Genomic DNA, 85511 nt, shown 5'->3' with positions numbered 1-85511 from the left:
GGCGACTGGAAGTGGTAGAGCGGGTCCGCGTGCGCCGGGCCCACCGCGGTCGCGGCCGCCAGGAGCGGAACCGCGGCGACCATTGATGCCTTCATGATGACGTTGTAATCCTTTTGGGCGGCCAGGTGAAGGCCCCCGCGCAAACTCATTTCGGGATTATCGGTCCGGTCCACCGGCGCACAGGCTTACGCTCAGCAAATGATGAGGACCCTCGCTGTCGCCGCCGCGACGGTCGCGGCCGCCACCGTGATGCCGGCGACCGCGCACGCGGACACCCAGAACTTTCAATCGCCGTCCGGCAACATCTACTGCGTCCTGGGCGGCTTCGGTGTGGCGTGCGACATCAGCGACTTCGACTACCAGCCACCGCCGCCACCGGAGTGCGGCAAGCATCTCGCCTGGGGCAACCGCTTCGTGTTGAACCTGGGCGAGCCGGCCGCCATCCACTGCCACGGCGACACCCTGCGCTTCGCCGGCGAGCCGACCCTCGACTACGGCCAGACCCAGTCCGCGGGCACGATCACCTGCGACAGCGAGCCGTCGGGCATGACGTGCACCGACAGCAGCACCGGGCACTACTTCCGGGTGTCGCGGGATTCCTACGACCTCGGCTGAAAGCAACCATACAAAATAGTATGGTACGGTCGGCGCCATGTCCGCGGTCGACACACACCCGACGTACGGGATCACCGACGACTTCGTCGCCCGGTTGGCCGAGCGCGCCGAGGAGGCCGAACGGCTGCGCCGGCTGCCCGCGGCGACGGTCGACGAGTTCCGGCAGACCGACCTGTTCCGGCTGTTGCTGCCCGCCCGGTTCGGCGGCATCCAAGCCTCGTTTCCCGAACTGCTGCAACCGATTCGGCGGATGGCGCACGGCTGCGCGTCCAGCTCCTGGACGCTGGGCTTCTACGCCCTGCACAACTGGATGCTCTCGCTGTTCGACATGCGGGCCCAGGAGGAGGTGTTCGCCGCGGGGCCGGTGCTGGCACCCGCTCCCCTGGCCCCCACCGGCCGCGGCACCCCGGCCGACGGCGGGGTGCGCCTGACCGGCCGGTGGTCGTGGGCGACGGGCGCGATGGACGCCGACTGGATGATGGTCGGGGCGCTCGTCGAGCGGCCGGACCGCATCGATCCGGCGCTGGTGCTGCTGCCCGCGGCGCAGGTCGAGGTCGTCGACACCTGGCACACCGCGGGCATGCGCGGCACCGGCTCCCACGACGTCGTCGTCACCGACGCCCTCGTCCCCGAGCACCGCCTGGTCGCGGTGGCCGACATCTACGGCGGGACGGCGCCGGGTGCGCGGGCACATGACGCGCCGACGTATCGGTGGCCGATGGTGCCCGCGCTGGCGCTGGTGGCGTCGATGCCGGTGCTCGGCGCCGCCGAACGGGTGACCGAGCTGTTCGCTGAGCGCCTGGGCGAGCGCGTGCTGGCGTACAGCGGTGTGGCGCAAAAGGATCAGCCGGCCGCCCAGATCCGGCTGGCGAGCGCGCGGGTGCGGTTGCGGGCGTTGCGGGCGCTGGTCGACGAGACGGCCGGCGGCATCGACCGGATGGTGAGTGCCGGCGAGCGGGTGGGCCGCTCGGTGCGGGCCGAGGCCCGGCTGGCGGCGGCCCACACCGTGCACGAGAGCAAGGCGATCATCGCCGATCTGGTGGAGGCCTCGGGGGCCAGCGCGCAGTTCCTGTCCAACCCGCTGCAGCGCTTCAAGCGCGACGTGGACATCGCGGCGGGGCACGTGGTGTTCGATTACGACGTGAGCCGAGAGTTGGCCGGGGCGTTGGCGATTGGGGCCAAGATCTCCCCGATCGCGATGGTCTAGTCCTTGAGCATCAGCTCGAGGAAGCGTTCCCGTTGCGCCGACTGTTGCGCCTGCTGGGCGGAGCCGGCCAGGTGCAGCAGGCCGATGCCGGCGGCGAACGTCAGCTGGGCGCGCAGCTTGGCGTCCTCGGCGCCGAAGCCGTAGTCGCTGTAGGCCTTGGTGACGGCGCGCAGCAGGCGCCGGTCGGCGGCGCGGATGTTGGCGGCGGCGACCGGGTCGGTGCGGGCCCATTCGCGCATCGCGCGTTCGAGCGTCCAATGTCCCGGGCTGGTCAGCGCGGTCATCATGGCGGACAGGCGTTCTCGCGGGGGCAGCGCGTCGAGTTCGGCCAGCGACCGCCGGTCCTTGTCCAGGAAGGTGTTCCAGGAGTCGACCAGCGCGTTTCGGTAGCTGTCCATGTCGGCGAAGTGCCAGTAGAAGCTGCCGCGGGTGACGCCGGCCTGTTGGCAAAGGCGCTCGATCTTCAGGGCGCGCACCCCCTGCTCGGCGAGCAGCGTGTAGCCGGCCTGCAGCCAGTCCTCGACGGTCAGGCGCGGGGGCTTGCGCGCGGTCACAAGCTGCAAGGTTACGGGTGGGCGCGGCCCGGGGTGGGTCATCGCGCCGGCTGCCCCCTCCCCGGCCCCGGTGAATTCCTCCCGAACACGCGGCGAACCCGTGGGTCTGGCTATGGCATGCGTGTAATGTCCGGGTTTGCTAGCCGAGAAATTCCTGTTAACTCTTGGCCGTTTTGCTCGGCCGAAGGATCAGGGGGTGCCGTGACCGAGGTGTCCGAGCGGTCGGCGGCGATCGATGCCGACGAGGTCGTGGTGTCCTTGCAGGACGAGTCGCTGCTGCTCGGCGGTGACCCCGCCGCCGTCGAGTCTTATCTGAGCAAGCTGCGCGCGACCGCCGGGCAGGGGTTGCGCGTTACCGGCATCGACAGCGCCTCGTTGGCGAACGCGGCGATCGCCGGGCTGGCCTCGCTGCTGGCCGACTCCGGCAAGTACGTCCAGCTGCACCGCGACACCGTGGAGGCGCTGAAGGAAGGCAACCTGGTCCCGGTCGCCGACGGCTTTTTCCGGTTGACGACGGGCGCCGATGACGTCTTTGCCTATCTGCAGTGGCGACCCGAGCTGCTCGGTCCCGAGGTGATGCTGTCGGCGCAGATGCTCGCGGTGCAGATGGCGTTGAAGTCCGCGGTCGCCGAGGTCGAGGACGCCGTCCGGCGGGTGGAGGACAAGGTCGAGGCGGTGCTCGAGGTCGCCAGGGCGCAGCGCGCCGGCGACGTCCTGGGCAACAGCCTGACCGTCTCGCGGATGGTCGAGTCGCTGGAGAAGTACGGGTCGCTGCCCGATGCGTACTGGGATTCGGTCGCCGCGCTGGGGCCGGCGCTCAATGTCGCCGTCTCGCAGCTGCGCAATCACGTGAGCCGCGTCCTGGCGTCCTTCGATCACGGCCTGCCCGTGCAGCAGCGCGCCGCGAAGCTGCGAAATGCCATCGGCGACAACCGGCTTGGCGACACCCTGAGCCTGCTGGTGATCGCAGAGGAGGCGCTGCACAAGTGGCAGCGGCTGAACCTCGCGCGGATCGAGACCAAGGAGCCCGATCAGCTGCTGCGGGCGATCGACGAGGCTCGCGAGCTCGTCGACCATCACTTGCGCGAAGACCTCGACATCTACCGGAGCGCGAAAGAAGTGCTCGACCGCTTCGGGCAGTCCAAGGCGGTCGACGGCTTCCGGTTCTGGGCGGTGCGCGAGCTGGCCAAGCAGGGCGTCGTCCTGCGCGACGAGCTCGACCGCTTCGCGAAGGCGCGCCAGCACCAGGTGGAGACCTGGGAGGACTTCCACATTCCGAGTGTCTTGGACGCTGCCTTGGCCACGCTGGGGGCCGTCGGCGGCGTCACCGGCCGGGCGTTCGTGGCCGTCGGCCGCGGGGTCGTCTACTTGGGCGGGCACGTCGTGGGGCCGTTCCGCGGGCGTGGTGATGACGGCTCTGAAGCCGGCAGCTCTGATCTCGAGGAACACCAGCCGGCGTGCTGAGCAGCCGTCGTTGACTGCGGTCGAGGCCGCCTCGATACTCCACCAGTACGGCCGCCGGCGCTTCCCGGCGCTTGGCCCGCGAAGGAGGTCGGCGTGATCGATTTGGGGCTCTCGGGCAAGCGTGCGGTGGTGTCGGGCGCGGGCTACATCCCCGAGCGTGCGGGCCACGGCTGGTTCACGTCGCTGGCCCTGGCCGACGCGGGCGCCTCGGTGGCCTGCATCGACATCGACGAGCGGCGCGCGGAACAAGTTGCCGGCGAGATCGTCGGCCGGGGTGGTCACGCCGTCCCGATCGTCGCCGACATGACCGACCCCGAGCAGGTCGGCCGGGCGATCGACGACGTCGAGGCGGCGCTGGGCGGGATCGACGTGTGCGTCGACATCATCGGCGGCGCGACCTGGTCGAAGGTCGAGGACTTCACGCCCCAATTGTGGGACGCGGCAATCCATTACAACCTGACCCAGGTGTTCTACCTCTTTCAGGCCGCCGCCAGATACATGATTGGTCAGGGCAGCGGCGGCTCGTTGGTGGCGATCGCCTCGGTCGACGGCATCGCCTCGGCGACCTACCACGCCGCCTACGGCGCGGCGAAGGCCGGCGTCATCTCGCTGGTCAAGACGTTCGCAGATGAGCTGGGGCGGTACGGCATTCGCGCCAACGCGGTGGCGCCCGGCAATGTGGGCTCGGGCAACGAGGACCAGCCGCCCGGCGAGTATGCCGTCAACGGGATCAATCCGCTGGCGGCGCCACGCGCGCATGACATCGCCAACGCCGCGTTGTTCCTGTCCTCCGAGCTGGCCGCCCGCATCACCGGTCAGACCCTCGTCGTCGACGGCGGTGCCACCATCCGCCAGCTGTGGGGGTTGGGCGAATCGATGATCCCTTCGGACCCGGAGGCCGCTTTGCCGAACTTTATGCGGCCCGGGCCGTCGGGCTAACGCTGGTGGATGAGCGGCAAGCCCGCCACCGAGCTTCTCCCCTTCAGCACGTACGGCGCCGTGATCGAGCCGATGTAGATGTCGCGCATATCCGGCCCGCCCCACGCGATGCTGGTCGGGCTTCTTAAGAGCGCGCCGTCGGGGTCTTCGATCACGGTTGTCGTCGTGCCATCCGGGCGGATCGCCACGATCTTGTTGGCCAAAACGAGTGTGAACCAGAGGTTTCCCTCGGCGTCGAACGCGCATCCGTCGGCCATTCCCCATCTCTTGGCAACTTCCGGGTCGGCCATTAGGCGGCCGGCGTCGGGGCCGTACTCGTCGGGGCGCCGGTCGCCCAGCGACGGTCCGTATTGCTCTGGTCGGCCGAGCGTCTCGCTTTGGATCGGAAACCGCACCACGTCGGCGGTTACCGTGCGGACCACGTACAGGTGGTCCTCGTCGCGATCCAGCGCCATGCAGTTCGGGAAGCTCACCCCGTCAGCGACCACTCGCACCGATCGGCGATCCGGTGCGACCCGGAAGATGAACCCGTCCGCGGTGCCCCGCGCGATCGTGTCCATGAGGTCGTCCGACATCGTGCTCACCGAGCACCACAGCGCCCCAACGGAATCCACTAGAACGAAGTTCAGCCATCGTAGCGGGCACCCGTCGAGTTCGTCGCTCAGCACTTCTGCGATCTCGCCGGTCTCCGGCTCGAGATCCTGAAGCACGCCGAGACCCCAATTAGCGATCAGAAAGTGGCCGTCGCAGTCCAGTGCGATGCCGTTCGGCTCGCCGCCCGCCTGGCCGATATGCCGAATCGTGTGTTCGTCGATGAGTTCTGCGACAGCCGAGGCCTTATCGGATGCGAACACCCGGCCATCGCTGGCAACCACAACGTGTTCCGGGCGATCCACTCCGCACCCGATTTGATGCAAGCCGGTCACCTCGAGAGGGCTTTGGCCTATTTCGCTCAACAGTATCCCTTTGTCAGAACATGAAAGCCGCATATCCGCCCACTATGGTCGCAGCGATCGGATGGTAACGGCGTCCAAATCGCGCTGCAGCGCCTAGGCGTCCGCGCTCAGCATTCGGTCACTTTGGCTCAAGAGTTCGACATTCTCCCCCGCCAGGTTGTGGCCGCCACCGTACCCCGGCGATAGCGCCGCCCAGAAGAGTTCCGAGCATCCCAGCGGTGTTTGCTCGTTGCATTTGTCCGGACCAAATTGCAGATCCGGCGGCAGCGCATAAATCCATCGTTACTTGGGCAAACCCACCAAAGAGGGAGTCAACTGGATGGACACTGATCGCAGCGAAGAAAAGGAAGTGTGCTGTGAGGTCACTGGTCGGCAGTGCGTTTGGACGGTACGAGATCAGGCGGATGCTTGGCCAAGGCGGTATGGGCGAGGTTTACGAGGCGTACGACACCGAAAAGGGCAGAACCGTAGCACTCAAGTTACTCACAGACCGATACGCGCAGGACGAAACATACCGTGCCCGATTTTTGCGTGAATCCCATGCGGCAGCAATCCTGCAGGAACCGCACGTCATTCCCATCCATGACTGGGGAGAGGTCAACGGCGTTCTGTACATCGACATGCGGTTAATCCGAGGGGAAACCTTGCATGAAATGCTCAAGAGCGGCCCCCTAGAACCAGAACGAGCGGCCGACATCATCCGACAAATCGCGGCGGCTTTGGACGCCGCGCACGCCGAAGGGCTCATCCACCGAGACGTGAAGCCGCAGAACATCATTGTGACGTCCGACGATTTCGCGTACTTGGTCGATTTCGGTATCGCCGAAGCCAAAGGCGACACCCACCTCACTATGTCGGGCTACCAAGTCGGCACCTTCGACTACATGGCCCCGGAACGATTGGGCGATGGGGAAGTGACGGCGTCGGTCGACGTCTACTCGCTGGCGTGCGTCCTCTACGAGGCGCTGACGGGCGCCAAGCCGTTTCCAATGCACAGCGCCGAGCAGGTCATCGGCGCGCACATCTCGTCGCCACCCCCTAGACCAAGCATCGTCAATCCACGCGTTCCCACGGCTTTCGACGAGGTCATCGCTCGCGGCATGGCAAAGCATCCCGACGACCGCTATAGCAGTGCCGGCGCACTGGGCCGCGCCGCCAAGCGAGCGCTGCAAGGAGAATCGTCGACCCCGCCCCAACCTGACACAGTGCTAGCGCCTCAATACGTAAGCGGGCCTCCGAGCTATCCACCGTTTAACGCCCTTTACGCTTACCCTGGAACGGCTCCAACACCAGTCGTCAACGGCGACCAAGGGCGCTCTAAACAGTTCATCGTGGGGATCTCTATCGGGATCGCGGTGGCGTTGGTGGGCGGCGTCGGTGTGGTGATCGGCCTCCTCGCTCACCAGGACTCCAACGGCTCCGAGCCTTCCGCGGCGCCGCTCGTCCCCTATTCGAATCCAATATTCACGACCTCCCCGACAGAGTCGTCATCGACGTCACCGTCGACTCAAGCTCACACCACGGTGACTTCTGCGCCGCAAGATCCTACGCAAGAGCTTCGGCAGATCGCAGCTGACGACCGACCTTGGGTAAGCGCGCAACTGACTGACCGCTGGGTGCCGCAACTCAGTTCCAAGCGACCCGGCGTCGTCGACAACGGCCAGGTGTGGGACAACGCAATGACGCTCCAAGAGCATCTTCAGTTGCGGCAGCGCTTCTCGAACGTGAGGCTGCTCTGGTCAGGTGACTGGTCGACGTTTTCAGCGCCGGACTTCTGGGTGACTATCGCCGGCATCACTTTCCCAGACTCCGCGGGTGCGTTGGCATGGTGCGGGAACCAGGGGTTCGATCGAGACCACTGTGCCGCCAAGATTGTCAGCACCACCCATCCCGTTGCGGGGAGTACCGCGTACAACTGATGCGAGTATGCGGAACCGAATGAAGCCACTGGGGCTCGATAACGGCGCTCAAGTGCCCCAATCCTCATGCTGCCGTCTCGTTATCCGCAGCAGCAGCAGCAGCAGTGTCTCGCTTTTGTCCGGTAGCACATCACGAACGAGTTCACCCTTGCGGTCAACTCCCAGCAATAATGCATCGGTGGAGTTCCCACCTCTCCAAGCTGATATCGGCGGGGCGCCGTGAACGGTGACGGAACCGCACAAGACTCCCTTCTGCTCGGGCAGCGGGTCGTCGCGATCCTGGAGACCGGCCTGAGAACCGCGACGTATAAGCTCGCCACGCTAATGGCCTTGATCGACCATTGCATCGAAAACATTCCAGAGCGGCCCGAAGACGTCCTACGGGTGCCGCTGCCCGTGCTGGCCCACAGGGTGCTCGAAATCTATTGGCAGCAGGTGCGCCCGTTCGAAGGTCATGAAGTGCGCCAATCCACCCAGCCGCGCGCCCGAATCTTGACCGCCACGGAGTCGCTACGAGATGCAGCCGGGCTCACGGGAAGCGGCACATCAGTGGATATAGCCAGGTTGCGCGCACCAACGGCATACCGAAGCGCGATCGAAGACATCGCCCTGTGCCTGGCCCAACAGCCATTGCATCGGCTGCAGAAACTGCCGGGCGCCTCGATGAGCGATCCCTTCCTCTATGACGACTCGTTTCTGCACGACCACGTGTCGCGGTTATCACTGCGCAGACACGGTGACGCCATCGAACTTCGACCGGGTGTGGCGCACGGCCTGGCCCGGCTTGCTGGTCTACTAAAGCCTGCCCTGGAGATTATGTGGGTCGATGACGTGCGACGGATGAACAGATTTCTCGACGAAAAGGTCCCCGACGTCGCAGGTCACCTCTTCGGACGCGAGCGCGCCGCCCTGGGCGCAGTGCGCGAGCCGTTCAAGCAGGCGTTCGGGCCGCACTGCTTTTATTGCGGCGAGCACCTGCCGGTGAACAATCCAGTCGACCATGTGCTGCCATGGTCGCTAGTTGGCATTGACGGCCTGGCCAACCTGGTGCTTGCGTGTGCCCGCTGCAACGGAGACAAAAGCGGAGCGCTTCCAACGGTTTCAATAGTCGAGCGCGTGCTCGAGCGTGATCGCGGAGTGCTCGAGCAAATCGCCTCCACGATTCAGTGGCCGACGCAGCATGACCGGGTCGCATCCGCTGTGCGCGGCATTTACCGTGTGCAGCCGCCGGGAGCGCCAATGTGGGCAGGCTACAAGCGAACTGAGCAGCTGGATGTCGGCTTTTTTTGGTAATGATGTGAATCTCGCACGCACGTACTCGGTCAGCGCGAAACTGAGCCCCACTCTCAACGCTCAACAAGTCCCATAGCAAATCGACATGAACGGCAAGCCGCATGGTTTAAGAGAACGCTCGGTGCGCCGGTCGAACCGGGTGGGTTGTTGACTACGGCCGAGGCGGCAACGCCGCCAACCACCCGTCCGAAAGCAGCTCCAGCAACTGCCCATCAGGATCCCGAATCATCGCCATCGCCTCGGTAACCGTCGCGTCGACTACCGCTCCCCCAAACTCCGCCACTCGAGCCAGCGCGCCCGGGAGATCGGACACCGAGAACGAAATGTGCGTCAGCCCAACCTGATCCATGACCCGCTCCGACCCGGTGTGGACTTGACGCTTCGAGTAATCCATCAACTCGAGCACAAACCCGTCGCGCACCAAATACGTCGCATGCACCCCGAGCGGCTCGGGAAGCTGCACCAGCTTGGCGGTGGGGCCATCGGGCGGATCAAGCTCCCACCAGAACTGGAACCCGAGCACATTTTCGTAGAACCGCCGCGACCGCTCGCGATCGGAGACGCACAATCCGACATGGTTGAAGGTCGTACGGTGACTACTCATCGTGGCCTTTCTCGACAGAACCGACCAGCGAAATAATGCAAAGATAGTGTAGAAAGCCGACGTCGCCGGGTGGAGGAGCAACCAGATGACAACCCGTCCCGATGTCGCCGAAGACGCCATCGTCGACTTCGACCACCACTCCGACGCGTTCAACCTCAACGAAAACGCCATCAACGAAGACCTGAGAAGCAAGTGCCCGGTCGCCTGGAACGAGAACTACGGCGGCTTCTGGTTCCTCAGCAGCTACGACGCGGTCAGCCGGACGGCGAGGGACGGCGATACCTTTGCCCACAAGTACGAGCCCAACGCGCAGGACGGCGTCGACTACCAAGGCGAGATGGGCGTCCCCCGCCCCGAAGGCCAGCCGGCCCTGGGCATCGGCGAAGTCGACGGCCCCTACCACCAAGCCCTACGGCACGCCCTGGCCCCGTTCTTCTCCCCCGGCGCCGTCCAGAAACTCAAGCCGTTCATGGAACAGAAGGCCCACGAGTTCCTCGACCAGAAAATCGAGGACGGCCGCATGGACCTCGTCCTCGACTACGCCAGCCCGGTGCCGGCGATCCTCACCATGAAGCTGATGGGCCTGCCCCTCGACAACTGGCACCTCTACGCCAACCTCTTCCACTCCGTCATGGCCGTCCCGCAGGACAGTGACGAGTACGCAAACGCCATCGGCAAGGTCCCGAAGATGATGGAAGAGGTCCTCGAGTACGCGGCCAGCAGACGAGCCAAACCCGAAGACGACCTCACCAGCTTCCTCCTCCAGTTCGAGTTCGACGGCGAGCGCCTCACCGACGAACAGCTGCTCAACATCCTCTGGAACCTCATCGGCGGCGGCGTCGACACCACCACCTCGCAGACCGCGCTCACGCTCCATCACCTGGGCACCCACCCGGACCTGAGGCAACAACTCATCGACCACCCCGAGCTGTACCGCACCGCCACCGACGAATTCCTGCGCTACTTCTCGGTCAACCAAACCCTCAGCCGCACAGTCACTCACGACGTCGAGCTCAACGGCCAACGCTTACGAAAGAACGACAGGGTCGTCATCAGCTGGCTCTCGGCCAACCACGACGAGAAAGAATTCCCAAACCCCGACGAGATCATCCTGGACCGCGCGCCCAACCGCCACGTCGCGTTCGGCCTCGGCCCGCACCGCTGCATCGGCTCGCACCTCGCGCGCCTCATGGCCGAGGTCATGGTGAAAGCCGTCCTCGACCGCATCCCCGACTACCGAGTCGACGTCGACAACGTCCACCAATACCTCGGCAACCCCAGCATGACCGGGCTCGGCACGCTGCCGGTCACCTTCACCCCCGGAGCGAAACGAGGCTAGATGCCCGCCAACCCGATGACACACATGCTGGGTCCGTTCACCCGCACCGGCGGCTTCTACGCCCGCTCCTGGGGCACCTACCTGGACCGTCAGCCCGACGAGCTGCCGGTGGCCCGGCCCACCATCGCGCTCGCGGCCCAGGCCTTCCGCGACGAGATCCTGCTCAGCGGCTTCAGCCTGCTGCGTCGGGCCCCCGACGCCAAGACCCTCGAACGGATCGATACCGAAGTCGTTGCGGCACAAGACTTCTACACAGACAAGGGCTGGCTTGACAATCCCGAGGGATTCTTTGCCCCGCCCCCACCCCTGACCGACGTGACGGTCAAACGCGTGAGCAACATGGGACGCAACTACGAGCGGCTCTCCTTCGACAGCGACTACGAACCCCACAACGGCGAACCCGGCAGCGACCGCTGGCACAGCTACACCGGCAACAACCGCGAATACGCGCTGATGTTCCGGCACCGCCGCCCGCGGCCCTGGCTGATCTGCATCCACGGCGCCGAGATGGGACGCGCCGCGCTCGACCCGATGCTGTTTCACGCCTGGCACCTCTACCGGCAGCTCGACCTCAACATCGTGCTACCGGTACTCCCCCTGCACGGCCCCCGAGCCAGCGGCGGACCGAAGTTCCCCAGCGAGGACGTGCTCGACGACGTGCACGGCGCGGCCCAGTCGGTCTGGGACATCCGGCGGCTGATCAGTTGGATCCGCGCGCAGCAGCGCGACGCGGCGATCGGGGTCAACGGCATCTCCCTCGGCGGCCTGATTTCGTCGCTGGTCGCCAGCCTCGACGACGGCCTCACCTGCGCCATCCTCGGCGTGCCCGCCGTCGACCTAGTGAACCTGGTCGGCCGTCACGCCGGCCTCAGCGGCCACACCGGTCTGCGCCGCACGATGGACTCGGCCAAGCCCCTCGGCCGGATGATCTCGCCGCTGGCGCTGACCCCGCGCGTGCCCAAAGAGGGCCGCTTCATCTACGCCGGCCTCGCCGACCGCCTGGTGCACCCGCGCGACCAGGTCACCCGACTCTGGGAGCACTGGGGCAAACCCGAAATCCAGTGGTACCCAGGCGGTCACACCGGATTCTTCCGCTCGCGGAGCGTACAGCGTTTCATCGACGACGCGCTCGTGCAGTCGGGGCTGGCCGACAAGAGATGACCGCCTCCTACCTGCGCTGGATAGCGGCCAACGCGGCCAAGCCATTGGTCCACGCCTATCGGCGCACCGGCGCCGACGTTCCCTTCGGCGACCCGGTCCCTTCGCACGGCACCGAAATGGAGGGCTGGTTCTGGCGCCTCACCGACGCCGCCTCGGGTCGCGTCGTCGTCGCGCTGTGCAGTGTGAACCGGCACCCGGACGGCGACTGGGCCACCGTCGCGGTCGCGCTGCATCCCGGCGACGTGGTGCGCTCCGCGGTCGTGGATGCTGCCGAGGCCGAGTCGTCGACCTTCTCGGTGCACGCCGGGACCTTCCCCGACGCGCGTCTGGCGGCGTACCTCGATCGACTCCAGATCGACCTCGACGGAATCCACCTCGATTTGCATTTCACCGATCCGTTCAACTGGCCCAAGGCCTTCGGCGGCGGCGGCGTCTTCTCGTCGGTCCCGTTTCTGAACCAATACTGGCATCCCTACCGGCTCGACGGAAAGGCCACCGGCACAGTCGAATTCCGCGACCGCACGTGGTCGTTCAACGACGCCCGGCTCTACACCGAACGCAACTGGGGCGCGGGCTTCCCCGAGCGCTGGTGGTGGGGTCAGGCCCACGATTTCGGCGAGGCCGACGTCTCGGTCGCGTTCTCGGGGGGCCTTCTTCAGCTCGGCCCGCTCCGCAGGGACGTCACCGGAGTCGTCGTGCGCCTCGGCGACCGCGTCATCCGGATCACCCCGCCGGCGCCCGTGCGATCGGAGGTCGCCGACGGGCGCTGGGGCGTGTCCGCGCGCACTCGCCGCTACCACATCGAGCTGGACGGGGACGGCACCCGCGCGGACCCGCACGTCCTACCGGTGCCGCTGCCCGCGCAGCGGCGCAACATCGACACCGACTTCGAGCACCTCGCGGGTCGATTGCGTTGCCGTGTGCGCGAATACGGCGAGGTGGTGTTCGACGGCACCTGCGAGCTGGCCGGCCTGGAGGTCGGCAGCCGGCCGGCCTAGATCGTCACGGCGCCGTCCCTCTCATACCACCTGGCCACCACCCGGTAGAGTCACGAACTCGTGCGAATCGCAGTGACTGGTGGCACCGGGTATCTCGGTGCGCACATCGTCCGTGGCCTACTGAGCGCCGGCCATGAGGTGCGGCTTCTGGCCGAGCACGGCCGGGAGAATCCCGAACTGCTGCGCAGGTTTTCCGAATTCGGCTCGATAACCGTGTTAACCGGCGACGTTCGCGAGCCCGATACCGTGTCGACGCTGCTGGACGGCTGTGACGCCGTCCTGCACGCCGCCAGCGTGGTCGGGACCGACAGCCGGCGTGAGAACCTGATGTGGGAGATCAACGCGTTCGCGACCGAGTCGATCCTGGGTCAGGCACACGACCGAGGGCTGGACCCGATTGTCACGATCAACAGCTACGCCTCCCTCTTCTCGCCGGCGGTCTCGGTGATCGGGCCGGACACCCCCACGGCGGCGGGTCGGTCGGCCTACGCCAAGACGAAGGGTTACGCCGATCGTGCTGCCCGGCGGCTGCAAGACGAGGGGGCGCCGGTCGTCATCACCTATCCGTCCAGCGTGGTCGGTCCGGCCTTGGCGACCGCCCCCGGCATCACCGAACAGGGTTGGGCGCCGATCATCCGCGCCGGTGTGGCGCCGCGACTGCGGCACGCTGGAATGATGATGGTCGACGTGCGCGACGTCGCCGATGTGCATGTCGCGTCGATGCGGCCAGGCCACGGCGCAAAACGATACGTGTGCGGCGGCGTGATGCTGAGCTTCGATGAGATGATCGATGCGCTCGAGGTGGGCTCCGGCCGTCACATCAGGCGAATCCCGTTGAACGGAGCAGTGTTTCGGGGCCTGGGTAGGGTCGCGGACGCCGTCGGGGACCGCCTTCCACTCGGGGCCGGATTCAGTTTCGAAGCCGCGCAACTCCTCACCGCGGCGACACCGACCGATGACTCCCGCACACTGGCCGAGCTGGGGGTGGCCTGGCGCCCGCCGCGCGAGGCGATCATCGCGACGTTCGCCCGCCGCGGCGGAGACGAAGCCGCTTTCCGGCCCTAACGCCGGAAGCCATCGGCAACCGGTCGAAGGCGTCCTCCCGCCGGGAAAGTCCGGCGGCCGTGATGATCACGACGCCGTGGCGTATTGCAGCACGGGCTCCGACGAATCGACGTGGCTGCCACTGATGATCCGCAACCGGTTCGGCCGCACCTCGTAGACGACGCCGTCGACCGGGTTAGTGACATCGAACCCGTCCCCGGCGCGCTCGGCGTTCGACAGCTCGATGTGCGCGCCGTCCCTGATCCGCTCGCCGCGGTAGTAGTAACTGCCGCTGAGGTTTTCACACACCACGGCCAGCGACTTGGCGGTCCGCACCACGGCGGCCGGCGGGTTGCCCGGATCGCAGCGGGCCGTCTCGCCGACGAACCCCAACCCGTCGGCGCCGCGCACAGGAGCGGACAGCGTCGGCGTCTTCGGCGGCGGCGCGCTGGACGGGGCGGGCGACGGCGCCTGAGCCGTCCGAGCGGGCGTCGAGCCGCCTCTCGTCAACGCCGACGCCAGAGCCACCACGAGCCCTGCCACCACCAGCACGACCGCCGCCGCCGTGATCACGAACGCTCCGCGGCCGCCAACGGGCCGCCAACCGTCCGGCCGCGACGGCGGATCAACAACCGGATACGGGCTAAAGCCGGTGTCGTCCGGGTTCGGATAGACCGCCTCGAACGGGCGGGTGCCAAGGGGGCCCGCGCCGGCACCGACCGCGACCGGCTCGTACGCCGCGTTCACGGCCTCGCTGGCGGCCCGGGCGAGTTCACCCGCGGACGCGAAACGCGCCTCACGCCGTTTGGCCATGCCCACGGCGATGACGTCGTCGAAGGCCCGGCCCACGCCGCGACGCATGATGCTGGGTCGCGGCGCCGGCGAGAGTAGGTGGGCGCTCCTCAGCTCGGCCGGGTCGGACGCCTCGAACGGAGGCTGACCGGTCAGGCACTCGTAGAGCAGGCACGCCAGGGAGTACACGTCAGTCTGCGGCCCGACCCGGCCGGTGGTGAACCGCTCGGGCGCCATATACACCCGCGACGGGTCGCCGTGCCCGAGACCGAAGTCGACGAGATACACGAAGTGGTCCGGGGTCAGCAGCACGTTTTCGGGCCGAACAGCCAAATGCACCAGCCCGGCGGCGTGCGCGGCGTCCAGCGCTCGCGCGACCTGCGCGACGATCGACGCGGCGCGCGACGCTTCCAGTGGCCCCCGCTCGCGCAGCAGATCCCTGAGGCTGCCGCCGTCGACCAGCTGCATGTCGACGTAACAAACCCCGTGGATCGAACCGAAGTCGTGCACCGGGATGACATGCGGCTCCTCCAACAGCGCAGCGACACCGCAGTCCTGTCGAAAGCGTTGCTGGAAGCCGGGTTCCGCGGCGATGTCGGCGGATACCAGCTTGACCGCGACCGTCCGGTCCCTAACCGTGTCGTGCGCGCGGTAGACCTCGCCCGTCACACCCGCTCCGATCAGCGATCGCAGCTCGTAGGGACCGAACCGGGTGCCAAGCCGCGAGGTCAATGGGCAGTCCTTTCGCTAGGTCGTAAAGGTCCAGCCCGGCGGGTTCCCCGAATGGGCGCCGACCTAACGTGCGGCGGCTCACGCGTGCGGGGGCACCGGGCACCAGAACAAGCCGCAGTTGAAATTGGGCGGTCCGGCCGGCCGCGGGTGCGGCGTGGCATTGATCGGGCCGCTCGGCCACCCGTAGACGGCACCGGTGTCGGCGTCGACCACGCCACGGTAATCGTAGTAATAGAGGTGGCACACGCCCATGTTCCAGTTGATGAAGTTGTCCGGGATGCGCTCGCCCGGGCACCACTGGCCGCAGGTGTGCCCCGCCGGGCAGTTGCCGCCGACGTGGCCGTACGGGTCGGCCTGCGCGACGCCCGCGGTCAGCCCCACACCGATGCCGGCCGTCAGCAGCGCGCCGGCCATCCACTTCATGTTCATGCCGCAATCACACGCCGGCCGGGCGGCTACCGATCCCATATCGACGTCAGCCGCCGTGGCCTTTGTGCTTAGGGCCCCCGTGACCTGGCGGACCCGGCGGGGGCGCCGGCTGCGGGGTGCTCGTGGGTGTGGTGGTGGCGGTGGCGGTCGTCGGGGGCGGCGCCGGCGTGGTGGTGGTCGTCGAGGGCGTCGGCGGTGGCGCCGAGAACGGCGGATCGATCGCCAGCAGGAGGAGTGCCAACAGGAAGGCCGCCGCGATCGCCGCGATCCACCACTTGCGCCGAGGGCTGTCCGGCTCCAGCCGCGCGGGCGTGTAGGTCAGCACGGCGGGCGGCGGGGCTTCCATCACGCGGGTGCCGGTGGGCATCACCGGCGGCGGGGCGCCGACCAGCGCGGCCCGCATGGCACCCGCCTGGTCGAACCGCCAGGCGGGGTCGCGGGCCATCGCGCGCTCGATCGCGGCGGCGAGCGGCGGGGGCACGTCCGGACGCAGCGTGGCCAGCGGCGGCGGCGACTCCTGCAGGATCGCGCGCGCCAGCGCGCCCAGGTCCTCCTGCGGGAACGGCCGCCGCCCCGTCAGCGCCTCGTAACCCACCACGCCGACGGAGTACAGGTCGTCGAGCACCGTGGCCGGCTTGGACGTCAGCCGCTCGGGGCTCAAGTAGGCCATGCTGCCGACGACCTCGCCCGCCCTGGTGTAGGCGGCGCCGGAGGTCTTGGCGATGCCGAAGTCGGCGAGCTTGGGTTCCCCCGCGGCGGTGAACAGGATGTTGCCGGGTTTGACGTCGCGGTGCAGGATGCCGGCCTGATGCGCCTCGGCAAGGGCGTCCAGGACACCGTCGAGGACGGCGTGCACGAAGGGCACCGGCAGCGGCCCGCGGGCGATGTGGTCGGCCAGCGTCACTCCCGGTAGCCGCTCCATGACGATGAACGGCAACCCGTAGTGCTCGCCGACGTCGTGCACCACCACGACGTGCCTCCCGGTCAGCCGCGCGGCGACGCGCGCCTCGGTGTCGAACCGCGAACGGTTGTCCGGCCGGTCGGCCACCCCGGGGTAGAGCAGCTTGATGGCGACGGGGCGGTTGAGCTTCCGGTCCCACCCCTCGCGCACCTCGGCCATCGCACCGCGGCCCAGGACGCCACGTAGCTCGTACCGGCAGTCGCCAAGGAGACCGCCCGGCACCAGGAGCACTCCGTTACTGCCCTGGCCGCGGTAGGACTGAGTTCCTTGGAGGTCCGTGTCGATCTCCTGTCGGAAAGCTGGCTGCCCTGCTGGTTCCGGATAACCACCAAATCGGGAATCGAAACCCGCTGCTCAACAGGGCTTCAACAAGGGTTTCTGGGCCACCCCCGCAAACTCCCCGACGAAGCCGTTCCCCAGCCACCACCTGGGCTCGGTGTGCTCGAAGATCTCCTCACCCAGGGCGCGATCGCGCACCGACTTCCTGACGGGAAACGGATTCATCCCCGACTTGTATTCGACCCCGACCATGGCGGGGGCGTCGGGCCGGCCTCGCCGGGGCAGCAGCTCGAACCCGGCCTGCTCGAGCACCGCGTTCAATTCGGCGGGGCGGGGGAATCGCCGAAAGTCATGGTTCGGCTTGTGCAGACCGAACACGAACAACGGCCCGACCGTCACGAAACACAGCCACGTGCACACGTTGCGATCGGGCGCGACATAGAACATCCGGCCGCCCGGCCTCAGCGCGCGAAACACGCTGTCCATCAAGCGGCGGTGCTCGGTGCAGTGGTCGAGCACCCCGTGCAGGTAAACCAGGTCGAATCGATCGGCCCCCAACACCTGCGGGTCACGCGCGTCGCCGACGACGAAGCTCACCCCCGCCTTGCCGGCAAAACGCTTGCGGGCCGCGTCGATCGACTTGTAGTCGACGTCGATGCCCACGATGTCCCACTCGCTTAGTCGCGGATCGCGGTTGAGCAATCCCTCGATAGCCCCGCCGCCGCCGCAACCGACCACCGCCATCCTCGGGCGCTCTACCGCAGGAAGATAGTCGCGCAGGAAGTCCCATGCGGCGTAGTCGATTTCGCCGACGAGGTCCGCGGTGAAGCGCCACTGTTCGCTGACCTCGGCATTGGAGAAGTAGCGCACCCCGCGCTCGATCGTGCCGTTGCTGATCCGCATCAGCGCGCGATCGATCAGCGAATAGTGGTACTCGGGCTCGCCTTTCGTGTCGTTGGCCCGTTCACGATCGAGGAACTCGAAGTAGCGCCGCTCCTCGGGCCCGATCGGCGGCTCCCACGACTGCGCGTGCCCGAGCACGCGTTCCCGGATCCACGAGTCGATCACCCGGCTGTAGACGACCGTGTCGAACAGCATCAGCTGATGCCCGCCGCCGGGCATCATGAAGAAGTCCTTGGTACCGCCGATCCGCTCGAAACATGCCCGGCAGTGCTCGGCGCCGACGATCTCGTCGTGCTCCCCGCAGGTGATGAGGACGGGTTTCGTGTTGGCGGCGGCGGGTTTTGGCGGGACGTAGTTGAACACCGAGTGGTAGCTCTTGAGCCCGTACCGCCAGACGTAGAACGGGTCCTTCTTCTTGGTGTCGAGCAGCCCGGGGTCTTCCTGGTAGGCGGCCTCGAAGTCGATGACGCGTCTTAATGGGACCCGCAGCCGATCGCCGAACGTCTTGGCCGCCCACTTCGCCGGGCGCGACCGGAACAATCGGATCGCCGGGCTCATCGGCGCCTCGTGGTTCAACAGGATGTTCATGCACACGCCGGCTGTCACGGCCGGGCACGCGTCGAGCGCGTGGAACGCGACTTCCCCGCCCTGGCTGGCGCCGTGGAGGACGACCGGGAGGGACGTACGCCGCGCCGCGTAATCGGTTACCGCCCTGGTGTCTTCGAGGAAGTCCTCGAAGCTGAACACGCCCGGCTCCCCCTCGGTGCGGCCGTGGCCGGTCAGGTCGAACGAATAGACGGCCGCCGGAAAGTTCCGGCGCATGTGCTCGGCGAACGCGTCGTAGCTCTCGCTGTTGCCGGCGGTGCCGTGCACCAGCACCAACACGTAGTCGGCGGTGGGGTTGTCGTAGCGGCGCACGAAGATTCGTTTGCCGCCGGATCCGGTCACCGCGTCTTCGACCATCGGTTGATCGGTGAGGTTCGGGGTCATCGCCTGGGTTCCAATCCTTCGGTGATGCGGGCCGCGAGCAGTTGGGCGAACACGTCGAAGTCGCGACGGAAGGCCGAGGTGTCGGAAACGAACGGCCGCTGCATCGACATGCCCAGCAGCACGGTTTCGAAGAGGCGCACCGACTCGTCGATCAAGCGCTGCGGCACGTCGTCACCGGCGATGCGGCGCAGCGCCTCGCCGAGCTGCCGGCGTTGGGTATCGCGATAGTCGACATACGCGACCCGCAGGAACTCGTTGTGGTTGGCCGCCGCGGCGAACTCGACCATGAACGTGACCGCGTCGATGTTGTCGATGAACAAGGCGTACATCAGCCCGGCCGCCTCGGTCAGGCCCTCGCGCACCGACAGCCGCCCCGGCAGCCGCGTCGCCGCCGTGGCGAACATGCGCTTGGCCATGTCGTCGATCGCCGCCTGGAAGAGCTTTTCCTTGGTCTCGAAGTGATAGTGCAGCAGCGTCTGCGAGACGCCGGCCCTCGTCGAGATCAGCTTCATCGAGGACTTCTCGTAGCCGTACGCGCAGAAGCACTGGATCGTCGTCTGCAGGATCCGCTGCCGGGCGTCACCGGCAGGCACCTCGGACTTCGAAACCGCCGCGGTCATCCGCCCACGATACTGTCTGATCGATCAGTCAGGCAAGGTACGCTGGGGAGTGATGCGCCCGAAAATCACCCTGACCTTTGACAACGGCCCGACACCCGGCGTCACGGACCGGGTTCTCGACGCCCTCGCCCAGCGGCAGGCGTCCGCCGTCTTCTTCGTCGTCGGCGAGAACGTCCGCCCGCCGGCGGGGCGCCGGCTGCTGGAGCGGGCGGTGCGCGAGGGGCACCGGATCGGCAATCACTCCCTCACCCACGGCCGGCCCCTCGGCGAGCTCTCTGCGGCGGAGACGCTTCACGAGATCCGCGGCACCCAAGAGCTTTTGGACGACTTCGGCGATGCCGATCGGCTCTTCAGGCCGTGGGGAACGGAGGGCGCACTCGAAAAGCGCTGCCTGAACCGGACGGCGATCGAGCACCTCATCACCGAGAAGTACACCTGCGTCCTGTGGAACAGCGTCCCGCGCGACTGGGCCGACCCGCGCGGTTGGGTCGAGCGCGCGCTCGCCGATACCCGCAGCCACCAGCACACCGTGGTCGTCCTGCACGACCTGCCCACCGGCGCGATGGAGCAGCTACCCGGGTTCCTCGACGAACTCGACGGCTCCGGCGTGGAGGTCACCACCCAACTCCCCGACGATTGCGTGCCGATCCTCCGCGGCCGGATGCGGACTCCCCTCGATCACCTGACCGCGGCGATAGGCTGAAGCCTCATGAGCGACATGACGGCCCGGTTCGCCGAGATCGTCGGCCAGCACAACCTGCTGACCGGTGACGCCATCCCCGAGGACTACTGGCACGACGAAGTCTTGACGAAGCCGCCGCAACGCCCGGCGTATGTCGCCAAACCGGTTTCCGCGGAAGCGGTTTCGCAGCTGCTGAAGGCCGCCTCCGACGCTGGCGTGCCGGTCACGGCCCGCGGCTCGGGCACCGGCCTGTCGGGCGCGGCGATCCCGCGGGCCGATGGGCTGCTGATCTCCTTCGAACGGATGAACGCCGTCCTCGAGGTCGACACCATCAACCAGGTCGCCGTCGTCCAACCCGGGGTCACGCTCACCGAGCTGGACGCCGCGACCGCCGACACCGGCCTGCGCTACATGGTTCACCCCGGCGAGCTGTCGTCCAGCGTCGGCGGCAACGTCGGCACCAACGCCGGCGGCATGAACGCGGTCAAGTACGGCATTGCCCGCCAGAACGTGCTCGGGCTGCAGGCGGCGCTGCCGACCGGCGAGCTCATCCGCACCGGCGGCAAGATCGCCAAGATCTCCACCGGCTACGACCTGACCCAACTCATCGTCGGCTCCGAAGGCACCCTGGCCCTGGCCACCGAGGTGACCGTCAAGCTGCATCCGCGGCTCGACCACAACGCCGCCGTGCTCGCCCCGTTCGCCGACTTCGACCAGGTCATGACGGCGGTCCCCAAGATCGTGGGCAGCGGCCTCGCGCCCTACATCCTGGAGTACATCGACAACGTGACGATGGCCGCGCTCGTACACACCCAGAACCTGGAGTTGGGCATCCCCGACAGCGTCCGCGACAGCTGTGACGCGTATCTGGTTGTGGCGCTTGAGAACCGCACCGCCGACCGGCTCGACGAGGACGTCGAGAAGGCTGGCGAGCTGCTGGCCGAGCTCGGCGCGGTAGACGCCTATGTGCTCGAAGGCGGTTCGGCACGCAAGCTGATCGAGGCGCGCGAGAAGGCGTTCTGGACGTTGAAGGCGGTCGGCGCCGACGACCTCATCGACACCGTGGTGCCACGCGGCGCGATGCCCAAGTTCCTGTCCGCCGCGCGCGGCCTGGCGGCGGCCGCCGGCGGGGCGGCGGCGGTCTGCGGGCACGCCGGCGACGGCAACGTGCACCTGGCCATCTTCTGCAAGGACCCCGACACGCGCAAGAAGCTGATGATCGACATCTTCGCGCTGGCAATGGAATTGGGCGGCGCGATCTCCGGGGAGCACGGGCTGGGCCGCGCCAAGACGCCCTATTTCCTCGAGCTGGAGGACCCGGTCAAGGTGGACCTGATGCGCCGCATCAAGCGGAGCTTCGACCCGGCGGGCGTCCTCAATCCCGACGTGGTCTTCGCGGGCGCTTAACCGATAACCGGGAAGTGGCGTTGGGCGGCAAGGGCTTTGAGCGCTTTTTGCATCGTCCAGCGCACGTGCGCGTCGAGTCGCTTGATGTCGGGCGCCTCGCCGAAATGGCGAAGGTCGATCGGCCGCAGGACCTCGGTGACGATCTTGGTGGGCAGCGGCATGTTGACCGGCGCCAGGACGCTGAGGCCGAACGGAAAACCGAACGTGACCGGCATGATGTTCGTTCGGAAGAACCTGCGCTCGAACTTGGTGAGCCGAAGCAGGCGGGCCAGCCACTGTCCGCGCGTCAGGAACAGCTGGCTCTCCTGCCCGCCGATCGAGACGGCGGGCACGATCGGGACGTCCGCCTCCAGGGCGGTGGTGATGTAGCCGGTCCGGCCGTCGAAGTTGACGACGTTCTCCTGCAGGGTCGGCCGGTACACGTCGTAGTCGCCGCCCGGGAACACCAGCACGACCGCGCCCGAGGCCAGCGCCTTGGCGGCGTTCTCGCGCGTCGCGCGGATCACGCCGGTGCGGCGGAAGAACTCGGCGGCCGGTCCGGAAAAGATGGTGTCGAAGGCGAGCGCGTAGAGGGGGCGGTCGTAGCCGAAGGTGTCGTAATAGTCGACGGCGAACACCGACAGGTCGAACGTCAGCATGCCGCCGGAATGGTTACCCACCACCAGCGACGGTCCTTCGGGAAGGTTGTCCAGGCCGCGCACCTCGGAGCGGAAATACCGTTTGACGATCGGCCGGGTCAGCGCGACGACGTGTTCGGTCAGATCGCGGTCCCATTTGTCGACGTCGGTCGAGTCGGTGTGGGTGTCGTTCATGTCTTTGCCCTCGCTCGCCGTTGAGCGTGAGCTGATGGTACGCCCGCCGCTCCGCGGCGACGCCGGTTTCGCCGCGCGGACTTCCCCCGTCGGTCGCGCGGACTTCCCCGGGCGATCGCGCGCTTCCCCGGGCGATCGCGCGGACTTCCCCGCGATTTCGAGGGATTAGCCAAAGTGCCCGCCTCGTAGCGACAACGGGCGGGCGTGGGGCGCCGCCGGATGGGCCGACGGACCGAATGGGCGGTTGTCGCTACGAGGCGGGCACTTTGGACGCCTCCGCTTCCAGGGACGGGTGTGGCGCGTGTGACGACGCGGTCCGCCTCACATCCCGAAGTGGGCGGCACGCACGGCCGCGACGGCATCCGGCGGTCCACTCAACTCCACCTGCGCCGCGGACTGCCGGCCGAAGAGATACAGCAGCAGCTCACCCGGTTGACCGCTGAGCAATGCCGGCACACCCGCTCGGACGGTCACCTGCTCGCCGGAACCGGCCCAGGCAACCTCAAGGCCGAAGCCCCCGAGCCGCCGACTCAGATACCGCCCCCCGCGCCGAACGTTGCGCCACAACGCGGCGTCCATGTCCGCCGTCAACTGACGCGGCGGCAGTCCGTTGACCCGGCGGACATCCTCGTGATGGACGAAGAACTCGTTGAGGTTCGCTAGCGCGCGAACCCATCCGATGCGGAAGAACCCGGCCGGCGGACCGGACCGGATCCGCGCGACGAGCCAACCGAAATCCCGTCGCACCAACACCTTCCGGCGCCGCTCGGCGAACCGCTGGAACGGGCCGGGCAACACGAGGCACGGCCCCGCGACGACATCGCGCTCCCGCAACACCAAATGGGCGGCGAGATCGTGAGCGGTCCAACCCTGGAGCAGCGTGGGCACGGAAGGGCCCAATTCGCCGAAAAGATCGCACAGCGCCCCACGTTCAAGACCCTCGAGCGAAACACCGCCCATGCAGGCGAATTGTACGGCTGGACCGACAAAACCCATTGCCTGACAACATCGATCAGTGAACCCGCGCACACAACCAACGGTTGTGCCCTCACAACGGCGCGACCTCTACTCCCCTATGCCTGACCCCGGCAGTATGAAGCCATGAGACGTGGGCGCAACGGAGCGCCCGCGCTCACCTCTGACTGACAACATCATCGCGTCGATGCCGCGGACAGCAGCCCTAAGCCGTCCGGCACCGCGAAGGAGACACCAATGACCGCAGCACGTCCCGCCAAGACCCGCAGCGAGGGCCAGTGGGCGCTGGGTGACCGCGAACCGCTCAACGACACCGAGAAGATCAAGAACGACGACGCACCGCTGAACGTGCGCGACCGCATCGTCAACGTCTACGCCAAGCAGGGCTTCGACAGCATCGACCACTCCGACCTGCGCGGGCGCTTCCGCTGGATGGGCCTGTACACCCAACGCGAGCAGGGTTACGACGGCAGCTGGACCGGCGACGACAACACCGACAAGATCGAAGCCAAGTACTTCATGATGCGGGTCCGCACCGACGGCAAGCCGTTGACGGCGCACTCGATGCGCGTCCTCGGCCAGATCTCGACCGAATTCGCCCGCGACACCGCCGACATCAGCGACCGGGAAAACCTGCAGCTGCACTGGATCCGCATCGAGGACGTCCCCGAGATCTGGCGTCGCCTGGACGAAGTGGGGCTGCAGACGACGGAAGCCTGCGGCGACTGCCCGCGCGGCATCCACGGTTCGCCGCTGGCCGGCGATTCGCTCGACGAGGTGCTCGACCCGACGCCCGCGATCGATGAGATCGTCCGGCGTTCCCTGAACAACCCCGAGTACGCGAACCTGCCGCGCAAGTACAAGACCGCGGTGTCCGGCCTGCAAGACGTCTCCCACGAGACCCACGACGTCGCGTTCGTCGGCGTCGACCACCCCGAGCACGGCCCCGGCCTGGATCTGTGGGTGGGTGGCGGCCTGTCGACCAACCCGATGCTGGCCCAGCGGGTCGGGGTGTGGGTGCCGCTGGACGAGGTGCCCGACGTCTGGGAGGCCGTGACCCGGCTGTTCCGCGACTACGGCTACCGGCGGATGCGCGCCAAGGCGCGGCTGAAGTTCCTGATCAAGGACTGGGGCGTCGAAAAGTTCCGCGAGGTCCTCGAAACCGAATACCTCCACCGGCCGCTCATCGACGGCCCGGCCCCCGCACCGGTCACGCAAACCATCGACCACGTCGGCGTGCAGAAGATCAAGAACGGGCTCAACGCCATTGGCGTCGCCCCGATCGCCGGCCGGGTCTCCGGCGCGACGCTGTCGGCGGTGGCCGACCTGATGGAAAAGGTCGGCTCCGACCGCGCCCGGCTGACCCCGTTCCAGAAGCTGGTCATCCTCGACGTGCCCGACGCCTTGGTCGACGAGACCGTCGCCGCGCTGGACGCGCTGGGCCTGCCGTCGCGGCCCTCCGCGTGGCGCAAGAACACCATGGCCTGCACCGGCATCGAGTTCTGCAAACTGTCCTTCGCCGAAACCCGAGTGCGCACACAGACTTTGGTGCCCGAGCTGGAACAGCGCCTGGCCGACGTCGACCCCAGGCTCGACGTGCCGATCAGCGTCCACCTCAATGGGTGCCCGAACTCGTGCGCGCGCATCCAGGTCGCCGACATCGGCTTCAAGGGCCAATGGATCGACGACGGCCAGGGCAACTCCGTCGAGGGATTCCAGGTTCACCTGGGCGGCGGCCTCGGCGAGGCCAGCGGGTTCGGCCGAAAGTTGCGCCAGCACAAGGTGACCAGTGACGAGCTCGGCGACTACATCGACCGGGTGACCCGCAAGTTCCTCGAGCAGCGCGACGGCGGTGAGCGCTTCGCGTCGTGGGCCCTGCGCGCCGACGAGGCCGACCTGCGATAGGAGTTGAGGACCACGCCATGGTCGCGATGAACTTCACCGAAGACCAGCTGCGCAAACTGGCCGAACGCGGCGCGGCGGAAATGGCGGACGCCGATGCCACCGACATCCTGCGCTGGACCGACGAACACTTCGGCGGCGTCGACGGCCCCCGCGACGGGGCCAACTGCAAATACGTGGTGGCCGCCAATATGCAAGACGCCGTGGTGGTTTCGCTCGCGTCCGATGTCCGGCCGGGCGTGCCGGTGCTGTTCCTGGACACCGGCTACCACTTCGCCGAAACCATCGGCACCCGCGACGCGGTCGAGTCCGTCTACGACATTCACCTGCTCAACGTCACGCCCGAACACACGGTCGCCGAGCAGGACGAGCTGCTGGGCAAGGACCTGTTCGCCCGCGACCCCAACGAATGCTGCCGCCTGCGTAAGGTTCTCCCGCTGCGGCGCGCGCTGCGCGGCTACGCCGCGTGGGTGAGCGGGTTGCGCCGGGCGGAGGCCGCCACCCGCGCCAACGCCCCGCTGATCAGCTTCGACGAGTCGTTCAAGCTCATCAAGGTCAACCCGATCGCGGCCTGGACCGACGAGGACGTGCAGGACTACATCGAGCGCCACAACGTTCTGGTCAACCCGCTGGTCGAGGAGGGCTACCCGTCGATCGGCTGCGCACCCTGCACCAGCAAGCCGGCCGAGGGTGACGATCCTCGCAGCGGGCGCTGGCGGGGACGAAACAAGATCGAATGCGGGTTACACGCCTCATGAGCACGCTCGTACTCACCGCCCACGGCAGCCGGGACCCGCGCTCGGGCGCGAACGCGCGGGCGCTGGCCGACCGGCTGGCGGGCATGCGGCCCGACCTGGACGTGCGGCTGGCGTTCCTCGAGCTCAACGAACCCAATTTCGTCGACGTGCTGGCCGCCCTCCCGGACAGCCGCCACGCGGTGGTCACCCCGTTCCTGCTGGCCAGCGCCTACCACGCGCGCCTGGACATCCCCAAGCAGATCGCCGAAGCCGGGGCCCACGGCGTCCGGCAGGCCGGCGTGCTCGGCGAGGACGGGCGGCTGGTTTCCGTGCTGCGCGAACGCCTCACCGAGGTCGGGGTATCCGCGGCTGACGACGACCTCGGCGTGATGGTCGTCGCGATCGGCTCGTCCAACGCCGCGGCGAACGTGCGCACCGCGAAGGTCGCGTCCAGGCTGGCGGTCGGCACCCGGTGGGCCGGGGCGACGACGGCGTTCGCAACCCGGCCCGAGGCGTCGGTGCACCAAGCCGCCGCCCACCTGCGTCGCCGCGGCGCGCGCCGGCTCGTGATCGCGCCCTGGTTCCTGGCGCCGGGGCTGCTCACCGACGGCGTCTCAACCTTCGCGCGGGACAACGGTATTCCGATGGCCGCGCCCCTGGGCGCGCACCGCCTGGTCGCCGAGACGGTGCTCGACCGCTACGACGAGGCGCTGGCAGCCGACGCCGCCGCATGAACGTCGACTTGTTGCGGGGATACGCCGCGAATTCCCACGACAACTCGACGTTGGCGGCAAACCCTAGGCCCTAACCCGGCTGACGATGTGGCTCAACATGTCTCGCACCGCCCCCGCCGGTGGCGTGCGCCCGCCCACCCAGATGGCGCGAAACTTCCGCCGCAGGTCCAACTTCGGGATCGTGACCGCGCTCAGCCGCCCGACGGCCAGGTCGTCGGCCACCGCAAGCCGGCTCATCGCCGCCGGTCCCGCCCCGGCGAGCACGGCCGCGCGCATCGCGGCGGCCGACGTCAGCTCCAGCACCGGTGGAGCCTGTTCCATGTCCTCGCCCAGCACCCGACGCAAGGCCACCGTCAGCGAATCCCGGATGCCCGAATGCGGTTCGCGCGCGACGAGCGGGGTCTCCGCGAGTTCGCGGGCGGACACCGCCCGCCGCGTCCACTTGTGGCCCGGCGGCACCACGATCACCAACTCGTCCTGGCCCACCACGCAGGTACCCAGACCCGTTGGCGTGCCGGGATTTTCGACGAATCCGAGATCGACGCTGCCGTCGCGGACCGCGGCGATGGCGTGCTCGCTGTTGGTGGCCGTCAGAATCACCTGGGGCGCGGAGCCGCCGCGCCGCGTCGCCTCGGTCTGCAGCGACAGCAGCCAGTGCGGCATCAGCTGTTCGGAGATCGTCTGACTGGCCGCCACCCGGACCCGCTCGCGGCCCTCCTTGCGCAGCGAGCCCATGCCCGCGTCGATCTCGGTGGCGACCTCGAGCAACCGTCTCGCCCAGTCGGCGACGATCAGGCCCGCGGGCGTCAGCTGCGAACCGCGGGTGGTGCGCACCGCCAGCGTGACCCCGATCTGGGCCTCCATCGACGCGAGCCGCCGCGAAATGGCCTGCTGCGTCAGCCCGAGTTCGCGCGCGGCGCGGCCCAGGCTGCCGGTTTCGGCGATCGCCAGAAACACCTCGAACGAGGCGAGCTCGGGCATCCGGGGGCTGAGCGGCATGGCATCACATCACAATCAATTCGTGTGACACAACGATAGCTTGTGACTCCACAACGCCGCGTGGCCTACTCTCGCCCGGTCGGGACGAGAACGATGGAACGGATGACCCTGGCCGGTAGCGCGTCGGCCGCGCTAAATTAGCCAGCCAGACAAGGAAGGACAACGCTTGTGGCCTATGTGATCGCCGAACCGTGCGTCGACATCAAGGACAAGGCGTGCATCGAGGAATGTCCCGTCGACTGCATCTACGAGGGCGCGCGGATGCTCTACATCCACCCCGACGAGTGTGTGGACTGCGGCGCGTGCGAGCCGGTGTGCCCGGTTGAGTCGATCTACTACGAGGACGACGTGCCCGCCGAATACGGCGAGTACACCCAGATCAACGCGGACTTCTTCACCGAGCTCGGCTCCCCCGGCGGCGCGGCCAAGGTGGGGCTGACCGAGAACGACCCCGCCGCGGTCAAGAACCTCGAGAGCCGGGCCGAAGCCACCTAGGCCGCCTCACCCGAGCAACGACGCGAGTTCGGTACGCGGCACCGAGAGCCGTTGGGGTCCGTCGACCTGCGCGAGCACCTGCCCCTGGCTGAAGAAGAAGATCACGGCGTCGTCGGTGAGCGCGAAGTTCTGGTACGCGTCCACCCCGGGGTCGCCGAACGGAAGCGGGCCGAGCTCGCGCCGGACGATCGGGTTTAGCACGGCCAACGGGTTGGCGCCCGGCTTGAACAGCGTGTCGAAGGTGATGGGCGCGCGCTTGCCGAGGTCGTAGGTGAAGGCCTTGTACGACGTCACCGGGTGGGCGCCGAGGTCCTGGTTCATGTCCAGCACCACGGTCTGGGTGCCGGAAGTAAGCGCACCGGACCGGAAGGCGGTCCCGGTGATGGTCAGCAGGTAGGGCGGCCGGTCGCCGGGCGGATGCGCCTTGGCGTCGTCGGCCCATTCGTCTCGCGTGTGGGTCACGTAGTCGGCGAGGGGCGCCTGGTCGGGATAGCCGACGGGAAAGCTCAAGTCGAGCGTGTAGGTGGTCGTCACGATGTGGCCCCGGCAGATCTGCGCCGTGTCGACGGTTCCGCCGACGTCGGCGCAGGCGGATTGGGCGCTGGCCGTCCCGGCGGACGAGAGGGCGGTCACGGCGCAGGCGGCCGCCGCCAGCGACGCCTTCAGGGTCATGGTCATCGCCGGGTCCGTTCCGTCCGTCGCCGCTCGACGCAGCGGTCTTGTGCGGTAAGTAGGCACCGTACGCGTGCCTACCGATCCCAAAACCCCACCTCGTAAGGTGAGCCCATGCGGACAGCTCGAATCATGCATGTCATCCGGCAGATCGGCTCGTTGATCGTCACGGCGGTGACCGCGGTGTCCACGCTCAACGCCTACCGGCCGTTGGCGCGCAGCGGATACGCCTCGCTCTTCTCGTTCATGTTCGGCGTGGTCGTCACCGAGTTGCCGCTGCAAACGCTCGTCAGTCAGCTCGGGGGCTTGGCGTTGACGGCCCGACGCCTCACCCGGCCGGTGCGATTCGCGGCGTGGACGGTGGCGGGCGTGTCCGCGCTCGGCCTGCTGAACTTCAGCCGCGCCGGGCACAAGGCCAACATTCCGCTGACCGAGGCGCTGGACGAGGGCCTTGGCGCGTCTCGTCTCACCGAATCGGGTGATCTGTGGCGCCGGCCGGCCGGCGGTGGCACCGCCAAGACGCCGGGCCTGCTGCGGATGATGCGCATCTATCGCGACTACGCCCACGACTCCAACATCAGCTACGGCGAATACGGCAGCGCCAACTACCTGGACATCTGGCGCCGTCCCGATCTGGACCCCACCGGCAAGGGCCCGGTGCTGTTCCAGATCCCGGGCGGCGCCTGGACGACGGGAAACAAACGCGGACAAGCTCATCCGTTGATGAGCCACCTCGCGGAGTTGGGCTGGATCTGTGTGTCGATCAACTACCGGCACAGCCCGCGCAACACCTGGCCCGCCCACATCGTCGACGTCAAACGCGCCCTGGCGTGGGTCAAGGCGCACATCGCCGAGTACGGCGGCGATCCCGAATTCATCGCCATCACCGGCGGTTCGGCCGGCGGCCACCTCTCGTCGCTGGCCGCCCTCACGCCCAACTTCGCCGAATTTCAGCCCGGCTTCGAGGACGCCGACACCCGGGTCCAGGCGGCCGTGCCGTTCTACGGCGTCTACGATTTCACCCGGTTCAACGACGCGATGCATCCGATGATGCCGGCGCTGTTGGTCAAATCCGTTGTCAAGCAACGGCCGTCGACCAACATGCAGCCGTTCGTCACCGCTTCACCGGTCAACCACGTTTCCGCCGACGCTCCCCCGTTCTTCGTCCTGCACGGCCGCAACGACTCGCTGGTGCCCGTCGAGCAGGCGCGTGCGTTCGTCGAACGACTGCGCAAGGTGAGCACCCAGCCCGTGGTGTACGCCGAATTGCCGTTCACCCAGCACGCTTTCGACATCTTCGGTTCGGCACGCGCGGCGCACACCGCGGTCGCCGTCGAGCAATTTCTCGCCGAGGTGTACGCGACGCGCCGCCAGGCCAATGTGGCCTAGCCGCCGAGCATTTGGGCCACGACGCCGGCGATGACGTCCTCCGGCTGCTGCGCGATGCCGACGCTGACCAGCTCGCCACCGATCGCCAGCGACGCGACGCCGTGCACCAGCGACCACAGTGGCGCGGCGAGTTCGCGCGGGTCCTGACCGCCGACGACACCCGCATGCTGGCACGCCGCGATCGCGTCGAGTAGGTCCGCGAACGCCTGCTCGCCGGCGATGGCGAGGTCGGGGTGGTCGGCCTTCGACAGCTCGGCGCCGAACATCACCCGGTAGTGGTCCGGGTGCGCGACGGCCCAGCGCACGTAGGCACGGCCGAGCTCGATCACCCGATCCTTGGGCTCGTCGGTGGACGCGGCCGCGGCCAGTTCGGCGTGCAGGTCGCGAAAGCCCTGCTCGGCCACCGTCGCCAACAGCGCGGCCTTGTCCGCGAAGTGCCGGTACGGCGCGGCGGCGCTGACGCCGGCGCGCCGCGCCGCTTCGGTCAGCGTGAAACCCTTCGGCCCCTTCTCCGCGACCAGCGACAGCGCGGCGCTGGTCAGCGCCCGTTTCAGGTCGCCGTGGTGGTAGCTGTCCCTGCGCTTCGAACCGGTCGGCGATTTTCGCTCACGTGCCATGTTGACGAGATTAACATTAGGGACTATGTTAAGGCCATTCACATCCGAAGGAAGGGGACGAAATGAACCAGCAACTCATGGCCCCCCGCGCCGGCGACCACGACCGGGAGAGGGCGGCCGCGCGCCTGGGCCAGGCGCTCGCGCAGGGCTACCTCGATCTGGGCGAGTACGAGCAGCGGGTGCAGGCCGTGTTCGGCACGCACACCACCGGCGAGCTCCGGGAGCTCCTCGCCGACCTGCCGCTCGAGCGGATCCGGCGCGCCGACCCACGCCGCCGCGCCGCCCGCGTCGAGGCGGCGCGCCGCAGCGTGCGCATTCACCTCGCCGGCTACCTCCTGATGACCGTCGTCGTGCTCACCGTGTGGGCGGCCGTCGCCGCGACCACGGACGCCACGTACTTCTGGCCGATCTGGCCCATCCTGGGCGCCGGCATCGGACTCGTCAGCCACGCGCTGGGCATCCGCCCCGCCGTGAAAACCGTTGCGAAGTAAGGGGTTGCCATGTCCCTGGCAGTCATCACCGGCGCCAGCTCCGGGTTGGGCGCAATTTTCGCCGACCAGCTGGCGCAGCGCGGCATGTCTTTGGTGCTCGCCGGGCGCGACGAAGCCCGGCTGAACGCGGTGGCGCAGCGCGTCGGGCAGCACGTCGAGCTGGTCGTCGGCGACCTCAGCACCCCGGCCGGCGTCGACGCCCTGGTGGCCCGGCTAGCGGGGCGAGAGATCGACGTGTTGGTCAACAACGCGGGCTTCGGCACGTACGGCCCGTTCGCGGAGGTCGACGACGGGCGCGAGCATGAGCTGGTGGCGGTCAACGTCGACGCGTTGGTGCGGCTGACCCACGCGGTGCTGCCCGGCATGCTGGCCCGCCGCCGGGGCGGGATCCTGAATGTGGCGTCCACCATCGCCTTTCAGCCCGGGCCGTATCAGGCCACGTACGGCGCGTCGAAGGCGTTCGTCTTGTCGCTGAGCCAGGCGCTGTGGGCGGAGACCCGTGGATCGGGCGTCACGGTCACCGCGCTGTGCCCCGGACCGACCCGCACCGGCTTCGTCGACGCGCTGGGCTCGGACGTCTCGCACACCGCGATCTATCGCCGGCTCGCGGCGCCCGAACCGGTCGTGGCAGCCGGGCTGCGCGCGCTGGACCGGGGCCGCGCCGTCGTCGTGCCCGGGTGGCGCTATCGGGCGATGACCACCGGATCGCGGTTGATGCCCGGCTGGGTGTCGGCGCTCGTCAGCGGGCGCATGCTGCGGCCCGCCGCGGCGTAGCGAAAACCGTTGAGCCGCTATACCTTGGGGCGCACGCCGACCGCCCGGTACACGAACACCGGCTGCACCGGGAAGCGCAGCGTCGTGGTCGGCAGCTTTTCCAGCACCTCGTCCGGGATCGACTTGCGGTAGTTGAGCTTCATCGACCCGCTGAAGGCGGGATCGACGCCGTGCAAGTCGATTTCGAGCTTCATGCCCTTGCCGGTGATCGTCGCCCTGGCCGGCCCCTTGCTGGTGTCCCACGGGCAATCGATCGACCGCAGGTTGGCGTCCCCGCGGGTGGGAAGCGTGGCAAGGATCCGCGCGGTGGTGAACGCGAACGCGCCCGTGTAGCGGGACACTCCCGAGGCCGAATAGACGCCCGGCACGTGGCCGCCGAAGTGCCGGTTCACCCCGACTTTGCCCGCGCTGAAGATCATCCCCTCGGCTTCGAGTTCATCGCGCAGCGGTGCGGGCAGTTTGCCGATCTCGGACAAGTTGCGAAGAAAGCCGAACACGTCCAAGACCGTAGCCCGAGCGCGGCGCGCTCGCATTGGTTTGCCAGAGCGTTTACTGCACCGTGACGTTGGCCGTGTAGGTGCACGACGGTTGCGTGTCCTTGCCGACGAAGCTGGTGTAGGCGGTGCCGATCGTGGTGGTCCCCGGCTTCAACGCCGTGAATTTCCACACCTCGGTGCCGGGGGCTCCGAGCGCGTCGGAGCTCGGCGGCACGAACTGGTGGCTCTCCTGCTTGAGGACGCCCGGGTCGCCGATCTTCATCTCCGGCGCCCACCGGTACGGGGTGGTGTAGTTCGAGCCCAGCTTCACGACCAGCGTGTTGCCGACGGTCAGGGTGATGCTCTGCGTGACGACGCTCTGCGTGAGCACCTCGTTCATGGGCACCTCGAGCGTCTTGGTCGACGGCGGGTTCCTGGACGCGAAGTGGCAGCCCACCAGCATCGGCGAAACGAGCATCGCGACGGTCACCAAGAGCTTGATCTTCCCGACAGTCATCGAGCCCATTATGTCCTGGAGCCCCGTCGCCGCGCCGCCGCCCACCAGACCATCCCACGCTCGGCGTTTCGATCGCGCGTTTGCTGTGGGTCCGGTAGCTTCTGGGCATGTTTGGCATCATCCGGCCCTGCCGTCACCGGCTCGGCGGCGAGCTGGCGGCCGCCTGGACAGCCCAATTGTGCGGATTGTGTCTGGCGCTGCGCGACGATTACGGCCAGGCCGCCCGCATCGCCACCAACTACGACGGGCTGGTGGTCTCATTGCTGGTCGAGGCGCAGTCCCCGGGGCGGCCGGCCCGCCGCACCGCCGGGCCGTGCCCGCTGCGCGGCATGCGGCGCGCGGACGTGGCCACCGGCGACTGCGTGCGACTGGCCGCCGTGGTGTCGCTGGCGCTGGCGGCGGCCCGGGTCCGTGACCACGTCGACGACCGCGACGGCATCGTCGGCGTGGCCGGGGTGCGGCCCGCGGCGCGCCGCATCGCCGAACGCTGGGTGCGCCAGGGCACCGACACCGGTCACACCCTGGGCTTCGACACCGGCGTGCTGGTCGCCGCGATGGACCGCCAGGCGGCGCTCGAAGCCCAGGCCCGTCCGGGCAGCTCGCTGCTGCTGGTGACCGAGCCCACCGAGACCGCCGTCGCCGAGGCGTTCGCGCATACCGCGGTGCTGGCCGGCCGCCCGGACAACGCGGCGCCGTTGCGCGAGGTTGGGCGGCTGTTCGGCCGGGTGGCGCACCTGTTGGACGCGGTCGAGGATTACCGCGACGACGTGGCGCGCGGGAAGTGGAACCCGTTGGCGGCGACCGCAACTCCCGTGGCGGCGGCGCGCGCCCTGTGCGACGACGCGGTGCTGGGCATCGAGCTGGCGCTGGCCGACGTGTCGTTCACCGACGGGAGGCTGGTCGATCGGCTGTTGACCAACGAGGTCCGCCGCGCGATCAAGCGCACCTTCGCCCAGGCCGGTTTGACGGCCAAGAGCGGAACGCCGCGCGGCCAGCAGGAGCCCATCAACTTCGGCGACCAGCCGATCGAGCCCGGCGCCGAGGAGGGAACGCCGAACCCCGGGCGCAAGTCGCGGCGCGGCGACGGAACCGGCTGCTGGTGCTGCTGCGAGGGCTGCGATTGCTGCTGCGACTGCGACGACTGCTGCTGCGACTGCACCTGAGCCCGCAACCAGTAAGTGCTTCTCGAATTTGATATCGCCGGCGCTGTCACTTTCGAGAGTCACCAGATGCCCGCCACGGGGTGCGCGTGTGACCGGTGAGACCGCCCACCCAGCGAGCTGACCGCGGCGCCGGCCAAACCCCAAGCCGCGCAATCCGATCATGTCCGGCAGGATGGGCTGGTGTTTGGCCTCGTCCTGATCGTTGCTCTCGTCTCCACCGTCATCGTCGGGACGGTCCTGGGCCGGCGCTACCGCGTTGGCCCCCCGGTGCTGCTCATCGTGCTCGGCACGTTGCTGGGTCTGATCCCAAGCTTCGCCCACGTGCACGTCAACGGCGAGATCGTGCTGTTGCTGTTCCTGCCGGCGATCCTCTATTGGGAGGGCCTGAACACCAGCTTCCGCGAGATCCGCGCCAACGCGCGCATCATCGTGTTCCTCAGTGTCGGCCTGGTGATCGCGACGGCCGTCGCGGTGTCGTGGACGGCGCGGGCGCTCGGGATGGATTCCCACGCGGCCGCCGTCCTGGGCGCCGTGCTCTCCCCCACCGACGCCGCCGCGGTGGCGGGCCTCGCGAAGAAGTTGCCCCGCCGCTCGGTGACCGTGCTCAAGGCCGAGAGCCTCATCAACGACGGCACCGCCCTGGTCCTGTTCGCCGTCACGGTCCACGTCGCGATCGGGGGTGCGGCGATCACCCCGATCGACCTGGTGGGCCGATTCGTCGGCTCCTATCTGGGCGGTATCGCCGCCGGGCTGTTGGTCGGCGGGGCGGTGACGTTGCTGCGCAAGCGGATCGACGCGCCGCAGGAGGAGGGGGCGCTGAGCCTGCTGACGCCGTTCGCGGCGTTCCTGCTGGCGCAGAGCATGGACTGCAGCGGCGTGGTCGCCGTCATGGTCTCCGCCCTGGTGCTCGCCTACGCCGGACCGGTGGTGATCCGGGCGCGGTCGCGCTTGCAGGCGTATGCCTTCTGGGACAGCGCGACGTTCCTGCTCAACGGCTCGTTGTGGGTGTTCGTGGGCGTCCAGATACCCAACGCGCTGCGCGGCATCGTCGGCGTGGACGGCGGGGTGCGCCACGCCCTGTTCATCGCGCTCGCGGTCACCGCCGTGGTGATCCTGTCGCGAATCTTCTGGGGCGAGATCACCGTCGCGCTGATCCGACTGATCGACCGTCGCGAGGCGCAGCGTGAACGCCGGGTCAGCTGGCGTCAGCGCTTCGTCACGGCCTGGGCCGGGTTCCGCGGCGCCGTGTCGCTGGCGGCGGCGCTGGCCGTGCCGACGACCACCCTCAGCGGCGCGCCCTTCCCCGACCGCAGCCTGCTCATCTTCATCGTGGTCGTCGTGATCCTGACCACCGTCCTGGTCCAAGGGACCACGCTGCCCGCCGTGGTCCGCTGGGCGAAGATGCCCGACGACGTCGCGTACGTCGAAGAATTGGAGCTGGCGCGAACCCGGGGGGTCCAGGCGGCGCTCACCGCGCTGCCCACCGTCGCCGACGAGGTCGGCATCAGCGACGACCTGCGTCGTCGGCTGCAGAAGGAATACGAGGAAAGGGCCGCGCTCGCCCTGGCCACCGAAGGCGGCTCGACTAACAACCGCCTGGTCAAGAAGAAGGAGCTGGTCCGGCGGGTGCGGCTCGGCGTGCTCGAACGGAAGCGGCGCGAGATCACCGCGCTGCGCAACCAGAACCTCATCGACGACATCGTGCTGCGCGAACTGCAGAACGAGATGGACCTCGAGGAAGTGCAACTGCTCGACGAGGCGGACGAGGCTTAAGCCCGTCGGTCGTCGACCGTACAGTCGGCCCCATGTTGCACACGGTGGCGATCCGCGGCTACCGCTCGCTGCGCGAGGTGATCCTGCCGCTGGGGCGGCTGTCGGTGGTCACCGGCGCCAACGGCGCAGGCAAGTCGTCGTTGTACCGCGCGCTGCGGCTGCTGGCCGACTGCGGCCGCGGGGAGGTGATCGCCTCGCTCGCCCGCGAGGGCGGGCTGCAGTCCGCGCTGTGGGCCGGACCCGAGGAGCTCAAGGGCGCCCGCCGGACGGGCAAGGCCCAGGGCACCGTCCGCACCCGGCCCGTATCCCTCGAATTAGGCTTCGCCTCAGACGATTTCGGCTATCTGGTGGACCTCGGCATCCCGCAGATGGCGGGAATCAAGTCGGCGTTCGGCCGCGATCCCGAGATCAAGCGGGAAGCGTTGTTCGCCGGACCGGTGCTGCGCGCCAGTGCGACGCTGGTACGCCGCACCCGCGACTTCGCCGAGATGAGCGCGGAGTCCGGCCGCGGATTCGACGAGCTGTCCCGCTCGTTGCCGTCGTACCGCAGCGTGCTGGCCGAATATGCCCACCCGCACGCGCTTCCCGAACTCGCGGCCGTGCGCGAACGGCTGCGCGGCTGGCGGTTCTACGACGGCTTCCGCGTCGACGCCGGGGCGCCGGCGCGACACCCGCAGGTCGGCACGCGCACCCCGGTGCTCTCCGATGACGGCAGCGATCTGGCCGCCGCGATCCAGACGATCATCGAGACGGGCTTCGACGACCTGAGCCGCGCCGTCGCCGACGCGTTCGACGGGGCCACGGTGTCGGTCGCCGTTCACGACGGGCTGTTCGACCTGCAGCTGCGGCAGCGCGGCATGCTGCGCCCGCTGCGTTCGGCCGAATTATCCGACGGCACACTGCGATTCCTGCTCTGGGCCGCCGCGCTGTCCAGCCCGCATGCGCCGTCGCTGATGGTGCTCAACGAACCGGAGACCTCGCTGCATCCCGACCTGGTGCGTCCGCTCGCGGGGCTGATCCGCACCGCCGCCACGCGTACGCAGGTCCTGGTGGTCACCCATTCCCGCGCGCTGCTCGAATTCCTGGACACCGTCCCGGTGGCCGACGCCGACGGGGACGACCGAGCCGTCGAGATCGAGCTGTACAAGGAGTGGGGCGAGACGCGGGTCGCCGGCCAGGGCCTGCTGACCACGCCGCCGTGGGACTGGGGCAAGCGCTAACGGCCGAAACGCCCCCGCCCCCGATCGAGTGTGCTCCTATGGCGGCGTCGCACGGCGTGTCGCCGCCCTGGGCGCACCCTCAATGTGCTGAGCGCACACTCGAATCCGTGGCGGGCTGAAAATGGGTGATCGCGGGTGCGACCCACTGGCGCAGGTAGTTGCGCAACTCGTCACCGGACCGCGGCGGTCGTCCGGGATCGACGATGAACGATTGCAGAACCCGAAGCATGAATTCGACCAGGCCGTCGCGCCTGTCCTCGGTGATGCCGACGCTGTTCCAGTCCACGTTGAAGCGGTCGATGATCGAGCGCCCCAGCGAGAGCGCGACATCGGAGGTCACGCTCGCCGAGTAAGACGCCGCCTTCTCGGAGGTCAACAGCAGCCCCAGGTATTGGTCCTGGGGAAGCAATTCCAACGTGTGAGCGATACCCTCGACCACCGCCTCGGCGGGGTCGTGAATGGCTTCCAGGTGGGCCGCCAGCCGGTCCAGGGACGGACCCGCTTCCGACAACGCCGTCGCCACCAGCAACGCATCGGTGCTCGGGAAATAGCGGTACACGGTTTGGCGGGTGACCCCGAGATCGCGCGCGACATCGCTGATTTTGATGTCCGCGCCCGACTGCTGTATCGCGCGGCTCGCCGCGGCGATGATTCGCGCAATGGCTTCCTCGTCGCTCGACGGCAATGCGCCGGCCCAGCCGTGTCTGCGCATCTACGGTGCCCTCACGCTCAATATGGTCGCACGAGAACTCAGCCCAGCGCGACGCCAATCTCCTGCGCGAACACCTTGATCATGTGTTGCACGCCGATCTCGTTGCGGCCGATGATCATATGGTCGTGTTGGCCCTGGCGCACGCCCTCGCCGCACTGCGGCAGCATCGCGAAGTCCTCGTCGCGCACCGCCGCGTGCACCGCGTCGTAGATCATGTCGTAGCCGCTGCGCTGGTCGTCGCTCGTGGCCGGGATGCGCGCCAGCCAGCTGTGTCGAACGGTGCAGCGGGTCGGGGCCCCGGCCGGCAGAATGTCGATGACCTCCACACCGACGTTGCTGTTGGCCAGGATCAGGTTTGGGTAGATCCAATAGATCAGTCCCATGTTGTCCCGCACGTCCCACGAACCGTTCGGATCGGCATCGAGGTTGACGATCCAGTTGAACGGAAACCCGAGCCGGTGGTGCTTGCCGTACTCGTCGTAGATCGCGACGTTGGGCAGCGCGTTTTGCCCAATCAGGCTCTCGCCGTGGACAAACGGAAAGTGGTAGCCCTCCGCGAACGCCTCCAACGCCCCCTTCCAGGACACCTCGGAGGTGAATTCGCGATGCGCGTGATACCCGAATGATCCGTAGTCGAGTTCGGCCAGCTGTGAAGCCACCGGTCCCAGATGCGCGTCGACGTCGATGGACGCGTCGGCGCTGAGCACCGCCCAGATGAAGCCGTAGGCCTCCTGGCTCGGCAACTCCACCAGGCCATAATCGCCGGTGTCCATGCCGGTGAAGCCGGATTTGCCTGGGATGCTGAACAATTCGCCCGTGTTCTGGTAGGTCCACGCGTGATAGGGGCAGGTGAAACGAGAGGCGTTGCCCGCGCCGCAGGCCGGCATCGCGCCGCGGTGGCGGCAATAGTTGAGGAACACGCGGCTGACCCCGGCGCGGTCGCGGGTCACCAATAACGAAGTGCCCAGCACCGAGCGGACTTCGAAGTCGTTGGGGCCGGGGATCTGCACGCTGGGCAAGATCGCCAGCGGGGTCCGCCGCAGGATCTGCGACTCCTCGAAGTCGGTGACTTTGCCGTCGCGGTAGTAATGCAGCGGCACCCGCAGCACTTCCGCGGCCAGGTCGGTCGTCTTGGTCAGCACCAGCCGCAAGGCGCGCCGTGTCAGGTCTTCGCTGAGCTCCGCCGGGCGCACGCTCTCGATCGTCACAACTGGGGACCATACACCAGAGCGATCATGGATGGTCAACCCACGCGTAGAGGTCGCAACGCACCGCGACCCGTGCTTGGCTGGATGGATGGCCCCCACGAATCGCGGTGATGCCGTGCGCAGCGCGCAGCGGGTCGTCGACGTCCTGTCGGCCCAGGGCGTGCAGTTCGTCTTCGGTGTGCCGGGCGCGAAGATCGACGCCGTCTACGACGCGCTGCTCGACTCCGGCCCTCGGCTGGTGGTGTGCCGCCACGAACAGAACGCCGCCTTCATGGCCGGGGCCATCGGTCGCCTCACCGGCATCCCGGGCGTGGTGCTGGTGACGTCCGGCCCCGGCACCACCAACCTGGCCACGGGGCTGTTGACCGCCAACACCGAACAGGACCCGGTGGTGGCGCTGTGCGGCGCGGTGCGCCGCGTGGATCGCCTCAAGCGCACGCATCAGTCCATGGACGCGGCCGCCATGCTCAGGACGGTCACCAAGTTCACCGGCGAGGTCAACGACCCCGACAACGCCGCCGAGGCCACCATCGGCGCGTTTCGCGCCGCGCTCGGCGAACCGCGCGGCGCGGCCGCGGTCGTTCTCCCGGCCGATGTGTTGGCCGCTCCGACGACGGCGAGCATCCCGGGCCCGCAGCCGATTCCGCCGTTGGCCGCCGCCCCCGCCGCGTCCATCGCCGAGGCGAGCGAGCTGATCCGCGCCGCGCGCCGACCCGCTTTGCTGGTCGGCATGCGCGGCGCCGACCCCGACACCTGCCTGGCGCTGCGCGCCCTGCTCGCCACGACCGGGCTGCCGGTTGTCGAGACCTTCCAGGCCGCGGGCGTGATCTCCCGCGCGTTGGAGGACAACTTCTTGGGCCGGGTGGGCCTGTTCCGCAACCAGCCCGGCGACGTCGTCCTGGCCCACGCCGACGTCCTGGTCACGGTCGGATACGACTCGGTCGAATACGACCCGGTGCTGTGGAACGACGACGCCGCGCGCACCGTCGTGCACATCGACTCGGTCCCCGCCGACATCGACAACCACTACCAGCCGGCCACGGAGCTGCTCGGCAATATCGCGGCGACGCTCACCTCGCTGACCGACAAGCTGGCCGGCCTGACCCTGACGGACACCTATAAGCGCGAGATCGCCACGCAGCGAAAGGCGTTGAGCGACATCGACACCACGGCAGGCCGCACCGAGCCCGAGGGCCCCGGCCTCAACCCCGTCGCCGTCGTGCTGCGGCTGCGGGAGGAACTCGACGACACCGCCACCGTCACCTGCGACGTCGGCTCCGTCTACATCTACCTGGCCCGCCATTTTCGCGTGTACGAGCCGCGGCGTCTGCTCTTCTCCAACGGTCAACAGACCCTCGGCGTCGCGCTGCCATGGGCCATGGCCGCCTGCCTGGTGCGGCCCGGAACTCCGGTCGTGTCCGTCTCCGGCGACGGCGGATTCCTCTTCTCCGCGCAGGAACTCGCGACCGCGGCCCATCTCGGGCTCACCTTCACCCACATCGTGTTCCGGGACAACGCCTATGACATGGTCGGCTTCCAGGAAGTCTTGAAGTACGGCCGCAAATCCGGTGTGCAACTGGGTGATTACGACCTCGTCTCCTACGCGGCGGCCTTCGGCGCCCGCGGCCACCGGGTTACCACGCTGGACGAATTCACCGCGACCCTGCGCCAGGCGCTCACCGAGGACGGCCCCTCCCTGATCGACGTTCCCGTCGACTACAGCCACAACACCGATCTCGCCGCCCAGCTGCACGACGACCCCTTCGAATAAGGATCATGGACACACATTCGGGTGCCTACGAGCGTTTCCGCCACTGGGCGACAACGCTTCTCACACACCACCGCGCCGACGACGCCGAGGTCTATCAGTTCTCGACGATCGGCGCCCTGCTGGAGGGTGTCTACGACGGCGACGTCACCGTCGCCGAGATCCTGCGCCACGGCGACTTCGGGTTGGGCACCTTCAATCACCTCGACGGCGAAATGGTCATCCTCGACGGCGTCTGCTACCGATTGCGCGCCGACGGAACCGCCGGCCGGGCCGCGCCGACCGATCGCAGCCCGTTCGCGGCGATCACCCGGTTTCACACCGATTTCGAGATCCCGATCCGGACCCGCACCGGGCGCACGGAGGTGATCGCCGCCATCGACCGCCGGATCGCCAGCGCCAACCTGATCTACGCCGTTCGGATCACCGGGCAGTTCGCCGAGCTGCACACCCGCACGGTGATGGCACAGCAGCCGCCCTACCCGCCGCTGACCCAAGCCACCGAGGAGCAGGCCGAGAAGGTGTTCACTGACGTGCCGGGCACGGTGGTCGGGTTTCGCACCCCCGACTTCGAGCAGGGGATCTCGGTCGCCGGCTATCACCTGCACTTCCTCAACGGTGACCGCACCGGCGGCGGGCACATCCTCGATTTCACGCTCGAGCATGGGGACGTCGCGGTCAGCGGGGCGTCGCAACTGCATCTGAGCCTGCCCACCTCCGGTGACTTCCTCGGCGCCCGGCTGTCCGGCACCGACATCGCCGAGCGGATCAACAAAGCCGAAGGCCCCAAAGGGGGCTCACAGTAGCCGCTACGCCGGAATTCATGGACTGTTCAGGCCAGCGTCAAGTCCACATTGTTGAGTGCACACGCGCACCGCGTGTCCTCACGTTATGCGTGTTGTACAGGTCGCCAACTTCTATGGCCCTCGCTCGGGCGGCCTTCGCACGGCGGTCGATCGGCTGGGCGCCGAATATTGCGCCGGTGGCCACGAGGTGTTCCTGATCGTTCCCGGCCAGCGCGCCGAACGCAGCCAGCTGCGCACCGGTGTGGTCCGAATCACTTTGCCCGCTCGCCTGATTCCGCTCACCGGCGGCTACCGCGCCGTGATGCCCGGGCCGGTCAAGGCTCTCCTGGAGGCGCTGCGGCCCGACGCGTTGGAGGTGTCCGACCGGCTCACGCTGCGGTCACTGGGCCGATGGGGCCGAGACCACGGTGCCACGACGGTGATGATCTCCCACGAGCGGCTGGATCGCCTTGTGGGACAGATACTTCCGCATCGCGCGGCGGTGAAGTTCGCCGATCTGGCCAACGCGCGCACCGCCGCCGATTACGACACCGTGGTGTGCACCACCGGTTTCGCGCGTGAGGAATTCGACCGGATCGGTGCGACGAACACTGTGACGGTCCCGTTGGGCGTGGATCTGCAGACCTTCCACCCGCGCCGGCACTCGTACCTGCTGCGGCGCCGCTGGGCCGCGCCGACCCAGCTGCTGCTCGTCCACTGCGGTCGGCTGTCGGTGGAAAAGCGCGTCGACCGCAGCATCGACGCCGTCGGCGAGTTGCGCCACGCCGGGGTCGATGCCCGACTCGTCGTCGTGGGTGAGGGTCCGTTGCGGGCCAGGCTGGAACGCCAGGCCGCGCGGCTGCCGGTGGACTTCACCGGTTTCGTCTCCGATCGGCATACGGTGGCCGGGCTGCTGGCGTCCGCCGACGTGACGCTGGCTCCCGGGCCGCACGAGACGTTCGGGCTGGCCGCGCTGGAGTCGCTGGCCTGCGGGACGCCGGCCGTCGTCTCGCGCACCTCGGCGCTGACCGAGATCATCACCGCGGACAGCGGCGCCTCGGCGGACAACCACCCGGCCGCCATCGCGCGGGCGGTCAGCGCGGTCACCAGCCGCCCGGAGCGCCACCGCCGCGTCTCGGCTCGACGCCGCGCCGAGGACTTCACCTGGCATCGGGCTGCGACGGGCATGCTGGCGTCGTTGGGGGCGCCGACGCTCGACGACCCCGGCGACGCCGAACACACCGCGTAGCTAATAGGTTCTCGGCAGCGCGGCAACCAGCGCTTCGACCTGTGTTCGCGCGAGCGTGGTGACGCTTCCGTCGGGCAGCCCGAGGATGCGGTCGATGGCCAGGCCGTGCAGTCTGAATCGTTTTGTCATGCTGTCGATCGCACGCTCCCGGGCGGATTCGTCGGGCGCCTGCAACACCGCGACGATGGTGGAATTCGTGCGCGCGGCAAGGCCGTAGATCATGTCGGCGACGCCCTCCGGATCGAAGGTGTCGAAGACACCCTCGGCGACCCCCTCTTCGATCAGGCGCGTCAGAAGGGGCAGGACCAGCGCTTCGTCGACCGCTGTTATCCGTGCGTAGAGGTGGGCGTTGTCCGGTCGCAGCAATGACGCCATCGCGGCCAGCTGCTCCGACACATTCATCTGCATCTTGACGTCAAACCCGGCCCGCAGCAGGGCGTTCAGCCGATCCAGCGCGTCACCGCCACTTCCGGCGACCGCATCCTCGACCCCGGCGAACGCGGCCCGCGCGCTGCGCTCGGCCAAGGCCGCGATCAACGCGTCCTTCGATGGAAACCAATGGTAGAAGGCACCTTTGGAGACGCCCGCGTCGGCGATCAGATCGTTGAGGCTGACGTTGTCATATCCGTCACGCAGAAACAGCACCGCCGCCCGATCGAGCAGATCCGCGCGACGGACGTCGGGATGCTTAACTACCCGAGGCACTCTCGGGCTTCCAGCCGACGTACGTCAGGTATAGCCCGACTGAGGCGAGGAAGATGAACAACACCCATAGCGCCGCAGTCGCACCCGAACTGTAGATGGCGTTGCCGGCCGCGTCGTAGGCCCGCGGCAGCGTCAGCAACAGCAGACCACGGATGAAGAAGAACCAGCCCACGGCCGACACGACGAACGCCGCCAGACCGCGCCAATACTGGTGAAAGGCAATGATGAAAATGCCGCCCATCAACAGGATGGCTCCATACAGCCACGGCCACATGGGATTTGCCTTGAACTCGGTGAATAGTTCCTGCATGTATGAACCGCGGATTGCGATCGTGGTCGGCACGATCGACATGTAGGGGCCCAACACGCGGGCGAACATGCGGGTCCGGGTCTGCGATTGCTCGGATGCGCTCATTGCGCCACCTCCCTGGCTTGCACCGAGAATAACCGACCGGTGGTCGGTATGCCAGACCAACGGTCGGTCGGATTCTTCAGAAGTCGGAGGCCGCCCACGATCCGGGCGGGTACGGCGGAACCGCGCCGGTGAAGGCGCCGTCGGTGAGCCTGCACAGAGTGTCGGAAATCGTTCCGGCGTCGGCCAATACCTGCGGATCCCCGCCCGGCACCACGCGCGCGACCACCGCCTGCCAGGAGTATCCGACGCCGCCGTGCTCGTACCAGACGAACCAGTCCGCACCGTGACTGCCGGCGCGGATCAGCCGGCGGAACGGCAAGGTCGGATCGCTGACCGAGTCCGTCGCGTTGAAGGGCGCGCCGACGTCGGCGATGGGCGGTAGGAGCTTGAGCAGTTCCGGGGGCAGCTGGGACACATGCTGCACCTCCTGCACGGGTGTCGTCAGGGCGCATTGAGTGTTCGGGATCGCCTCCGCGGGCGTGGCCGTCAGCAGCGCCGACGCGAGCGCAAGGCACCCGGTGACTTCGTAACTGATGCGCGCCATGACATTGCTCCATCTGCGGTCCTACTCAGCAGGACGCTACGCCACCGCCTTGCTGAGCGAGGCCGCTAGGCTGAATCGGTGGAACCGCGGGACCAGGTTTTGATCACGGTCACCGAGTTGGCCGGCCTCATCGAGTCCGGCGCCTCGGTGGCCATCGTCGACGTGCGCTGGCGGCTCGACGAGCCCGACGGACGGCCCGCCTATCTGGAGGGACACCTACCCGGCGCGGTGTATGCGTCCCTCGAGGACGAGCTCAGCGACCACTCGGTCGCCGGTCGCGGCCGCCACCCGCTGCCGTCGGGCAGCAATTTGCAGGCAGCGGCGCGCCGCTGGGGTGTCCGGCAGGACTCGCCGGTGGTGGTCTACGACGACTGGAATCGCGCCGGTTCGGCGCGCGCGTGGTGGGTGTTGACGGCGGCCGGCCTGCCGGACGTCCGCATCCTGGACGGCGGCCTGGCCGCCTGGCGAGCGTCGGGTCGGAGCCTCGAAACCGGGCCCGTCACACCGCAACCCGGGAATGTGACTGTGCCGCATGACGATCTGCGCGCCGGGAACCGACCGTCCCTGACCGCCGAGCAAGCGGGCGCCGGTGTCGTGACGTTGCTCGACGCGCGGGCGCCCGAACGCTTCCGCGGTGAGGTCGAACCGCTGGACCCCGCGGCCGGGCACATCCCCGGCGCCTTGAACCTGCCGAGCACCGCCCTCCTCGCCGCCGACGGCACGTTCATCGCCGGTGATGCACTCACCCAGCTGCTCGCTGAGCGCGGAATCCGTGACGGTGCGTTGGGCGCCTACTGCGGTTCGGGCGTGACGGCCAGCGTCACGGTCGCGGCGCTGGCGGCGGTGGGCTTGAACGCGGCGCTGTTTCCCGGGTCGTGGTCCGAGTGGTGTTCGGATCCGGGGCGCGCGGTGGCGGTCGGCCCCGCCTGAGGGTCAGGCGCCGCCCCAACTTTGCAGGAAGGCGGCGGTCACCCGGGCGGCGTTGTCGGCCGCGATCCGCTTGTAGCAGAAGAACTGAAACGGAAAGCCCGGCAGGTGAAGCGGGTCACCCGGCCCATCCGTGATGCCGCGGATGCCGAGGAACGGGACACCGTGCTCGTCGGCCACCGTTTGGGCGGCCGCGGTCTCCATGTCGGTCGCGTCGAAGGCCGGGTCCGCCGCCGACACGATGTTGAGGTTGCTGATCAGGGCGCTTCGCACCCACCGTCCCGCCGCCGGGCGGAAGTTGCCGGTGTATCGGTATGACCGGTCGGGCGCGCTGCGCGGTTGGCAGCCAAAAACGTCCCCGCCGTTCGGGATGCAGGGGAACGCCACGCCGTTGTTGTTGTCCCAGCTGTATCCGTCAACGCCGACCACGACTTGCGGCCGGCGCCGCAGATCGATCCGGCGGGCGACGCTTTCCAGTGCGACGCAGAGCGTTTCGGCCGTCGCCAGCATGGTGGGGTCGACGGGTCGAAACGTGTTGCCGTTGTCCAGTGTCCAGCGCGCCGGTATGGCCACATCCGCGATTTTGGTCCGCGCCGCCCCGCCGGCGACGCCCGAAAACACCACCGCGCCAATCGCGAATCGGGTCAAGGCGGCCTCGGTCGTGTCGGCGGCGTTCACCAGGCCGATGCCGGTCATCGCCACGATCACTTTTCGGCCCGCGATCGAGCCGAGGTAGAAATGCCTGCGGTCGACGATCGCCACCGGATCGGGATCGAGCGTGGTGTGCGACAGCACCGCGTCGGCTTCCGCCGGAAAGGCCGACAGCACCAGCATGCGTCTTTCGCCATCTACACCCACCGCACCAGTAAACGCCACCAGACCCCGTGGCTTCGCCGATTCCGGTCCGCCATGCCCACGTCAGCGGCTAGTCTCAGCGGCACTGCAGCCAAACCGGGGGGCGCGGCCCGACGAGGAGTCACGCTCATGCTCGAAGTGATCGAGAGAAGGCCGGGCGGCGAATCCCACAAGCCGCCGGTGCTGTTCGTGCACGGCGCCTGGCATGGCGCCTGGTGTTGGGACGAGCATTTCCTGGAGTTCTTCGCGGACAAGGGCCACCGAGCGCTGGCCGTCAGCCTGCGCGGTCACGGAAAGAGCCCGGCGCCCAAATCGATGCGGCTCTGCTCGATCGCCGACTTCGTCGCCGACGCCGCCGCCGTCGCCGACGGCCTGCCCGAACGGCCGGTGGTGGTCGGCCACTCGCTGGGCGGCTTCGTGGTGCAAAAGTATCTGGAATCGCACGACGCGGCCGCCGCCGTGTTGCTCGCCTCCGCGCCCCCGAGCGGCATCCTGGGATTCTTGGCCCGCCGATTGAAGCGACACCCGTGGTACACAGCCAGCGGCCTGGCGATGACCAAGTCGCTGCGGGGTGTCGGCGCCACACCGGAATTGGCCCGCGAAACCTTCTTCTCCCGGTCGCATTCCGAAGCCGACGTGGCGCGCTATACCGAAAAACTCTGCGAGGAGTACGCCCTGAAGATCGCGATCGACATGCTGTGGCACGACCTGCCCAGGCCGCGGCTGGTCACCACCCCACTGCTCGTGCTCGGGGCCCAGGACGACGTCTGCTTCACACCGCGGGAAGTGCGGGAAACCGCGGCCGCCTACCACACCGAGGCCGAAATCTTCCCTAAGATGAGCCACGACATGATGCTCGACCCAGGGTGGCTCGCCGTCGCCGAACGTATCCACGCGTGGCTCGAAACACGGGTGCCCGCACGATGACTGCGCGATGAGGGGCCGGCTCGACGGGAAGGTCGCGATCATCACCGGGGCGAGCACCGGCCTCGGACCCGTGCTCGGTTCGGTGTTCGTGCGGGAGGGCGCCCGGGTGCTGTTGGCCGCGCGGCGCGAAGAGCTCGTGCGCGAGGCCGCCCGCGCGGCCGGGCCCGGAGCCATCGCGATGCGCGCCGACGTCACCGACGAGCGTGCCGTCGCGGCCATGGTGGCGCGGGCCGTCGACGAATTCGGCCATGTCGACATCCTGTGCAACAACGCCGCCGCGCCCGGAGAGGACCGGTGGATCTGGGAGCAGACCCTGGACAACTGGAACGCCACGATCGCCATCGACGTCACCGCGGCGATGCTGTGCACCCGGGAAGTGCTCAACCAGTCGATGCTGGCGCGCCGTCGCGGCGTGATCCTCAACTTCTCCTCCACGGCAGGCTATTCCGGCGTCGTCCGCAAGAGCCACTACGTCACCGCCAAGGCGTCGCTGCGGGCCTTCACCAAGGCGGTGGCGCTGGAGGTTGGGCCACACGGCATCCGGTGCAATTGCATCGTCCCCGGGGCCATCGACACCGAGCTATGGCGTCGGTGGGTGCAACGCACCGCCGACGAGCAGGGGGTGGACGTCGCCGCCCAGCGCGCGAAGGCGCTCAAAGGGGTTGCGCTGCAGGATATCTCCACCACCGAGGATGTCGCCAACCTGGCGTTGTTCCTGGCCAGCGACGAAAGCCGCACCATCACCGGCCAATCGATCCCGGTCGATGCCGGAGGGTACATGCAGGGATGAGCCCACAACTCTCGGTGGCCACGCCCGTGGTGACCATGTTTCCCAAGGCCAGCGGCGACTGGGAGAAACACGCCTCCATCGAGGAGCTGGCCCGCATCGCCGAGACGGCGGATCGGCTCGGCTACCACCACCTGACCTGCAGCGAGCACATCGCGCTGCCCGCGGCCGAGATGGGCCGCCGCGGCGCCCGCTACTGGGATCCGCTGGCCACATTCGGCTACCTGGCCGCGTGCACCCGGCGAATCCGGTTGGCCACCAACGTCCTGGTGCTCGGGTACCACCATCCGCTCGAGATCGCCAAGCGTTACGGCACTTTGGACAAAGTCAGCAACGGCAGGCTCATCCTCGGTGTCGGAGTGGGCAGCCTCAAAGAAGAGTTCGACCTTCTCGGCGCGCCCTTTGACGACCGCGGGCCGCGCGGTGACGACGCCCTCAAGGCGCTGCGCGCGTCGCTGTCGGTCCCGGAACCCACCTACCGTGGCGAGTTCTATGCCTTCGACGGCATGGTCGTGGACCCGTGCGCGGTGCAGCAGCATGTCCCGATCTGGGTGGGCGGCCGCACGTTGCGATCGCTGCGCCGCGCCGCGACGCTGGCCGACGGCTGGGCGCCCTTCAGCGTGGGACTGCCACAGGCGCGAGACTGGTTGGGCCGCATCGAGCTTCGTCCGGGATTCGAGATCGTCCTGCCCCCACCGGCACCGCTGGACCCGATCAACGAGCCGCAGCGCACCCGCGACGCCATCGGGGAAGCCGCCGCACACGGCGCCACGATCGTGCCCGCCGTCTTCCGGCACACCTCGCTGCAGCATTATCTGGACCAATTGCAGGCGCTCGCCGAGCTGCATGATCCCGGCGGCTCCGCGTGATACGCGTCCGGGCAGGCGTATTCAGCCTCACCGCCGCCGCGCCGGCCGACGACGACGGCAGCTACCTGCGTTGGCACCTGCTGGATCACATGCCGGAGCAGTATCAGCTACCCGGGATCGTGTACGGGTTGCGTTGGATCGCCGACGGCGACTACCCGCAGCACCGCCTGGCCGGAAACGGCCCCTTGGCCGAGATCGCCAACGCGGTGCACTACCTGGTCGGTGACCCCGTCGAGCAGACCTTTGACGACTTCGTCACGCTCGGTCGCGCGTTGCGCGAAAACGGCCGGTTCCCCGTCGTCCGGCCGTCGCTGCAAGTCGCCGGGCTGCGCCTGCTGCAGTGGCAATCTGCACCGCATGCGCTCATCTCCGCGGAGGTGGTGCCGTTTCGGCCGCACCGCGGCGTCGTCCTCATCGTCGAAGAACCCGTCGACGGGCGCCGCCCGGACGGCTGGCTGCAATGGCTGCACGCCGAGCACCATCCGGCGCTGCTCGCCACGCCGGGCACGGCCGGCGCGTGGACGTTCGGGTCGAGCACCGGCTGGAGCCACCTACCGCGAGGGTGGAGCACGGAGTTCCAGTACATCACCGTCGTCTACCTCGACGCCGACCCGCTGACCACCACCGCCGCATTGGCGCCCAGCATCGAGGACCGGTGGCGATCGGGTGCCGTGCGGCCCTCGTTCGCCGGACCGCTCCGCAGCATGGTCAATTGGGAAGCCTGGCGATAAACCCATCGGTTGACTGGTCGCCAGGGAAAAGAGACCTTCCCGCAATGAAGAGGCCCTATAGTCCTGGCTGCAAAGGAGGTGAGATGACGAATCGGTACGTCTTCGTGGCCGCCGGAATCGCGCTGGCGGCCGGGATGTCCGGCTGTTCCGGCAAGGAAAGCCATCCCGCACCGACCCCGAGTTCGACTCCCGCTGCGGTCACCACGACCGTCATGATCGACGGGAACAAGCACACGATGACCGCGCGGGTCGAATGCAGCAGTTCGGCGGCGCAACCGAACGCGTCTCCCCCGGAATCGGGGGATCTCACCACCCGGATCGGCGTGCACGACGACACGGCGTCGGTCTCGCTGGCCGTCTCGGACGAGAACCCGCCCATGGTCGACGGATTCGCGCTGTCGCTCACGCTGTCCGGCGGCCAGTACCAACTCCCCTATCAGGCCACCAAGTCGGCAACCCAGGTCCAGGCGACCAAGCAGGGCAAGAGTTACACGATCACCGGGACCGGCGAGGCGTCGACCCCGGGCCAAAGCGGCACGCGCCCGGTGACTTTCGGGGTGCACGTGACCTGCCCGTGAGCGCGGCGCGGCGGACCCGGTCTTCGTCCCCTTCCGCAAGCGGAGTGGTTGTCTACCGCGACCGCCTCTGCGATGCTGGCAGCTTGGACATCTTCGCGGAGTGGCAAAGCGGCGGCACGGAGCTGCGCTGGCGGTCGACCACCGCCGCCAACGACGGGCACGAGGTCGCGGTGTTCAGCCGCCGTTGCGGCACACCCGGCGCGCCCGCGCTGGTGCTCGTGCACGGCTTCCCAACGTCGAGCATCGACTTCTTCGCGCTGGCGCGCGAGCTGGGCTCGGAGTTCGACATCTACCTGCTGGACTTCCCGGGCTACGGCCTGTCCGACAAACCGGCTGAGCCGTACGCGTATTCGCTCTACGACGACGCGCGTCTGCTCGTGTACGCGATCACCCAGGTGTGGAACCTCACCGACTACCGCATGCTCACCCATGACCGCGGCAGCAGCGTCGGCATGATCGCCGTGGAGATGCTGGCGGCCCTCGATCCGCCGGCCGTACCGGTCGACCTCATCGTGACGAATGCCAACATCTACCTGCCGCTGTCGAACCTCACCGTCTTCCAGACCGCGTTGCTCGATCCCGCGACCGGGCGGCAAACCGCGGCGGCGACGACGCCGGACATGCTGGCCGCCGGAATGGGCGCCAGCACCTTCATGCCGCGGCGAACGCTGGACGACCCCGAGATCGCCGCGTTGGCGAAGTGCTTCGCCCACAACGACGGAATCCGCGTGCTGCCCGACACCATTCAATACCTCAACGAGCGCGCCGCTGACGAAACCGGTTGGCTGGAAGCGCTTTCCAAGCGCCCGATCAACACCACCGTGGTATGGGGGTTGCACGATAACGTCGCGCCGCTGCGCGTTCCCAACCATGTGTGGCAGACGTATCTGAAGACCAAGCCCGGCCGCAACCGCTACTGGGTGGTGCCCGGCGCCGACCACTACCTGCAATGCGACGCCCCCGGCCCGCTCGCCGAGATCGTCCGTCTCACCGCCCGGGGCGGGGACATCCCGCTGCAGACGCTCGGCAACGAGCCCGACGGCGCGGTGCTGATCGACCAAAGCGCTTAACTTCGCCCCCCGAGTCTGCGCCTAGCCGCACGTTCGAGCTCGAGTGTGCGGCTGGCCGCGCACTCGCACCGGAGAGACCAGCGCTTCAGCCCGTGACGACGGGCAGCCGCGCCCAGCCGCGCACACTCGCGGTGTGCGCCCGCTGGGCGTTGGCGTAGTCGACCTCCCAGTCGGGCCAGCGCTTGAGGACCTCTTCGAGAGCTACCCGGCCTTCCATCCGGGCCAGCGCAGAGCCCAGGCAGAAGTGCAGGCCCTGCCCGAAGCTCAGGTGGGCGCCCTGGCGGTGGATGTCGTAGCGATCCGGGTCGTCGAAGTGGCGATCGTCGCGGTTGGCGGAACCGTTGAGCAGCAACATGTATGAGCCTTCGGGCACGACGGTGCCGTAGAGTTCGGCGTCCCGGGCGACGTACCGGGCCTGCACCGGCGACGGCGGTTCGTAGCGCAGGGTCTCCTCGACCGCGCCGGGAATCAGCGCCGGGTTCGCCACCAGTTCGCGGCGCTGATCCGGATGATCCGACAGCAGCTGCCCCATGTAGCCGATCAGCCGCGCGGTCGTCTCGTTCCCCGCGCCGGCGATCATGGCCGTGTAGGCCAGCACCTCGGTTCGCGACAACGGCCGCCGCGTGCCGTCGGGCTCGTCGACCTCGGCCCGCAGCAGATCGGTCATCAGATCGTCGGACGGGTGATCGGCGCGCCACTCGATGTACTCGGCGAACAGGGCGATGCTCTCCTCGAAAAGCTTCGCATTCACCGCGGCGGGGTCGCGCTCGTCAGACAACTCGATGTACGCCCCGCCGCGATCGCGAATCTTCTCCTGGTCCTGTTCGGGGATGCCCAGCAGGTACCCGATCGTCCGCATCGGCATCATCGCCCCGAGGTCGGCGATGAAATCGAAGCCGCCGGCGCCGACCAGCGGATCCAGCTCCCGCACACAGAATCCGCGCACCAGGTCCTCGACGGCCAGCATGCGCCGCGGCGTGAACACCCGCGACAGCAGGCGGCGGTGCAGGTCGTGCAGCGGCGGATCCTCGAACAACAGAATTCCCGGGGGCACTTCGATATTGGCGAACAGGATGTCGGCCGTGGTTCCGCGACCGGAGCGGTACGTTTGCCAGTTCGGCAGTTCGCGCGCCACGTCCTCGTAGCGGCTCAGCGCGTAGAAGTTGTATTTCTCGTTGTAGTAGAGCGGCGCTTCGTCGCGCATGCGCTTCCACACCGGGTACGGGTTGTCGTCGATGTCGGAATCGAACGGGTCGTAGTACAAGTCGACCACGCTGGTGCCTGACATTCTGGAATCCCTTCGCTCAGTCGTTTCGGTGCAGGAAGCCGTGCAGGATTGCCTGAACCAGTTCTTCGACGATCACCTCTCGCGACGGCGGCCTGGCGCCGAAATAGGTGGACCGCAACGCGGCCATGCCGGCGATCATCGCGACGGTCGAGTGGGCGGGCAGGTCGGGATGGTCGGACCGCAGGCCCCGCAGGTGCATGCCCTCGGCGCTGATCTGACCGAGCGCCCGGATCGCCTGCCTGATCTCCGCGATGCCGGCGTCGGCCTTCTCCTCCTCACTCAGCGCCTCCGAGGCCATCAGCGTCAACAGCAGGCCCTGGTGTTCGACGAACACGTCGTAGAGCTGCCCGACGAAGTGCCGCGCCAACTCCTTCTCGTCGGTCTCCTCCGGGACCACCGACTGCCAGGTCTTGCCGAACTCGTCGACGAAGGTGGTGAAGGGCAGGACGAGCGCCTCCCGGAACAGCGCCGCCTTCGAACCGAAGTGCCGAAACAGCAGGTGCTCGGTAACCCCTGCGGCCTGGGCGATTTCACGCGTCGTCGTGCTTCGGTAGTCCTGGCGGGCGAAGCGGGCCCGCGCCGCGTCGAGCAGCAACCCCCGCGGTGCGCCGCGGGGCCTGCTCGTCGCCGCGGCCGACGCGCCGCGCTTCGTGGGTGGCCGCTGGGGCACGATCGTCGCTCCTGTCCGGGTGGTTGACTGCCTTTAGGATAGTGTGCACTATCTAAAGAGTCGAGCGTTGAAAGGGGTGCGAGCGTGGGCGCCGTGATCATGCTGGGCACGTTGTTCGGGTTGATCGCCCTGATCTTCGGGCTGGTGCTGCGCTTCGACCCGCAGGCACGCCGGACCCCGGGGAACGACCGGTGAGCTCCCAGATGACGCCCGTGATGCAGGCGGCCAGCGACTTCGCCCTCGTCGGCGGCATCACGTTCACCGCGCTCGGCGTGTTCTTGAGCGTTCGCCGGCGCCGCCTGCACCCGCTCCTGCTGCTGTGCATCTCGGCGATCTCGTTCTCGTGGATCGAGGCGCCATACGACTGGGCGATGTACGCGCAGTTCCCGCCGGCCATCCCGCGCATGCCATCCTGGTGGCCGCTGAACGTGACGTGGGGCGGGCTGCCCCTGTTCGTTCCGGTCGGCTACATCTCCTACTTCGTGCTGCCGGCTGTGACGGGCACGGCGCTCGGGCGGTGGCTGAGCGCGCGGTTTGGGTGGCGAAGGCCGCCAACCCTTTTGGTGGTGGGACTGATCGTCGGCTTCTGCTGGGCGCTCTTCTTCAACGGGTTCCTGGGCGCCAAGCTCGGCGTGTTCTATTACGGCAGGGTGATTCCGGGGCTGGCCATCCGCGAGGGGACCGTGCATCAGTACCCGCTCTACGACTCCCTCGCGATGGCGATCCAGATGATGGTCTTCACCTATCTGCTCGGCCGCACCGACTCGCAGGGACGCAACGTCATCGAGATGTGGGCCGCCAACCGGTCGAAGAGCCGCCTCGCATCTTCGCTGCTGTCCGTCGCCGCCGTGATCGTCATCGGCAACCTGCTCTACGGCGCGGTTTTCGCGCCGCACCTGGTGACGAAGCTGGGCGGGTGGGTGACCGCGGGGCCGACGGAACAGCTGTTCCCGGGCGTGCCGAACCAACCCGCATAGAAATCCGCGCGCCCAGCGTGGGGTTGTCGGGCCGAAATGCGCGAATTCGGCTCAACAACTCGACGTTCGGATCCGGCTCGGGGAAGTCAGCCAAGCGCCTCGGGAAGCACGACGTCGCCCACGCGCTTCAGATACTGCCACGCGATCTCGGGCGGCAGCCCGCCGCACAGCGGCGACAGGTTGAGCACCTGCCCGGCACGGACTCGCGAAACAGCTTCTGGCACAGAGATAATCACGTGCGACTTCCCCGTCTCGCGCAGCTGGTCGACGGTGTCCACGTGGGAGAAACCGGCCGTCGTCTCGTCCCCTGGATTCCAGGCGGCGTAGGTGCGCACGTCGTGCAACAGGTGATCGCCGATCTCCTTCCACGCCTGGTCCACGTCGTCGGCGACGAACACCACCGAAGGGGTGTCGCGGCTGGGAAACATCGTCGGCCCCGGTGTATGGCCGTGTTCGCGGCACGCCTCCTCGTAGGCCTCCTGCATGCCCGGGGCGTTGGCGTTGCCGAGCATGCCCAGTCCGTACCTGCCGGCCCGACGCGCGGCGGCCAACGTTCCCCCGCCCCACATCATCGACGGACCGCCCTCGGTGAGTGGCGCCGGTGTCACCGCGATCCGGCGGCCGCCGTCGTCAACCGTTTCGCCCGCGAGCAGCCGGCGCAACAGTCCCAGCTTTTCGTCCGCGAGCCGGCCGCGCTTGCGGATTTCCAGCCCGAAGTGCTCGAACTCCTCGGGCCGGTACCCGAGGGCAAGCGTGTACGACGCGCGACCGCCGCTGACGAGGTCGAGGACCGTCATGTCCTCGGCCAACCGCACCGGGTCGTAGAACGGCAGAATCAGGATCAGGTTCATCGGCAACCGCTCGGTGCGCGCCGCGATGGCCGGCGCCAGCATCAGCGGCGACGGCAAATAGCCGTCCTCCGAGCCGTGGTGCTCGCACAGGACAGCGGCCAGAGCACCGTGTTCCTCGGCCCAGGCACACATTTCGGGCACCGCGGCGTACAGCGCGGCGGGTGGAGCCCCCCACGACGGGGCACGCATATCGAAGCGCAGTGTGTACACGGCAAACTCCTCGCTGGCCGAATCCGTTGCGACGTACGTTACACGTCTAGTCGAAGGCGTAAAGCGGAGCATGACCGCGATGCCCACCGAACTGAGTAGGCCGGGGCAGCGTAACCTAAGATTTGTTCTTTAAGATAGTGTGCGCTCTCTTAAACCCTTGACCGCGCGGCCCCGCGCTGTTAGCTTCCGAATCGAACGTTGAGCGATAGCAGCCGGCCGCCGGCGTAAGGGCAACGGCCGCCTCAGCTTTCACCACACACCCGCCACGAGGAGGACGGCATGACGGCTCACCGCGTGGTGGTGTGGGCGACGGGCGGCATCGGGTCGATCGCCATCCGGACCATTCAGCGTCGCCCAAACCTGGACTTGGTCGGTGTGTGGGTGCACTCGCCGGAGAAGGACGGCAAGGACGCCGGCGAACTCGCCAACGGCGAGCCGATCGGTCTGACCGCCACCACCGACGCGGACGCACTGATCGCGCTGAAGCCCGATTGCGTCATCTACGCCGCCAGCGGCCCGGAGCGCGACGCGCTGGCCATCCCCGACTACGTCCGGCTACTCGAGGCCGGCATCAACGTCGTCACGACCAGCACCACGCGGCTGGTCAACCCGCACGCCTACGAACCCGCGGAATGGCGCGACCAGCTGGTGGCCGCGGCCAAGCACGGCCAGGTTTCGCTGTACGCGTCGGGGATCGAACCCGGCTTCGCCGCCGACTACCTGCCGCTGGTGTTGTCCACCCAGTCGTCGTCCATCGAGAAGATCCACGCATTCGAGATCGGTCTGTACGACGACTACGGCGTCCCCGACATCATGAGCGACGCATTGGGTTTCGGCCGGCCGCTCGACTACCAGCCGTGGATCGGGTTTCCGGGGGCGATCGCCGGCGAATGGCAGGGACAGATCCGGTTGGTCGCCGACGCACTCGGCGTCGAGGTGCAGGAGGTCCGCGAATATTTCGACCGCGCGGTCACCGACCGGACGCTGGAGGTCGCCATGGGCACCGTCGAGGCGGGGACCTGTGGCGCGCTGCGCATGCGGGCGATCGGCGTGGTCGACGGCCGCGAGGCCATCGTCATCGAGCACGTCACCCGGCTGGCCCACGACGTCGCCCCGGACTGGCCGACCGGCATCGGGGACCTGTCCTATCGGGTGCTGATCAGCGGCGACCCCGACATCGATTGCACCTTGGCGGCGACGCTCAAAGACCCGCGCAAGGCCGGGGTGGCGGGGATGACGTCGGGCGCCGGCGCCATGGTCGCCACCGCCATGCGCGTGGTCAACGCCGTGCCGTATGTCGTTGCCGCAGAACCCGGGCTGCTGAGTTCGGTCGACCTGCCCCTCACGATTCCAAAGCACGCGTTCGCCACTTAGTCTGCCCGAGTGACGTTTAACCCACTCGAGGAACTCACGCTGCCACAGCTCCGGGAGCGCACCAGCATGAAGTGGCGCGCGCACCCGGACGACGTGCTGCCGCTGTGGGTCGCCGAGATGGACGTCAACCTCGCCCCGACGGTGGCCGACGCCCTGCGGCGGGCCATCGACATCGGTGACACCGGATACCCGTGCGGCACCGCGTTCGCCGAAGCGGTCAGCGAATTCGCCTCGCGCCGTTGGCAATGGCACGACCTGGAGGTCGGCCGCACGGCGATCGTCCCGGACGTCATGCTCGGTGCCGTCGAGGTGCTGCGCTTGGTCACGGGCCGTGGCGATGCCGTCATCGTCAACCCGCCGGTGTATGCGCCGTTCTACGCGTTCGTGTCGCACGACGGCCGCAGGATCGTCGAGGCGCCGCTGGGCGCCGGGGGCCGGATCGATCTGGACGTGTTGGCGGAAGCCTTCGCGCGCGCCCGCGCGGGGGGCGGCAGGGCGGCGTACCTGTTGTGCAATCCGCACAACCCCACCGGGACGGTGCACACGGCCGACGAACTCGGCGCGGTCGCCGAGCTGGCCCGCCGGTTCGATGTCCGGGTGGTGTCGGACGAGATTCACTCGCCCGTCGTCTTGCCCGGCGCCCGGTTCACCCCATTCCTGACGGTGCCCGGAACCGAGAACGCCTTCGCCCTGATGTCCGCCTCCAAGGCCTGGAACCTGTCCGGTCTCAAGGCGGCGCTGGCCATCGCCGGACCGGAGGCGGTCGCGGACCTGCACCGGATGCCCGAGGAGGTCAGCCACGGGCCGAGCCACTTCGGCGTCATCGCCCACGCCGAAGCGTTCCGAACCGGCGACGATTGGCTCGACGCACTGCTGCGCGGCCTGGATGAAAACCGAACGCTGCTCGGCGATCTGGTCACCCAGCACCTGCCGGGCGTGAAATGCCAATGGCCGCAAGGGACTTACCTCGCCTGGCTGGATTGCCGGAAGCTCGGATTCGTCGAAGAATCCGCCGCGGGTCTGGCGGTGGTCGCCGACCTGTCCGGGGCCGCCCGGTGGTTCCTCGACCACGCTCGGGTGGCGCTCAGTTCCGGCCACGTCTTCGGAACCGGCGGCGCCGGCCATGTCCGATTGAACTTCGCGACCTCGCGGGCCATTCTGACCGAGGCCGTTTCGCGGATGGGCCGGGCGCTCGCCGACGCCCGCTAGGCGGGGATCTCCTCGGCGCCGCGGCCCAGGTTGCGGAAGCCCTCGGCGGGCTCCTTCAAGCCAAGCACGAACGGCAGCGAGCTCAGCTCGAGTTTCATCGTCGCCCCGACCCGCCGAAAGAAGCCGGACTCGGGCTGTGCGAGGGAAACCTGCGAGGTCGCGAGGTCGATGTAGTGCGTCGGCGTCTCCCCGATGTCGTCGAAGATGTGGGTCAGCGGTTTGCACTGGGAGCGCACCGATTCGTCGAGGCAGGCCGCGACGGAATCGGTCATCAGCACGTATTCGACCACGGGGACCATGTTTTTCAGCATGCGATGCACCAGGATGACGTCGAAGCCGGCGAGCTCCACGTGGCGCTTCACCCGTTGTTCGGCCACCTCACCCTGATGGACCACGAATTTCAGCGAGAGGTTATCCAACTGCGCGCAACTCGCGCACTCGCAGGCGAGGTCCTTCTTGAAGCGCTCGCGCCGCGCGATGAACGCCTCCCGCATCCGGGACAGCCGGTCACACACCAGCACTTTGGCGTCGCCGTCGGGCGCCCAGAAGAAGGCGGCGTCACCCTCGAGCTTCGCCAGCTTCAGCCCCCTGCCTGCGTCGATCACCGACTCCAGCAGGCCCGCCACCGTCAACTGCGCATGGGCTAGGTGCGTTCGGTTCCATTGCATGTAGTGGGTGTAACCGCTGATGTCCGCGATGACGAGGACCGCGCGCCGAATCGCCATGAACAAGCCAGTTTAATGTCCACACGACGTCTAGCCCAATGAAATCTCCCACTAGACGAACTCGCGTTGTCGCGAGAGGCTTGCAGAGGCGCCCGCCCACCGGAGGAGCTGAATATGCATGTGCTACGAACCCCGGACTCCCGATTCGAAAACCTGGAGGGCTATCCGTTCGTAGCGAACTACGTTGACGTCGCGGCAAGCGACACCCAGCCGCTGCGCATGCACTTTCTGGACGAGGGCCCCGCCGACGGGCCGCCGATCGTGCTGCTGCACGGGGAGCCCACCTGGAGCTACCTGTACCGGACGATGATCCAGCCGCTGGCCGACGCCGGGAACCGCGTGCTCGCGCCCGACCTGATCGGTTTCGGCCGCTCCGACAAGCCCGGCCGGATCGAGGATTACACCTATCAACGGCACGTCGAATGGGTGACGTCGTGGTTCGAACGGCTGAACCTCAAGGACGTGACGCTGTTCGTGCAGGACTGGGGATCGCTGATCGGGCTGCGCATCGCCGCCGAACAGGGTGACCGCATCGCACGGCTCGTGGTGGCCAACGGCTTCCTGCCGACCGCGGAGCGACCCACCCCGCCCGCCTTCTACGCCTGGCGCGCGTTCGCGCGCTACTCCCCCGTGTTGCCCGCGGGCCGCATCGTTGCGGTGGGGACCGTGCGCCGGGTTTCCGCCAGGGTCAGGGCTGGGTATGACGCGCCGTTTCCCGACAAGACGTATCAGGCCGGTGCCCGGGCCTTCCCGCAGTTGGTGCCGACCTCACCGGACGATCCGGCGATCCCCGCCAACAGGGCCGCGTGGAAGGCCCTGGGCCAATGGGAGAAACCCTGCCTCGCCATTTTCGGGGCCCGCGATCCGATCCTCGGCAAAGCTGACCGTCCCCTCATCAAGCACATCCCCGGCGCCGCGGGCCAGCCGCACGCCCGCATCAACGCCAGTCATTTCATCCAGGAAGACTCCGGACCCGAACTGGCCGAACGCATTCTGTCCTGGCAGCAAGCGCTGCGCTGACGGCGTCAGCGGGTATTGACGAGCCGCACGACGCCCCGCATGACCACTCTGCTCGCGCTGCGTCGTATCCGGTCGAACGCCGAGGCGGATTCCGACGGCGGGACCGCCCCCAGCCGCGGGAACAGCGCCAGCGCGTTGCCGCGCTCGATCGCCCCCCGGGTGGGCCCGTCGAGCCCGGCGTAGGTCTCCAACCCCGCGGCGAACAGCTTGGCGGCCGCCAGCGGCGCGAAGGGCCAGTCGGAGCCGAAGGTGACGTGCCCGGGCTTGGCGAAGGCGAGCAGGCTGGGCAGCGCCGTGGCGCTGGACGACAACGCCGTGTCGAAGTAGAAGCCCGCGAAGTCGTCGAGGGTGTCCGCCAGGCTGCGCCCGGTGTCGGCCATGATGGCGAGGGCCATGCGGTGCGCGGCGTACGGCACGAATCCGCCCGCATGGCTCAGGATGAACTTGATGTTGGGATACCTGCGGCAAATGCCATTGCGCACAAGCAGATACGCCGCGCGGGTGGTGTCCAGCAGGAAGTCGGCCGCGAACGGCGGCACACCTTCAACGGCGGGGCCGGGCAGGTTGGCGGGGTGGATGAACACAACCGCAGAGCGAGCGTCCAGCGCGGCGAACACCTCTTCCTGGTCGGGCAGGCCTAGGTAGGCCCCGGCGCCGTTGGCGAGTAGGACGACGCCGTCGGCGCCCAGCTCGTCGAGCGATCTGGCGACCTCGTCGACGGACTCGCTGAGGTGCGGCATGGGGATGGTGGCGAAGAAGCCGAACCGGTCGGGCCGGGCCGCGGCGAGCCCGGCGAGGTAATCGTTGAGGTCACGCGCGAGGGCGGCGGCGTCAGTTGCGGCCGGCAGGAAGGCGGTGCCCGGGGTCGACACCGACAGGATCGCGGTAGCGACGTCCAGTTCGCCCATGGTTCGCAGCGACCCCTCGGGGCTCCACTCCGGCAGCGCGCGGCCGCTCTCGTCGTCGATCTTGGCCTTTTGCAACAGGTCTCGGTAGAAGGACGGGATGGCGTGGTGGTGGGTGTCGATCCGCAACGTTGCTCCCCTTCGATCAGTTATCGGGAATGCCCGCCCCCGCGAGCGCGGGCACCACGTCCTCGTTGTGTAGCAGCGACGCGGCGCCGGCCTTGAACTGGGTGAGCTTCTCGATGATCGTTTGTCCCTCGGGGGTGTGGCCCCAGATGCTGATGCCCTGGTGGGTAGTGGGCTCCCAGGTGGTCTCGTCGACGACGATGGGGTTCCAGCCCAGCTCCCATTCGAACCCCGACGGGGGCAATGGTGGGCGGCCAGGAGGACATGCTCGTCGACATCGCCCTCGACCTCACCGGTGCGACGATCAGCCCGTGACCGCCAGCACGGCTTCCGCCAACTCGGGCCGGCAGACCACCAAATCAGGCAATTTCGGGTCCGACCGGTTGTAGGCGAGGGCGGACCCGTCGATGCGGGAGGTATGCAGGCCGGCCGCTCTTGCCACGGCCACCGGCGCGGCCGAGTCCCATTCGAATTGGCCGCCGGCGTGCACGTACACATCCGACAAGCCCTGGACGATCGATGCCACTTTGGCCCCGGCAGAACCCATTTCGACCAGCACCCCGTCCAGCGCGTCGCGGACGGTCAGCGCAACGGCCGGGGGCCGGGTGCGCGACACCACGATGCGCGGCTTGCCCGGCGCGGCGGGGGGCCAGGCCACCTCGGGGGTGGCCAGGGTGATCCCCTGCGCAGGCAGCGCCACCGCCCCGGCGACGAGCTCACCGGCCTCCCACAGCGCGACGTGGACCGCCCAGTCGTCGCGCCCGAGCTCGGAGAATTCCCGCGTCCCGTCAAGCGGATCGACGATCCACACCCGCTCCGAGCGCAGCCGGACCGGGTCGTCGGCGCCCTCCTCGGACAGCACCGCGTCGTCGGGCCGCTCGCCCGCCAGCGCCTCCATCAGAAAGTCATGGGATCGCTTGTCGCCCGCGGCTTTCCGCTCGCCCGCTTCCGCGTCTGCGAACTCTTCCCGGACCGTGAGCAACAGCCGTCCAGCCTCGGTGGCCAACCGCGCGGCCAGTTCGTGGTCATCCGTCAGCTGCAAGGCCATCACAATCCTTAAGTTGGCAGTGTTGACCAACTTTACCCTGCCATCGCGGCGCCGGCGGGCACCACCCCTCGCGGAATGTTCCGGCCGTAATCTGTTGATCGTGAGCGGGGGCAACGTTCCTTTGTTGGGTCGGCTGGGGCGCAGTACGCGGGGGCGTCTGGTTGTGATCGGGATCGTCTCGGCGGTCGCGCTGGGCGGCATCCTCACCTTCGTGGTGCTGAAGCTGACCCAGGGTGACCAGGGCGTCAAGCCACCCACCGCCCAGCCGGCACCGCCGCAGAGCTTCGCGATCCCGGGCTGCTACAACCTGTCCGTTCCGCCCGTCGAACGGCCTAAGCGGCTCAACGTGCTGGGCTGCGCGAGCGTCGCCGTTGCGCTGCAAGACATGTCGTGGAGTTCGTGGGGCCAACAGGGCGCCGACGGCAGTGGCACGGCCGTGTTCAAGGTCTGCGATCCCAATTGCGCGGCCGGGTATCAACTCACCGAGCCCGTAATCGTCCACGCGTGGAATCCACAGCCGCCGCGGCGCGAGGCCATCTGCCAGGTCGGCTTGAACATCTTCGCCGACATGATCCTGGCCTTTCCCAAAGGTGTTCCCCCGCCGACCGTGCAGAAGATGAACACCCAGTACAACGGGGAACCGGCGGTGCACTTCGCCAATTACTCGAGCGGCGACACGCGCGGAACGCAATTCATCGGCTACACGTACTGCAACTAGCGCCGCGCTCGCGATCGCCGCTGACCCGACGGCGGCGACCCGCTTCACCCGGCTCCGCCGCGCTCGCGATCGCCGCTGACCCGACGGCGGCGACCCGTCCCCCGCAAGCGGGAGGTGCCCCCATCGCCCGGCTCCGCCGCGCTCGCGATCGCCGCTGACCCGATGGCGGCGACCCGTCCCCCGCAAGCGGGAGGTGCCCCCATCGCCCGGCTCCGCCGCGCTCGCGATCGCCGCTAGACCTCGATCACCACGGCGCCGCCCTGGCCACCACCCGCGCACATGGCCGCGACGCCGATGCCGCCGCCACGGCGGGCCAGCTCGTAGACCAGCGTGGTCACCATGCGCGCGCCCGAGGCCGCGATGGGGTGGCCGAGGCTGCAGCCGCTGCCGGAGAAGTTCACCTTCTCCTCGTCGATGCCGTACTCGCGGCACGCCGCGATCGGCACCGAGGCGAACGCCTCGTTGATCTCCCACAGCGCGACGTCGTCGACCGACAGCCCGGCCCGCTGCAGCACTTTGCCGATGACCTTGACGGCCCCCAGCCCGGTGTCGCGGGGGGCGACGCCCGCGGCCGCCCACGCCCGGACCGCGCCCATGACATTGAGGTTTTCGGCCGCGGCGTAGTCGCGGTCCACGAGAGCCACCGCCGCGGCGGCGTCGTTGGTGCCGCTGCTGTTGCCGGCCGTGATCGAGAACCCCTCGATCTCGGGGTGCAGCACTTTGAGCGCGGCGAGCTTTTCGACGGTGGTGTCTCGGCGGGGATGCTCGTCCACGGAGAACTCGGTGACCGAACCGTCGAACTGGGTGACCTTCAGCGGGATGATCTCGTCGACGAACTTGCCCGCGTCCATGGCCGCGATGGCGCGCTGATGTGAGCGGGCCGCCCACGCGTCCATCTCCTCGCGCGTGATCCCGACCGCCTGGGCGGTGTTCCAGCCCACGGTGATCGACATGTCCTTGGCGGGTGCATCCGGCGTTTCGACGTGCGTCGGCGGCATCCAGCGCTCCTCGAACTTGAGCTCCGGGCCGGGGATCCGCCAGTTGGTCAGCGGCGTCATCGACAACGACTGCACGCCGCCGGCGATCAGCACGCGTTCCATCCCGGAACCGATCTGCGCCGCCGCGTTGCCGATGGCGGTCAGGCTGCCCGCACAGTGCCGGTTCACCGACTGGCCGGGAATGTCCTCCATCCCCGTGGCGGTGGCGGCATACCTCGCCAAATCCCCGCCCCCGTAATGGGATTCAGCGAAGATGATGTCGTCGATGGCGGACGGGTCGACGCCGGAGCGGCGCACGACCTCCGGAAGCACCGTGGTGATCAGCGTCTCGGGTGGCGTGTTGACGAGCGTGCCCTTGAAGGAGCGGCCGATCGCCGTCCGAACCGCTCCGACAATGACGGGTTTGGCCATGTTCTCAACCTCGAACGGTCTGGCTGCGGTCGGCAGCGCGGGTGTCAGCAGATGACGCGAATCGTAACAAATACCGTATGGCCAATAGTAAACGGCCTGAGTTTCCGCCATCCCGATACCGACCGCGCGTGACAGGACACAATGGGTCGATGACAACCAGACCAGTCGCCGTGCGTGACACCACCGAGCTCACCGCGTATCGCGTCGCGGCGATGCTCCTGGGCGTGGGGACGCTGCACTTCGTGGCGCCCAAGCCGTTCGACACGATCGTCCCGGCCGAGCTCCCGGGCAGCGCCCGCTTCTACACCTATGCGTCCGGGGTGGCCGAGGTGGGCATCGGAGCGGCGTTGCTGCCGCGACGCACGCGGCGACTGGCCGCGCTCGCGGCCGCCGTGTTGTTCGTCGGCGTGTTTCCGGCCAACGTCAACATGTGCCGGCTGTGGTGGGACAAGCCCTGGCCGATGCGGATCGTCGCCCTGGCCCGGTTGCCCCTGCAGATCCCCATGATCACCACCGCACTCAAGATCAGCCGCAACAGCTGAGGGCACCCATCTTCGTCACATGCGCCACAGCCGTCGCTGGGTGCGGGGATGCCCGACGTGCTCGCCTCTCAGCGACAATGCGTTCGTTGGGCTGGGCGGCGGCCTCATCGCCCGCGTTGTCGCTCCGAGGCGGGCAACCCGTGCGTCTCCCGGCGCGGGGGCTGGTGCTGCCTCTGTAACTGGCCCGACCACGGGAAGCTCCGCAAAACGCCTGTGCCGCAGGCGGACTCAGCCACCGATGTCGACCGAGCGGCCCAGGAAAGCCATCAGCCGCACGGTCGGCGTCGCGTCATCCGGTGCGGGCTGGGCCGGCCCGAAGCCGCCCGGCCGCCGCAACAGGTGCTCGGGCAGCGACTCCACCAACCCGCGGCACAGCCCCAGCAGGTCCGCGGGCAGCTCGATCAGCCGCCCTTGCGACCGTTGGATGTCCCAGGCGTGCATGGCCAGGTCGGACACCGGATACGTCAGCGCCCGCCGCAACGGAACCTCACCTTCGGGCGACCTCCGCGGTCCGTCGAGGTCGGCGCCGGGCAACCCGGCCCGCAGCCGCGCCGCCAGCTCGCGCAGCCGCTGGCTCGGGTCATCGCATATCCAGTCGGCAGGCTGCGACGGGCGGTCCCAGAGCTCACCGTCCTCGATCAGGGTCACCACTTTCGCCGCGCTGCCCGTGACGTGCCCGACCAGCTCGCGCAGGCTCCAGCCCTCGAGGTTGGACGACTGATCCCAGCGCTCCGGGGAAACCTGGTCGACGGCGGCGATGAGCAGATCGATTGCCTCGGTGGCCAGCACGCCGATCCGGGAGTTCGTGTCGTTCATGGCGTGCATCCCCTCGAAACGCCGTGTCGCGTACCGTCCAGAAGTCTAGGGTCGCAACCCCGGTTACACAGGAGGTCCGCTTGGGCAAGACGGATATCGCGGCGCTCCTCGCGGTCGCGTCCGCCCTGATGGTGGGTTTCGGAGACGTCATCCAGCAGCGATCCGCCCGACAGGTCACCGACAAGCCGGTCGGAACCATCGCTCTGTTCCGCCAGCTCCTGCGCGATCGGCAATGGTGGACAGGCAGCCTGGTGGCCGCCGCCGGGTTCGGCTTGCAGGCAGCGGCGCTTGACCTGGGCTCGGTGGTGCTGGTGCAGGCGCTGTTGGTGACGTCGTTGCTGTTCGCGTTGCTGATCAGCGCGCGGACCAATCATCGGAGAATCACGCCGCGGCAAGGCATTTGGGCCGTGCTGCTGGCCGCGGCGGTCGCGGTGGTCGTGACGGTCGGCGACCCCCAGGAGGGAACGCCGCGCGGGTCTGTGCATACCTGGAGCATCGTGGCATTGGTCATGGGTCCGGCGCTCATCCTGTGCGTGATCGGCGCGCGCATGTTCCCCGGCACCGTTGGCGCGCTGCTGCTGGGTCTGATGTCGGGCTCGCTGTGGGGATTGTTTTCGGTACTGACCAAGGGTGTGGTCGACCAGCTGGACCGCGGCATCCCCGCGCTGCTGCGCCTGCCCGAGGTGTACGTGTGGGTGGTGGTGGCCATCGCGGCGACGGCCTGGGAGCAGTCCGCGTTTCGGGCCGGTCCGCTCACCGCGTCGCTTCCGGCCGTGACCGTCGCCGAGCCCGTCGTCGGATCGGTGCTCGGCGTCACCGTGCTCGGTGAGACGCTGCGCACCAACGACATCGGCCTGGTGGCACTGGGCCTGTCGGTTGCGGTGATGGCGGCCGCGACCGTGGCACTCGCCCACAGCCAGGCCGCCGGGGCCCCGCCGACCGGCGAAAAGCCCGCGGTATCAGCTTGATCAGATGCGCGAGCCGACCCGGTGCGCCGTGCCGTCCGGATCGACATAGGCGAATTCGCGCAGACCGTAGGGAGTGTCCTGCGGTGGGAGCAGGCGGCCCTCGAGGTCTTCCAGTGCAGCCCACTCCGCATGGAGGACGTCGGCATCGCTGACGTAGAGGTACACGCTTGCACCGGTTCGCAACGGGTCGTGCTCGTCCCACTCCGTCAGGTGGATGGATACGGATCCACGGTCGACGAACCCGTAGCGATCTGGTCCGTCGTATGCGCGTGCAGCGAAGCCGAGTCGTCGATAGCGATCCAGGGCGACGTCGAGATTCCGTACCGGGACGATCGGCGCTACCGAGGTGAAGTCGACTGCGGTCACACCGCGAACATATCGCTTGGCCCCGAACCCCCTCGCGACACCCGGCCGCTGACGTACGCTGCATCGGACCGACTTCTGAATAGGGGACGCGCTGGGGGTGCGCGAAAAGGCTTGCCTAGGCAGGAAAGGCATTCGACATGCGCCAGCTGACAGCTTCAGTCGCCATAGCCGCCGCCGGAATACTGCTCACCGGCTGCAGCCACGATGGCGGGAGCGCCGCGTCGTCGACCACCAGCAGCACCACGGCTGCGGCTAAGACGCCCCTCAACAAGGCCCAGCTGCCCGACCTCATGCTCAGCCCTAGCGATATCGACACGATGCTGGGGGTCACCGGCACCACCAGCGACCCACCGAAGACCGCGCTGGAAGAAGACACAGCCAAGCGCAGCGACTACACGCTTCCCGCCGAATGCAAGTACGCCCTCCACGCGGCCCTGGCACCCGTTTATGCGGACAGCGGGTACACGGCGGTTTACGGCTACCACGACCTTGCACCCACTCCCCCGGGCGCGGACGACCTGGAAAGCCCTGACGTGTACCAGTTTGTCGTGTTGTTCCCCGCGCCCGACCAGGCGAACGCGTTTTTCACCACCTCGTCGCAGCAATGGCCCGCCTGCGCCAACCGCTTGGACACCGTGCCCGCCGACGGCACCCATCCCGAACTCCAGTGGAAGGTCGGACCGGTCACCAACGCCAACGGGGTGCTGAGCACGACCGTAACGCTGAGCTTCAGCCGTAACGGCGTGAATTTGACCGTCCCGTGTCAGCGGGCGTTGACCGTTCGCAGCAACGTCGTCGTCGACGTGGACGCGTGCCGCAAGGACGTGGGAGATCTCGGCATCAACATCGCCAACCAGATCGCCGGGAAGATCGGCAAGCAATAGGACCTCAATGGCCGCCCTCCGTTCATCCATCGGCGGTAGCTGCTCGCCGCGCCCCCGGCGTACGATCTTGCGGCCGAACCCGGTCAAGCGACGACACTTGCGCCACCAACGATCCTGGCGGTAAGCCGTAGCTACACCCGACGTCGCGACGCGGTTTCGTGCAGTCTGCTCGGATGGTCGGCGGCGGGGTGTCGAGGAGGAAACGCATGGGCGCATCGGAGAAGTCGGCCGAACGCGGCGGCGGACGGCCGGTGATCCACCTCTCGCAGCTGCTGCGTGCGCCGGTGCTGGCCCGCGCCGGGGAAACGGTGGGCCGTGTCGAGGACGTGATCGTGCGGCTGCGGGGCGCCGACGAGTACCCCCTCGTCACCGGGATCGTGGCCGGGGTCGGCGGGCGGCGGGTGTTCATCGGTGACAAATCGATCGACGAGTACGCCGCGGACCGAGTCCTGTTGACCAAGAACAAGGTTGACCTTCGCGGCTTCGAGCGCCGTGAAGGTGAGGTGCTGCTGCGCGCCGACGTGTTGGGCCACCGGCTGATCGATGTGGCCAATGTCGAGCTGATCCGCGCCTACGACGTGGAACTGGAAGACACCGGCGCCGGATGGATGCTGACGCGCGTGGACACCCGACGGCCACCGCGGTTGTTCGGACTGATCAGGCAGTCGGGCGGGCACGCGGCCCGCGATTGGAAGGCGTTCGAGCCGCTGATCGGCGACGCCCGCTCGGACGCCGTGCGGCGCCTGTCGGACCGCTTCGGCGAGTTCAAGGCCGCCGAGATCGCCGACCTTCTCGAGGAGGCGGACAAGGCCGAGGGCGGCGAGATCCTCGACCGCGTGCGCAGCGACCCCGAACTGGAAGCCGACGTGTTCGAAGAGCTGGAGCCGGACAAGGCCAGCCGGCTCCTCGACGGCATGCCCGACAACGAGGTCGCCGCGCTGCTGGGCCGGATGCGGGCCGACGACGCCGCCGACGCGATCGCCGACCTGCGCCAGTCGCGGCGCCGGCGCGTGCTGGAGTTGATGCCGGGCCCGCAGCGCACCAAGGTCATCACCCTGATGGGCTTCAACCCCGAGAGCGCCGGCGGCCTGATGAACGTCGACTTCGTCTCGTGCGCGGCCGCCACCACGGCGGCCGAAGCGCTGGCGCTGATCGCGTCCGCCGGCACCATACAGCCGGAGGCGCTGATCAAAGTGCATGTGATCGACGAGGACAGACGGCTCGACGGTGTCGTCTCGGTCATCACCTTGTTGCAGGCCCCGGCCGGTGAAACCCTTGCGCGGCTGATGGATTCCGATCCGGTGCGGGTCACGCCGGACGCCGACCTGACCGATGTCGCGCTGTTGATGGCCGACTTCAACCTCTACTCCATCCCGGTGGTCGACGACCAGGATCGCGTGCTCGGGGTGGTCACCGTCGACGACGTGCTCGAGGCGACCATCCCGGAGGATTGGCGCCGGCGAGAGCCCGCGCCGCGTCCCGTGCGCGAGATTCCCGGTGACCAGAGCGCGCGCGTGCCGGGAGGTAATGCGCTGTGACGACCGGTCGCGAAGAGATTCACCGGCCCAGCGCGGTGCTGGACGCCGCGCACCTCGGTGACATCGAGGGCGCGTTCGGTCGCATCAGCGTCGGCGAAACCGAGCACGGCCGCACCTGGAAGACGCGGTTGCTGACCCTGCTCGCGATCGTCGGTCCCGGAATCATCGTGATGGTCGGCGACAACGACGCCGGCGGCGTCGCCACCTACGCCCAGGCCGGACAGAACTACGGCTACTCCCTGCTGTGGGTGCTGCTGCTGTTGATACCCGTCCTGATCGTCAACCAGGAGATGGTGGTGCGGCTCGGCGCGGTCACCGGCGTCGGGCACGCGCGGCTGATCAACGAACGCTTCGGCCGCGGCTGGGGCTGGTTCTCGGTCGGCGACCTGTTCCTGCTCAACTTCCTGACGATCGTCACCGAATTCATCGGCATCAGCCTGGCCGCCGAATTCATCGGCGTCTCCAAATACGTTGTGGTGCCGGTCTCGGCGGTGGCGCTGGTCGCGATCATGGCGAGCGGGAGCTTCCGCCGCTGGGAGCGCGCCATGTTCATTTTCATCGCCGTGACGCTGCTGCAGATCCCGATGCTGCTGATGTCCCACCCCCAGTGGCGTCAGGCCGCCAAATCGTTCGTGATACCCAGCATTTCGGGCGGGGTGAGCTCGGATGCGGTGCTGCTCATCATCGCCATCGTCGGCACCACCGTGGCGCCCTGGCAGCTGTTCTTCCAGCAGTCCAACGTCGTCGACAAGCGCATCACCCCGCGCTTCATCGGGTACGAGCGCGCCGACACCGTGCTGGGTGCCTTCGTCGTGGTCATCGGTGCCGCGGCGCTGGTGATGACCGGTGAATGGGCGGCACGCTCCACCAACACCGTCGGCGGCTTCACCGACGCCGGTGCCACCGCACACCTGCTCGGCGAGCACCGCGGGACGCTGGGCTGGATCTTCGCGATCGTGCTGATGGACGCCTCGATCATCGGGGCCGCCGCGGTAACCCTGGCCACCAGTTACGCCTTCGGTGACGTGTTCGGCCTGAAGCACTCCCTGCACCGCGGATTCGCCGACGCCAAGCAGTTCTACCTGTCCTACACCGCCATGGTGGTAGTGGCCGCGGCCATCGTGCTGATTCCCGGCGCGCCGCTCGGGCTGATCACCACCGCCGTGCAAGCCCTCGCCGGCCTACTGCTGCCCAGCGCCAGCGTCTTCCTGCTGCTGCTGTGCAACGACCGGGAAGTGTTGGGCCCGTGGGTCAATCGCCCCTGGCTCAACTGGGTCGCCGGGTTGATCGTCGGCACGCTGCTGCTGCTATCGGGAATCCTGATGGCCACCACGCTGTTCCGCGATCTCAACGTCGTGGCGGTGGCCGGCTACCTCGCCCTGGCCCTGGCGGTACTCGCCGCCGCGGCGGTGCCGGTGCTGCGCTGGATGGCCCGTCGTCAACCCGCGGCGCCCGCGCCACGGCTGCCCGCGCGCGGCGTCGACCGCAACACCTGGCGGATGCCGCCCCTGACGCTGCTCGAGCCGGTCACCTGGTCACCGGGCACCCGACTCGGCATGATCGCGCTACGCGCCTACCTGATCGTCGGCGCACTCCTGTTGGTGGTCAAGGCGATACAGCTCAGTCACTGACGCCCTTGTTGTATGCGGCGGGCCACCTCGCCGTACCGCTCGAACCGCTCCGGATCACCCACGGCGTTGTAAAGCACCAGGCGCGTGGCCTTTTCGGCGTACTTCTCGATCAGCGCGCCGGCGAGTCCGTCCCACGTCGACTCGGTGGCGAAGGCGGCGATGTGGTCGTCGCTGACCTGGGCGGCCATGCCGGCGAAGTCACCGGCCTTCTGCCTCTCGCGGATCCTGGCGGTCGTGCCCTCGAACCCGGCCTGATCCCAGATGAACGCGTAGTTGGGGGTGCTGCCGTAGAAAGCCATGCTGGCGCGCACGCCTTCTCGTTGCTTGTCGCGCTCCTCGTCGGTGTCACCGACGATGGTCATCACCGGCACGATCACCGCGATGTCGGCCGGCGACCGTCCCGCCTTCGCCGCCCCGTCGGCGACGTTCGGCAAGACGTGGCGGGCGATGTATCCCGGCTCGCCGATCGGGTGCACGTGCACCCCGTCGGCGACCTCGCCGGCCATCCGCAGCATCCACGGATTGACCGCTGCGATATCGACTTTCGGGTCGGGCGCGTCGATCGGACCCGGGCTCCACTGCGGGGTGATGAAGTCGAGGTCGTAGAAGTCGCCGTGGTGATCCAGCGTCCCGGAGCGGAACGCCGCGAAACAAGCCTTGACCGCGAACAGGTAGTCGCGCAGGCGCGGTCCGGGCCGCTCGAATGCCACCCCGTAGCGCCGGACGACGTGGGTGCGCACCTGGGTGCCCAGACCCAGGCGGAAGTTCCCGCCGGTCGCCTCCTGAAGCTCCCAGGCCGTGGCGGCCGTGACGAAGGGGCTGCGCGGGAAGGCGACGGCCACGCCGGTGGACAACTCGAGGCCGGGCGCGGCCTGGGACGCCACGGCCGCGTTGAGGTAGGCCGTGCGGCCCGTCTCGGTGAACAACAGACCGGAGAAACCGGCGGCTTGCGTTCGCCGGGCCAGGTCGCCGATCTGGTGCAGCGGCTGCGGGACCGTCATCGCATCGACGTGCATGAGCGGAGCCTACGTGGGCTCGGCCCTTGCCCGGTGACCGCGTCACGGTGTTAGCTCATTATTCGTCAGCAACCAACGCCGCTTCGCTAACAGGAGGCTCGCCAACATGCTTCGTGGATTGCTCATCGCCGGAGCAATCGTCGTGGGGATTGCGGGGCCACCCGCGGCCCAGGCCGCCCCATCGACGACGACCTCACCCGCGCCGACGACGGGCGCCAGCGTTTACTACCCGAACTGCAAGGCGGCGTGCGCCGACGGCGTGGCCCCGATCTACCGTGGACAGCCGGGTTACCGGTCCGGCCTGGATCGTGACGGCGACGGCATCGCGTGCGAGGTATGCCACTGATGTGGGTCCCGATTCCGCGGTTGGTCGCCGTCCTCGCCATGGCGTCTGCCGGCCTCGTGGCCTGCGGGTCGCAGCACGCTGCGGCGCCCGCCGCATCCAGTTCAAGTGCGGCGAAGCCGTCGCCGCCCCCCAGCCCCATCGCCTCGTCCAGCACGCCCACGCCCACGACCACCAGCGCGCCGGACTGCGTCGGGCTGTCGATTTGCCGGCCACCACCGCCGGACGCCGAGGGAAATCCGGCGTGCTACTACGCGGACGGGTGGCGCGGTGATTCCTCGGGCACCGGGATCGAGGTGTGGTACTTCCGCGACCCGCAAAGCCCGCCCAAGCCGGACAAGGTCACCGCGCTCGTACGCAAGAAGGACGGCACCACCGAGTCGCAGGATGCCGACATCGCCGCCGACCAACAGGTGCATCGGTTCGGATTCCCCACCGTCGCGCCGTCGGTGGTTCAAGAGGTGTTGTTCAGCAGCGGCGGCGGCCGCTGCTTCGTCGTCGGACCGTAACCGGATCAGCGCTTCTGGGGGCGGTGGCTCACCGGGGCGGTGAACCCCTGGGTGTCGTCGAAGTTGGCCCACTGGCCGTCGTCGTTGACCTGCATGCGCCAGCCGAGCTCGGTGTCGCCGCCGATCGAGGCGATGAACCACGCGTGTGCGGACTCCGCGCTGGCAAAATTCTTCGTCGCGACGACCCGCCCGCGTGGGTCGATGACGCGAAATTCAGCCATGGGAGGTGATTATCCCTGCCAGCGGGTTTTCAATCCGGCTTATCTCCCATTTGCCGGCCAAGCCGACCGCGAACACCCCTGGCGCAAACCTGGCAAATCCCGGGCTACACGGTGCGGGTCAACCGGTCGGCGAGCAGCTCGGCGAACCGGGCCGGATCGTCAAGCGCACCCCCTTCGGCGAGAAGCGCTGTGCCGTAGAGCAATTCGGCGGTCTCGGCAAGGGCGGCGAGCGCGGCGTCGCCCTCCGCCTTCTTTTGCGCCTCTCGCAGGCCGGTGACCAGCGGGTGGTTCGGGTTGAGCTCGAGAATCCGCTTGCCGACCGGGATGTCCTGCCCGGACGCGCGGTAGAGCCGCGCCAGCGCCGGGGTGATGCCGAAGGCGTCGGTGATCAGGCAGGCCGGCGACTCCGTCAATCGGCTGGAGAGCCGCACCTCCTTGACGTGGTCGCTCAACGTCTCCTTCATCCAGGTCAGCAGGTCGGCGAAGTCCTTCTGTTGCTCCTCGCGCTCGGCCTCGCTCTCGTCGCCTTCGGCGCTCAGGTCCACCTCGCCCTTGGCGACCGATTGCAGCGGCTTGCCGTCGAACTCTGTCACCGTTCCGACCCAGACCTCGTCGACCGGGTCGGTGAGCAGCAAGACCTCGTAGCCCTTGGCTTTGAAGGCCTCCAGGTGCGGCGACTTCAGGATCTGTTGCCGCGTCTCCCCCGTGGCGAAGAAGATCTGCTCCTGGCCCTCCTTCATCCGTTCCACATACTCGGCGAGGGTGGTGGCCTCCTCCTCACTGTGCGTCGAGGCGAATGAGCAGACTTGCAGCAGGGTCTCGCGGTTGTCGAAGTCGGACAGCAGGCCCTCTTTGACGACTCGGCCGAACTGGGTCCAGAAGCTGCGGTAGTCGTCGGGCCGCTCGGACTGCAGCTCCTTGATGGTCGACAGGACCTTCTTGGTGAGCCGCCGCCGGATGGCCTTGATCTGCCGATCCTGCTGCAGGATCTCGCGCGAGACGTTGAGCGACATGTCCTGCGCGTCCACGACGCCTTTGACGAAGCGCAGGTATTCGGGCATCAGCTGGTCGCAGTCGCCCATGATGAACACCCGCTTGACGTACAGCTGGATCCCGGTCTGCGCGTCCCGGTTGAACAGGTCGAACGGCGCGTGCGACGGGATGAACAGCAGCGCCTGGTATTCGAAGGTGCCCTCGGCCTTCATCGCGATGATTTCCAGCGGGTCGTCCCAGGCGTGGGCGACGTGCTTGTAGAACTCCTTGTACTCCTCCTCGGAGACCTCTTCTTTGGGCCTGGCCCAGAGCGCCTTCATCGAGTTGAGGGTCTCGGTTTCGAGCGTGACGGTCTCCTCGCCGCCCTCCTCCTCAGCCGGAGTCCGTCGTTCGACCTCCATCCGGATGGGCCAGGCGATGAAGTCGGAATACTTCTTGACCAGGCTGCGGATCTTCCACTCCGAGGTGTAGTCGTGCAGCTCGTCCTCGGCGTCTTCGGGCTTGAGGTGCAGCGTGACCGACGTCCCCTGTGGTGCGTCCTCGACGGCTTCGATGGTGTAGGTGCCCTCGCCGCTGGATTCCCACTTGGTGGCTTCGCTCTCGCCGGCCTTGCGGGTGAGCAGCTCGACCTTGTCGGCGACCATGAAGCTCGAATAGAACCCGATGCCGAACTGACCGATCAGTTCCTCCGACGCGGCCTCGTTCTGGGCCTCCTTCAATTGCTGACGCAGCTCGGCCGTGCCCGACTTGGCCAGGGTGCCGATCAGCCCCACCACCTCGTCCCGGGTCATGCCGATGCCGTTGTCGCGGATAGTGAGCGTCCGGGCGCTCTTATCCACCTCGATCTCGATGTGCAAGTCGGAGGTGTCGACATCGAGGTCTTTGTTGCGGAAGGCTTCCAGCCGCAGCTTGTCCAGTGCGTCGGAAGCGTTCGAGATCAGCTCCCGCAGAAACGAATCCTTATTGGAGTAGACGGAGTGGACCATCAGGTCCAGCAGTTGCCGGGCCTCGGCCTGAAACTCCAGCTGCTCGACACGCGCGTTCATCAGATTGCCTGCACTTTCCTCCAGGAGACGACGATGCAAATTTACCGAGACGCGGATGGTCCGTGCCCGGGGGCTGGTCCTACCCTGAACACATGTCTGTCGCGCAACGCGAACGTGCCGCCCTCGTCGAAACCATGCGCGCAGCCGGGCCGGATGCGCCCACCTTGTGCGAGGGGTGGAAGACGCGGGACCTCGCCGCCCACCTCGTCATCCGGGAGTACCGGCCCGACGCCGCCCCGGGCATCCTGATCCCGTTCTTCGCCCCGCACACCGAAAAGGTGCAGAACCAGGTGGCCGAACGGGCCGAGTGGGACGAGCTGGTCGACAAGGTCGCATCCGGCCCGCCGCTTTACTCGCCGTTGAAGCTGCTCGACCCGGTGGCCAACGTGGCGGAGATGTTCATCCATCACGAGGACGTGCGGCGCGCGCAGCCGGGCTGGGAGCCGCGGGCGCTGGAACCCGAGCTGAGCGCCAGGCTGCGCCGCACCCTGCCGATGATGGCGCGGCTGACGCTGGCCAAGGTGCCGGGCCGGGTGGCACTGCGCACCCCGGAGGGCAAGACGATGCTGACCGCGGGAAGCGGCCCGGCCGTCACGGTGACCGGCCCGCCCGAGGAGCTGCTGCTGTTCTCGGTCGGGCGTTCGGCGCGAGTGGAGTTCGACGGCGACGCGGCCGCGGTGCAGGCCGTCCGCGAGGCCCCCAAGGGGCTGTAGCCCGAAATCACCCGAAGGCTTCGCGGAGGTCTTTCTTGATGACCTTGCCGAATTGGTTGCGCGGCAAGGCTTCGACCATCACCAATCGTTCTGGGTGTTTATAGCGGCTCAGCCCGTTCGAATGGCAATGCTGCACAAGGGATTCCAACGACACGCTCTCGGCCGACGCGGGCACCACGACCGCGCATACCCGCTCGCCGGTGCGCGGGTCGGGAACCCCGATGACCGCCACGTCGGCGACCGCGGGGTGGGTGGCCAGCACATTCTCGACTTCGAGAGCCGAAACGTTCTCGGCATTGCGGATGATCGCATCCTTGATCCGACCGGTCACGCGGACGTTGCCGTCCTGATCGACCAGCCCGAGATCTCCCGTGCGGAGCCAGCCGTCCTCGTCGAACGCGTCGGCGTCCAGCGCGGGGTCGGCGTAGCCGAGAAAGCATTGGGGGCCCTTGAGGCGGAGCTCGCCCTCCTGACCGACGGGCAGTTCGCCTTCGTCGTTGCCCACCACCCGGACGCTGACCCCCCGCGTCGGCCTACCGACGGTGTGGTCCAGCGAATCCGGCGTGTCGGTGAGCGACGGTGAAGCCGCCACCGGGAACTCGGTGAGCCCCCAGGCGTTGGCGATGCCCGGAAGACCGAAGGCTTCCCGGATCTGGCGACCGAGTTCGGCGGTGATGGGCGCGCCGCCGGCCAGGCAGCCGCGCAGGAACGGGAACAACGGCCGGTCGCCGTGGGCTCGCTGGACTTCGAGGAAGCCGAGGAAAAAGGGGGTCGCGGTGCCCAGGAAGGTCGGGTTGTGCGCCGCGATGGAGTACGGCGTCGCCGGCGGGTCGAATACCTCGAACAGCGCCAACCGCATGCCGGTCCGCAGCGCGGCGGCCAGCATCACCGCGCCGCCGATGTGCGCGACCGGAAAGGCGATGGGATCGACATCGTCGCCGGTGATGCCGATCGCCTCGACCAGCCCGGTCGCGCCGGCCATCACCGATGCGTCGGTATGGCGAATCCCTTTGGGCGCGGCGGTGGTTCCCGACGAGTAGTAGACCCATCGCGCATCGCGGGCCGAAGCCGGCGGCGGCGGGAGCGCACCGGCCTCCGCCTGAGGCAGCCGAAGCTCGCCGCCGGCCGGCGGCGTCACCAAGTCGACGGTGATGACCTTGAAACCTCGACTCGCCGACAGGGCCCGCGCCAGGGCGCCATGATCGAATCCGCGCCAACGCTCGGGCACCACAAGGTATTCCGAGGAGAGCTGCTCGGTGATGAAACCGACCTCGTGCTCCCGCAGGATCGGGATGATCGGGTTTTGCACCGCACCGAGCCGGGCCAGCGCCGCCATAACGACCACGGTCTCCAGCGTGGTCGGCAACTGCCACGACACGACGGTTCCCGCGCGGATCCCCAAAGCGGCGAAGGCGGCGGCCGTCGCGCAGGCGGCATCGTGGAACTGCCGCGCCGTCAGCGTGCGCGCGTGGTCGTCGGCGAGCAGCGGCCGGGGCGATCCCGCCCGCGCCGCGTCGGCGACCAGCCTCCAGTAGGTGACGTCGCTTCCGATGCTCATTCGCTCGTCGGATTGACCTGTGTCGGGCGGAATCCGGAGTGCGCAATGCCAACCGAAACGCCGCTGCCGATGGGACCCGTGCGGTCGACGAGTACAGCCGAACCGGTGGCCACCCCGTCGTGGCTGTAGTGGGTCAGCGAGGCCATGCCGATGTGTGGGCCTTCCGGCAGTCGGCTCAGCGTGAGCGTGTAGTCGGCATTGATGAACTGCAAACCGTTTGTTCCCCAATTGGCAAGGGAGGCAGTGATATCGGCTGCCATGGCGGCGCGGGTGAACGGGCTGAGCGGTTCACCGCCGATGAGCGAGCGGGTTTCGCAAAGCCAGGTGTATTTCTGGCCGGAGGCGTCGACCCATTCGGGGTCGCGATTCTGCAATTCGGTGCCCCATCCGTAGGTGCGCATGAAGAGCGTCGGTTGGGCGCCGCCCTCGATGGGCAGCGGCGGCATCTGCGGGTTCGGCGACCACACCTGCCCCTCTGGCTGGGGGCCGCGCCGCAGGAATAAGGCGCTCCCCCGCGCAACCGGGAGACCGTGCTGGGTGAGGACGACCTCGACGAGCCGCAGCCGCCGCCGGTCGTGGTGCACGGTGGTATGCACCTCCATGGGTTCCAGCGCGACCGGTGCGGGAAGGTCGACGGTCAGGCGGGCGGGTTGAAGTTCCGGGTCATCGACCGCGCGTTCCACCGCCCACCCGAGGAGTCCGCCGACGACGTGCCCGCTGAGCGACGGGCCCCACCCACCGCGCGCGATCGGGTTTGGCACGAAACGGGTTTCGTCGCGCAGGAAGTATGGCTCCTGCGCCGCCGAATCGACGTCATCCGGCACGAGATTCGTTTCGGTCAATGCGCGACGCTCCGCCCGGAGTTGGGATCCCTCATGCGAGGATGGCAACAGTAGATATTACAGTTACCGGCCACAGTCGCCCCGGGTCGACCCGATTCAGGCAGGTGGGACCGCGGCTCAGGCGATCGCCGCGCCCACCAGGTGGCCGATCACGTACGTGATCGCCAATGCGAGACCGCCTCCGATGACGTTGCGGAGCACAGCGCGGCCCTTGGGCGCTCCGCCCAAACCGGCCGACACCGCCCCGGTGATGACCAGCGCGACGAGCACCGCCGCGACGGTGACCGGGATCCGCCACGCCGCCGGCGGAACCAAGATCGCGATCAGCGGCAGCAGGGCCCCGATTGCGAACGACAACGCCGAAGACGACGCCGCCTGCCAGGGATTGGTCAGCTCCTCGGGATTGATGCCCAGTTCGACTTCGGCGTGCGCGAGAAGCGGATTGTGGTCGGTGAGTTCCTCGGCGACGGTGCGGGCGGTCGCGGCCGTCAGGCCTTTCGCCTCGTACAAGGCGGCGAGCTCGTCCATTTCGGCGACCGGATCGTCGCGCAGCTCCTGGCGTTCCTTGTGCAGCAGCGCCTTCTCGGTGTCACGTTGGGTGCTGACCGAAACGTATTCGCCCAGCGCCATCGACACCGCTCCGGCGACCAGTCCGGCGGTGCCGGCGGTCAACACGGGAGCGCGTTCCACCGTCGCGGCCGCGACCCCCACCACGATGCCCGCCGTGGACACGATTCCGTCGTTGGCGCCCAGGACTCCGGCGCGCAGCCAGTTCAATTTCGACGACACCGAACCCACGTGCGGCTCGGACGGATGGGGATGCGACGGGCTCGACACGGCCGCAACGATATACATCAAAGACCCGCCGGACTAGCAAACATAGCCTTGCCAAACGGTTTACTCCCGCTTGTCGGGCTACCCAAAGGTGCCGCGTCTGGCTGGCGCCGAGCCGCGACACATAAACGCCTGCGACGACACGCCGTCGCGGATCGCAGCGGTTTATGTCTCGCGGTACCTGAGCCGACCGTCCGCCTTCCGTGGTCGGGGTGCCGCGTGCACGACCCAAAGCTCCGCATGGGCCTCTCACAGCCGTTGCATAGGCAAGCTATCTATGGTCGGTTGATGTAAGGGGGGATTCTGAGGAATTCACCAGTAGTCAGACAGGGTGAAGGACTATGAAACTTAAGCAATTTCTTGGGGGGATGACCGTTGCCGGCGCTCTGAGCGCTGCGGCGTTGGGCATGGGTTCCGGTGCGGCCAGCGCCGCTCCCGGCGGGCCGCCGCCTGGCCCGGCAGGCAACCATGGCGCACCCGCTCCCGGGGGCATTCATCCCCCGAACGCACCCGGCGATCCGGGCGGACCTGGGGGCCCCGGCGGGCCGGGCGGACCTGGGGGCCCCGGCGGTCCCGGCGGGCCGCAGGGCGGACCTGGTGGGCCGGGTGGCCCCGGTCATCCGGGCGGGCCAAATGGTCCCGGTGGACCCGGAGGCCCCGATCATCCAGGCGGACCCGGCGGCCCGGGCGGGCCCGACCACCCAGGCGGCCCTGGTGGCCCCGGCGGACCGGGCGGACCGGGCGGTCCGTGGCACGGAGATCCTCAGCGCGGCTACTTCCGCGGCGCCCCGTGGGGTGACGGTCCGGCGCCTTGGGGACCCGGTGCGCCGCCTCGCCCCGCGTGGGACCGGCCGCTCCCCCCGCCCGGTGGATATTGGGGGTACGGTCCGATCAACTACTGGGGCTATCAGGAGACCCCGGTGTGGGACCCCGGCTTCAATCAGTGGGGCTTCTGGTTCTTCGGAGTGTGGATTCCGCTGTAAACCGCAGTAAGCACGACGCCCGCTTCGCCACCCGGCGGGGCGGGCATCGTGCTGCTTGTCGATAACCTGGCTCGGAGGTGGCGAATCACCCTGCACCGCAGACGTTTATGCCGCCCCGGCATGCGGACCGAATGAAAAGAATTGCCGCGGTGGGACCTTTGGCCTCTCGGTGGGGGTACTACGCCGTTGCATCGATGCCGTATGGCCCTCGATTGACGTGTCTCGATAGCGAAACATCGAGGTCACGGTTTGGGTTTCCCCCTGCCAGAGCAGTCGACCGATGAGGAGGCGCGATGCCTACGCGGCCCGCACGAGACCCTCGCGTAACCCTTCTCTACTTGGTCACATTCGCCGTCGCGATGGTCGCGGGAATGTGCGCTTTGGTGGCGCTCGTCGCCGGCTCGCCGCTTCAATTCGGCGTCGCGCTGGCCTTTTTCGGCGCCGGGTGGATCGCCTCCGACTTCATCGATCGGACGGGTGAGCTCGGGCAGGAGCGCTTCGCCCGGCAGCATGTCGCCATCGTCGCCCGCCCGGCCCAGGCGTATCGACCCTCCCGCGTGGTGCACACCGGTCACCGCGATCCATTCCCGCGATCCGCTCCTCGCGCCACGAGCGCGGTGGCCGCCTGACGGTCGATCAGTTCTTGATGCCGACTGTGATCAGGTCGGAAACGACGCGTGTCCAGACCGGCCGCGGGATGCGGCGCTGCTCGCTGACGACGAACCCGGCGTCTTCGAACATCGTGCGCATCTCCGTCGGCGACGCATTGTGTTGCGGCTTCCACCTATTGGCCGACGGTGCCTGGAGTCGCCGTTGCCGCGCACTGAGGGCCGATACGGCCACCAGTCCGCCGGGCGCCAGCACGCGGTGGAATTCGCGCAGCGCCGCCGGCTGATCGAAGAAGTGGAACGCCGAGGTGGTCACCACCGCGTCGAGGGCCCCGTCGTCGAAAGGGAGCCGCTCCGCAGGGCCACGTAACCACTGCACCCGGTCGGTTCGGGCGCGCGCCTGGCCGAGCATGCCCTCGGACATGTCGACACCGTAGATCTCGTCGGGCTGGAGCTCGCGCGCGATCCGATCACTGAGAATGCCCGTGCCGCAAGCGATATCGGCTATCTTGTGGGCATGGTGAGCACGCAGTTGCGCTATCACCTCGTCGTGCGGCGGACGATATACCCACTGCTGCAACAACGGCAGGTCGTAGACCGGGGCCAGGAAGCTCCAGAGCCGCGTGACCGCGTCGTTGAGTCCTCGGCGGCTCGGCTCCGTCATTCGCCCAGAACCGAGCTGTAGTAGATCGTGTCGGCGACGGACACCGAGTCGTTGGTCTGGGGAATCGCCGCGAGCCCGCTGCCGGCCAGCAGCTCACTCATAGGCTTGCCGACCGTCCGCCAGCCGAGATCCTTCAGGTAGTCGGCGACGTCGTTGCGCTCACCGTCGAAACCCAGCTCCTCCCAATCCAACTCGAAGCCGTGCTCGCGCCACTTGGCGGTGGCCCGGCGCATCATTTCGCGCGCCTTCTCGACGTCTTGCTGCGGACGGTCCGGGATGGCTTCGACGGCCAGCCTGCTGCCCTCGGCGCTCAGCGCGGAGATGTTGTCGAGCAAGCGGTCCTGCGCCTCGGGCGGCAGGTACCCGAAAAGACCCTCCGCGATCCAGGCGGTTGGGCGGCTCTTGTCAAAGCCCGCATCCACCAGAGCTTTCGGCCAGTCGCTGCGCAGATCAATGGCGACGGCGCGCAGGTCTGCCCGCGGGGCCGCGCCCAACTTCGCCAGGGCGGCGGTCTTGAACTCGATCACCGCCGGCTGGTCGATCTCGAAGACCGTCATGTCGGCAGGCCATGCCAACCGGTAGGCACGCGCGTCCAGGCCGGAAGCCAGGATTACGGCCTGGCGGAGCCCGGCCTGCGCCGCGTCGTGGAAGAAGGCATCGAAGAATCGGGTGCGGGCGGCCATCGCCAGGGGCATGTGCTCAAGCTTCCAACCGGATTCGTGGTCGTCGACGTCAGCGGCGACGAGGTCACCGTCGACCCATCGCGTGAAGAAGTCCACTCCGACCGCGCGAACCAGCGGCTCGGCGAATCGGTCTTCGATAAGCGGGTTGTCAGCCCTGGTCGCGATCGCTCGGGCCGCGGCCACCATCGTGGCGGTCGCGCCCACGCTGGTGGCCAGATCCCAGCTGTCGTTGTCTGTGCGTGGCATGCGTCTTTCCCCTCGCAGTCATGGCGATACTTAGCCAGTATAACGACCCGCGAGGGGCCAAGAGTTCCCGAGCCAGCCGGCCCTACCGCGGGCCGGGCCCTCCCGGCCCACCTGGGCCACCAGGCCCACCCGGTCCCCCAGGTCCTCCCGGACCACCAGGCCCGCCGGGTCCGCCCGGCCCATTCACCGCCGGGACCCAGGGAACGCATTGATGCAAGTCCGCGCTCCAGATAAACCCTTCAGCACAATTGGGATCGGCCCGGCCGATCGCCGGCGCCGAAACCGCGATCACCGGCAACATCGCCAAAACGAGCGCGACGGCCCCGAGCACCCGGCCGCGCACCGGGGGCGTCATTGCTGCACACGTCATGTCGGTCTCCTCCCCGCCGATGACACTCGGTTCAAATGATTTTGCGACACGAAACCGGTTGGCGGTGCTGTTATTCGGTAACCAGCTCGAACACCGGGATGACGCGGTCGGTGCGCTCCTGGTAATCGCCGAAGCCCGGCGCCCGCTCGACCACGATCCGGTAGACGGAATCCCGCTCGTCGCGCGGCAATTCGCGCACGGTCGCCGGCTTGGGCTCCTGTGAGCCGATCTCCACGGTCACCCGCGGATGGGCGCGAATGTTGTGCACCCAAGCGGGGTTCTTCTCCCGGCCCGCGGCGGACCCGACGACGTAGATCCTGCCGTCGACATCGAAGTAAGCGACGGGGTTTACCCGCTGCGCACCGCTTCGTGCCCCGGTCGAGGTCAACAGCAGCAACGGGAAGCCCTCGAACTGCCCGCCGACCTTGCCGCCGTTGCGGCGGAACTCCTCGATGTTGCGCTCGTTGAATTCGCGCTCCGAATGCATTTCGTCGTCGCCCATCTCCCCATCCTGGCACGGGGGCAGCCCCACAGGGCCCGCGCGGGATTGATCGTCGCCGAATGCGGGTATCACCAGGCAATCCCATCGGGGGGGTATCCGCTTCCGTAGAAACGAAGTGAGCACGAGATGGTCGGCTGGCTGGACAGGCTGCAGCGACGAAACCGCGCCGCCGGCGTGGTTATCGGGGTCGTCTACAAATATCTGGATGATCAAGGCGGCTACCTATCCGCCTTGATCACCTACTACGGGTTCGTATCCCTGTTCCCGCTACTGCTGCTGTTGACCACCGGCCTCGGAGTGGTGCTCGCCGGACGCCCCGACCTGCGGGAACAGGTGCTGCACAGCACGTTGAGCCAATTCCCGGTCATCGGCGATCAGCTGCATCAGCCCGCAGGGCTCAGCGGAGGAACCGTCGCCGTGGTCGTCGGCATCGCCGGCGCCCTCTACGGCGGCCTTGGCGTGGGTCAGGCGGTGCAGAATGCCATGGACTCGGTGTGGGCCGTCCCTAGGAACAAGCGTCCGGACCCCGTCCGCTCACGACTGCGCAGCTTGATGTTGCTGTTGGTCCTGGGCTCGGCGGCCATCGCCGCCACGGTCCTGTCGGCGGCCGGCCAGGCGACAGGAGCGCTGGGCGTCTTCGGAAAGATCGGCATCGCGCTGGTGGCCGTGGCGATCAACGCGATGATTTGCCTGGTGGCGTTTCGCGTCACCACCGCGCGGGAGCTGACGTATCGCCAGGTGCTGCCCGGAGCGCTTGCGGCAGCGGTCATTTGGCAGATCCTGCAGTGGGGCGGCGCCGGATACATTCGGCACACCGTGAAGTCGGCCAGCGCGACCAACAGCGTCTTCGCCTTGGTTCTGGGATTACTGGCCTTTCTGTTTCTAGTGTCGTCAACGCTGGTTCTGTGCGCCGAGATCAATGTCGTTCTGGTGGAACGCCTTTACCCGCGGGCGTTGCTCACGCCCTTCACAGACAACGCGGAACTTACGCCGGCCGACCGCAAGACCTACACCAAGAAGGCGAAAGCCGAACGCGTCAAGGGCTTTCAGCGCGTCAGCGTCAGATTCGGAGACCTCACCGGTAAGGCGACCCGGCCCCGGACGCCGACGACGCCCACCGTCCGGGGCGGGCCCGCCGGCTGATCAGTTGCCGCGTCCGGTCTGTTCCTGCAACTCGTCGATGAGCTCGGACGCCTGCGCCTTGGTCAAATCATCGGGAACGTCCCGGCCCGCTTCCTGGGCCAACGTGTGCAGGTAGCTGCGCTGCGGACCGGTCATCGGCTCGTCGCCGGTCACCCACTGGGACGTGTCCTTCTCCGGATTCTCGCTCGGCGCCTGTCGCGTGTCGTCAGTCATGTCCTTCACCTCCGCGAGGAGGGATAACCATCGCACGTACGTTCGAAACCTGCGCCACGCCGCTCGCCGTGGCCGGCCCTTTGCAAGAATCGGTTGCTATGTCGCGCTCCTTCGACATCCGCATCGAATCGCCCGCCAGCGTGGAACAAATCCACGCGGCGTTTGGGCGGGAGGACTACTGGCTGGCCCGCCTGAAAGCGAGCAACGCCCCCACCACGCTGGATTCGCTGGAAGTCGACGCCGACGGCACGGTGAGCATGCGGGCAACCCAACACGTATCCCGGCAGATAATGCCCGCGCTGATTGCCAAGGTCGTCCCCGGGGAGCTGAAGATCGTTCACAGCGAGACGTGGCGATCGATCGGTGATGGCGAAGTCCGCGGGCAGATCAACGTCGTGTCCTCCGGCGGTCTGGGGTCAGGGCGCGCGGACGCGGTCATGGCGCCCGCCGGAGACGGGGCTCGACTGCGCTTCGCCGTGGAGGTGGCGATGAGGATCCCGTTGGTGGGCCGCAAACTCGAGAAATCGATGCAAGCCGATCTGACCCAAAGCCTGCCAGCGTTGCAGCGCTTCACCACCACCTGGATCGCCGAGAACCCCTGACGCTCGGCCGGTCGTCGTCAGTCCGCCAAAGCCGCGGGTTCGACGGCGACCAATTCGGTGAGGCCGCTGACGGTGAGGATCGGCATCAGGATCGGGTGGGCGATCAGGTTGATGTGGTCGGCGTGGGAGAACAAGGCATTGATGGCGGCGCTGTCGAGGTACTCGACGCCGCTGAGGTCGACGGTGAGCGGACCACCGCTCGCGGCTTCTCCGCTGATGTTGGTGAGGGCCTGCACGAAGTCGTCGATGTTGCTCAGATCGATCTCCCCGGCCGCGACCAACATCAGCTCCCCGTCGGCGCGGCGCGCGGTGTCGAGGGAGAGCGACGTGGGCATCATGTGATCCTCGCGGATAGGTGAACCGTGGTTCCGGCGGCATCAGGA

General features: G+C 68.0%; 90 protein-coding genes and 1 pseudogene. 49 read left to right on the top strand and 42 right to left on the bottom strand.

Features of this window, described 5'->3' with window-relative positions; translation table 11 throughout:
• The first annotated feature begins 198 nt into the window (after positions 1 to 198).
• The gene (locus A5691_RS17315) at positions 199 to 615 is read left to right on the top strand and encodes a DUF6636 domain-containing protein (RefSeq protein WP_068266723.1); all 417 of its coding nucleotides are present in this window, start codon (positions 199 to 201) and stop codon (positions 613 to 615) included.
• Between the two features lie 37 nt (positions 616 to 652).
• On the top strand, positions 653 to 1822 hold the full coding sequence (locus A5691_RS17310) for an acyl-CoA dehydrogenase (RefSeq protein WP_067780127.1): 1170 nt from the start codon (positions 653 to 655) through the stop codon (positions 1820 to 1822).
• On the opposite strand, the gene A5691_RS17305 is transcribed toward A5691_RS17310, so the two are convergent.
• A complete protein-coding gene (locus A5691_RS17305; RefSeq protein ID WP_156675548.1) occupies positions 1819 to 2376 on the bottom strand; it encodes a TetR/AcrR family transcriptional regulator in 558 nt (185 codons plus the stop codon). The two genes, A5691_RS17310 and A5691_RS17305, sit on opposite strands and share 4 nt — an antisense overlap.
• A 201-nt stretch (positions 2377 to 2577) precedes the next feature.
• Between A5691_RS17305 and A5691_RS17300 the strand changes: the two genes are divergently transcribed.
• Positions 2578 to 3840: a hypothetical protein gene (locus A5691_RS17300; RefSeq protein ID WP_231975465.1), complete on the top strand. Its 1263-nt coding sequence runs from the start codon at positions 2578 to 2580 to the stop codon at positions 3838 to 3840.
• Between the two features lie 93 nt (positions 3841 to 3933).
• Positions 3934 to 4779: an SDR family NAD(P)-dependent oxidoreductase gene (locus A5691_RS17295; RefSeq protein WP_067780123.1), complete on the top strand. Its 846-nt coding sequence runs from the start codon at positions 3934 to 3936 to the stop codon at positions 4777 to 4779.
• On the opposite strand, the gene A5691_RS17290 is transcribed toward A5691_RS17295, so the two are convergent.
• The gene (locus tag A5691_RS17290) at positions 4776 to 5633 is read right to left on the bottom strand and encodes an SMP-30/gluconolactonase/LRE family protein (RefSeq protein ID WP_068015634.1); all 858 of its coding nucleotides are present in this window, start codon (positions 5631 to 5633) and stop codon (positions 4776 to 4778) included. The genes A5691_RS17295 and A5691_RS17290 overlap by 4 nt on opposite strands.
• Before the next feature lie 458 nt (positions 5634 to 6091).
• Between A5691_RS17290 and A5691_RS17285 the strand changes: the two genes are divergently transcribed.
• Together A5691_RS17285 and A5691_RS17280 are read left to right on the top strand one after the other, a co-directional pair.
• The gene (locus A5691_RS17285) at positions 6092 to 7654 is read left to right on the top strand and encodes a serine/threonine-protein kinase (RefSeq protein WP_068015631.1); all 1563 of its coding nucleotides are present in this window, start codon (positions 6092 to 6094) and stop codon (positions 7652 to 7654) included.
• A gap of 219 nt (positions 7655 to 7873) precedes the next feature.
• Positions 7874 to 8947: an HNH endonuclease gene (locus tag A5691_RS17280; RefSeq protein ID WP_068015629.1), complete on the top strand. Its 1074-nt coding sequence runs from the start codon at positions 7874 to 7876 to the stop codon at positions 8945 to 8947.
• A 151-nt stretch (positions 8948 to 9098) separates the two neighbouring features.
• Here A5691_RS17280 and A5691_RS17275 read toward each other — a convergent pair whose 3' ends face one another.
• Positions 9099 to 9551, bottom strand: coding sequence for a VOC family protein (locus A5691_RS17275; protein WP_068015640.1), 453 nt, complete (start codon positions 9549 to 9551; stop codon positions 9099 to 9101).
• 85 nt (positions 9552 to 9636) lie between these two features.
• Between A5691_RS17275 and A5691_RS17270 the strand changes: the two genes are divergently transcribed.
• From A5691_RS17270 to A5691_RS17255, 4 genes are read left to right on the top strand one after another with little or no spacing between them, the layout of a single operon-like run.
• The gene (locus tag A5691_RS17270) at positions 9637 to 10890 is read left to right on the top strand and encodes a cytochrome P450 (protein ID WP_068015627.1); all 1254 of its coding nucleotides are present in this window, start codon (positions 9637 to 9639) and stop codon (positions 10888 to 10890) included.
• Positions 10891 to 12051: an alpha/beta hydrolase gene (locus A5691_RS17265; RefSeq protein ID WP_068015620.1), complete on the top strand. Its 1161-nt coding sequence runs from the start codon at positions 10891 to 10893 to the stop codon at positions 12049 to 12051.
• A complete protein-coding gene (locus A5691_RS17260; RefSeq protein WP_068015618.1) occupies positions 12048 to 13049 on the top strand; it encodes a tocopherol cyclase family protein in 1002 nt (333 codons plus the stop codon). The genes A5691_RS17265 and A5691_RS17260 overlap by 4 nt, the downstream gene beginning before the upstream one ends.
• A 60-nt stretch (positions 13050 to 13109) precedes the next feature.
• Entirely contained in the window at positions 13110 to 14114 is a 1005-nt protein-coding gene (locus tag A5691_RS17255) for an NAD-dependent epimerase/dehydratase family protein (protein ID WP_068015615.1), read from the top strand.
• A gap of 66 nt (positions 14115 to 14180) precedes the next feature.
• Here the strand turns inward: A5691_RS17255 and A5691_RS17250 are convergent, their stop codons facing one another.
• The 5 genes from A5691_RS17250 to A5691_RS17230 form a co-directional block, all read right to left on the bottom strand.
• Positions 14181 to 15617 carry a serine/threonine-protein kinase gene (locus A5691_RS17250; RefSeq protein ID WP_068015613.1) on the bottom strand — a complete coding sequence of 479 codons (1437 nt, stop codon included), beginning with the start codon at positions 15615 to 15617 and terminating at the stop codon, positions 14181 to 14183.
• Between the two features lie 78 nt (positions 15618 to 15695).
• Positions 15696 to 16046, bottom strand: coding sequence for a hypothetical protein (locus A5691_RS17245; RefSeq protein ID WP_067890897.1), 351 nt, complete (start codon positions 16044 to 16046; stop codon positions 15696 to 15698).
• Between the two features lie 46 nt (positions 16047 to 16092).
• Positions 16093 to 17229: a serine/threonine-protein kinase gene (locus A5691_RS17240; protein WP_369827046.1), complete on the bottom strand. Its 1137-nt coding sequence runs from the start codon at positions 17227 to 17229 to the stop codon at positions 16093 to 16095.
• 132 nt (positions 17230 to 17361) lie between these two features.
• Complete coding sequence (locus A5691_RS17235; protein ID WP_068015610.1) at positions 17362 to 19179, bottom strand: alpha/beta fold hydrolase; 1818 nt, start codon at positions 19177 to 19179, stop codon at positions 17362 to 17364.
• Positions 19176 to 19799 (bottom strand): TetR/AcrR family transcriptional regulator, encoded by a 624-nt coding sequence (locus tag A5691_RS17230; RefSeq protein ID WP_068015606.1) that lies wholly within the window; start codon positions 19797 to 19799, stop codon positions 19176 to 19178. Before A5691_RS17230 ends, A5691_RS17235 begins: the two co-directional genes overlap by 4 nt.
• Positions 19800 to 19851: 52 nt before the next feature.
• Between A5691_RS17230 and A5691_RS17225 the strand changes: the two genes are divergently transcribed.
• Positions 19852 to 20502 (top strand): polysaccharide deacetylase family protein, encoded by a 651-nt coding sequence (locus A5691_RS17225; protein ID WP_068015603.1) that lies wholly within the window; start codon positions 19852 to 19854, stop codon positions 20500 to 20502.
• Positions 20503 to 20508: 6 nt separating this feature from the next.
• Positions 20509 to 21888 carry an FAD-binding oxidoreductase gene (locus A5691_RS17220; RefSeq protein ID WP_068266715.1) on the top strand — a complete coding sequence of 460 codons (1380 nt, stop codon included), beginning with the start codon at positions 20509 to 20511 and terminating at the stop codon, positions 21886 to 21888.
• Here A5691_RS17220 and A5691_RS17215 read toward each other — a convergent pair.
• Both A5691_RS17215 and A5691_RS17210 read right to left on the bottom strand, forming a co-directional pair.
• Positions 21885 to 22700 carry a lysophospholipid acyltransferase family protein gene (locus A5691_RS17215; protein ID WP_067756166.1) on the bottom strand — a complete coding sequence of 272 codons (816 nt, stop codon included), beginning with the start codon at positions 22698 to 22700 and terminating at the stop codon, positions 21885 to 21887. The two genes, A5691_RS17220 and A5691_RS17215, sit on opposite strands and share 4 nt — an antisense overlap.
• Positions 22701 to 23021: 321 nt before the next feature.
• Complete coding sequence (locus A5691_RS17210; protein WP_068015636.1) at positions 23022 to 23660, bottom strand: TIGR03085 family metal-binding protein; 639 nt, start codon at positions 23658 to 23660, stop codon at positions 23022 to 23024.
• 252 nt (positions 23661 to 23912) lie between these two features.
• Here A5691_RS17210 and A5691_RS17205 point away from each other — a divergent pair, with 252 nt between their 5' ends.
• The 3 genes from A5691_RS17205 to A5691_RS17195 are packed head-to-tail and all read left to right on the top strand — an operon-like array spanning position 23913 to position 27048.
• The gene (locus A5691_RS17205) at positions 23913 to 25580 is read left to right on the top strand and encodes a nitrite/sulfite reductase (RefSeq protein WP_067887069.1); all 1668 of its coding nucleotides are present in this window, start codon (positions 23913 to 23915) and stop codon (positions 25578 to 25580) included.
• A 17-nt stretch (positions 25581 to 25597) separates the two neighbouring features.
• Positions 25598 to 26335, top strand: coding sequence for a phosphoadenylyl-sulfate reductase (locus tag A5691_RS17200; RefSeq protein ID WP_067785494.1), 738 nt, complete (start codon positions 25598 to 25600; stop codon positions 26333 to 26335).
• A complete protein-coding gene (locus tag A5691_RS17195; RefSeq protein ID WP_067751331.1) occupies positions 26332 to 27048 on the top strand; it encodes a sirohydrochlorin chelatase in 717 nt (238 codons plus the stop codon). The genes A5691_RS17200 and A5691_RS17195 overlap by 4 nt, the downstream gene beginning before the upstream one ends.
• Before the next feature lie 63 nt (positions 27049 to 27111).
• Here the strand turns inward: A5691_RS17195 and A5691_RS17190 are convergent, their stop codons facing one another.
• Positions 27112 to 28047, bottom strand: a complete 936-nt coding sequence (locus A5691_RS17190; RefSeq protein WP_067782164.1) for a LysR family transcriptional regulator — start codon at positions 28045 to 28047, stop codon at positions 27112 to 27114.
• Positions 28048 to 28215: 168 nt separating this feature from the next.
• Here A5691_RS17190 and fdxA point away from each other — a divergent pair, with 168 nt between their 5' ends.
• Positions 28216 to 28542 (top strand): ferredoxin, encoded by a 327-nt coding sequence (fdxA, locus tag A5691_RS17185; protein ID WP_067751337.1) that lies wholly within the window; start codon positions 28216 to 28218, stop codon positions 28540 to 28542.
• Positions 28543 to 28548: 6 nt separating this feature from the next.
• Here fdxA and A5691_RS17180 read toward each other — a convergent pair whose 3' ends face one another.
• The gene (locus tag A5691_RS17180; RefSeq protein ID WP_067782161.1) at positions 28549 to 29220 is read right to left on the bottom strand and encodes an esterase; all 672 of its coding nucleotides are present in this window, start codon (positions 29218 to 29220) and stop codon (positions 28549 to 28551) included.
• Between the two features lie 108 nt (positions 29221 to 29328).
• Between A5691_RS17180 and A5691_RS17175 the strand changes: the two genes are divergently transcribed.
• Positions 29329 to 30603 carry an alpha/beta hydrolase gene (locus A5691_RS17175; RefSeq protein WP_067782159.1) on the top strand — a complete coding sequence of 425 codons (1275 nt, stop codon included), beginning with the start codon at positions 29329 to 29331 and terminating at the stop codon, positions 30601 to 30603.
• Here the strand turns inward: A5691_RS17175 and A5691_RS17170 are convergent.
• A complete protein-coding gene (locus A5691_RS17170; RefSeq protein WP_067782157.1) occupies positions 30600 to 31220 on the bottom strand; it encodes a TetR/AcrR family transcriptional regulator in 621 nt (206 codons plus the stop codon). The genes A5691_RS17175 and A5691_RS17170 overlap by 4 nt on opposite strands.
• 62 nt (positions 31221 to 31282) lie before the next feature.
• On the opposite strand from A5691_RS17170, the gene A5691_RS17165 reads away from it, so the two are divergent.
• Both A5691_RS17165 and A5691_RS17160 read left to right on the top strand, forming a co-directional pair.
• Positions 31283 to 31711 carry a DUF1707 domain-containing protein gene (locus A5691_RS17165; RefSeq protein ID WP_067782155.1) on the top strand — a complete coding sequence of 143 codons (429 nt, stop codon included), beginning with the start codon at positions 31283 to 31285 and terminating at the stop codon, positions 31709 to 31711.
• Positions 31712 to 31720: 9 nt separating this feature from the next.
• Positions 31721 to 32485 (top strand): SDR family oxidoreductase, encoded by a 765-nt coding sequence (locus tag A5691_RS17160; protein ID WP_067782153.1) that lies wholly within the window; start codon positions 31721 to 31723, stop codon positions 32483 to 32485.
• A 17-nt stretch (positions 32486 to 32502) separates the two neighbouring features.
• Here the strand turns inward: A5691_RS17160 and A5691_RS17155 are convergent, their stop codons facing one another.
• Positions 32503 to 32982, bottom strand: a complete 480-nt coding sequence (locus A5691_RS17155) for a hypothetical protein (RefSeq protein WP_156670007.1) — start codon at positions 32980 to 32982, stop codon at positions 32503 to 32505.
• Between the two features lie 52 nt (positions 32983 to 33034).
• The gene (locus tag A5691_RS17150) at positions 33035 to 33487 is read right to left on the bottom strand and encodes a protease inhibitor I42 family protein (RefSeq protein WP_082950378.1); all 453 of its coding nucleotides are present in this window, start codon (positions 33485 to 33487) and stop codon (positions 33035 to 33037) included.
• A 98-nt stretch (positions 33488 to 33585) separates the two neighbouring features.
• Here A5691_RS17150 and A5691_RS17145 point away from each other — a divergent pair, with 98 nt between their 5' ends.
• The 3 genes from A5691_RS17145 (at position 33586) to A5691_RS17135 (ending at position 37634) form a co-directional block, all read left to right on the top strand.
• Positions 33586 to 34641, top strand: a complete 1056-nt coding sequence (locus tag A5691_RS17145; protein ID WP_068015463.1) for a DUF5685 family protein — start codon at positions 33586 to 33588, stop codon at positions 34639 to 34641.
• A gap of 180 nt (positions 34642 to 34821) precedes the next feature.
• Complete coding sequence (locus A5691_RS17140; RefSeq protein WP_067782150.1) at positions 34822 to 36414, top strand: Na+/H+ antiporter; 1593 nt, start codon at positions 34822 to 34824, stop codon at positions 36412 to 36414.
• 32 nt (positions 36415 to 36446) lie between these two features.
• Positions 36447 to 37634, top strand: coding sequence for an AAA family ATPase (locus tag A5691_RS17135; protein WP_067782148.1), 1188 nt, complete (start codon positions 36447 to 36449; stop codon positions 37632 to 37634).
• A 79-nt stretch (positions 37635 to 37713) separates the two neighbouring features.
• On the opposite strand, the gene A5691_RS17130 is transcribed toward A5691_RS17135, so the two are convergent.
• Positions 37714 to 38346, bottom strand: a complete 633-nt coding sequence (locus A5691_RS17130; RefSeq protein ID WP_067782145.1) for a TetR/AcrR family transcriptional regulator — start codon at positions 38344 to 38346, stop codon at positions 37714 to 37716.
• A gap of 38 nt (positions 38347 to 38384) precedes the next feature.
• A complete protein-coding gene (locus tag A5691_RS17125) occupies positions 38385 to 39554 on the bottom strand; it encodes an aromatic ring-hydroxylating dioxygenase subunit alpha (protein ID WP_067782142.1) in 1170 nt (389 codons plus the stop codon).
• Positions 39555 to 39642: 88 nt separating this feature from the next.
• Here A5691_RS17125 and alsS point away from each other — a divergent pair, with 88 nt between their 5' ends.
• The 3 genes from alsS (at position 39643) to A5691_RS17110 (ending at position 43356) form a co-directional block, all read left to right on the top strand.
• Positions 39643 to 41325: an acetolactate synthase AlsS gene (gene alsS, locus A5691_RS17120; protein ID WP_068015466.1), complete on the top strand. Its 1683-nt coding sequence runs from the start codon at positions 39643 to 39645 to the stop codon at positions 41323 to 41325.
• Between the two features lie 5 nt (positions 41326 to 41330).
• A complete protein-coding gene (budA, locus tag A5691_RS17115; protein WP_067888856.1) occupies positions 41331 to 42128 on the top strand; it encodes an acetolactate decarboxylase in 798 nt (265 codons plus the stop codon).
• An 85-nt stretch (positions 42129 to 42213) separates the two neighbouring features.
• On the top strand, positions 42214 to 43356 hold the full coding sequence (locus A5691_RS17110) for a glycosyltransferase (RefSeq protein WP_068017058.1): 1143 nt from the start codon (positions 42214 to 42216) through the stop codon (positions 43354 to 43356).
• Here the strand turns inward: A5691_RS17110 and A5691_RS17105 are convergent, their stop codons facing one another.
• The 3 genes from A5691_RS17105 to A5691_RS17095 form a co-directional block, all read right to left on the bottom strand.
• Positions 43357 to 44061 carry a TetR/AcrR family transcriptional regulator gene (locus A5691_RS17105; RefSeq protein ID WP_067782127.1) on the bottom strand — a complete coding sequence of 235 codons (705 nt, stop codon included), beginning with the start codon at positions 44059 to 44061 and terminating at the stop codon, positions 43357 to 43359.
• Positions 44045 to 44476 (bottom strand): hypothetical protein, encoded by a 432-nt coding sequence (locus A5691_RS17100; RefSeq protein ID WP_068017065.1) that lies wholly within the window; start codon positions 44474 to 44476, stop codon positions 44045 to 44047. Before A5691_RS17100 ends, A5691_RS17105 begins: the two co-directional genes overlap by 17 nt.
• Before the next feature lie 76 nt (positions 44477 to 44552).
• The gene (locus A5691_RS17095) at positions 44553 to 45020 is read right to left on the bottom strand and encodes a hypothetical protein (protein WP_231981006.1); all 468 of its coding nucleotides are present in this window, start codon (positions 45018 to 45020) and stop codon (positions 44553 to 44555) included.
• Between the two features lie 78 nt (positions 45021 to 45098).
• On the opposite strand from A5691_RS17095, the gene A5691_RS17090 reads away from it, so the two are divergent.
• Positions 45099 to 45950, top strand: coding sequence for a sulfurtransferase (locus tag A5691_RS17090; RefSeq protein WP_068017055.1), 852 nt, complete (start codon positions 45099 to 45101; stop codon positions 45948 to 45950).
• A gap of 3 nt (positions 45951 to 45953) precedes the next feature.
• On the opposite strand, the gene A5691_RS27445 is transcribed toward A5691_RS17090, so the two are convergent.
• Entirely contained in the window at positions 45954 to 46805 is an 852-nt protein-coding gene (locus A5691_RS27445; protein ID WP_231981005.1) for a 5'-methylthioadenosine/S-adenosylhomocysteine nucleosidase, read from the bottom strand.
• Positions 46806 to 46931: 126 nt separating this feature from the next.
• Between A5691_RS27445 and A5691_RS17080 the strand changes: the two genes are divergently transcribed.
• The 6 genes from A5691_RS17080 (at position 46932) to A5691_RS17055 (ending at position 51764) form a co-directional block, all read left to right on the top strand.
• A complete protein-coding gene (locus tag A5691_RS17080; protein WP_068266712.1) occupies positions 46932 to 47729 on the top strand; it encodes an alpha/beta hydrolase in 798 nt (265 codons plus the stop codon).
• A gap of 7 nt (positions 47730 to 47736) precedes the next feature.
• Positions 47737 to 48519 (top strand): SDR family NAD(P)-dependent oxidoreductase, encoded by a 783-nt coding sequence (locus A5691_RS17075; protein ID WP_067751385.1) that lies wholly within the window; start codon positions 47737 to 47739, stop codon positions 48517 to 48519.
• On the top strand, positions 48516 to 49385 hold the full coding sequence (locus A5691_RS17070; protein WP_067891446.1) for an LLM class F420-dependent oxidoreductase: 870 nt from the start codon (positions 48516 to 48518) through the stop codon (positions 49383 to 49385). Before A5691_RS17075 ends, A5691_RS17070 begins: the two co-directional genes overlap by 4 nt.
• Entirely contained in the window at positions 49385 to 50116 is a 732-nt protein-coding gene (locus A5691_RS17065) for a hypothetical protein (protein WP_067891457.1), read from the top strand. Before A5691_RS17070 ends, A5691_RS17065 begins: the two co-directional genes overlap by 1 nt.
• Positions 50117 to 50199: 83 nt before the next feature.
• A complete protein-coding gene (locus A5691_RS17060; protein ID WP_067751390.1) occupies positions 50200 to 50694 on the top strand; it encodes a lipoprotein LpqH in 495 nt (164 codons plus the stop codon).
• An 83-nt stretch (positions 50695 to 50777) separates the two neighbouring features.
• Complete coding sequence (locus A5691_RS17055; RefSeq protein WP_067891460.1) at positions 50778 to 51764, top strand: alpha/beta fold hydrolase; 987 nt, start codon at positions 50778 to 50780, stop codon at positions 51762 to 51764.
• A gap of 85 nt (positions 51765 to 51849) precedes the next feature.
• On the opposite strand, the gene A5691_RS17050 is transcribed toward A5691_RS17055, so the two are convergent.
• Positions 51850 to 53052: a cytochrome P450 gene (locus A5691_RS17050; protein ID WP_067751391.1), complete on the bottom strand. Its 1203-nt coding sequence runs from the start codon at positions 53050 to 53052 to the stop codon at positions 51850 to 51852.
• A 16-nt stretch (positions 53053 to 53068) separates the two neighbouring features.
• Positions 53069 to 53722 (bottom strand): TetR/AcrR family transcriptional regulator, encoded by a 654-nt coding sequence (locus A5691_RS17045; protein WP_068266709.1) that lies wholly within the window; start codon positions 53720 to 53722, stop codon positions 53069 to 53071.
• Between the two features lie 191 nt (positions 53723 to 53913).
• Here A5691_RS17045 and A5691_RS17040 point away from each other — a divergent pair, with 191 nt between their 5' ends.
• Positions 53914 to 54699, top strand: coding sequence for a spirocyclase AveC family protein (locus A5691_RS17040; protein ID WP_067782114.1), 786 nt, complete (start codon positions 53914 to 53916; stop codon positions 54697 to 54699).
• 86 nt (positions 54700 to 54785) lie between these two features.
• Here A5691_RS17040 and A5691_RS17035 read toward each other — a convergent pair whose 3' ends face one another.
• Complete coding sequence (locus tag A5691_RS17035) at positions 54786 to 55760, bottom strand: LLM class flavin-dependent oxidoreductase (protein WP_067782111.1); 975 nt, start codon at positions 55758 to 55760, stop codon at positions 54786 to 54788.
• Positions 55761 to 56039: 279 nt separating this feature from the next.
• Here A5691_RS17035 and A5691_RS17030 point away from each other — a divergent pair, with 279 nt between their 5' ends.
• Together A5691_RS17030 and A5691_RS17025 are read left to right on the top strand one after the other, a co-directional pair.
• Positions 56040 to 57134: a dihydrodipicolinate reductase gene (locus A5691_RS17030; protein ID WP_067891449.1), complete on the top strand. Its 1095-nt coding sequence runs from the start codon at positions 56040 to 56042 to the stop codon at positions 57132 to 57134.
• A gap of 66 nt (positions 57135 to 57200) precedes the next feature.
• The gene (locus A5691_RS17025; protein WP_369827098.1) at positions 57201 to 58343 is read left to right on the top strand and encodes a MalY/PatB family protein; all 1143 of its coding nucleotides are present in this window, start codon (positions 57201 to 57203) and stop codon (positions 58341 to 58343) included.
• On the opposite strand, the gene A5691_RS17020 is transcribed toward A5691_RS17025, so the two are convergent.
• On the bottom strand, positions 58340 to 59068 hold the full coding sequence (locus tag A5691_RS17020) for a DUF2652 domain-containing protein (RefSeq protein ID WP_067891454.1): 729 nt from the start codon (positions 59066 to 59068) through the stop codon (positions 58340 to 58342). The genes A5691_RS17025 and A5691_RS17020 overlap by 4 nt on opposite strands.
• Before the next feature lie 114 nt (positions 59069 to 59182).
• On the opposite strand from A5691_RS17020, the gene A5691_RS17015 reads away from it, so the two are divergent.
• The gene (locus A5691_RS17015) at positions 59183 to 60088 is read left to right on the top strand and encodes a haloalkane dehalogenase (protein WP_067751419.1); all 906 of its coding nucleotides are present in this window, start codon (positions 59183 to 59185) and stop codon (positions 60086 to 60088) included.
• Between the two features lie 5 nt (positions 60089 to 60093).
• On the opposite strand, the gene A5691_RS17010 is transcribed toward A5691_RS17015, so the two are convergent.
• The 3 genes and pseudogenes from A5691_RS17010 to A5691_RS17000 all read right to left on the bottom strand — a co-directional run bounded on the left by A5691_RS17010 (position 60094) and on the right by A5691_RS17000 (position 62167).
• Entirely contained in the window at positions 60094 to 61122 is a 1029-nt protein-coding gene (locus A5691_RS17010; RefSeq protein ID WP_068017045.1) for an amidohydrolase family protein, read from the bottom strand.
• Positions 61123 to 61138: 16 nt separating this feature from the next.
• Positions 61139 to 61357: pseudogene (locus A5691_RS17005) on the bottom strand (extradiol ring-cleavage dioxygenase); the annotation flags it as partial.
• Positions 61358 to 61423: 66 nt separating this feature from the next.
• Positions 61424 to 62167, bottom strand: a complete 744-nt coding sequence (locus A5691_RS17000; RefSeq protein ID WP_067751421.1) for a 3'(2'),5'-bisphosphate nucleotidase CysQ — start codon at positions 62165 to 62167, stop codon at positions 61424 to 61426.
• 163 nt (positions 62168 to 62330) lie between these two features.
• Here A5691_RS17000 and A5691_RS16995 point away from each other — a divergent pair, with 163 nt between their 5' ends.
• On the top strand, positions 62331 to 62885 hold the full coding sequence (locus A5691_RS16995; RefSeq protein WP_082950371.1) for a hypothetical protein: 555 nt from the start codon (positions 62331 to 62333) through the stop codon (positions 62883 to 62885).
• Between the two features lie 233 nt (positions 62886 to 63118).
• Here A5691_RS16995 and A5691_RS16990 read toward each other — a convergent pair whose 3' ends face one another.
• On the bottom strand, positions 63119 to 64294 hold the full coding sequence (locus A5691_RS16990; protein WP_067751442.1) for a thiolase family protein: 1176 nt from the start codon (positions 64292 to 64294) through the stop codon (positions 63119 to 63121).
• A gap of 149 nt (positions 64295 to 64443) precedes the next feature.
• Here A5691_RS16990 and A5691_RS16985 point away from each other — a divergent pair, with 149 nt between their 5' ends.
• Complete coding sequence (locus A5691_RS16985; RefSeq protein ID WP_067751424.1) at positions 64444 to 64836, top strand: hypothetical protein; 393 nt, start codon at positions 64444 to 64446, stop codon at positions 64834 to 64836.
• Between the two features lie 228 nt (positions 64837 to 65064).
• On the opposite strand, the gene A5691_RS16980 is transcribed toward A5691_RS16985, so the two are convergent.
• Entirely contained in the window at positions 65065 to 65652 is a 588-nt protein-coding gene (locus A5691_RS16980; protein WP_067890996.1) for a TIGR03086 family metal-binding protein, read from the bottom strand.
• Between the two features lie 80 nt (positions 65653 to 65732).
• Here A5691_RS16980 and A5691_RS16975 point away from each other — a divergent pair, with 80 nt between their 5' ends.
• Positions 65733 to 66620: a DMT family transporter gene (locus A5691_RS16975; RefSeq protein WP_068017038.1), complete on the top strand. Its 888-nt coding sequence runs from the start codon at positions 65733 to 65735 to the stop codon at positions 66618 to 66620.
• Here the strand turns inward: A5691_RS16975 and A5691_RS16970 are convergent, their stop codons facing one another.
• Entirely contained in the window at positions 66621 to 66986 is a 366-nt protein-coding gene (locus A5691_RS16970; RefSeq protein WP_067782096.1) for a VOC family protein, read from the bottom strand. It lies immediately after the preceding gene.
• A 137-nt stretch (positions 66987 to 67123) separates the two neighbouring features.
• Here A5691_RS16970 and A5691_RS16965 point away from each other — a divergent pair, with 137 nt between their 5' ends.
• From A5691_RS16965 to A5691_RS16955, 3 genes are all read left to right on the top strand, one after another.
• Positions 67124 to 67870, top strand: a complete 747-nt coding sequence (locus A5691_RS16965; RefSeq protein ID WP_067890990.1) for a sensor domain-containing protein — start codon at positions 67124 to 67126, stop codon at positions 67868 to 67870.
• A 206-nt stretch (positions 67871 to 68076) separates the two neighbouring features.
• Positions 68077 to 69408: a magnesium transporter MgtE N-terminal domain-containing protein gene (locus A5691_RS16960; RefSeq protein ID WP_067890988.1), complete on the top strand. Its 1332-nt coding sequence runs from the start codon at positions 68077 to 68079 to the stop codon at positions 69406 to 69408.
• Positions 69405 to 71039, top strand: a complete 1635-nt coding sequence (locus tag A5691_RS16955) for an Nramp family divalent metal transporter (protein WP_067748267.1) — start codon at positions 69405 to 69407, stop codon at positions 71037 to 71039. Before A5691_RS16960 ends, A5691_RS16955 begins: the two co-directional genes overlap by 4 nt.
• On the opposite strand, the gene A5691_RS16950 is transcribed toward A5691_RS16955, so the two are convergent.
• Positions 71033 to 72055: a TIGR03617 family F420-dependent LLM class oxidoreductase gene (locus tag A5691_RS16950; protein ID WP_067748269.1), complete on the bottom strand. Its 1023-nt coding sequence runs from the start codon at positions 72053 to 72055 to the stop codon at positions 71033 to 71035. The two genes, A5691_RS16955 and A5691_RS16950, sit on opposite strands and share 7 nt — an antisense overlap.
• Before the next feature lie 106 nt (positions 72056 to 72161).
• Here A5691_RS16950 and A5691_RS29150 point away from each other — a divergent pair, with 106 nt between their 5' ends.
• Positions 72162 to 72401: an excalibur calcium-binding domain-containing protein gene (locus tag A5691_RS29150; protein WP_067890984.1), complete on the top strand. Its 240-nt coding sequence runs from the start codon at positions 72162 to 72164 to the stop codon at positions 72399 to 72401.
• On the top strand, positions 72401 to 72907 hold the full coding sequence (locus tag A5691_RS16940) for a hypothetical protein (protein ID WP_067782081.1): 507 nt from the start codon (positions 72401 to 72403) through the stop codon (positions 72905 to 72907). The genes A5691_RS29150 and A5691_RS16940 overlap by 1 nt, the downstream gene beginning before the upstream one ends.
• A gap of 5 nt (positions 72908 to 72912) precedes the next feature.
• On the opposite strand, the gene A5691_RS16935 is transcribed toward A5691_RS16940, so the two are convergent.
• Together A5691_RS16935 and htpG are read right to left on the bottom strand one after the other, a co-directional pair.
• Positions 72913 to 73128 carry a hypothetical protein gene (locus A5691_RS16935; RefSeq protein WP_067782078.1) on the bottom strand — a complete coding sequence of 72 codons (216 nt, stop codon included), beginning with the start codon at positions 73126 to 73128 and terminating at the stop codon, positions 72913 to 72915.
• A 104-nt stretch (positions 73129 to 73232) separates the two neighbouring features.
• Positions 73233 to 75167, bottom strand: coding sequence for a molecular chaperone HtpG (gene htpG / locus A5691_RS16930; protein WP_067782075.1), 1935 nt, complete (start codon positions 75165 to 75167; stop codon positions 73233 to 73235).
• A 92-nt stretch (positions 75168 to 75259) separates the two neighbouring features.
• Between htpG and A5691_RS16925 the strand changes: the two genes are divergently transcribed.
• Positions 75260 to 75880, top strand: a complete 621-nt coding sequence (locus A5691_RS16925; RefSeq protein ID WP_067782070.1) for a TIGR03085 family metal-binding protein — start codon at positions 75260 to 75262, stop codon at positions 75878 to 75880.
• 7 nt (positions 75881 to 75887) lie between these two features.
• On the opposite strand, the gene A5691_RS16920 is transcribed toward A5691_RS16925, so the two are convergent.
• The 3 genes from A5691_RS16920 to A5691_RS16910 all read right to left on the bottom strand — a co-directional run bounded on the left by A5691_RS16920 (position 75888) and on the right by A5691_RS16910 (position 79135).
• Positions 75888 to 77438, bottom strand: coding sequence for a class I adenylate-forming enzyme family protein (locus A5691_RS16920; protein WP_068017036.1), 1551 nt, complete (start codon positions 77436 to 77438; stop codon positions 75888 to 75890).
• Positions 77435 to 78280, bottom strand: a complete 846-nt coding sequence (locus A5691_RS16915) for a thioesterase family protein (RefSeq protein ID WP_068017033.1) — start codon at positions 78278 to 78280, stop codon at positions 77435 to 77437. The genes A5691_RS16920 and A5691_RS16915 overlap by 4 nt, the downstream gene beginning before the upstream one ends.
• Positions 78281 to 78397: 117 nt before the next feature.
• Positions 78398 to 79135 (bottom strand): VIT family protein, encoded by a 738-nt coding sequence (locus A5691_RS16910; RefSeq protein WP_197499059.1) that lies wholly within the window; start codon positions 79133 to 79135, stop codon positions 78398 to 78400.
• Between the two features lie 320 nt (positions 79136 to 79455).
• Between A5691_RS16910 and A5691_RS28700 the strand changes: the two genes are divergently transcribed.
• Together A5691_RS28700 and A5691_RS16900 are read left to right on the top strand one after the other, a co-directional pair.
• Positions 79456 to 80097: a chitin-binding protein gene (locus tag A5691_RS28700; protein WP_082950370.1), complete on the top strand. Its 642-nt coding sequence runs from the start codon at positions 79456 to 79458 to the stop codon at positions 80095 to 80097.
• Positions 80098 to 80435: 338 nt separating this feature from the next.
• Positions 80436 to 80726 (top strand): hypothetical protein, encoded by a 291-nt coding sequence (locus A5691_RS16900; RefSeq protein WP_068266707.1) that lies wholly within the window; start codon positions 80436 to 80438, stop codon positions 80724 to 80726.
• Positions 80727 to 80733: 7 nt separating this feature from the next.
• On the opposite strand, the gene A5691_RS16895 is transcribed toward A5691_RS16900, so the two are convergent.
• The 3 genes from A5691_RS16895 to A5691_RS16885 form a co-directional block, all read right to left on the bottom strand.
• Positions 80734 to 81369, bottom strand: a complete 636-nt coding sequence (locus tag A5691_RS16895) for a class I SAM-dependent methyltransferase (protein WP_067748286.1) — start codon at positions 81367 to 81369, stop codon at positions 80734 to 80736.
• Positions 81366 to 82298: an SAM-dependent methyltransferase gene (locus tag A5691_RS16890; protein WP_068017024.1), complete on the bottom strand. Its 933-nt coding sequence runs from the start codon at positions 82296 to 82298 to the stop codon at positions 81366 to 81368. The genes A5691_RS16895 and A5691_RS16890 overlap by 4 nt, the downstream gene beginning before the upstream one ends.
• A gap of 440 nt (positions 82299 to 82738) precedes the next feature.
• A complete protein-coding gene (locus tag A5691_RS16885; RefSeq protein ID WP_067748291.1) occupies positions 82739 to 83170 on the bottom strand; it encodes a nitroreductase family deazaflavin-dependent oxidoreductase in 432 nt (143 codons plus the stop codon).
• A gap of 126 nt (positions 83171 to 83296) precedes the next feature.
• On the opposite strand from A5691_RS16885, the gene A5691_RS16880 reads away from it, so the two are divergent.
• Complete coding sequence (locus tag A5691_RS16880) at positions 83297 to 84313, top strand: YihY/virulence factor BrkB family protein (RefSeq protein ID WP_067782055.1); 1017 nt, start codon at positions 83297 to 83299, stop codon at positions 84311 to 84313.
• On the opposite strand, the gene A5691_RS16875 is transcribed toward A5691_RS16880, so the two are convergent.
• A complete protein-coding gene (locus A5691_RS16875) occupies positions 84314 to 84526 on the bottom strand; it encodes a DUF3072 domain-containing protein (RefSeq protein WP_067748301.1) in 213 nt (70 codons plus the stop codon). It lies immediately after the preceding gene.
• Positions 84527 to 84624: 98 nt separating this feature from the next.
• Here A5691_RS16875 and A5691_RS16870 point away from each other — a divergent pair, with 98 nt between their 5' ends.
• A complete protein-coding gene (locus A5691_RS16870; protein ID WP_067748295.1) occupies positions 84625 to 85128 on the top strand; it encodes a DUF2505 domain-containing protein in 504 nt (167 codons plus the stop codon).
• Between the two features lie 17 nt (positions 85129 to 85145).
• Here the strand turns inward: A5691_RS16870 and A5691_RS16865 are convergent, their stop codons facing one another.
• A complete protein-coding gene (locus A5691_RS16865) occupies positions 85146 to 85463 on the bottom strand; it encodes an STAS domain-containing protein (RefSeq protein WP_067782167.1) in 318 nt (105 codons plus the stop codon).
• Between the last annotated feature and the right edge of the window lie 48 nt (positions 85464 to 85511).

This window comes from Mycobacterium sp. E183 (assembly GCF_001667735.1).
GTDB lineage: Bacteria > Actinomycetota > Actinomycetes > Mycobacteriales > Mycobacteriaceae > Mycobacterium.
Note: the sequence above shows the minus strand (reverse complement) of the source record. Positions and strands in the feature narration are given on the sequence as shown.

Bases quoted from the DNA above. Each gene is read 5' to 3' on its own strand.
- A5691_RS17315 (WP_068266723.1), top strand. From the start codon at position 199: ATGATGAGGACCCTCGCTGTCGCCGCCGCGACGGTCGCGGCCGCCACC.
- A5691_RS17310 (WP_067780127.1), top strand. From the start codon at position 653: ATGTCCGCGGTCGACACACACCCGACGTACGGGATCACCGACGACTTC.
- A5691_RS17275 (WP_068015640.1), bottom strand. From the start codon at position 9,551: ATGAGTAGTCACCGTACGACCTTCAACCATGTCGGATTGTGCGTCTCC.
- A5691_RS17270 (WP_068015627.1), top strand. From the start codon at position 9,637: ATGACAACCCGTCCCGATGTCGCCGAAGACGCCATCGTCGACTTCGAC.
- A5691_RS17265 (WP_068015620.1), top strand. From the start codon at position 10,891: ATGCCCGCCAACCCGATGACACACATGCTGGGTCCGTTCACCCGCACC.
- A5691_RS17260 (WP_068015618.1), top strand. From the start codon at position 12,048: ATGACCGCCTCCTACCTGCGCTGGATAGCGGCCAACGCGGCCAAGCCA.
- A5691_RS17245 (WP_067890897.1), bottom strand. From the start codon at position 16,046: ATGAACATGAAGTGGATGGCCGGCGCGCTGCTGACGGCCGGCATCGGT.
- A5691_RS17235 (WP_068015610.1), bottom strand. From the start codon at position 19,179: ATGACCCCGAACCTCACCGATCAACCGATGGTCGAAGACGCGGTGACC.
- A5691_RS17230 (WP_068015606.1), bottom strand. From the start codon at position 19,799: ATGACCGCGGCGGTTTCGAAGTCCGAGGTGCCTGCCGGTGACGCCCGG.
- A5691_RS17225 (WP_068015603.1), top strand. From the start codon at position 19,852: ATGCGCCCGAAAATCACCCTGACCTTTGACAACGGCCCGACACCCGGC.
- A5691_RS17220 (WP_068266715.1), top strand. From the start codon at position 20,509: ATGAGCGACATGACGGCCCGGTTCGCCGAGATCGTCGGCCAGCACAAC.
- A5691_RS17215 (WP_067756166.1), bottom strand. From the start codon at position 22,700: ATGAACGACACCCACACCGACTCGACCGACGTCGACAAATGGGACCGC.
- A5691_RS17210 (WP_068015636.1), bottom strand. From the start codon at position 23,660: ATGGGCGGTGTTTCGCTCGAGGGTCTTGAACGTGGGGCGCTGTGCGAT.
- A5691_RS17205 (WP_067887069.1), top strand. From the start codon at position 23,913: ATGACCGCAGCACGTCCCGCCAAGACCCGCAGCGAGGGCCAGTGGGCG.
- A5691_RS17200 (WP_067785494.1), top strand. From the start codon at position 25,598: ATGGTCGCGATGAACTTCACCGAAGACCAGCTGCGCAAACTGGCCGAA.
- A5691_RS17195 (WP_067751331.1), top strand. From the start codon at position 26,332: ATGAGCACGCTCGTACTCACCGCCCACGGCAGCCGGGACCCGCGCTCG.
- A5691_RS17190 (WP_067782164.1), bottom strand. From the start codon at position 28,047: ATGCCGCTCAGCCCCCGGATGCCCGAGCTCGCCTCGTTCGAGGTGTTT.
- A5691_RS17180 (WP_067782161.1), bottom strand. From the start codon at position 29,220: ATGACCATGACCCTGAAGGCGTCGCTGGCGGCGGCCGCCTGCGCCGTG.
- A5691_RS17175 (WP_067782159.1), top strand. From the start codon at position 29,329: ATGCGGACAGCTCGAATCATGCATGTCATCCGGCAGATCGGCTCGTTG.
- A5691_RS17170 (WP_067782157.1), bottom strand. From the start codon at position 31,220: ATGGCACGTGAGCGAAAATCGCCGACCGGTTCGAAGCGCAGGGACAGC.
- A5691_RS17165 (WP_067782155.1), top strand. From the start codon at position 31,283: ATGAACCAGCAACTCATGGCCCCCCGCGCCGGCGACCACGACCGGGAG.
- A5691_RS17160 (WP_067782153.1), top strand. From the start codon at position 31,721: ATGTCCCTGGCAGTCATCACCGGCGCCAGCTCCGGGTTGGGCGCAATT.
- A5691_RS17150 (WP_082950378.1), bottom strand. From the start codon at position 33,487: ATGGGCTCGATGACTGTCGGGAAGATCAAGCTCTTGGTGACCGTCGCG.
- A5691_RS17145 (WP_068015463.1), top strand. From the start codon at position 33,586: ATGTTTGGCATCATCCGGCCCTGCCGTCACCGGCTCGGCGGCGAGCTG.
- A5691_RS17135 (WP_067782148.1), top strand. From the start codon at position 36,447: ATGTTGCACACGGTGGCGATCCGCGGCTACCGCTCGCTGCGCGAGGTG.
- A5691_RS17130 (WP_067782145.1), bottom strand. From the start codon at position 38,346: ATGCGCAGACACGGCTGGGCCGGCGCATTGCCGTCGAGCGACGAGGAA.
- alsS (WP_068015466.1), top strand. From the start codon at position 39,643: ATGGCCCCCACGAATCGCGGTGATGCCGTGCGCAGCGCGCAGCGGGTC.
- budA (WP_067888856.1), top strand. From the start codon at position 41,331: ATGGACACACATTCGGGTGCCTACGAGCGTTTCCGCCACTGGGCGACA.
- A5691_RS17110 (WP_068017058.1), top strand. From the start codon at position 42,214: ATGCGTGTTGTACAGGTCGCCAACTTCTATGGCCCTCGCTCGGGCGGC.
- A5691_RS17100 (WP_068017065.1), bottom strand. From the start codon at position 44,476: ATGAGCGCATCCGAGCAATCGCAGACCCGGACCCGCATGTTCGCCCGC.
- A5691_RS17095 (WP_231981006.1), bottom strand. From the start codon at position 45,020: ATGGCGCGCATCAGTTACGAAGTCACCGGGTGCCTTGCGCTCGCGTCG.
- A5691_RS17080 (WP_068266712.1), top strand. From the start codon at position 46,932: ATGCTCGAAGTGATCGAGAGAAGGCCGGGCGGCGAATCCCACAAGCCG.
- A5691_RS17075 (WP_067751385.1), top strand. From the start codon at position 47,737: ATGAGGGGCCGGCTCGACGGGAAGGTCGCGATCATCACCGGGGCGAGC.
- A5691_RS17070 (WP_067891446.1), top strand. From the start codon at position 48,516: ATGAGCCCACAACTCTCGGTGGCCACGCCCGTGGTGACCATGTTTCCC.
- A5691_RS17060 (WP_067751390.1), top strand. From the start codon at position 50,200: ATGACGAATCGGTACGTCTTCGTGGCCGCCGGAATCGCGCTGGCGGCC.
- A5691_RS17050 (WP_067751391.1), bottom strand. From the start codon at position 53,052: ATGTCAGGCACCAGCGTGGTCGACTTGTACTACGACCCGTTCGATTCC.
- A5691_RS17030 (WP_067891449.1), top strand. From the start codon at position 56,040: ATGACGGCTCACCGCGTGGTGGTGTGGGCGACGGGCGGCATCGGGTCG.
- A5691_RS17025 (WP_369827098.1), top strand. From the start codon at position 57,201: ATGAAGTGGCGCGCGCACCCGGACGACGTGCTGCCGCTGTGGGTCGCC.
- A5691_RS17020 (WP_067891454.1), bottom strand. From the start codon at position 59,068: ATGGCGATTCGGCGCGCGGTCCTCGTCATCGCGGACATCAGCGGTTAC.
- A5691_RS17015 (WP_067751419.1), top strand. From the start codon at position 59,183: ATGCATGTGCTACGAACCCCGGACTCCCGATTCGAAAACCTGGAGGGC.
- A5691_RS17000 (WP_067751421.1), bottom strand. From the start codon at position 62,167: ATGGCCTTGCAGCTGACGGATGACCACGAACTGGCCGCGCGGTTGGCC.
- A5691_RS16990 (WP_067751442.1), bottom strand. From the start codon at position 64,294: ATGGCCAAACCCGTCATTGTCGGAGCGGTTCGGACGGCGATCGGCCGC.
- A5691_RS16985 (WP_067751424.1), top strand. From the start codon at position 64,444: ATGACAACCAGACCAGTCGCCGTGCGTGACACCACCGAGCTCACCGCG.
- A5691_RS16980 (WP_067890996.1), bottom strand. From the start codon at position 65,652: ATGAACGACACGAACTCCCGGATCGGCGTGCTGGCCACCGAGGCAATC.
- A5691_RS16965 (WP_067890990.1), top strand. From the start codon at position 67,124: ATGCGCCAGCTGACAGCTTCAGTCGCCATAGCCGCCGCCGGAATACTG.
- A5691_RS16960 (WP_067890988.1), top strand. From the start codon at position 68,077: ATGGGCGCATCGGAGAAGTCGGCCGAACGCGGCGGCGGACGGCCGGTG.
- A5691_RS16950 (WP_067748269.1), bottom strand. From the start codon at position 72,055: ATGCACGTCGATGCGATGACGGTCCCGCAGCCGCTGCACCAGATCGGC.
- A5691_RS29150 (WP_067890984.1), top strand. From the start codon at position 72,162: ATGCTTCGTGGATTGCTCATCGCCGGAGCAATCGTCGTGGGGATTGCG.
- A5691_RS16940 (WP_067782081.1), top strand. From the start codon at position 72,401: ATGTGGGTCCCGATTCCGCGGTTGGTCGCCGTCCTCGCCATGGCGTCT.
- A5691_RS16935 (WP_067782078.1), bottom strand. From the start codon at position 73,128: ATGGCTGAATTTCGCGTCATCGACCCACGCGGGCGGGTCGTCGCGACG.
- htpG (WP_067782075.1), bottom strand. From the start codon at position 75,167: ATGAACGCGCGTGTCGAGCAGCTGGAGTTTCAGGCCGAGGCCCGGCAA.
- A5691_RS16925 (WP_067782070.1), top strand. From the start codon at position 75,260: ATGTCTGTCGCGCAACGCGAACGTGCCGCCCTCGTCGAAACCATGCGC.
- A5691_RS16920 (WP_068017036.1), bottom strand. From the start codon at position 77,438: ATGAGCATCGGAAGCGACGTCACCTACTGGAGGCTGGTCGCCGACGCG.
- A5691_RS16910 (WP_197499059.1), bottom strand. From the start codon at position 79,135: ATGTATATCGTTGCGGCCGTGTCGAGCCCGTCGCATCCCCATCCGTCC.
- A5691_RS28700 (WP_082950370.1), top strand. From the start codon at position 79,456: ATGAAACTTAAGCAATTTCTTGGGGGGATGACCGTTGCCGGCGCTCTG.
- A5691_RS16895 (WP_067748286.1), bottom strand. From the start codon at position 81,369: ATGACGGAGCCGAGCCGCCGAGGACTCAACGACGCGGTCACGCGGCTC.
- A5691_RS16890 (WP_068017024.1), bottom strand. From the start codon at position 82,298: ATGCCACGCACAGACAACGACAGCTGGGATCTGGCCACCAGCGTGGGC.
- A5691_RS16885 (WP_067748291.1), bottom strand. From the start codon at position 83,170: ATGGGCGACGACGAAATGCATTCGGAGCGCGAATTCAACGAGCGCAAC.
- A5691_RS16880 (WP_067782055.1), top strand. From the start codon at position 83,297: ATGGTCGGCTGGCTGGACAGGCTGCAGCGACGAAACCGCGCCGCCGGC.
- A5691_RS16875 (WP_067748301.1), bottom strand. From the start codon at position 84,526: ATGACTGACGACACGCGACAGGCGCCGAGCGAGAATCCGGAGAAGGAC.
- A5691_RS16870 (WP_067748295.1), top strand. From the start codon at position 84,625: ATGTCGCGCTCCTTCGACATCCGCATCGAATCGCCCGCCAGCGTGGAA.
- A5691_RS16865 (WP_067782167.1), bottom strand. From the start codon at position 85,463: ATGCCCACGTCGCTCTCCCTCGACACCGCGCGCCGCGCCGACGGGGAG.